The organism is Psychrobacter sp. AOP22-C1-C5, from assembly GCF_052378885.1.
In the GTDB taxonomy this organism is placed as follows: Bacteria; Pseudomonadota; Gammaproteobacteria; order Pseudomonadales; family Moraxellaceae; genus Psychrobacter.
This window is the reverse complement of the sequence record NZ_JBQSYC010000001.1, coordinates 173,015-288,357: the sequence shown is the minus strand read 5'-3', so window position 1 is coordinate 288,357 and position 115,343 is coordinate 173,015. Positions and strand designations below refer to the sequence as shown.

The following is a 115,343-nucleotide window of genomic DNA, read 5'->3' as shown; positions in this document are numbered from 1 at the left end:
CATAGCCTTCAATGGCTTTATAACCTTGTCTAAGCAATTCGTTCTTTAGTTTTTGATTAGCGTGTCTATTTTCTTCAACAGTAAGCTCTTTTCCTAACGGATTCCAAGCGGTAATAAATAATCCACCAGCTGGTGCAAATGGCTGCAAAAGAGAGGCAGCTTTAGATGATCTCTTATCAATGTTGAGTATAGTATCATCAAACTTATAATTGGTTTGATGGTACGCTTCTAAGAGGGGCAGGTCTAACATAGTAGGACTCAATTAGATATTTGTTGAGACATATTTTATCAGAAATGGTCTTTGAATAAACTTAGTTATCTAAAGCCGTCATTTAGCTTTTTAGTAAATAGTATATTGTTCAATTAATTTAAGAATAAAAGGCTATCTCTTATTTTTCAATAGCTCTAGCACTTTATCCTCTCCCAGCTGATCAATCAACGCTTGCAGCTGGGCATTAGGGTCAGCGGTATCTTTAGCATCCGCTCTAAACTCTGCCGTATCTCTACCTTCTCGCAAAGCATCTAAATAGTCAGCCCACTTCTGCATCATATCACTACGATCATCAATGTACTCAAATCGACCATATGCCGTGCCATTAGGATCTTTGGTTGTATGACCCAAAGCCATTTCAACAAGCACGAGAGGATACTTTAATTGCTCTTGTAAGATGGTCTTCGCTGTGGCTCTAAAACCATGAGCGCAGTGGATGTCTTTATATCCTAAATCTTTTAAACGCTTATTCGCTGTCGCATCAGAGATGATCTGATGCTTTTTTGCTGTCTCACTGTAGAATACAAATTTAGTATGACCGTTGATTTGCTGCTGCGCGTGTAAGACAGCTACTGCTTGACGAGGTAGAGGCACGACCATGTCCTTGACCATGTTTACCTTGCCTTGGCCTTTTAAAGGCTTTAACCGCCACCTACCAGCCTCTAGATCTAAGTCAGCCCAGCGCATACGGCGGAGATCACCATTACGCACAAAAAGTAATGCTAATAGCCTAAGGGAATTGATCGTGTTTAGATCACCTTCTATAGTCTCGATATCCCGCAGTAGCTTAGCAAGCTCTTTGGGTTTGGTAATCGCAGGACGATGACCATAGCTCGATTTAGCCAATTGGCTTTTGATCAAGGCAGCTGGATTGCTACTACAGAAGCCGCGAGCACCAGCATAGACAAATACTTCGCTAGCAATACCTGCACAGCGTTCAGCTTTGTCCGTAGGCTTATCATCTTTATTTAAAGACTTTGCTTGGATGTCTAAAAGCACTTCAAGCATTCTAGGTGAGTCAATATCACTAATAGGATCATTGCCTATATAGGAGCATATAAGCTCTAAGCGTCCTTTCTTACGGATTAACGTATTACCTTTTTGAGTCTGATCTAAGCTATCAAAATACTCCCAAGCAAAATGATTAAATGAGTTTTTAGTTTTACTAACAATACTATTCTTTAATGCTTCACGATGATCTTTGGGATCAATATTACGACTTAGTAGCTCTTCATAGTCACGCCAGATTTCACAGGCACGAGCGAACGAGACGTTTGGATACACGCCAAGCGATATACGCTTATTTTTTGAGTGAGTAGGAGACAGGTAGCGATAAACCCAAGACTTAGTGCCGTTAGGTCTGACCATGAGATACAGCATGGGGTAGTTTTTGACAGAGACTAGATATTCTTTGTCATTAGCTTTATGGCTACTGATGCTGCGGTCGGAGCTGATAGGTTTGCGAGCTTCCATAACTGACACCCCAATGTACATTTAAAAACCAGTGTACATGATAGTGTACATCAGATGCATGGATTGGGATAGATAAGGCAAGATAGTATAGGACGCTAGATACAACAAAGCCCCTGATATCAGGGGCTTTAGATGTTCTATAAGATAGTATAGGACTATGTAATGGTACCCGGAGCCGGACTTGAACCGGCACGCTATTGCTAGCGAGGGATTTTAAATCCCTTGTGTCTACCAATTTCACCACCCGGGCAAAAATTGTATTATCTATAAAGTAAGTATTCTACTTGCTAGATAAGTGCTCGCTATTATAATCGGTTGTACTAATAATGCAAGCTAAAATTAATAAATAATTGGAGGCTGGAGTCGGAATCGAACCGGCGTTAACGGAGTTGCAGTCCGCTGCATGACCACTCTGCCATCCAGCCAATCAAGGTGGACTATATTAGCAAAAATCTACTAAATTACAAGTCATTTTTTAGTTAAAGATGAGTTATTTGTCTACTTATCTATATTTAGCTGTTTTTTACACTTATTTAAACCACAAAAAAGCTTTACAAGCTCATTATCAAGCACCGGAAGCTCAGATTTGCTTTAAAAAATGAAAGGTAAAGAATAGCTTAAGAATTTGAATAACCCGAATAGTAGGTCACTCTATCATGACGTAAGAATCCAGCCAAGCCCAATCCGTAACGCTCAGCAACACGTAGTGCCGTACTGGTGGGTGCAGACATACCAACTAACCAAGGTATACGACCGCGAATGGATTTTTGTACCAGCTCAATCGACAAGCGTGAAGTCATTAACACACATTCAATCTCTATTTTTTGGCGCAGTTGCCAGCCGATCAGCTTATCAAGCGCGTTATGACGTCCTACATCCTCAAACAAACAGAGCTGTTGATTGTGCATTGTTGCCGCTGCATGCACGGCACCTGTTAGTTGATGTGTGTGCTGCATTAAATCCACTTTTTGGCGCATGTCTAATAAATAATCTAAGCTTGGTGGTGCTGATTTTTTCTTTGAGTCATCTTTGTACTTGGTTGCTATGCTGCTTTGGGAGTAAGTACTGAGATCGGGTAAGGCTTGTGTTAGCCCAGTGATACCGCACATACCGCACCCTGTGCGTCCGGCAAGCTGACGTCTCTGGGCTTGGATACGTTGATGGCTGCGCTGATTTAATACCAGTTCTACCACATAAATATCATAGTCTTGTAATTGCTGGGAGAGTTGTTCAAAGGTAGCTGAGCCAGTATTTTCATCGATTGAGTCTTGAGTAAATTGCCGATAGCTTGAGATATCAGTAAGCTGAGTCACTTCCCAGTCCAATAGCTCGTAGCTATGCTGAATCAGCCCTTCACTAAACAAAAACCCGACCGCTAAATATTCTAGCTGATTAGGACTTGCCATCAGTACAGCATAATGGATACCGTTAATAACAATGGATACTGCTGCTTCCACCGCCAAACTGGCAGATTGGTCATTAATACAGATTTGAGAAGCACCATTATGACCATATTTATCTGACGGGTAATGGTGCTTTTGTGATGAATGTACTCGTGCAAGGGGCGTCGCAGACAACTTGTCTGCTAAGATTTGCTCACTCGCTTTCTCATCTTCTTTAATGTTCTTGTCAATTATCATCAGAGCCCATTTAGTGTTTTTGCATCGATACGGTTTTATTGCCTATCTTGTAAACACTTTTATTCATCAATCGCTTTTTATAAATTAAGCAGGATCAACGATACCAGCATCTACATTTACTCGGTGCAAAACGACGGTTGTGGATTTATACGCTGGTATATGAGAGTCGGGCGCATGCGTATCTAAGTCAAATAGATCGTTACAATCAGGGTAGTAAGCTGCCACGGCGTTTGAGGCAATATCCATCTCAGTCAATACCAGTGGGCCTAATATACGCGTTTGAGCTGTACTATTTTTGCTGGCATGCCTAGTAACCATTACACTGTCGCCTTTTTGCCAACCTAAGCGGTTCATCTCATCAGGATGCATAAATAAGACATCACGGCGATTGGTGTGGCGATAGCGATCATGATAACCAAAAATCATCGTATTAAATTGATCATGACTGCGAACGCTGGTTAATTGCCATACCTTTTGTTCACTAGTCGGAACACCATTAATGGAGTTGGATGTTTCTGGTTCTGCTTTAAACGAAGAGGTTGCCTCTGCCATTTGCGTGGCAACATAAGTAATGGGATATTGGGGTACTTCAAACTGTGCTTTGCCAGTATTGGTATTCCATACGCGATGACGCGCAGGATGATATAAATGAAAGCCGCGCTCAGCAGTACGAATATGTTCGTTAAAGTCCTCAAATCCCTCAATTGCTTGGGCAATGTAATCGCGAACGACGTCGAAGTCTTCGCTCATCTTTTGCCAAGGAATCGACGACTCAGAGCCAAATACATGGGTAGCGATATCCGCTACAATCTGCGCTTCAGATTTCAAAGCCTCGCTCACTGGTTTAAGTTTGCCTTGAGTCGGCACAATCTGACACATAGAATCTTCGATAGTCGCGAACTGCTCACCTTTGGATGTAACGATACGTTCAGTACGGCCCAGGCAGGGCAAGATGATATTGTTTGTACCCGGAAATAGCATGGTTTCATTCAGCTTGGTACCCACAAAAATATTGAGCTGAGTTGTGGTTAATGCCTGTTGAATCGCTTTAGTATCAGGTGCAGCAACTGCATAATTACCACCCATACTCATAAAGACTTTTAGTTTACCCGCAATTAAAGCTTTTGCCCCTGTAACGACATCATAACCATGCTCTTGTGGCATAGGCTGCTCAAAAACACGCTCAAGACTGTCCAGTAACTTTTGAGCAGGGCGCTCATGGATGCCCATCGTACGATCACCCTGTACATTGGAGTGTCCACGAACAGGGGATGCGCCCGCGCCATCAATACCGATCATTCCCATCAGTAGTAGCAAGTTAGCAATCATCGCCACATTGTCATCGCCTTGCACATGTTGGGTGATACCCATACCCCATGTGCAAATCGTCGCTGGACTATTAGCAACCAGCTCAGCCAGATTGATGATTTCTGCGTGAGAAATACCGCAACCAAGCTCAATATCTGCCCATGATTGCTGGGTTAGCCACTCACGCAATGGTTCAAAACCTGAGGTATGCGTGGCTATGAAATCGGTATTGATTTTATTGTTCTCAATCAACCATTTAGCAATACCCGTCAATAGAGCTGCATCGCCGCCTATTTGAATCTGAATGACGTCATCGACCATATTATCGCTTTGGCCTGCCGCCATATGCGTGGGTTTTTGCGGGTTTCTAAATTTACTCAGACCCTGTTCTCGCATAGGATTGATTGAGATAATTCGGCACCCTTGCTCATGAGAATGAGCGAGCATCTCTAGCATACGCGGATGATTGGTCGCAGGGTTCTGACCGAACATCATTATTAATTTGGCCTGACCAAAATCTTCTAACTTCACTGTGGCTTTACCAACGCCCAATTGTTTACCCAGCATTACTGAGGTTGGCTCATGACACATGTTTGAGCAATCAGGCAAGTTATTGGTACCAAAACAGCGTACAAACAACTGGTACATAAAAGCAGGCTCATTGGTAACACGCCCTGAGGTATAAAATAGCGCTTCATCTGGTGAGTCAAGCTGTTTTAATTGCTTAGCAATACGCTGATAAGCTTCGTCCCAAGAAATCGCCACATAGCGATCTTGCGTCGCATCATAATAGACAGGCTCTGACAAGCGACCACTGTGTTCAAGCTCGTAACCTGACCACCCTTGCAGCTCACTAACAGTATGTCTTGCAAAAAATGCTGCATCTGCCTTATTGGTCATGGTTTCACTAGCAATGACCTTGATACCGTTTTCGCAGACGTCTATTGCCTTGTGTGATTTGTGATCAGGCCATGCGCAGCCTGGACAATCAAATCCGCCTTGAGGTTGATTGCTCTTGAGTACACTCGCGCTGCCACGCAAAAACGTCTGATAGTCCATCAGTTTACGAGCAGAGGAGATCAGGGCTGGCCAGCCAGCAGCAGGGTGGGTATAAACAGGAATTTTACGCATGACAGATCTCGTAGATGAATAGCAAGAGGTAATATTGATATGTGACAACTATATCCCGATGCACAAAAACTTTATAGGATCATTAACTATAGATAACAAAAAAACCTTCAAGAAAATCACGTTTTCTTGAAGGTTTATGAGCTGGTATTTTTATTTTAAATTAGCTTAGGATTAAACTGTCATCTTCAACCTTTTCACCGCGCGTTTGCTCGAACATATCGAGCAAGTCATGCACCGTCATACCTTGACGAATGTCGCCTGAGACATCTAGTACCACTTGGCCCTGATGCAGCATCACTGTTCTAGTGCCATGTGCCAATGCTTGCTGCATTGAATGCGTGACCATCATAGTGGTAAGCTTATTGTCCGTCACAATCTTATCGGTTAATTCCAAAACAAAGGCCGCTGTCTTAGGATCAAGCGCAGCTGTATGCTCATCAAGCAAGAGAATCTTAGAAGGTTGTAATGAGGCCATCAACAAACTCACAGCCTGACGTTGGCCACCTGATAGCAACCCCATACGGTCGGTCAAACGGTTTTCTAGACCTAGCTTTAGGACGGATAATTTTTCTCGGAACAAATCGCGATTGCTTTGATTGAGCGCAAAACTTAAACCACGTTTGCCGCCCCGCTTGTAAGCTAGGGCCATATTTTCTTCAATGGTTAACGCTTCACAAGTCCCAGCCATTGGGTCTTGAAACACACGAGCCACCCAGTGGGCGCGTTGATGCGCAGTCTTTTTAGTAACATCAATACCATTTAATAAGATTGAGCCACTATCGACACGCGTGGTGCCACTGACTGCGTTCAAAAAGGTCGATTTACCAGCACCATTGGTACCAATCACAGTGACAAACTCACCATCTGCAATGTTTAGATCGATACCGCGTAGTGCTGGGTTTTCAATGGGCGTACCTAGGTTAAAGGTCAACCGTAAATCTGTGGCTTGCATCATAATAGTTATTCCTTATGTTTGCCTCAAGCTTAGCGAGTACAGTCGCTGTTTACGCCGCTTTTATTCGTTAACGTTGAGATCGTAATTTGCGGCTTAAAAGCTCGTTTTTGGCTTTGGGTAATACCAAGGCCAATACAACGAGCAGCGCTGTTATCAAGTTCAAATCCTGCGGACCAAAACCAATACTGCGTAGCGTTTGGCTTGACAATGCGACCTGAATAAATAACTTGTACAATACAGCACCGACCACCACCGCAAAGGTAATCAGCCAAATGCGTTTGGCAGGAATGATGGTCTCACCAATGATGACTGCGGCCAAACCAATAACAATCGTACCAATACCGATCGAGATATCTGCGCCACCTTGTGTCTGAACAAACAGCGCACCTGCCAAAGCAATCAAACCATTAGATATTGCCATACCGACAATGGTCATCCAAGAGGTATTAATGCCTTGTGCTTGTGCCATTCTTAAGTTTGAACCGGTTGCCCGCATAGACAAGCCTGTCTCAGTACTATAAAACCAGTTTAAAAATAACATAGCGACTAGCACGACAGTACCGATGATCAGACAGCGCATCCAGTAACCGTTGCCGTCAGACACCAGCGTACTAAATACCGTAGTTTCGCCCAATAGCGGCAAGTTTGGCGCACCCATGATGCGTAAGTTGACAGAATATAAGGCAACCATCACCAAAATACTGGCAAGCAGCTGCAAGATACCGAGCTTGACATGCAACCACGCAGTGACAATACCAGCGACTGAACCTGCCAGCATACCAAAGGCACAAGCTAGCCATGGATTGATACCAGCGATAATAGAGATACCAGCGACTGCTCCGCCTAACGGAAAACTACCATCAGCGGTCAAGTCAGGAAAGTCGAGCGTACGGAATGAAATCAGCACACCAAGTGCGACTAGGCCATAAATAAGACCACTTTCAAGCGCACCAAAAAAAGCAATTAAGGACATAAGAGATCAGTAAGTTATAACCAAGCGTTTAGCCAATAACGTTTTAGGTGGTCATAGAATAAGTCAGCGACAGACATCAGCACTGTTTTATCTACGAATCTATCAGTCAACATCATCTAAACGACTAAGCGGTGAATTTAACAGATTAAGCAATCTGCGGTTAGGGTAAACCAAGATATATTACAATAAAAACTATCATAATCTAGCTTGGTTCAAAGCTCTGATTTAAGATGTGGCAAATTCATAAACTATGCAAATACGTTATAGCGAATAATGGCTTTATAAGCAATGGGCTAAATCAACATATTAAAATCACAGTCATTCAAACAACAACCGCTTAAATAAGAAGCCCAGCCTCCTGATTCAGAGCTGGGTTTCTTGTGTTACACACTTGCTATCATAGATGAAAGTAAATCAAAAATAGTAAAACACTTAAAACTGTTATTTATCTTTCATTGCTATGACGAGCCAGTATAAAAGTGCGTTATTCTACCACTTCTTTTGCTTTATCGATAACCGCTTGTGTCAACGTGATGCCTTGTTCTTTGCCATGTTTTGGACTGACATACAGATCCAGCATTTGCGGAGTATAGACAGGAATAGCACCTGCCTTTTCACCATTTAAGATACGTACTACGATTTTGCCTGTTTCGCGGCCAAGATTGTAATAATCAACTCCCAAGGCAGCAATGGCACCGCGCTCAACTGAGCTGGTATCTGAGGCAATAAGTGGAATTTTACTTTCTTTAGCGACTTGATACAGAGATTCGTAAGCTGATACTACGTTATTATCGGTCGAAGTATAAATCATATCGACTTTACCTTCGAGGCTACGTGCTGCCATTGCAATATCCGTACTACGCTGGGCAGGCGCTTCGACTACATTGATACCTAGTGGGGTCAGTTTTTCTTTTAGGTTTTTTAAGATAGTGGTTGAGTTGACTTCACCTGGACTGTAGACGTAACCGACGTTCTTTAAACTTGGAATGATTTGACGCATTAATTCTATTTGTGGCTCATAAGGAAGGGCATCAGAGCCACCAGTGACATTAGTGCCAGAACCATCTAGTTTTGTCACCAGTTTGGCGGCGACCGGATCCGTCACTGCGGAAAACACTAAAGGAATACTGCTTGTTGCAGCAGCTACTGACTGCGCTGATGGTGTACCAATCGCGACGATAACGTCTGAATCGTCTGCAACGAATTGCTTAGCAATCTGACCAGCAGTGGCGGTGTTTCCCTGCGCACTTTGAAAATTGACAGTTAGGTTCTCGCCATCTTTGAAGCCCGCCTCATTTAGCTCGTCGATGACCCCTTTACGTACATCATCAAGCGCTGGATGCTCAACGATAGCAGTAATAGCAACCGTTTTCATTTCTGTAGCGGCATCACCAGTAGTAGCAGCAGCGTCAGTGGCACCAGTGTCTTGTGCCGACTGGTTGCAACCTGTCAAGATAGCGGTACAAATGCCGCCTAATAATAGTGCTTTACTAAAATTGAAATGGCCAAAACGATTTTGATACAACATAGGTCTCACTCCTGAAAATAATAATGTGTCCGTACATTATTTAATAAATAGATAAAGGGTAACCCGCACCAGCTATATAAATGGCTCAGTGTTATTTGTCCGCACTCTGTGCTTGTTTGTCGACATTGATGGCATTTTTTAATAAATCATCTGTCAAGCTAACGCCTTGTTCAGCTCCGTGTTTTGGACTTGCATACAAGGTTAATGTATTCATGACGGCAGGCTTAATCGTATTGACCGCTTCGCCATTTAACACTCGATATACCATTTTGCCCGTGGTACGACCAAAATCATAATCATTGACGCCCAGTGCAGCTGTGGCACCGCGTCTGACACTAAATTCGTCTGAGGCAATGATTGGAATCTTAAGCTCATTGGCAGCGCCTGCCATGGCTTCAAATGCTGATACAACATTGTTGTCTAACGAGGTATAAATGACATCGGCACGGCCAGCAAGGCTGCGAGTCGCCATAGCAACGTCTGTTGGGCGATTGGCAGTGACGTCCAATATTGTGAGTCCGCGTGCTGGTGCTGCTTTTTTGAGTTGGTTAAGCACCACAACAGAGTTGACTTCACCTGGGCTATAAACGTAGCCAATGGTTTTTGCATTAGGCGCAATTTTTTGAATATTGTCCAACTGCGGCTCGATAGGTAACTCGCTAGATAAGCCTGTCACATTAGATTGGATAGGCACATCGTTTTCATCGATAAGCTTCGCTGCCACAGGGTCTGAGATGGCGGTATAAATAACCGGCACTGTCTTGGTTGAAGCTACGATAGACTGAGCAGATGGCGTCGAGATTGCCACGATGGCATCTGGATTGTCTCCTGCAAACTGCTTGGCAATCTGACCCGCTGTCGCCGTATTGCCTTGAGCGCTTTGGAAGTTGACGGTGAGATTTTGGCCTTCGACGTAGCCATTATCTGCCAACTCATCAATGATACCGCGGCGCATCTCATCTAATGATGGATGTTCGACAATTTGAGTGATGGCTAACGTTTTGGCGGGCTTATCAATATTAGTAGCTGCGCTCTCGTCAGTCGTTGTGGCAGTGTCCGTCGTATTTGAACAGCCAATCAATCCAAGAGTGGCGCTGATAGCAGCGCCGTATAGGCTTAAGCGTAAGGTAGAAGCAATGGTCATTATTAGGTTAACTCGTCGGTTATATCAATTTTAATCATCAAGCTAACATAATTATAGGTGCTAAGCATACTGACTGTATGGCCCACACAGCTATTTATTAACTTGAGTTTTGGAAATGATATTGGAAAGTGCAGGTTAGCCGAGTCAATGCTATGTTGATGCCAAGATAGCAGGCTAACAATAAGGTAATCGTTCCCTCGATCATTATGTTTATATTATGACAGTAATGTAAGTTATCGCAATAAAAAATTAAAGCGTATTCGTCACGAACGTTATTAAGGCGTGTATTGACTGTTTGATTCGTTGATTGTTTCTTTATTTTGCCCATAAAAAAGTACCATTTGGGGCACCTTTTTATTTAGTGGAATTATGATTAAAAAACGTACAAGCCAGTAACGTACCTATTACGAACTCACTTTATAATTAACGTAAGCTAGTTTTTATACGAAAATTGTAAGGATGACATTATGAACACTGCTAATCTTAAGTTATTAACCATTGCTGGCATTACTGCCGCCTCATTGATTGGCTTACCTGCTATGGCAAAAGACAATAACGGTAATGGTCACGGAAATGTTAAGAACAAATCTGTTTATGTCAGTAATAACCATAGTAGCAACGCCCAACCTAATATCAACGCTTATCGAAATGCTAGCCCTAACGCCTCATTCAAGCGTGATCTCGATAAATACGGTTATAAAGTAGTCGGCAATATTGATAGAAGTATTTATGATCGTTCGGTAGTTTTAGACCGTTATGATGACCGGTACGTTCGTATTCGCACGCCAGAAAATAAAATTGTGACGGTGATTAATGACACGTTGCAGATCATTGATATTTTGAATAGATAGCTGTATAGATGATGGCAAGGTTTGATTTTTATCTATTTTATAAATCAGCCACAAAAAAACGGTCAGTTTAGACCGTTTTTTTTATGGCTATAGTGTTATGCGTAATAAGGGTCTACATTATTATAGTATTGACCTCAATCTTATATCTTTAGGCCAACGTTGATCCTATTTCAACGTCATCAGCCAAGATAATGACTGTCAGTTGGGTTTTTGGATCACCAGCAGACAAAACCATGCCTTCTGAGATGCCAAATTTCATCTTGCGTGGGGCAAGATTGGTCACGCAAATGACCTTTTTATCAAGCAACTGCTCAGGCTCATAAAATTTGCGGATACCACTAAACACATTGCGCGGCTTGTCTTCGCCAACGTCTAGAGTGAATTGCAATAGCTTATCTGCGCCTTCGACATGGTTACAAGCTACGACGTGCGCCACTTTCATCTCAACCTTCGCAAAGTCTTCAATACCAATATAGTCCGTTTGTTCAGTATCTGCTGCTACGAGCTGAGTATTTGTATTGGCTGATGTACTGTCTGCGCTATCGGTAGGTGTATCCGTTTGAGCCAATGATGCCTTTGAATCTTCAACCATGGCGGCTATGTCTTTTTCTTCAATACGCTGCATCAATGGTTTGAACTTATTAATTTTATGTCCAAGTAACCACTCGTTGCGACTGGCAAAACTCAAATCATCGATATTTAAGAACTCTTTGGCATTGGCGGTCAGCTCAGGTAACACTGGCGCGAGATATACCATCAATTGACGGAAGATATTAATCGCAACCGAGCAGACGTCTTGTACTTCTTGCTCAGTGCCTTCTTGCTTAGCCAGTGACCATGGTTTTTTGCCATCAATATACTCGTTAGCCTTGTCCGCACATTGCATGATTAAGCGCATAGCACGCGAAAACTCTCGATTTTCGTAAGCGGCAGCAATTTCATCACCCGTTTTGGTAATGTCTTCTAACAATTCTGATTCTACGCACACCTCAGACAACATGCCGTCGTATTTCTTGATCAAGAACCCAGCGCTACGACTGGCGATATTGACCACTTTACCAACCAAGTCAGAGTTCACTTTTTGCATGAAATCTTCTAAATCAAGATTGATGTCTTCGACTTTATCAGACAGCTTACTGGCGAAGTAATAACGCAGGTATTCAGGGTGTAAGTGCTCCGCATAAGTTTCGGCCTTGATAAAAGTGCCGCGTGACTTACTCATTTTTTCGCCATTAACCATCAAAAAGCCGTGGGCAAAAACACCCGTTGGCGTCCGAAATTCGCTACCTGCAAGCATCGCTGGCCAAAAAAGCGCATGGAAGTAAACAATGTCTTTACCGATAAAGTGGTAAACCTCGGTTTTTTGCTCGTTTTCTTGCATCCAGTAACGGTCAAAATCTAGCGCGTTGTCTGTGCCTTCGCGCTTATCACACAAGTTTTTGAAGCTTGCCATATAACCCACAGGGGCATCGAGCCACACATAAAAATACTTATCTGGCTCATCGCTTGGGGTATCAGGGATTTGGAAGCCGAAGTAGGGCGCGTCGCGTGAAATATCCCAGCTGGCAAGACCTGCATCAAACCACTCTTGTAGTTTGTTGGCGACCGATACTTGCAAGCGATTGTCACTACGCGTCCAATCTTTTAAGAATTGCTCAAAACCAGGCAGATCAAAGAAGTAATGCTTAGAGGTTTTCAGTACAGGCGTCGCATTTGATAATGTCGAATGCGGATCTTTGAGGTCTGTTGCATCATAGGTAGTACCGCACACTTCACAGTTATCACCGTACTGATCTGGAGAATCACATTCTGGGCAAGTACCTTTGACAAAACGATCGGCTAGGAACAACTGTTTTTCAGGGTCAAATAACTGTTCGACATCCTTAGTGCTAATGTGCCCAGCATCATTCAGACGACGATAGATCAGCTCAGAGAAATGTTTGTTTTCTTCTGAATGCGTGGTGTGGTAATTATCAAAGTTGATGAGGAACTTAGAAAAATCCGCTTCGTGTGAGGCCTTAACTGTAGCAATCTGTTCTTCTGGGGTCACGCCATTGGCTTCTGCTTTGAGCATGATTGCCGTACCATGTGCATCATCCGCGCAGACATAAGTGACTTGATGGCCTTGCGCTTTCATCGCACGTACCCAAATGTCTGTCTGAATATATTCTACAAGATGCCCCAAATGGATATAGCCATTAGCGTAGGGCAGCGCACTGGTTACTAGAATCTCACGCACTTTCATCACCTATATTTTTATATAAACGGATTGGTTATCAAACGTCCTAAACGGTTTATGGCTATTGGACGTGATGTTATCAAGGCCAAATACGGCCAACTAAACTGGAAATTTAAAAAGTGTGCCTATGATACCGTAATTCGACCGAATTTGTGACATTCCTCAGTAACTAATACGGCAATTAGCTCTGTATGGCGTATGAATTGTCATTCACTTGTCTATCATAAACAATGAATTCGAGCGGTTTTTACCTCTCATAATAAAGCTGCCATAAAAAACCCACCAAGTGATTTGTAAGGTGGGTTTTTTATTTGAATCGTATATCTTAATCACAAGTTGCCATTAAAAACTTAAACAGTTTTTAAAACGAACCAAACATCGTCCCTAAAATGATAACAGCAATCACCGCCACTATTGGAATCAATATAGTGACCATGGCTAGGTTCAAATAAGACTGTTTATGCGTCAAACCACAGATAGCCAGCAAGGTAATGACAGCGCCACTATGAGGCAGCGTATCCAAACCACCAGCTGCCATAACGGCCACACGATGCATCAGTTCGGGGTCAATACCAGCATCTACCGCCATTCTTAGGTAATCCTCTCCTAAAGTAGATAAAGCAATACTCAAACCACCAGAAGATGAACCTGTAATCCCAGCAAGCGTAGTCATAGCGACAGCTTCTGAGATGAGTGGGTTGTTAGGACTTAGGTTTAAAATGCTGTCACGAATGATAAGAAAGCCTGCAAGTGAGGCAATAACTGCGCCATAACCCACTTCTGATGCCGTATTAAAAATTGGCAACATAGAATCATAAGTACCCCGATTGATGGTTTTTTGTAGGTCATTCCAATGACCGATGCGCAGCACAATTAACACCATACAGGCAACGACCAACGAGATAATGATAGACCACAGTCCAAGTGAACCTGCAATATTTAACTCTGGGAACTGGGTTTGCAAATTGCTAAAGTCCATCGAAGGGAAAACCGCATACGTCAATAAAGCGTTTAAAGCAATCACCAATACCAATGGAATCATTGCAACGATAAATGAGGTGTGATGGGTACTCAGCACTTTACCTTTCTCTGCTTCTGCGTCTTTTGCTCTAACGCCGATACCGCCTATATCTTCATCATCATGCTGACCATAGCCTTCGCCCGCCGCATTGGCCTTTTTTGCCCGTGACTGTAACCACAACCAACCGCCAATAAACATAATCGTACCGCCGATGAGACCCAAAACAGGTGCGGCAAATACGTTGGTATTATAATAAGGGATAGGAATGGCATTTTGAATGGCAGGCGTGCCCGGTAATGCCGTCATGGTAAAGGTAAACGAGCCTAAGGCAATGGCAGCTGGAATCAAGCGCTTAGGAATATCGGCCACTTTAAACAAATCTTTGGCAATAGGATATATGGCAAATGCTACAACGAATAAAGACACGCCACCGTAAGTCAAAATGGCACAAACTAGAATCACTGCCAAAATGGCCTTACTAGCACCGAGCTTCTCAACCACAGTATTGGCGATCGCTGTTGCTGCGCCAGAATCCGCCATCAAACGCCCAAACAACGCACCCAGTAAGAAAATAGGAAAGAATTTAAGTAAGAACCCGCTCAATGCGCCCATAAAAACATCGGTATAGGCCGGAATACTGCTTAAAAAATCACCCGACAGTAATACTGCTAATGTCGCCATAATCGGTGCCAAAATCAGCACTGAATAACCGCGATATGCGAAGAACATCAATAGTAATAACGTGATGACAATAGCAAATGTGCTAAACATGATTGCCCTCCTTGGCAAAATTAAAGCAATGAGTAGGCTGAGTACATGGCCATCAATAAAATGCATCATAAAGCATAGATTTAGGATGCTTTGTTAAATCTAAATTGATATGGTATTGATCAGCCATCTACTAAGCGGTTTTTTAGCTCGTATGCACTCAATGTTATCCTCTAGTCGCTACGGGGATTATATGTTAAGTTAGCATAAATACCTTATGTATGATATATCGATAGATAGTGTATTAATATGACATGTAATAATGATGAATAACCAATGTGAATAACAAAAAATAGGCTTGCAAGGAGATAAGCATGAGTCAATCAAAAGTATATAGCAGTGCAAAGGATGCATTAAAAGGTGTCGTGGATAATGGCCAAACGCTTGCCATTGGCGGCTTCGGTCTGTGCGGTATTCCTGAGGCATTAATCGAAGCATTGCGCGATAGTGAAGTCAAGGATTTGACCTGTATTAGTAATAACGCAGGTGTCGATGGATTTGGTTTAGGACTGCTATTACAAACGCGTCAAATCAAAAAAATGATCTCATCTTATGTGGGTGAAAACAAAGAATTTGAGCGTCAATACTTGGCAGGTGAGTTAGAGGTTGAGTTGACACCGCAAGGGACGTTGGCTGAAAAACTGCGTTCAGGTGGTGCTGGTATTCCCGCGTTTTATACAGCGACTGGCGTTGGTACACTGGTTGCTGAAGGCAAAGAAACGCGTGAGTTCGACGGACGCACTTATGTGCTTGAGCATTCATTGCGCGCTGATGTGGCGTTGATCAAAGCACAAAAAGCGGACAAAGCGGGCAACTTAATATTTAATAAGACTGCGCGTAACTTCAATCCAGATTGCGCGATGGCAGGCAAAATTACCATTGTCGAAGTAGAAGAAATTGTAGAAGTAGGCACACTTGATCCTGACGAGATTCATCTGCCTGGTATCTTTGTGCAGCGTATTGTATTGAACAGCAGTCCTGAAAAGCGTATCGAAAAAACAACCACAAAAGCCGTAGAGGGCGCTTAGATAAAAGGTGTTTAGACAAAAATGCTTAAACAAATAAAATAGTGAATCAGCATATTTTTGATTAAATTATAATAGAATCTTGTGAAAATAAGGAAGTTACCATGGCGTGGACAAGAGAGCAGATGGCACAGCGTGCCGCAAAAGAATTAAAAGATGGTTATTATGTGAACTTAGGGATTGGCCTGCCAACGTTAGTAGCCAACTATATCCCTAAAGAAGTGGATGTTTGGCTACAATCAGAAAATGGCCTATTGGGCATTGGTGAGTTCCCGACCGCAGAGAACGTCGATGCGGATTTGATCAATGCTGGCAAGCAAACCGTCACAGCAGAGCCGGGCGCCAGTTATTTTAGTAGCTCAGAATCCTTTGCGATGATTCGTGGCGGGCATGTCAACTTGGCGATATTGGGCGCGATGGAAGTCTCAGAGAAGGGTGACCTTGCCAACTGGATGATTCCCAAAAAAATGGTCAAAGGCATGGGCGGTGCTATGGATCTCGTGGCAGGTGTTCAGCGGGTTATCGTTTTAATGGAGCAAGTCAATAAACATGGTGAACCAAAAATCCTTGCTAACTGTGAGCTGCCATTAACGGGTAAAGGTGTAGTTGACCGCATTATTACTGAGCTTGCTGTACTAGATGTCACAGACAACGGCCTGAAGCTGGTTGAACTGGCGGATGGTGTCAGTTTCGAAGAACTGCAAGAAAAAACGCCTGTTAGTATTGCCCAGTGAGTTTTGAGTTTTTAATCGTTTTCATATAATAGTCGCTATACGTTAGTGGCTTCTTTGGCTGTTTACTGAACCTTTTTAAGAGTAATGATCCAATAGTTTAAACTTCCACTATTAAGATCTTAATTTTTAAGGACAGCACATGGCGACTCAATTACAACAAGATTTGACAGGTAAAGTGGCTTTGGTCACTGGCGCCGCAAGCGGTATCGGACGCGATATTGCTGAAACATATGCTCAAGCAGGGGCAGCCGTAGGCATTGCAGATATAAACGTTGAAGCTGCGCAGCAAACCGTCGATGCAATAAAGGCGGGTGGTGGCAAGGCACTCGCTATTGCCATGGATGTCACATCCGAGATGGCGGTTAACGATGGGGTACAAAAATTAGTTGATGCCTTCGGTGGTATTGATATTTTGGTTTCTAATGCAGGTATTCAAATCATTGATCCGATCCATAAAATGGCATTGGATGATTGGAAAAAAATGCTTTCTATTCATTTGGATGGAGCGTTTTTAACTACCAAAGCGGCCATACAGCATATGTATAAAGGTGACAAAGGGGGCACGGTTATTTATATGGGCTCAGTGCATTCTCATGAAGCGTCACTGTACAAAGCACCTTATGTGACGGCCAAACATGGCTTACTTGGATTATGCCGTGTGCTGGCAAAGGAGGGTGCTCCTCATAATGTGCGCGCCCATGTAATTTGTCCAGGCTTTGTCAAAACGCCTTTGGTTGAAAAGCAAATTCCGCAACAAGCAGCTGAAAAAGGTATTAGTGAGGAAGCCGTAGTTAATGACATTATGCTTGTGAATACCGTCGATCAAGAATTTACGACGGTCGATGATATTGCACAACTGGCATTATTTTTGGCCGCGTTTCCTAGCAATGTCTTTACTGGGCAATCTATCGTTGCTAGTCACGGTTGGTTTATGAATTGATGCTTTGTCGCTAAGCGAATATTGCTTGTGGAAAACCACAACGTCAGACCCACTGGTGTTGTGGTTTTTTTATACCTTTAATTGAGCTACACTGTCACGATAAAAGGTTTGGACAAAAAGCTGATCGGCTATATTAACGACTATATCCGCTACGGTATTGATCGAGTTGTCTTACCATACCAATCCACTTATATAGGTAGTAACGGTAGCTATGTTTAACTTTATGAAGAAAAAATCCAACTCAGAATCGGAAAACCCGCAGCAGCGAGCAGAACGTGATAGTGCCGTGGATAAAGTACTGCTCGGCTATGAAGTCGGGACAGTCAGTATCGCGACCATGGTCACAGGCCTTGAGCGTAATGGTGATCAGCTCACCCTAGATCTGCGCCTACCGCAAGACAGCAATCCTGAAACCATTCAACAAGACCTTGGACAAATGCTCCATCCCCATGGTATCAAAACCATTCACATGAATGTGCGTCTGCCTGCACCAGCGAAAGGCGCAGGTTCGAGCTTACCAAAACCCATGCCAAAAACAATTAACGCCATGGACAGTCAAACAAAAGCTTCACCAAATACTGATACCCATGCTGAGCCGCCAATCACTAAGCAAGCACCGACACAATCGTCGTTAGCCGCGCATCCACGTATTCGTCATATTATCGTTGTGGCGTCAGGCAAAGGCGGCGTTGGCAAATCAACCACGACCGTCAATATTGCCTTAGCATTACAAAAGCTTGGCAACCGTGTTGGGGTGTTGGATGCCGATATTTATGGGCCGAGTATGCCAACCATGCTAGGCGTAGATAATGTCAAGCCTGAACTAGAGAATGAGCAATTTGTCCCTGTTAACGCTCATGGCATGGCGATGTTGTCGATTGGCAGCTTGCTTGATGGTGACAGTACGCCTGTCGCGTGGCGCGGACCCAAAGCCACGGGTGCGTTGATGCAGCTGTATAATCAAACCAATTGGCCGCAGCTGGATTATTTGGTCATTGATATGCCACCAGGAACCGGTGATATTCAATTGACCTTGGCCCAGCGGATTCCAGTGACGGGTGCAGTGATTGTCACAACCCCGCAGCATGTTGCACTACTTGATGCGCAAAAAGGTATCGAGATGTTTAACAAGACCAACATTCCAGTATTGGGCGTGGTTGAGAATATGGCGCTGCACACATGTAGCAACTGCAATCACACTGAAGCTATTTTTGGTACGGGCGGCGGTGAGCTGATTGCTGAGCAATATCATGTACCGTTGTTAGGACAACTCCCACTCGCCAGTGGTATTCGTGCGCAAGTGGATAAAGGGGAGCCAAGTGTGTTGATTGATGACGAGTTTGCGTCTTATTATGTGAGTATTGCAAAAAACATCGAAACCAATATTAACAAGTTTGCCAAGCCAGTCGATGACAAACGCATTTTTTGATGGTTGAAAAGTTTGATTAAGGACGGCATTTTTATGCCTGAAATATGGTTACTTACTTAAAGAGAATACTGTGAGTTTATCTACTTATGAAAGGCATCTTCAAGAATTCCCAAAAAAATATAATGTATTACAGTTATTTCGGCCGCCGATATATGTGATTGAGCTGTCAAATAATCAATTGATAGCCGTTTGCTACTATAAAAATGGTGGTAGCAAGCGCCATCAGCTCAATGCTGACTTTAGCAATCGTCGTATGGTAATTGCCGATTTTTTTAAGGCGGTACAGGCTATGGCTGATTTACTCCTAACATTTCCCAAACATTCATTTGGATTGAACGCTTTTGCAGTAGCTAATGTGACTGAAGAGTTGGTAGATGGTTTGACTGTGATAGAGATCAAGGCTATTAGAGAGGCAGTTTGGGCTGCTTCAGAACAGGCAAAAAGAAAAATAATACATACTACCGTTAGCTATAAAGGACGGGTGGTTTCTTAAAGTGCTTTGGTAGAGTGCTGCAGCCATAATAATCATAGTTATCTTCATGGCATTAGTGATTTTAAACTTGCTGCTCCCCTATAAATTCAGCTGTCAATTCCGTATAATCGTCGCTACTAAATATTTGCTAAGGAATAACAATGTCTATCAAATCTGACCGCTGGATTCGTAAAATGGCCGAAGAGCATGGCATGATCGAGCCATATGAAGCAGGTCAAGTGCGTTTCAATGATGCGGGCGAGCGTTTGGTGAGCTACGGCACGTCAAGCTATGGTTATGATGTACGCTGTGCGCCTGAGTTTAAAGTATTTACCAATGTCCATTCAGTCGTGGTCGATCCCAAGAACTTTGATGAAAAAAGCTTTATAGACATCGTGGGCGACGAGTGTATCATTCCACCTAACTCGTTCGCGCTGGCACGTACGATGGAGTATTTCCGTATTCCGCGCGACGTATTGACTATTTGCCTTGGTAAATCCACTTATGCGCGTTGCGGTATTATCGTCAACGTCACGCCGCTTGAGCCAGAGTGGGAAGGACACGTTACTTTGGAGTTTAGTAATACCACCAATCTGCCAGCGCGTATTTATGCTGGGGAAGGGGTTGCACAGATGCTGTTTTTCCAAAGTGATGCTGATGATGTGTGTGAGACGAGCTATAAAGACCGCGGTGGTAAATACCAAGGTCAACGCGGTGTGACCTTGCCCAGAACTTAATAGACATTTTGAAAACATTATTCATTTAGAGTAACGAAAAAGCCAGTCATATTAAATATGGCTGGCTTTTTATTATTACTGGCTTGCTATTTTAGGACTTTCAAACCCGCTTTATTATCACGCTTGGGTTTAGGTGCCGCGGTGGTTCTCTTAGAACTGGTTATTTCATCATCTTCAGGCTGATAGTTTTCGTACTCATTCGGGTCAAAAAACATACCTTGAGAGTTTTCTTTGGCATAAATGCCCATCACCGCAGTAAGGGGTACCCAAATCTCCTGTGATACACCACCAAAGCGTGCACTAAAATGGATATAGTCGTTTTCCATACTCATGTTACCAGTCGCACGACTGGCGATATTTAGTACGATGCGGCCATCTTGTACATGTTCCGTTGGAATTTGCACATTTTCAGCAGTGGCATCAACCATCAGATATGGTGTAAGCGCATTGTCTTCTATCCACTGATATAGTGCACGCACCATGTAGGGACGTGTCGGAGTAATGGAGGTTATTTCGCTCATCTTTTGGCTTCCTATGCTGATCGTATTAAATAGTTTTTCGTAAAACATTTGCTTCAGGTTTTTATTACTCTATAAAAAATGCAGATTTTTATTGTTCCCTATTTTAAGGTAGCGATAGACTGTTGTCTAATCAACGCACGCTTTTTTGAAAACTATCACGCTCAAAAACGCGCTTTTGATAGTCCAATAATGGGCGACTAATAGCACGTGGCAATTCGATGTTCATCTCTTCAAGTCGCCATAGTAAGGGTGCTAATAAAATATCACACCAACCAAACTCGTCTGCCATAAAATAGGGTTTATGAGCAAACAATGGTGATAAGGTGATTAAAGAATCGCTCAACTGTTTTTTAGCGATGTTGGCTTGTGCTTTATTAAAGCTATCTGGATGCATCAATAAGCGCTTACCTAGCGATAGCCAGTCGCGCTGAATACGCCAAGCCAACTGTCGAAACTGTGCCCGCTCTTGCGGTGTGTCAGGCAACAACTTGTTTGTGTGATAGCGTTCTTCTAGATACTCAAAGATTACATTGATTTCATAAAGTGCGATTTCGCGCTGCTGCAAAACAGGCAAAGTGTGATAGGGATTTAGCTCAGTTAAATCTTCAGGACGCTCAGAATGTAGGCGAGATAAATAATAAGCGAGCTTTTTTTCTTCAAGTAATAGACGCACTACATGACTGTCGTAGCCATCATCAGCGTATAAAATTAGCTGACTACTTGGAATGTCATTCGCATCAATCATGAAAGCCTAATGTTAATAGTAAAGGTTGTCATCGTAAACAAAGTCGCCTTATTTATCAAGGTAACGTACGTAAACATTGCTTGTTAGCCCCTTAGCCGTCTATTTCTTTTTCAATGTAAAGGTCTAATTAAACATAAAAAAGGCACTACCAAGGTAGTGCCTAATGTCATATTTAAAACTTATATTCTAATACGTATTTATTTTACGTCTTTCCAGAATTCTTTGTTCAACAAGTAAACTGGAATCAATAAAACCAATAAGAATAAAATCACAAAGAAACCAATTACTTGACGATCATGACGAGCAGGTTCTGCCATCCATGCCATAAAGTTCACTAAGTCACCAACTTCGCTCTGAAACTCTTCTGCACTCAATTGTTCTTGCATATTATGCAATACGTGAGGCATCGCCGCATTTTGTAGCACTAAGTTATTAGCACCCCAAGGACGGCTTGGGTCTTCATAAAACGATAGTAGGTAAGTATAGACCCAGTCATCACCGCGTAGTCTGGTTTCTAGCGATAGATCTGGAGGTGCCGCGCCAAACCATGACGCTTGTACTTCAGGATCAATCTCAGCATCGATATGGTCACCGATTTGATCGGTTGTTACCATCAAGTACTTCTCGACCAACTCAGGCGGTATCTCTAAATCTTTAGCAATGCGAGAGTGACGAACGTACTTTGCCGAATGACAACCAGCACAGTAGTTCATGAAGGTTTTCGCACCGTTTTGTAGCGAACCCTTATTGGTAAAATCAATAGGGGCCGTACTACAAGCCAAATGCTCTTCAACACCTTCAGCATTAGTAAATGTGCCACACCCATGACCACCAGCTGCCAACGCAGTACCAGCAGTCAAGGTCAATGTCGCGCCTAAGCCTAGACCAGCTAGGGATTTAATTAGCGTGCTCATTAGTGACCTCCGGTAACGCGTTCTGGTGGCTGTTTACACTTCTCAATGGCAGTGTAAAACGGCATCAGTAAGAAGAACAAGAAATATAAAATCGTAAATACACGTGCCAAGATAGTCGCTGTTGGTGTTGCAGGCGTTGCACCTAAGTAACCCAATACCACAAAGCTAATGGCAAAGATGGTTAATGCAATCTTAGACAAGATGCCTTTGTAGCGCATAGAGCGTACAGGAGATCTATCAAGCCATGGTATTAAGAATAATACAGCAATTGCTGCACCCATCGCGATAACACCACCAAGCTTATCTGGAACCGCACGTAAGATGGCGTAGAAAGGTGTGTAATACCATACTGGCGCAATATGAGCTGGTGTCTTCAATGAGTTCGCCGTCTCAAAGTTTGGTGGCTCAAGGAAGAAACCGCCGCCTTCTGGGAAGAAAAATACTACGGCAAAGAAACAGATAAAGAAGACTACGATACCGACCATGTCATGCACAGTGTAGTATGGATGGAATTCGATACCGTCTAATGGCACACCATTCTTGTCTTTTAGTTTTTTGATGTCAATGCCATCAGGGTTGTTTGAACCCACATGATGCAGCGCTACAATGTGCATGAATACCAAGCCAACAAGGACTAAAGGAATCGCAACAACGTGTAGAGCAAAGAAGCGGTTTAGAGTGATACCTGAGATGATATAGTCACCACGTACCCACTCAGCAAGACCGTCGCCAATTACTGGTAGGGCAGCAGGAAGGTTCAAAATAACCTGTGCACCCCAAAACGACATGTTACCCCAAGGTAGTAGGTATCCAAAGAAACCTTCTGCCATTAGTGCTAGGTAAATACCCATACCGATGAGCCAGATAAGCTCACGCGGCTTTTGATATGAGCCATATAACAAGGCTCTAAACATGTGTAAATATACCACGACAAAGAACGCAGACGCGCCAGTCGAGTGCATATAGCGAATGAGCCAACCGCCTTTAACATCACGCATGATGTACTCAACAGACGCAAAAGCCCCTTCGGCACTTGGATTGTACATCATCGTAAGCCATATACCGGTCACTAACTGGTTGACCAATACAATCATTGACAATACGCCAAAGAAATACCAAAAGTTAAAGTTCTTTGGTGCATAGTACTTTGACATATGGTATTCATAGGTTTCGGTCGCTGGGAAACGCGCGTCCACCCAATGCATTAACTTTTTACCCATACTCATATTAAGCCTCCCCAACCGTCAAGATGGTACCATCCATACCATATTCTGGGACGGGTAAATTAAGCGGTGCAGGAACGCCACTATAGACGCGACCTGCTAAGTCATACTTTGACCCATGGCATGGACAGAAAAATCCACCGTACCAATCATTACCACCCAAATCCACCGCGCCCACATCAGGACGGTAGTTTGGTGCACAGCCCAAATGTGTGCAAACGCCTTCAACAACCAATACGGTCGGTTCTAAAGAGCGAGTAGGGTTCTTGCAGTATTCAGGTTGTAGAGATGCATCAGAATCAGGGTCAGACAACAAAGGTTTGACTGATTCTAAGCCTGCGACCATATCTTCGGTGCGTTTGACTACATATATAGGTTTGCCACGATATTTGACGACAATCATTTGTCCTGCTTCGATAGAACCAATATCTTGGGTCACTGCAGCCCCTGCAGCCTCAGCTTTAGCACTCGGATACCAAGAACGGACAAAAGGTGTTGCCACAGCAGCTACCCCAGCTGCACCAATTGCGGCAGTCGAGGCAATAAGAACTCTACGGCGTTGTACATTAACGCCTTCGGCTTGGCTCATTAATACTTCCTCCAGGTGAATGAAATGGGATTATCCCACACTGGGTTTGTGGCTTAGAAATATACAATATCAAGCCACTTTAGCTGTGCCTAATTTTGCTAATTGTTGCTATTCTAAGCTATTTCGGTGATAAAATAAATTATTGCGTTAAAAATAAAGCAACCTTCATAGGACATACTATAAGGTTGAACACGATAACCAGAGCAAAATAGCTGGATTATCAATGTATAACATCTGCTTTTCTAATAGGGATTGTAAGCGGGATGACCTTATAATTAATAAGGATATTTAGCAATAGCGAATGATACTTGAAATCACGGCAATGTTCACTAACTTTCAGTACCTAACTACTATGTAACTGAGTCATAAACCAATAATCACCACTTTATATAATAAAATGGTGATTATTTTATTCCCTCTAATTGTTTAGCAGAATACAAATGAGAAACGAGTAGGGAGAATGGTCAGATAAATAATAGCTTACTTATATATTGCTACTAGCCTTCAAGCGAGCTCCAACGCTCAAGCTTATTCATCATCTCATCTTCAATCATGAGTAAGCGCTCACTAGCAGCAGTGGCTGCATTCATATCTTGCGTAAACCAAGTGCCATCGGCAAGCTTTTCTTGTAGCTGAGCTTGCTCTGCTTCGAGCGCTGCAATCTCTTTTGGCAAGTTGTCAAGTTCGCGTTGCTCATTATAATTGAGCTTTTTGACCGTTTTTTCAGGTTTAGCGGCAACTGCCGATTTATTCGCAGCTTTATTGCTTGTGCCTGTATTGGTTGGCGATCTCGCAGCGCGGGCTACTTCTTCGCGATTTTTTTGTACCAAATACTCTTGATAGCCGCCAACATATTCTTTGACGATCCCTTTGCCATCTTCATCTTCAGCAAATACCCAAGTAGACGTAACCACGTTGTCCATAAATGAGCGGTCATGACTAATCAGCAAGATAGTACCGTTAAAGCTGCTGACAGACTCCTCTAATAGCTCAAGGGTGGCCATGTCTAAGTCGTTGGTTGGCTCATCGAGTACGAGAATGTTAGCAGGCTTTAATAATTGCTTGGCAAGTAGCACGCGATTACGCTCACCGCCTGATAAGGCTTTTACTGGCGTACGCGCACGCTCTGGTGCAAACAAGAAGTCTTGCAAGTAACTCATAATATGCGTTTTGCGACCGCCAACTTCGACAAAATCAGAGCCTTCCGAGACATTTTGAGCCACACTGGCTTCAAGGTCTAATTGGTCACGCAACTGATCAAAAAATGCAATTTGTAAATTGGTACCCAGCTCAACACTACCTGTTTTGGTCACTTCATCATCAGACATATCGAGTAGGGCTTTGATCAACGTTGTTTTACCAGCACCGTTGGGACCCACGATACCAATTTTATCACCGCGCATAATCGTGGTGCTAAAATTATCGACCAAGACATTGCCATCATATTCAAGGTGCAGGTTTTTAACTTTACAAACCAGCTTACCGCTTTTTTCGCCTTCACCCATAGTGATATTGACGTTACCAACTTGCTCACGGCGACCACTACGTTCTTCACGTAGTGCTTTTAATTCGCGTACGCGGCCTTCATTACGGGTGCGACGTGCTTTAATGCCTTGACGAATCCATACTTCTTCTTGTGCTAACTTTTTATCGAAGTTGGCGTTGTTTTTTTCTTCAGCAAGAAGTTGTAGCTCTTTTAACTCTTGATAGCGTGCATAACCTTTTGCGCCCTGAGTGACGTCATAGCTGGTCAATTGACCACGGTCAAGCTCCACGATACGGGTGGCCAGTTTATTAACAAACGCTCTATCATGGGTCACAAACAATAAGGTCAAGCCTTGCCAATCCAATAAAAAGCGCTCTAACCACTCAATGCTCTCAACGTCCAAATGGTTGGTTGGCTCATCCAGTAACAAGACATCAGGTTTAGTGACCAAAGATCTGGCGAGTAGGACGCGGCGTTTACGACCACCGGAGAGTGATGACAAGTCGTCTTCTGGATCTAATCCCATCGTTGTAATCAGACGTCTAGCATCACGCTCTAAGTCCCAGCCATGCACCGCATCGATATCATGTTGTAACGTTGCCATATGTTCACAAGCATCCATGTCGCCATTGGCACATAGATCAACTTGCTTATTATAGTTAATTAGCAAGTCAGCTGTACGACGGCTGCCGCCCATGACGATGTCCAAGATACGACCGCTTGTTTCAGGTACGTCTTGTTCTAGCATAGCAACACGCATGCTGCTATTAGTAATAATCTCGCCACTGTCAGGCTGCAATGAGCCATTGATCAGCTTAAACAAAGTAGATTTGCCTTCGCCATTGCGGCCAATTAAGCACACGCGCTCACCAGCATTGATCGCAAAATCAATACCATCAAGAACAGGCGCGACGCCAAAGGCTAAGTGGATGTCTTTTAAATGTATCAGTGCCATAGAATGTCTTAAGCTTATATAATAGAGGAGTAGGGGTTGTTGCAAAATTGCCAGCAGTATAACATGCCACCACACGACTGTAGTGGGCGTAAATGGTTTTATAAGCACTATTTATAACCTGTGCTCTCAATTAATTATACCATGCACTATTAGCGGTCATTTTATCATCATTATCATAGGTTTAGTGCTGGTATTTAGAGATCACTCATCTGTGCCATTGACAACTCCCACCAATCTTACCTTTACTATAATTCAGAGAAAAATATGAATCATACCAATGTTCAAAACGATGCTCCGATTCCCCTTACTGAATGGCAAGCGCAACAAGTTATCGACTTACAGATGAGCATGGCACATCTTGAGCTGACAGTAGAGCGACTTGATGAAGTGATTGCACGGCAAGACAAAGATATCCAAACACTACAGCGCCAATTGCAGCTCATCTATAAGCAAGTTGAGAGTCAGGACACAGAAGAAGGTATCGCTCCTTTTGATGTGATTGCAGATAGACCGCCGCATTATTAATTTATAAAAATAAGACATATAAAGAGAAGTTAATAAAACTCATGGGACTGGCTTTAGGCAAACGTACTGTCCAGTGACTATTTAGTCATAATAGAGAAATAACCTGTTTTTATAGTTGTTTTCATGTTCGAAAATCTTTAATATCTTCCTCCTCGGCTGCTGCTTACTTAATAAAAATGAGTTCAGTAGTAAAACAATGCGGATGTTTGGAGATATATAATGCAGGTAGCTTTTCATTTAAAAACGCTCACAGTAGCTGTCGCTACTCTCTCAATTGCTAGCGTTGCTAGTGCTGCTGGTCTTGATCGTTCAGGTCAAGACATTACTGCATTCCTACAAGATGGTCTATACGCTGAAGCGGTTTATACCTATATCGATGCTGATGTAAGCGGTACAGATACGTCAGGCAATAAGATTGATGATATTGCAGAATCTTATGATTTTTTCCGTTATGGCGTGAAGGCAGATATCGATGACACGTTCAGTGTGGGTATCTTATATGACGAGCCATTTGGCGCGGCAGCTGACTATAGTGGCAATAATAATTTTGTAGGTGCTCCAACTGCAGCGATTGATAACCTTATTGCGTCACGTCTAGGTGATAGAGGTATTAACAATATCCAAGAATTAAGAACTACGGTTGAGAATGTTCAAGGGCAGCTAAGTGCTTCTGAAACTCGTTTGGACGCAGCTAGAGAGCAAGTTAGACAAGCTCAAGCAGCTGTCAATCAAAATCCAGCACTTGAACCAGTATTACGTCCTCAGATTAATGCTGGTTTGGCAGGTATTGCAGCTGGAGAAACTCAGTTAGCAGCGGGTCAAGCGCAGTTAAATCAGCTTGAGCAGTTAGAAGGCTTTGCTGATGGTCAGCTTTCCAACACTGAAGGTACCAATGTCGAAGTTCGTAGTGAAAGCATCACTGGTATTGTTGGTGCGAAATTTGGTGCGAATAAAGAGTTTCAAGTTTATGGTGGACCTGTAGCCCAGCGTGTCAAAGCTGATGTAAAACTGCGTGGTAGTGCTTATGGTCCAGCGACCGGTTATACCGCACACATTAGCCCAGATATGGATTATGGCTATATTGCAGGTATCGCTTATAGCAAGCCTGAAATTGCTTTAAAAGCAGCCTTAACGTATCGCTCTGAGATTGATCACAGTTTGAATATCAGTGAGACGTATCCAGTAGTTGCTGCATTAGGTGGACAGGCAACTCAAGGTAACAAAATAGACATCACTACGCCTAAGTCAGTGAATTTTGATTTCCAAACAGGTATCAATCAAACGACATTAGCCACGGCAAAGGTTCGCTGGGTTCCTTGGGGTGATTTCGCAATCGTTCCACCGCTTTACAATGAAGTGAGCAAACAAGTAACTGAAGACGATAAAGGTCTACCCTTGGTTGACTATGACAAAGACCAATGGCAAGTGGAGCTAGGTCTTGCTAAGCGCTTAACACCAGCATTTGCTGTGACAGGTACAGTCGGTTGGGATAGCGGTGCTGGTAACCCAGTCACTTCTTTGGGTCCTATTGAAGGCTACTATAGTGCAGGACTTGGTGCAAAATATAACTTCACTGAAAACTGGGCAGTCTCGGCTGGTGGTAAATACCTATGGTTCGGTGATGCTGATGGCCAAATTCCAACCAAAGCTATAGTTAGTAACTTTGAAGACAACGATGGCTTCATCCTTGGTGCTAAGCTTTCTTATCAGTCAAATTAATACGTAGCACGATTTTGGTATTAAAAATCTAATTTAATAGTAAATCAAAGGCGATCCGTAAAGGGTCGCTTTTTTATTGTGTGATTTAAACCTAAAATAGAAATCAAGAATAAAGTCAAATTAGTTAACTGTATCTTACTTACATCTTATGTGTACTGTTCAGTCATATTCAGGAAATAAAGTACTTTAATTGTTGTCTTAGTGTCAAAAAGGCATTAGTATTCAACTTAGGACACTACTTTGATCATCGAAATATCGTGCATAGGAATGCTAAGGATTGATGATTAAAGTAATTAAACAACGAGGACGTTTGGAGATACACAATGCGCACTACCTTTCACTTGAAATCCCTTGCAGTAGCAATTGCCACTCTTTCTGTTGCTAGCGTAACCAATGCTGCTGGTCTTGATCGTTCAGGACAAGACATCACTGCCTTCTTACAAGATGGCACTTATGCAGAAACCGTTTATACATACATTAGTGCTGATGTTACTGGTAAAGACAGTGCCAATAACGACCCTAATAGTAACGCTTATGTTGAAGGCCGTGATACGGGCGATATTGCTGAAACTTATGACTTTTTCCGTTATGGTGTGAAAACAGATATCAATGACACTTTTAGTGTTGGTATTTTATACGATGAACCTTTTGGTGCAGCGGCTGAGTACGAAGGCGACAGCAACTTTGTCTCAAAGGGTGATATCAATGCGTCTATTACACAGTTAACCGGTGGGCAATTTAATGCAGTCACTCTTCGTCCTGAAATAGTTAGACAAACTAGAATCGCGCAGTCCCCAACAAGTACTCCTGCTGAAAGAGCAGCCGCAGCAGCCGAAGCTACAAGGCTTAGTACAGCAGGAGCAATAGCTCAAGCAGAAGCAGGAAATGCAGGCGAAAACACTAACGTAGAAGTTCGTAGTGAAAGCTTAACGGGAATTCTGGGGATGAAGTTTGGTGCCAATAAAGAGTTTCAAGTATATGGTGGCCCAGTAGCTCAGCGCATACGAGCTGATACAAAACTACGTGGATTGGCTTACGGTCCTGCTACTGGTTATACGTCAACGAGTAATCCTGATATGGATTATGGTTATATCGCAGGTATCTCTTATAGTAAACCAGAAATTGCCTTAAAAGCTGCTTTAACTTATCGTTCTGAGATTGATCATGATATTGATATAGCTGAGAACTATCCATTAGCAGGAATTAGAGCATTAGCAGCGGGAGCTACCCCAGAACAGGCGGCAGCAGCAGCAAATCGAAGCAGCAATTATGAAATTACAACTCCCAAATCGGTTAATTTAGATTTTCAGACAGGTATTAATCCCACGACACTAGCTACTGCGAAAGTACGTTGGGTACCATGGAGCGACTTTGTTATCACGCCTCCACTATATAATGAAATCAGTAAACTTAATCCTTTATATAGTGAAAATGGATTAAACTTAGTTGAATATGACGACGATCAGTGGATGGTGGAATTGGGTCTGTCTAAGCGCTTAGCACCTGCGTTAGCGGTTAGCGGTACGGTTGGTTGGGATAGTGGTGCGGGTGATCCAACAACCTCACTAGGTCCTGTCGATGGCTACTATAGCGTTGGCCTTGGTGCTAAATATAACTTCACTGAAAACTGGGCAGTCTCAGCAGGTGGTAAATACCTATGGTTCGGTGATGCCCAAGGTCGCTTACCAACGGGTAAGATTGTTGGAGACTTTGAGGACAATAACGGTTATATCCTAGGACTAAAACTGTCTTATCAAGATATGAAATAGTAACTGTATGAGTCAGTATTGATTACTAAGTAAAAAAGCGATCCATCATGGATCGCTTTTTTTTGTGTTTTTAAATGAACTGTACTAATTATGGCTTTACCTTTAACGTTTAAGGTAATTTATAAAGGGGAATTTATATCAATAGCAAGTAGCTATCAATATCTGTATTTTATTTCGAAAAGGTTAAGCGTTAAGTAAAAAGTTGCAGCTTGTTATATCAAAATTAAGTGGTTTAGAAGTGTGCAAAGAAGTCGACACAGGCTTTTTTACTACATAAATATATAGAATAAAAAATTATCCACAAAAAAACCTCGCTAATGATAGCGAGGTTTTTTGTCTTAAATACAATATCAATTTATTTATTTAAATTTAGTTCCATTTCTTTATACTTCGCAGCCACTGAAGGTCTTGGGCCACCAGTCATAATACTAACTGCAAAGATAGCAATGGTGCTTAAAATAAAGCCTGGAACGATGGCATATAACCAACTATTCAGTGCCATACCGTTTACTTGGAAAGGACCGTAGATCCATAAGATTACAGTCAAGGCACCAATCACCATGCCAGCGACAGCGCCGTTCCGGTTCATGCCGCGCCATGTCAGACTGAAAATAACCAGCGGTCCGAATGCTGCACCAAATCCTGCCCAAGCGTTAGAAACCAAGCTCAGTACTGAGCTTTCTGGATCAGAAGCCAGTAGGATAGCAACAACAGCAACGATTACCACTGAAATACGACCGACCAATACTTGACGAGCTTCTGGTGCATCTTGATCGAAAAATAACTTATAAACGTCTTTGGTCAGTGAACTGGATACGACCAATAGCTGCGATGAGATGGTACTCATGATTGCTGCCAAAATTGCTGCTAATAAGAAACCTGAAACCAATGGAGTGAATAAAAACTGAGTAAATACTAAAAAGATGGTCTCAGGGTCATCTAGCGTCATGGCCGTTTTTTGTACATAGGCACGGCCAGCAAAACCAGTCATTAACGCACCAATAAGGCTGATAATCATCCAGCTCATACCGATATTACGTGCAGTAGGAATATCTTTCACTGAACGAATAGCCATAAAGCGTACGATAATATGCGGCTGGCCAAAATACCCTAAACCCCATGCCATTAATGAGACAATGCCAATGATAGTCATGCCATTAGTGATATTTAGCATGCTTGGATCGATATTTCTCACGGCTTCAGTAGTGGCTGAGACACCACCAAGATCAGTAAAGGCAACGATAGGTACGATTACCATCGCAAATAGCATGATAATACCTTGAACAAAGTCAGTCATCGAGACCGCTAAGAAACCACCGAATAGCGTATAAGCGACAACCACACCAGCGGTAACCCAAAGGCCTGTGCTATAAGATAGATTGAGTGAGCTTTCAAAAAGCTTGCCGCCGCCCACCAAACTTGCCGCAGTATAGACTGTAAAGAATAAAATAATAACCAATGCAGAGATGACACGCAACATGTGCGATTTATCTTCAAAACGATTGGCGAAATAGTCAGGTAGAGTGATGGCGTTGTCAGCAACTTCGGTATAGACGCGAAGGCGAGGTGCCACGATCATATAGTTTAAAAATGCACCAAGTGTCAAACCAAGCGCAATCCATATACTAACCACACCATCAGCATACATATAACCGGGTAGGCCAAGTAATAGCCACCCTGACATATCAGATGCACCTGCCGAAAGTGCGGTGACAGCTGGACCTAAATTACGTCCCCCTAATAGGTAGCCTTCAGTATCATTGGCCTGCTTAAAATAAGCGTAAATACCAATTGCAATCATTAATAAAAAATAGGCGCCAAGTGATATCAGCACGCCGCTAGAAACTCCGTTCATATAAATTGTCCTTAACCAACGTCATTGGCTGTAATTATGTGTAACTATAGAAATTCGGTCTTATCGAGCGTTGCTTAAAACAATATTTAAAGACAAAAAAAGCCATTAAGTAGGACATAATGGCTTCTCTCAGTATTTGCTTTTAGTTTTATATGATTGGTGTTGTTTTATGGCTACTACCTAAAATCAAAGATAAGGAGCAACGAGAACTCTTCGTTCTCTTTACTTATTTTGGTTGTCCAAATCTGCTATTGATTTATAGAGAGTAATTGCCTATATAACCAATCATTTAAAACCATTAAACCTACTGTTAACCATCATATCTTACTAGAAGTGTTCAATATATGACTATCAGTGCGCTTCAGGTAAATTTTTGTTAGAAAACAACGTCGCCTGCATTATAACGTATGAAAGTCACAAATGCGAATACCATATTTTTTAATTAAACACGTCTAGTATCTTGAGCAATCATCACTCGATCGGAGCCAATAAATCCAATAAGGCGGTGACACTACTAGACTGTGTCAGTTTCGGGTTAATAACTACCCCTAAATAGCGTTGTAACTCAATGTTGTCAGCCATATCGATACGCTCCAAATCCTGACTGATCATGGTCTGTGGTAACACTGACCAACCAAGCCCGACAGACACCAACATGCGAATAGACTCAAGTGGATTGGTACTCATCGTGGCATAAGGTTTAAGATTGTGCTTGGCAAATTCTGCCAAAGTAATCTGACTGGTAAAAGTATTAGCAGACGGTAAAATAGCAGGGTATCTTGCCAACTGCTCTAGAGTGACATTGGATTTGGTTGCTAAAGGTGACAGAGTGCCTGTCATAAAGTAGAGAGGATCTGACCATAGGGTGTGATAGCTCAAACGCTTATCATAAACAGGAGGTAGGGTGACAAAAGCCAATGATAAATCACCATCTAGTACTGCTTTGTGTGCTTTTTCAGAATCGACAAAATGTACTTCTAACTGCACTGCAGGATAGGTTTGGATAAAGTGTTTGAGCACAGGTGCTAAATGATGCAAGCCAATATGATGACTGGTACCGATGACTAACTTACCCGAGACAATATGCTGGGAATGTTGCAAATTAATTTTAAAATTCTCGTAATCTTCTAGCCATCGCTTGGCATGAGGCAACATTTCACTCGCCGCTTGGGTTGGTACAATCCCGCGTCCTACAGTATCAAACAAAGTGATATTAAATTCATCTTCCAAGTTTTTAATACGTTTACTGACAGCAGGTTGAGTAATAAATAGCTTTTCTGCTGCGCCTGAGATACTGCCTGTATGCATAACAGTGACGAATGTTGTTAAGTTCGTGGTGTTCAAACGAATGTCCTTAGCTGTCTAACGAGCTATAAATAAAAGTTGACGGGCCTAATATCAATGTATTAGAAATAAAAGTTTGCATCTGGTTAAAAATCATCAATTATTATTATAGGATTAGCCTGCTATAATCACAAGACATCAAAGCATATTGTAGGCATATTTATTTTATTTACCCAAAATTTGCCACATAAAACTTGGTTTGATGATCAAATGTAGCCATAGCTATAAGATTAAAGATACATATAAAACTTGAACAAGATTCTTGCTGATGACGATATGCACAAGCAAGACATTGAGTGATTAGCAACCAACAAAGGATAAGAACATGGCTGGTCAAACGTTATACGACAAACTTTGGAGCGCTCACGAAATCACCCAACGTGACGATGGTTCAAGCCTGATTTATATTGACCGCCATTTGCTACACGAAGTGACAAGTCCGCAGGCGTTTGAAGGTTTGGAGCTGGCCAATAGAGTACCATGGCGTCTATCCGCCAATATCGCGAGCCCTGATCATAACGTACCAACGGTTACTAAAGAGCGTCTGGAAGGGGTATCTGGTATTAAAGACAAGGTGTCACGTCTACAGGTGGTGACATTGGATGATAACTGTGCCAAGTTTGATATTGCCGAATTCACCATCAATGATGCTCGTCAAGGCATCTTACACGTCGTCGGTCCTGAACAAGGCTTGGTATTACCAGGTATGACAGTGGTTTGTGGTGATTCGCATACAGCGACACATGGTGCGCTCGGTTGTTTGGCTCACGGCATCGGTACATCTGAGGTTGAGCACGTGCTAGCAACGCAGTGTCTGATCCAGAAAAAATCAAAAAATATGCAAATTCGTGTCACTGGTAAGCTCGGTACTGGTGTGACATCAAAAGATGTGGTGTTGGCAATTATTGCAAAAATTGGTACAGCAGGCGGTACAGGACACGCGATTGAATTTGCAGGACAGGTGTTTGAAGACATGAGCATGGAAGGTCGCATGACTGTCTGTAATATGGCGATTGAAGCAGGCGCTCGTGTGGGTATGGTTGCTGTCGATGACATCACCATCGACTATGTCAAAGGTCGTCCTTATGCGCCAAACGAATCACAATGGCAGCAAGCTGAAGCGTACTGGCGCACTTTGTATTCAGATGACGATGCAGTGTTTGATACTGTGGTCGAGATTGACGGTAGCCAAATAGCGCCGCAAGTGTCGTGGGGAACCTCACCTGAAATGGTCGTTGATATCACACAATCAGTACCAACGCCTGAGCAAGCCGCTGATGAGGCGCAAGAGGAGGGCTGGTTACGCGCTTATACTTATATGGGTCTAGAAGCAGGACAAAAAATCACTGATATCCAGCTTGACCGTATCTTTATTGGTTCATGTACCAACTCACGTATCGAAGATTTGCGTGATGCAGCAGCAGTGATTAAAGGCCGTAAAGTCGCGAATAATATAAAAGAAGCCATCGTGGTTGCTGGCTCTGGGCAAGTGAAACTACAAGCAGAAGCAGAAGGTCTCGATGCATTGTTTACTGAAGCAGGGTTTGAGTGGCGCGAGCCGGGCTGCTCTATGTGCTTAGCAATGAATGCCGATAAGCTTGAGCCGCAAGAGCACTGTGCCTCGACTTCTAACCGTAATTTTGAAGGTCGTCAAGGCAATGGTGGTCGTACGCATTTGGTCAGTCCAGCAATGGCAGCGGCAGCAGCATTGGCAGGTCGCTTTGTAGATGTAAGAACATTTTAAGACTAACGATTGATAGGACATTTTATGCAAGCTTACAACTCTCAAACCGGTATCGTCTGCCCACTCGATCGCGCAAACGTCGATACCGATCAAATTATTGCAAAGCAGTTTTTGAAATCTATCAAACGTACTGGTTTTGGCGTGAATTTATTTGATGATTGGCGCTATCTTGACGAGGGTTATCCGGGTCAAGACAACAGCACACGTATCATCAATCCAGACTTCGTTTTGAATAAACCGCGTTATCAAGGCGCTACTATTTTGCTGGCACGCAGAAATTTTGGTTGTGGCTCTAGCCGTGAACATGCGCCTTGGGCACTCTCAGAGTACGGTTTTCGTACGGTCATTGCACCAAGCTTTGCTGATATTTTTTATAACAACTGTTTCAAAAACGGCATGCTACCGATTGTATTGGATGAGGTTATTGTAGATACCTTGATGAAAGCTACGTTTGCCAACGAAGGTTATGAGTTGACCGCAGATCTCGAGCGTCAAGTAGTCACTACGCCAACGGGTGAGGAATATGCGTTTGAAGTCGATGCCTTTCGTAAGCATTGCTTGTTAAATGGTCTTGATGATATCGGTTTAACTTTGCAGCAAAGTGATGCTATCAAAGATTACGAGCATAAAATGATGCAAAAGACACCTTGGATCTTTAATGACGTACGAGCTTAAATGATAAATCTATAAATGAAGGTTCATAAAACTGCTGAACAGTCGTAATGTAACGTTGAGTTATGGCGGTGAACTGGCTAAAATGAAAGACAGTTTTTATAGTCTTTTATTATCTTTCTTATAAATAGTAGCCGCCATTATGAATAAAAACCGTTATGCGTTATGGACAAGTACGATTTTTGCTGCAAGCTTACTGTTGTCGGGCTGTCAGTCTCTAACTGGCTACCAGAAAATAGAAGAGGCAGAAAGCGCCAAAGTATGGGCAGGTAAGATTGAACCCATTGCTGGTGAAGTAAATATCGCATGTGTAGGCACTTATCACTGCGAAATTATGCAGATAGATAGAACGTTAGTGATTTCGCCTGACAGTCATGAGCCGATTAATCCTGCGATGCTGGTGGCTATGCCAAGTTCTGATGGTGTGAAGAAGACAGTAAAAGCACCGATGAATATGGACATGACTCCACTCGTTAGTAAAAATTCTATCAAAATTGTGCCATTGTCTGCCTCGGCCATGCCAGGTTTGACCAATTATTATGCTCGAGTGATGCCTGCAAAGCGTGAAGTGCATGTTAATTTTTATCCAGAAAACAATAGAAGTTATATAGAACGTTTTGCGATGATCCATGACTTTGTTGAGCCAGGTACTTATCGGCTACGTGCTTATCAAAAACGATCTGATACAAATTCTGGTAGCTTATTAGAAACAGCCTCGCCTGAACCTTTATGTATTGATTTATTGCAAGGCAGTCAAGTACAGCGTAGATTCTGCAAGCAACTGGGTGCGGAGCGTCAAGGCGAGTTTATTGAGACGGGCACGTTTGAGGTGTCACCTACGGCATCTAAATCCAAGGCAATCAAAGCATAAAGTCGCACATCGGTACTGAGAAGTTATTTGTATTCTTAAAACGATGATCTTAGTCATCTCAAAATAATCAAATCGACTATATTAATAAAAACTTACCCACTTAAAAGGACCAGTATGGCAACGATTTTAACATTAGCGGGCGATGGTATCGGCCCTGAGATTATGACTCAAGCCATTGACGTGCTCGAAGCTGTCAATAAGAAGTTTGCACTAGGTTTGACCCTTGAGTCTGGATTGATTGGCGGTGTGGCTATCGACGCGACTGGTGAGCCATTGCCAGATGAGACGTTGACGCGCGCGCGCGCCGCAGATGCCGTATTACTAGGTGCTGTTGGCGGCCCTAAGTGGGATAATATTGAACGCAGTAAACGTCCAGAGCGTGGCTTACTAAAAATCCGTGGTGAGCTTGGTTTGTTTGCCAACTTACGAGTGGCAAAGCTTTATCCGCAGCTTGTTAATGCTTCAAGCATCAAACCTGAAATTATCTCAGGTCTAGATTTACTGATCGTTCGTGAGTTGACTGGTGGTATCTATTTTGGCGAGCCTCGTGGTATTCGTACGTTAGAGAATGGTGAGCAGCAAGGCTATAACACCATGGTATATAGCACAAGTGAGATCAACCGCATCGGTAAGGTTGCGTTTGAGCTGGCAAGAACGCGCGCACAAGCAGTAGGTACGGCGCCAAAGGTGTGTTCAGTAGATAAAGCAAATGTTTTGGAAGTCACTGAGCTATGGAAGCAGACGATAACTGAGATGCAGCAAGCGGACTACAACGATGTGGCACTATCACATATGTATGCTGACAATGCTTGCATGCAGCTGATTAAAGACCCCAAGCAGTTCGATGTCATGGTGACTGGCAATATGTTTGGTGATATCTTATCTGACGAAGCTGCTATGCTAACGGGCTCTATTGGTATGTTACCATCAGCCAGTCTGGATGAAGCTGGTAAAGGTATGTATGAGCCATGCCATGGTTCAGCACCTGATATAGCAGGACAAGATAAAGCCAATCCACTAGCAACCATTTTATCTGTAGCAATGATGCTTCGTTACACCTTTAAACAAGAAGAGGCAGCGCAAGCCATCGAGCAAGCGGTAAGCGATGTGTTGGATGATGGTCTACGTACTGCTGACATCTTAGACCGCAGTGAATCTGGACTAAAGCAAGTAGGTTGTATAGAAATGGGTCAAGCAGTATTGGCCAAATTGATCTAAACAAAACTGCTCTGTTGTGTTCAAATTTTTATAGAATTATTAGATAGACGCTCCTTGTCTTTCAATTACCCATAAGTTGCTGAGCAATTTATGGGTTTTTTATGGCCTGTAGGTTGAGCATAGTCACTATGCAGTGGAGAACTGAAAAGCAATACAGATATGAGTATTAAAATGCGGATCTAAAAAATAAAATTTTCTGTTATGAACAGCATTAACAGAGATGCTGCATAACAAGCGCCCTTTTAACATAAAGCTGTTATATGCTCACAGAAGAATATGTCAACATGAGTTGTTTGTAAATGGAAAAACCACATCTGATTTTAGCAGGCTGTCATTCAATAAATGATAGTGCCATTCATTACTTTGATGAAGCCATGAGGCTGTGCAACCTTATCATTTAGTGCCATGGTGACTAAGTATCTTGATCAATAAGTAGTCAAATAAACAAGATCATTAATAAAGTGGCTTGCTAAATAATCAGATAGTCAAAAAAATAATTCTATAAGAGTAAATTGAGCACTTTTATAAAAAATTAGGAGCAGCACATGTACCAATTAAAAAAAATTAGCACGGCAATAGCAATGATTGGTCTCTCTACAACAATTTTTATGGGACAAAGCATTGCAGCACCCACTGATACCACGAGTACGACTGATAATATGAGTACGACTGGTAGTATGAGTACGACAAATAATAGTACTAGCGCAAATATGAATGATTTGAGCCCAGTGACCAATGGTGTCAGTCAGCAGCCCGCAGGCAATAGTAAGACGGCGAGTGCGCTAAAAAATCTACTTCCTACAATAAAGTATACGACAGACAATTTGCCTGCCGTGGCTAAAAGTGTGAACAAAGCCACTTGGAAGACAGGAGCGAAAATAGACCGCACTACAGGAGCGAAATTACAGGCATTACTCAACTGGCACCAAAATGGTGTTGGCCCTGTAGATGGGTACTGGGGTAAAAATACGCGTAAAGCCATGCAAGCATTTCAAAAGGCGAATAGCTTGACCGTCACCGACAGTTTGAATAACGAAACATGGCAAGCATTGAGTAAGAACGAGAAGCTACTAACGCAACCAGTATTGGTGAATTATCAGCTAAGTGAAGCAGATGTCAATGTCAAAACCACAAAAATACCTGAAGAAGCAACGGAAAAGGCCAAGCTTGACGGTATGTACTATGAGAGTCTTATCGAAGCATTGGCAGAAAAATTCCATATTAGCGAAGGATATTTAAAGGCATTAAATCCTAATGCCAAATTTGCTGCTGGCGAGACAATCACGGTTTACAATCCTGGTAATCCTAACACTAAGCCTGTGAGTCGAGTGGTGGCAGATAAGGCCACTGAGACGTTATATGCTTATGATGAAGACAATAATCTAGTCGCTAGCTATCCAACAACAGTAGGTAGTACCGCGACACCTTCACCTACAGGTACGCATACAGTAAAAGTGAAAGTACACGAGCCTAATTATACTTATACCGCCGATGATGGTAGCAAGTCTATTATTCCGCCAGGCCCCAACAATCCAGTCGGTTTGGTTTGGATCGGGCTGAGCAAACCTTCTTATGGTATTCATGGCTCACCAGATCCTGCTCGTATCAGTCGTCAGGCATCAGCAGGTTGCATCCGTTTGACTAACTGGGATGCATTGGCACTTTTAGGCGTGATTCAAAACGGAGCTACTGTTGAATTCACATAAAAAGTGCGTATCGCTTTAATACATTATAAAAGCCAGACAAAAAAATACCGCTGATATTAGCGGTATTTTCTATGGTAAAAACAAGACACTTGAATTAAAAACTAAAACATTGATAGGCAATAATGAGCAGGTTAGCATTTTCATTATTATTATCAGTTAAACCACTCAAGCATTTATATTAGCGTTAAAGAAGCTATTTAACAATCGGCTCCAGACATCTATATGCTTTTATAACCATTTTAGTCGATAACAATCAGAATTTAGTTTTTACCGCGGTAAGTGATACGACCTTTAGACAAGTCATAAGGTGTCATTTCAACTTTAACCTTATCGCCTGTCAAGATGCGAATATAATGCTTACGCATTTTACCAGAGATGTGTGCGATGATTTCGTGTCCGTTTTCTAAACGCACTTTAAACAAAGTATTTGGAAGGGTGTCGATGACTTCGCCTTCAAATTCAATAATATCGTCTTTTGCCATAATTTGTATCAATCAATTAAAAATAAGCCCATATTATACGTAAGTTAGCAGGTTAAAGCAATACAGAACCTGGTTTTGACTTGACAGCCTGTAACTGATATGTATATCAATTTGGTAAGTTCAGCCAAAGTGGGGTTAAAGGCGCATCTGGCAGTAGCTCTTGGAAGCGTTCAGGATAGTAAGCATTAATAAAGTATAATCCATCCCCAGAAGCAGTGGCTGGCGCTATGGTACGGTCTTTTTTATTTAAAATACTTAAAAAATCTGCGGGTGCAAGTTCATGTCTACCAATGGCATATAAGGTACCCATCAGATTACGAACCATATGGTGTAAGAAACCATCGGCTTGGATGTCAAAAACGATAAATTGACCATGGGCGAAAAGGTTTGCATGACTCACGGTACGCACTGGCTGATTGGATTGACAGGCGGCAGCGCGGTAGCTACTAAAATCATGAGTACCAACGATGTCAGCCGCAGCAAGTTGCATTGCAGCCAAATCAAGCGGTTCATAGATATGAGTTACTTGATGGTTGAGTATCGCAGGACGCTGCGCTTGGTTGAGCGTGATATAACGATAGCGACGAGCAATGGCACCAAAGCGTGCATGGAAGTCGGCTGGCATTGGTTGAATCCAGCGTAGGGCGATGTCATCAGGTAGTAAGCTGTTCACGCCGCGCAGCCAATTGTGAGTAGGGCGATACGCACGAGTGGTGAAATGAGCAATCATATTGCTGGCATGTACACTCGCATCAGTACGCCCAGCGGCAACTACTTCTATGGTTTCATTAGCGACCTTACCAATAGCCACCTCTAATGCTTCTTGTACACCCAGCACTTCTCGTTGGCGCTGCCAGCCATGGTAATGTGTGCCTAAAAACTCAATGGCAATGGCTAAGGTATAGGTTGGTTCAGGTTCGCTGGTTTTGGTTTCTGACATTGTGGTTTCGAAGCTTATAAAATGAGAAAAGGTGAATAATCATTTATCTTTTTTTGATGGTAGTGCCCATTTGAGTGACGTTATTCAACCAGCGTTGTCTACGTCTTGCTGGACTGTCGTAACGCAGTAGCAACCATAATAGCCGCGCATAAATAGCAGGAATGGTCAGCCGACCACCAGCAATGACATGATGATCGTATTGCCAACTGCCTGCTGCGTAGCTATCGCTGACGCCGCCGAATGGGCATTGACTGGCACCTATCACCATATGCCCTTTCTCATGAGCACTCTCTAACGTTTCTGCTAGTGCCGCTGAATAGGGGACGTTACCAGCCCCAAATCCCATTAATATAATGCCAGACGATGGCTGTGACAATAAGGCCTGTAATTGATTGTTGATGACCTCAGCGTCATTGGGTAAGCAGTACAGAGCATGAATGCGCACGCTCTCAGCGCGATTTTGAATACTACTCAGCATTTTTTGCTGGTCATCAAGCCAATGTTGACGGCGGGTATCTGGTAGATTCTTTACATAACTGTTTGCTGGATATGCCGCTCGAAAATGACCCGTGAATGCCATCAAGTCATGACTGTGAATCTTTTGTACCGTTTGCGCAGGCCACGACTCACCGCCAAAACTAATCTTGACACCTGCTTCACCTGCCGCTGCTAACTTTAATGAGCTATTAAGATTGTCCCAAGCATCGCTATGATCATCAATACAGTAAGAGTGCAATACTTCACTATCTAGCAACGGACGCATACTACCCGTTACAACAATACAAATATCACTACCGGCAAAAGCTTCTGCCAAAAAAGCACCCAGATAACTTAGAGTATCCGTCCCAGTAATTAAGACAAAACGCCGACCACCTTGCGCGTAAGCGCCTAGTAGAAGCTGATAAAAGTGAGCGAAATCATTGGGAGTGAGTTGACTGCTGTCTTTGATCAGCGTGTTGTCCAACCACGAAGATTTTGATAGATGAGCTGTGTCTTCTTGAGCTGCCAGCAGGTTTTGTAAAATAGGTAAAAACACTTCTGCTGATAATGAAGCCAAAGGTCTGCCGTAGCTACCAAAAGTACCACCAGCATAAATCAATTGAACAGGATCGGATATTGTTTTTGTCATAGTAGAGGATGGCGCAATAAAAGAAGAGAAGGTAGTAATAATAGATAATATGAAGGTTAAATGCAAAAAAAATCAGCAGGTATTCTATGTTATAAAACTATAGAGTACCTGCTGATGAAAAACCAAGTTATTTACTACGCTGTGCGCTCAAGTAGCATTTTTGCTTGCTGTTGCTGTTCATCGTTACCGTGAACCATGACTTCCTTCAGCAAACGTTTGGCACTATCGTATTCACCCAGTTGTATATACTGGCTTGCCAAGTCCAGTGTTACTTGATTACTGTCTAACGACTTTACAAAGTCGAAATCCGCTGAAAAACGCGATGAGAAGTCTTCTTCTGACTCAGTCTCAACTTCAGAAGTAACCGCACTCTCGTTTTCGACTGGGGCTAATGAAGTAGGCGTTATTGAAGAATCTGTCTCAGAATCAAAGTCGTTTTCTAATGAAGTGTTGTCATCAAATAGCAATGGAGCAGTTGCTGCGACACTAGGTGTTTCAGTAATGGTACTTTCTAGGCTACTGTCATCGAAACGTAGTTCTTCAAGATTGTTATCTTCAAAGCTATTATTTTCAAGAACATTGTCTGTTAGAGGACGGTTTTCAAAACTATTTTCTTCAAGAGCATCTTCCTTAAGATCATTCACTTCAAAAGAGTTTTCTTCAAAATTACGATCTTCAAGTACGAAATCATCAAAGTCATTACTTTCTTCGAGAGTAGGCTCTTTGTTTACTAATACCGTCTCTGTACTATTCGAGGCGTCAAAATCTTCTAAAGATAAAGTAAAGTCTTCTTCTTGACTTTGAGTGACATCATTTTGAGCAGCATCGACGGTCAAATCTTTAGCATTGGTTTCGTCAGTGTTGGTATCAGTCTCGACATCGGTCACTAATTCATCAAAATCTAAAATAAACGCTTCGCTGTCCAGCGTCATCTCATCGCTAGCGTCATCAGAGCGGCTTGGCGTGACAGAATTCTCTGGCAGCGTATTAATATCCGCCTCAGATGAGTCAAGATTAAAATCAAAATCACTGATGTCGCTATCTTCAGTCGCTGAATCATTGATAGTAGATGTATTTTGGCTTTCCTTATCTGTCGTGTTTAATGAAGTGACAGGAGTTGAACTGTTGGCAGTAGGTTCTTCGAAATCATCCTCAAAATCGCTCAGAGTAAGATCAAAGTTGTCCTCTACTGTGTCAGTTGTAGAGCTGGCTTCATGAAGCTCATTTGAGATGGCAGGGTTAGTGATAGACTCATCTACCAGAGTACGGTTGCTGTTTTGTACCACTGGCTGGTCAGATAATGATGGGTTATTATCAAATTGCTTGTCATCAAATTGACCAGTTGGTAAGTCAAAATCTATGCTTTCGAAGTTCGTGTCATCTTCTACTGGCATCTCTTGCGCCGCAATTGGATTTTGTTCTCCAAAAAATAAAGCTTTTAGCTCGTCAGCTTGAGCGATGCTTTGTGTATCGTTCTGCGTCTTAATAACGTCATAAACTTTGTTAAAGTTTTCTGGCTGATCGATGGTCGCATAAATGCTGAGTAGCTTAAGTAACAACTGGCTGTCGTTTGGCTTTTCATTGAGACCACGGTTGAGTGTTTCAATTGCTTTGTCATGACGCTGTTGATCGATAAAGCGCTCAGCAATCGTAATATGATCGAATTTTTTGTCAATATCTTCATGACTGCGAGTAGAAGTGTCACTGGTCGTTTTGGCTGTTGGTGTTAGCGTAGCAGCCTTTTTCCCTGACTGTATGTGCGGTTGTACTGAAGGCTCTTGTGCTTTCTTTTTGCGCAATACTACACCAGCTACTAATAAGATAAGCACCAATCCGGCGATGATATATAGCATATTGTCCATAATTATTCCCACGCCTATGATCAAAGCGTACTGCGTTGATCAGTCAGGCAATTATTGATTGCGTAGTTTTTTGAGACGAGCTTGTAGCTCAGCCAGTTTTTGGTTTTGGAGTTGAATCTTTTTACTATAGCTATCAAGCGCACTACTGGTTTTTGATAATTGCTGAGCTTGCGTCGCTGTGCTTTGTCTTGATGATTTGAGCGTTGCTAATATATCGGTACTAAGACCATTGCCCTTGGTAGCAGATGATTTTGATTGCGTGCCTTCTGCACTGCCATTATGATCGGGGGCAAGCACAGAAAACTGCGCTTTTGGTAGTGTGCGTGTTTTAGTCATCGCAGGTTCTTCACGCGGTTTGGCTGCTTGAGTCATCTCAGATGTTTTTTTGGACGGTGTCTTGGCAGTTTTTGTGGCGATAGGAGTGTTTGCTCTACGGCTATATTGTCTTTGGGCATTAATGGCAGCTTCTAGTTTTTTCTGCGATGGGACAACGTCGTAGCTGGGCAAACTTAACTTAGCATCGGCTTTTAACTGCCCTGCGTCTTTATTGATAAAAGCGTCTGGGTTCTGTGATTGAATCTGTTTCATCACGGTTTGGATGTCTAGATCGTTTTCCTCTGCGATTTGCTGCGCAATAATCCAAAGGCTATCGTTGCGTTGTACTTGGTACTGAGCCGTAGCATTACTGGTTACGTTTAGCGTATTACTAGAAACAGCATTACCAGACGCAGCAATATTGGCAGGTATGTTACTAGGGGCAGCAGTTACGGCAGTAGCACTGGTGGGGCTAGTCTTAGTATCAAGATCAGTCTTCAGCGCGTTGACTTCCGTGTTCTTTGGCATTGGCATCATAGGGGAGGCAACGACAGTACCCATATCTTTCTGACTACTAGGTTGCACCTGACGAGTGACTTGAATATTTAAAATGTCTAACTGTTTATCAGTAATAGCTGGCATCGGTGTCTTGTTGTCATTGGTACTAGCACCCAGCATACTATTGGTTGCATTCTCAACAGAATTGATGCTGACGCTATTTGTACCAGCGGTCATCGCTGTTTTATTCGTACCTAAACGACTATCTTCCAAACGTCCATTGTCCAAACGACTGGGCGCATAAACAAGGTTATTACCTTGTGATGTAGAGGTTACGGTAGGTGCTTGTATACTAGCCGCCTGAATGACAGCAGGTTGCATATTAGGCGCTGGCAACGTAGAGACGACTAAATCGCTTGCTAGTGGTTTAGGTGTAGATGCAGCAGATGCTGATATCAATGGCGGCGGCGCACCCTTTCTAACAGTCAGCGGTCTGGCAGTACTTGCAGACACACTTGGTAAGTTGGGTCTTTGTACGACTGTCGCAATGTTTTTGGAGGTATCAATAGGCAAGCTATCACTGAGCGGCATCAGTAATGTCTTAGGAACGACATTGCGCTGACCCTTATCATTTATCGCCAATACCACATCAGCAAAAGGTTTAGAAACAGGCTTTGATGTGGTAATGAATACTTGTCCACTAGTCGCTGAGGTAGGCGTGAAGCGTACAGTCATCGAATCTGTGGGCGTCAGTCCCATTTGCTGATAAATAATCGGATTTGCCAAACTGGCTGAAAAGTCAGCTGCTCGAATATCCGTGACCACGATGCTTGCCGTTAGTGGCTCATGCTGGGCAGAGGTCACCACAGTCTTACCAATCGTCGCTGCTTGCGCGCTTGACACTGAAGCGGCATAGCCTATAGAACAAAGTAATGCCATCGATATCGCACGATGTACAGTAGTCAAGCGATGAGATAAATGACAAGACATGAGCCGCCCTTCAGAATATAAGTTGTCTTTGCTTTTATAGCAAAATACCGCCTAGTTTACCAGTTTATTTCACAACTGTTGTGACCAATAAAAAAATGTTTGTGCAATGTTCAATTTGCTTTTTTATCAAGCAACATTGCATCGCCGTAACTAAAGAAGCGGTATTGCTTTTCTATGGCATGTTGATAAGCCTGTTCAATAGCGGCTTTACCAGAAAACGCCGATACCAGCATCAATAAGGTGGACTTGGGCAAGTGAAAGTTAGTCAACAGTCGATCTATAACGCCAAACTTAAAACCAGGGTAAATAAATATATCCGTATCGCCTGACCAACTAGAAAGTGCTTGTCCATTTACGGCTGTTTTTTGATACGCTGTTTCAAGGACACGAGTCACAGTTGTACCAATGGCAATAACTTGGTTACCGTTTGCATGCGTTTGATTAATAAGCTCAGCGGTTGCTTGTGGTAAATGCGCATATTCGCTGTGCATGGTGTGATTGAGTAAATTGTCTGTTTTCACCGGTGCAAAGGTACCAGCACCAACGTGCAAAGTGACAAAAGCCGTGTTGATGCCTTTTGCTTCCAACTTGCTCAATACTGACTCATCAAAATGCAAACTTGCCGTGGGTGCAGCTACACTTGCAAGCTTGGCTGGATCATGAAAAACTGTTTGATAACGCGTATTGTCGGTATCATCAGCATGGCGCTCAAAGTAGGGCGGAATAGGCAACTCACCATAAAGCTCTAAATGCGGCAAAATAGGCGCATCAAATGCCAAGATGAATAAATTGTCTTGACGACCAATCATCACCGCATGCATGTGACCATCAGCAAGTGCCACGCGTTGACCGAGTTTCAGCGCTTTACTGGTCTTAACATGGCACAGCGCGATATGCTCTTGATTGACAGGCTCACCGTCCATATCCTCTAAATATAGAGTTGCGGCATCTAAATCTGAAATGTTAACCAAGCGCTCAATGAGTGCTTCAAGCTTACCGCCCGTATCTTTTTGACCAAATAGGCGCGCTTTCATCACCTTGGTGTCGTTAAACACAATCAAATCGCCAGCCTTCAATAGATCAGGTAACTCAGCAAACAAACGATCCTCTACGCTGGCCGTATTTTTTTGATTATCAGTGGCTAGGTGTAGTAGTTTTGAGGCAGAGCGCTGTGCTAATGGATAGCGCGCAATCAGGCTGTCTGGCAGCTCATAATCATAATCATCAACGCTCAAATAGTCTAAAACGGCGTCATCTTTATGGGTATCAATCTGAATGTTATTATCAGAGTTTACAGAGTGGGAGTCGGTCATAATCAGTCTTTAAATGAATGTAAATTTTGGCGTAATTGTAGCAGAAACGAAGTTATGAAAGGACAGTTTAATAAGGATTGATAGGCATAAAATCTGTTTAATATATATAAATAGCCTAAGCGAAAAACTTAATAATAAATAATCAACAATGCGCTTTAGAATCATTTATATTAAATATTATTCAAATAAATTTAACTGAGGCAATAATTCTGTAGCGGGTGTGAGCGATGAAAAAGTAACACCGACAAGCCGAATTGGCAGCTGGCGTGGAATGTCCGAAAACAGTTTGTCCAACCAATAATGAGCAGATTTGGCACTATCAAAAGCAGTTGATAGTGTGTGTGAACGGGTGATTTGAGTAAAGTCTGCATATTTCACTTTTAGCGTAATGGTATAAGCTATAAGCTGTTTTTTTTGCATTTGATTAAATGCGTCCTCATTTTGCTCATAAATGTGTATTCGTAATTTGTCATCATCATTTAAATTATCTGCAAATGTGGTCTCCGAACCAACAGATTTATGGGTACGCTCTGATTTTACTGCACGCTCATCGCGACCATGCGCAATATCATGATAAAACTGTCCACGTTTGCCAAATTCTTGCACCAGTACAGCAGCTGGCGTGCGTCTAAGATCAGCACCATTATTCACTCCCATGGCGTGCAGACGCTGAGCCGTTGCTTTGCCAATACCGTGAAAACGCTCGATAGGTAAGGTGCTAATAAAAGCATCGGCATCTGCCGGTGTGATGATGGCGGTGCCGTTGGGCTTATTGATATCGGAGGCAATTTTGGCCAACATTTTATTAAATGAAACCCCAGCAGAGGCCGTTAAACCGGTATGTTCTAAGATTTGAGCTCTGAGCCAATTGGCCATGAGTGTGGCTGAGCCTTGATGAACTTGTAGACCTGTGACATCCAGATAAGCTTCATCCAATGATAATGGCTCAACATGAGGTGTTAGGCTATACATGATCTGACGAATGTCCTGACTGACCGCTCGATATACATCGAAGCGAGGTCTTACAAATATAACGTCTGGACAGCGTTTACGCGCTTCATAGCACGACATGGCAGAACGCACACCAAATTGACGCACCTCATAACTGGCTGCGGCCACAACGCCGCGACCGCTTGGATCGCCGCCGACCACCAATGGTTTGCCGCGCAGCTCAGGAAAGTCACGCTGCTCAACACTGGCGTAAAAAGCATCCATGTCTATGTGGATAATCTTACGAGGGCTTGGGGTTTTAGAAGTTGTCATGGTCTATATTTTACCTGACGCATAGCTTGGGTTCAGTATCAATTATTAGGTATCGCAACCAATATCATCCCATGTCTAAAAGCAGCATTTAAAAACAGTAATCACACACACATTTGATTAAGGTATGCTGCCATCACTTTTCAAGATAGGTGTAAGTTATTGTCAGTTTAATAGAAGATAAAGTTGGCGTGGCTGGGACAAGTTTTTTGACGCCTCTGTCGGCGTAGGCACAGCAAACAAAAAAATTGTCCCAGCCGCGTACTATAATGTGATGCTTTCATTTTATTTGGTATCGACGATATGCGGTATGGTCATTTGTCGCAGATAATAGACTACCAAATGTTATTACATGACGGATGTCCAAAGCGGAGTTTGCCTGTGAAAAAGTTCGAAGAAATCTGTCTATTGGTCATTGATGACATTAAGTCTGGTAGAAAAGAAGTGGGGGATAAAATACCGTCAATTCGAGCCATGTCAAAAAAATACAACGTGTCAAAAAACACGATAGTGAATGCTTACAATATTTTGTTGGAGCAGCAATGGATCAAGGCACTTCCTAAGTCAGGATTTTATGTGGGTAACGATTTATCCAATAAACAAACGCACAGTACGATGCTGGATTTAACCAATTTTTACAATGGTACTGATCTACTAGAACAACAGCTTGTTAATGAATACAACCACAAACCAGGTGAAGGCAGATATCCTAAAGAGTATATGGATAAATTAAAGCTCGACAGTTATTTGGGGCCATCAAACGAAGGAGACAAACCGTTATATCTTGATCATGGTTATGGTGACCCAGCTGGCAACAGCATGCTTCGAGAGCTAATTACCGACATACTCAAAAATCATGATCTTAGCATTGAATCTCAGAACTTATTAATGACGTATGGCACAAACCACAGTTTGGATTTGATCATCAGACACTTTTTAGATAAGGGGGATCATGTCATCGTAGAGTCGCCTGGCTATTACCCGCTATTTAGTAAGCTTGAATTAAATAACATCAACATGATGGCCATAAAAAGAACCAAATTCGGATTGGATGTTAATAACTTAGAGACGATCATTCAAAAAAATCATCCTAAAGTTTTATTTTTGCAGCCCTTTGCACATAATCCGACAGGGACAGATTTAACCATAGAAAACATGCAATCTATCAAGTCAATATGTCTGAAGCACAACGTCCTTATTGTTGAAGATGATCCTTTTTTGCTCATCAGAGACAAAGCTGCTAGTTATCTTTTCGCTGAAGACTCTCCTGTCATTTATTTAAGTAGTTTCTCGAAGACCGTGTCGGCGTCACTAAGGTGTGGGTTTATAGTCGCTTCTAAGCCTGTAATCAAATCACTCACACGGCTAAAAATGATCACAGTCATTAATACCTCGTCAATAACTGAGAATATTTTAAATCACTTAATCAGTAGTGATACTTTGCATCGTCATTTGCAAGCTCTCAAAACCCTGTCATACGAGAAGTCGGCTGACTCGATAAAAGCATTAAGTAAAGTCGATGGATTGGCGCTCTATCCTCATAACCCTAGTGGTCATTTCTTATGGTTTCGCATTCCAATGGATGACAAAAAAGTCGTTAGCGCCGCAAGAAAAAATAGTATTTTTATTGCACCAGGCAATCTGTTTTTTCCTTGCGAAAACACTTATTTTGCCTTAAGAATCAATAAATTCTATATCGATCAAACGACGGTTAACTTCATTGAAAAAGAGGTGTTCAATAGGTAATAGAAAAATTTTCATTATCAATAGTCTGAAGAGTAACGCTTTTTTACTATCGCCAGTTTTTAACAGCTTTTCATTTATATAACCCTTCTGCCTCATGCAACGTTCAACACAGTCTGCGAAACATTTATCCCAGCAGCTGCCATCGCAATCTCACTTTATCGCTTTTAACGTAAGTCGATTATACGTGTCTGTTTTGTCAAATCAATACACTCATTAGAGCAGTGAAGCTTAGCAAAAATGGGTACAGTTTTAGCTCAAAAAGCATTTCTGTACCCTTGGAAGAAACCTGTCCTCATGGTATTTCTATCATATAGTCAATTCAAAATAAAAGTGGTATATACGGTCATCGTGTTCTACTGGGATGAATTTTCCTCACTGGCTGTCCCGCGTGACAGACGTTTCGCAAAATTTATCCCAGTAGCACCGTACTTTTTTAAATGAATTAACGATAAATAGCTTCGCTAGCACTACTGCGGAAGTCTAAGGAATCACTTTACAGGACGTAATCTCATGGAAAAATCAACTTCTTCCTCAAGAATCTCTAGTTTTTACAAACTTGAACACCGTCAACGCCTAGACAAAATCGCTGAATTTTTGGGCGGCAGCGTATTCAGTCAACAGCACTTTTTAGACACAGGCAATACGGGTTTTCAGACCGTCGATAATATGATCGAGAACGCCATTGGCACCATGAATATACCCATTGGCGTGGCGACTAATATGATTATCGATGGTAAAGACAGGCTGATTCCTATGGCAACGGAGGAGTCTTCAGTGGTTGCCGCTGTTTGTAATGCTGCAAGACAATGTCGAGACACGGGCGGGTTTTTTACGCACACCTCTGAGCACATAATGATTGGTCAGATTCAATTGATTCATGTCATTAATCCTATGATTACCAAGCAAATCATCCTTGAAAATGAGCATGAGATTAAAAATATTTGTAACGAAGTCGATCCACTGTTGGTGAATTTAAAAGGCGGGTTCAAAGGGATGGAGGTCAGGGTCTTAGATGATGGTCATGAATATAACGTCATCGTCCATATTTTTGTGGATACCTGCGATGCTATGGGCGCAAATGCGGTCAATTCTATGGTCGAAGCATTGTCGCCCGTACTGGAGAGTTGGACGAAGGCCAAAGCCAACATGAGGATTCTATCAAACCTCGCAGACAAACGATTATCTATGGCAAGAGCCACGTGGCGAACTGAGGACATAGGCGGGGAAGTGGTCAGAGATGCGATGCTGTCCGCTTTTAGATTTGCAGATTCAGATCCTTATCGGGCAGCCACTCACAATAAAGGCATTATGAATGGCATATCAGCCGTTATTCTCGCGACAGGGAATGACACGCGTGCGATAGAAGCGGGCGCGCATGCGTATGCTTGTAAGACAGGTCGATACCGCAGCTTATCTAGTTGGGGCATCGATAAAGACGGTAATTTATGCGGCAGTTTGGAGCTGCCAATGGCCGTAGGATTGATTGGGGGGGCGACAAAGGTGCATCCAACGGCTCAGCAAAATTTAGCGATTCTCGATATCGATTCTGCAGACGAGCTGGCTCGGATTACTTGCGCAGTTGGATTGGCACAAAACTTTGCAGCGATGAAAGCTCTAGTCACCACAGGTATTCAAAAGGGTCATATGTCATTGCATGCAAAAAATATCGCAGTGATGGCAGGGGCGCAATCCAATGAAGTCGATCAGGTAACTGAAAGGCTTGTTCAGGGCGGCAAAATACGTATCGACGTGGCTGAGGAAATTTTGGCGAGCTTACGCAATAAAAATCGCATGTAAAAAGCGTTTATGGCTGGACATGCTAAATGGATCATGATGACAAGGATGAGCATCAATATGAACACGAATATGGAACGTTCAAACGACCACTTGGTCGAAGTATGGGGTGATACGGTTGATTTTAGGTCAATGCTACTCGCTATTGTGATTGGTAGCGTTGTGAGTACAGGAACCTTTTTGTTAGCCAAGTTCTTTCTGTCTTCTTTGTCAGGAGACACGACTCTACTCAATGGTTATGCAATGCTGATTGGTCTGGGCGGCTGCTTGCTCTCGGGCTTTATTTGCGTTGTTATGTTTAAACCAGCAAGGACTGTCATATCAAGTCAGGAGGACAATAGCGAAAACGTCAAAGCCTTTATTGTGGATTTGATAAAAGACGATCCGAATTACACCAGCGTCGATGATCTGCCGTCTGAGGTGAAAAAGGAGCTTGATTTATTACAACTGATGACAGTATTTCAAGAAGCGGAAGTCATAGCCAAGAAAAACCCCTAACTGTTTTTTCAGCATTTACATAAGAGCCATCAGCTAATGCACAAAGCCATTAGCTAAAAATACAGACTTCAAGGAAGAAGGCGATGTTACATGAAATTTTGATTCAGTTTTGGCCAGCGCTAATGTATGGCGTCGCAGGGGCCATTATTTTTTCGTTAATCGGCATGGTATCGGGGACCGATGAGACCGCAACCATGGTGCCGCTCACCTTGATGGTAATCATCATTGGTGCGCCGCCTGCCGCAGTTTTTACTTTTTGGATGGCGGGCGCAGTGTCGAAACATATGACGCATTCCATACCAACGGCGCTTTTGGGCATACCTGGTGATACGATGGCGACGCCTATGTTAGAGGAGGCTGACCTCTTAAGGAAATTGGGCATACCGCATATTGCGCTCAAAAAGATGATTTCAAGCTCGATCATATCAGCCTTTATTGCGGTGGTTGCTGCTGTCGGATTTGCCTTAGTACTAGCACCATTTGGCGATATCATTACTAAATTTGCCCCATGGATATTTTTGGTGGCAGCCATATTGATTGCTTATTTTTCTAAAGGTAAATGGGCATCCGTACTACTGCTTATTCCCTTTGTAACCTTTATATTGGCACTAAAGGCCTTTAATGGACAATATGATACCAGTCTTGGCGTTACTTTCTTTTTAGCCATTGCTATCGGCCCTTTGATCGCAGATTTATTTACCGTGATGAGTCCGTCGGGCAGAAAGGCGCAAGCTCGAGACAAGTATAATGAGGTGCAAGTCGCGCCAGATTTAAAGCTGTGGCAGGGTTATTTTCCTAATCCTTTTAAGATTTTAAACAAGACGCAGATTAAGTTTACGGCAATAACATCGCTCATCTCTAGCGCGACCTTTGTGTTCAGTCCAGTAGCCATGACTGTCATATTGGGCGAGTTCGTCGGTTCGCGTATCAAAAATACGTATCACAGATTGACGACGGTTTTGTCTTCCAAAAACGGCGTGACGGAATCGACTTATATTGCTGAAGCCTTGATTCCATTGATCGCTTTTGGTTTGCCGCTCAGTCCAGTTGCTGCTGGTCCTGCTGCGCCTTTATTCAACGCACCGCCTGTTTTTAATGTTGAAACTGCTGAGGTCGCTGGTAACAATTTGCACCATCTACTCAGTCCGATGGATTTTCTTTTCTACGGTCTATTATCGGTGATACTCGCCGCTATTATTGCCTATCCTTTTTCAATGAACTACGCCCGAAACGCTGCGTTATTTGTCGTCAGAAAAATCAGTCACGAAGCCATTATTGCTACCTTTATCGGCTTGATTTTGGTCATTAGTATCTGGGAAGGTGGATTGGTCGGGGTGTTTACCGTTTTAGGATTGGGGTTATTGGGTGGTCTATTGTCCAAGCACTTTTCGTTTAACACTGGCTGTCAATTCATGGGTTACTACGTTGCTGTATTGTCGATACCTGCGATTATTTGATGTTTAAGTGTTGATGAGTAATACACAAACAAACACTAACCTGACTCAGAAAATCTTATTTTTTGCTTTTAACCCTATGTGTTTTAATAAAAATTGGTAAGAGTAACAGTTATTTTCTGGTATAAAATCTATGTGAGTAAGTCGTTAAAGAGAGTGCCTTCATTTAGAGGTACTCTTTTTTGTTGAAAATATATATTTGGCTAAACAGGGAGTAAGACATGAAAGGGATTACACGTTTTTCGAACAGCTTGATGGAGAAGTATTTACCCGATCCGTTTTTGTTCGTCATTATCTTAACCGTTGTGATTTTTTTACTGGGTTTAGGGTTGACGGATTCTTCACCAGTGCAAATGGTTGCGTTCTGGGGTGAAGGGTTTTGGGCATTACTTGCATTCTCAATGCAGATGGTACTGGTACTCGTCACAGGCTTTGTACTGGCAAGCAGTCCCATATTTAAACAAGGCTTAGGTAAGCTTGCAAGTTTTGCAAATTCACCCAGTAGTGCGATCATTTCAGTAACCTTGGTGTCATTAGCAGCGAGTTGGATAAACTGGGGATTTGGCTTGGTGATTGGTGCGCTATTCGCCAAAGAGCTGGCAAAGCGCGTTGAAGGCGTTGATTACCGTTTGCTTATCGCTAGTGCATATTCTGGCTTTATCATTTGGCATGCTGGATTTTCTGGTTCAATTCCTTTATCGATTGCGACAGAAGGACATCCATTCGCTGACAAAATCGGTATCATTCCCACGAGTGCCACCATTTTTGCCAGTTACAACGTAATCATCGTTATCGCATTAGTAATTATCGTACCTCTACTTAATCGATTAATGATGCCAAAACCAGAGGACACGGTGACTGTCGATCCCAAGCTTTTGGTTGATCCAGTTGTGGAGGCAGTGCCAGAAAAAGCGGACATGACACCAGCTGAGCGTTTAGAAAACAGCTGGCTTTTATCAATGGTCATAGGTGCAATGGGCATTGCCTTTATTGTTTACTATTTTGTGCAAAACGGATTTGCGTTGACGCTCGACTTGGTCAACTTTATGTTTTTATTCCTCGGTATCTTATTTCACGGAACGCCGCGTAAGTATTTGATTGCCGTTCAAGAAGCGGTTAAAGGCGCAGGCGCTATCATCGTTCAGTTTCCATTTTATGCAGGTATTATGGGCATGATGACAGCGTCTGGTTTGGCAGCCATCATGTCAGAGGCGTTCGTTAACATTTCGACGGCGGAAACACTTCCCCTTTTTGCATTCTTGAGTGCTGGACTTGTCAACTTCTTTGTACCTTCAGGGGGCGGACAATGGGCGGTACAAGCACCAATTATGTTAGAAGCAGCAGAAATGTTAGGCAGTGATCCAGCTAAAGTGGCTATGGCGGTTGCATGGGGTGATGCATGGACCAATATGATTCAACCGTTTTGGGCGCTACCAGCACTGGCAATCGCAGGACTCAAAGCCAAAGACATCATGGGTTTTTGTGTCATTGTTTTGTTTGTCAGCGGTATCGTGATTGGTTTGGGATTGTTGTTCTTATAAATAGAGTTTAAAGATCAAAGCCTCGCCTTTATGGGTGAGGCTTTTCTACGCCTAAAAATCTGGAAAAGATTACTGTGTGATTACTTTTTTAAAATAGTATTAAATCGTAGGCAATAAAAAAGGCTTACATAATGCTGTAAGCCTTAGTTAATATAAATGGTACCAGTGGTCGGACTCGAACCGACACGCTTTAAAGGCAACGGATTTTGAATCCGTCATGTCTACCAATTCCATCACACTGGCATGTAAGGTGATAATCTCTATTAAATAGATATTATCGAATTGGGCTACAGGGTTAACTCTGTATAGGCTGCGTATTATAGCAGCCTATTTTTAGCCGTCAAGAATTATTTACTATAATTCTTGATTAAATTTCTCTATCCGACAAAAGCACGCTCAACGGCATAATCTGCTTGTACACCCATACGCGGTGAAACCGTCAAGCCGAAATCATCCAAAATCGCTGAGACTTCTGCGTTAAAAGGCATGCTGCCACATATCATGACACGATCATCGTCTTTGTTAATAGGCGGTAAGCCAATGTCTTCAAACAATTTGCCTGATTTCATCAAATCAGTTACACGGCCTTGATTTCTAAATTCTTCACGAGTAACGGTCGGGTAGTAAATGAATTTTTCACGATACCATTCTCCAAAGATTTCGTCATTGGGTAGCTCGTTTTCAAACATATCACGATAAGCCAAGTCTTCTGCATGGCGTACACCGTGTACCAAAATAATTTTTTCAAAACGCTCATAAACTTCAGGATCACGCGCCAACGCTAAAAACGGCGCCATGCCAGTGCCTGTCGAAAGCATATAGAGGTGTTTGCCCGGTAGCAGATCGTCTAGTACGAGTGTCCCTGTTGGTTTTTTGCTGACCAACAACTCATCGCCGACTTTAATATGCTGCAAGCGTGAAGTTAAGGGACCATCTGGCACTTTGATAGAGAAGAATTCTAAATGGTCTTCATAGTTAGGGCTAGCAATCGAGTAAGCACGCAATAGAGGCCTGCCATCGACAACGATTCCAATCATCGCAAACTCGCCATTACGAAAACGTAAGCCGTCATCACGAGTGGTTTTGATGCTAAATAGAGAGTCATTCCAATGATGAACCTCTGTGACCGTTTCGGTGCGAAGTTTTGACATAAAGTCCTCGTTATTAAGTTGCTATCTGTGTCGTTAAGTTTAAATAAGTATTAAATCAACATTTTCAATGGTAAATTAAAAACGTATTAGAGCATTGATGCTTATCTAAATTGTTGTTGTTAAAACATCAATTTTGCAAGCGCTAGATAATGACATGTATTCATTAACTAAAAACTGAGCGCTATTCTAACATTTTATTCGGTAGTTATAAGTACGTAGAGATGCCTTAAAAGTCTATAAAAAAGTGCGATAGCGTATGCATTTAAAAGGCTGTCATCGAATTGCTCGCTCATCATATCAAACTTTAAAATAAAAATCCGTCCAGCAGCGACTATGTGGCATGATAAAATGGAATATCGTTAGCGAGTAATTTTGTAAGATTAGACAGATCTGTTTTTTAAGAGCAGCTTGTCATTATTGGAGTTGGTCTATGTCTGGTGAAAATGCGCCTCAAGATAATCATCATCCTGTGCCAATTATTGGCTACCATCGTGCGCCGCTAACGCAAAAATTTGGTGCGCCAAGACAGCCCAATCTGGTGGCATTGACCAGTGTCATCGAAATGCTAGTGCCTTATGATACGCCAGCGGCCTTTGTCGGTTTAGAAGCATTCAGTCACATTTGGGTCAGTTGGCAGTTTCATCAAAACTATATCAATAAGGAAAATTCCGTCAATAAAGCAGATAGCAGTTTTCGCCCGCAAGTACGACCACCAAGACTGGGTGGCAATCAAAAGATAGGCGTATTTGCCAGTCGTAGTATGTATCGACCTTCATCGTTGGGATTGTCTGTCGTTAAGCTTGAACGTATTGAAGTCGTACAAGGGCGCGTGTTATTAGTTATTAGCGGCGCAGACATGATCGATGCTACGCCAATTGTCGATATCAAACCTTATGTTGCCTACAGTGATGCTATCGCCCACGCAGAGAGTGGCTTTGCTCCAGCTGCTCCTATATTGTTAGAAGTGACGATTACTGAAGTGGCTTATGGTCAATTTATAAGTTTGATTGATGTAGAAAAGTCTAACGAAAATAGTGATAAAAGCGGCAATAAGAATATCGGCACAGAACCTGCTACGGTAGCTGCATTTATACACAACATACAAAACGAATTGCTCGTCTCGGATATCGATGTTATTAAATCGTTAATCGGGCAAGACCCGCGTCCAGCCTATCGTCGTAATGACAAAAAAACGTCGTTTGTGATGCGCTACAAATCGGTAGATATCACCTTCCAGTTGATAGAGTCAGGACAATTACAGATAATCGCCATTGTGGACATGAGTTAACTGCGTAGGTTTTAGTTTGGTACGAATTTCCAAATGAATGTATAGTCGATACTACATAAAATTGATACACAATATTATGATGCGAGACTGAGATAAATTTTTCTTGCTTGCTGTGCCTTCGCAGACAGAGGCTACAAAAAATTTATCCCAGTCTTGTTGACTCTCTTTTTTGGCGACCTGATTATACCAACGAAACTGTATTTTAAGAGACAATATTTCAATTTTCACCAATTATAAAAGAAGAAAAATATGTCTGCCCAGAAGTATTCGATAGTGATTGATTTGCGTTGGTGCCTAGATGAATTACTGGCAGATAAAGTAATCGATCAACGTGGCTACAATCTAGTGATTACGAGCCGTCGTGACAAAGCGCAGCATCCATTAATTACTATTAGTGAGTTTGGCTTACCGAATGGCCATGCCCTTGATCAAAACCCTGAGACTAAATTAACGCTAGCGTGGCTGAATCAATGGCTGGCTAGCAAGGCAAATATGTCGCTCGTCCGTATTGATCCATTGAAAGTCGATGTCCCAGCAGTCACACAGCTGATGTCCTTTGAATATGCACGCTTGCAGCATATTTTGCCAGTTGAAGTGAAGGTTGATGAAGTGGTCATTGGTACAGACCAGCCGTTTTATACTGACTGGCAGGCAAGTATCGAAAAGCTGATAAAATCTAAAAGCTATCGTACGGTTTATATCAGCCCTGACCAGATCAGCCGCTACCGACGAGAGTTTTATCAGGTCACGCAAGCGATAGCTGGCGCAAATAGTGTCCATAAACGCGCAGCAGCGGACGTCACTAATGTCGAAGCATTACTGCAACTGGGTGACAATACCAATCCTGATGCCAATGACCAGCATATCGTCAGAGTCGTCGACTGGTTATTGCAATATGCCTTTGAGCAGCGTGCCAGCGATATTCATCTAGAGCCACGCCGTGAGACAGGTAAGGTGCGCTTTCGGATCGATGGCGTGCTGCATACCGTTTATGAGATGCCTTTGGCAATCATAGTGGCGGTAACCGCGCGTATCAAAATCTTGGGACGACTTAATGTTGCAGAAAAACGAAAACCGCAAGATGGTCGCCTAAAAACTCGCACCCCAAAAGGGCTAGAGACTGAGCTGCGACTGTCCACGATGCCGACCGCTTTTGGAGAAAAGTTGGTCATGCGTGTGTTTGACCCTGAAGTGCTAGTGCGCTCCTTTGCTCAACTCGGTTTGTCTGGCAAGCAGCTTGAAACGTGGCACGAATTGACTGCTAATCCTAATGGGATCATTCTCGTTACAGGGCCAACTGGCTCAGGTAAAACCACCACGCTATATAGTACGCTCAAACAGCTGGCCACCGAGCAAGTCAATGTTTGTACCATTGAAGATCCTATCGAGATGATTGAGCCAGCTTTCAATCAAATGCAGGTCAATCCTGGCGTAGACTTACATTTCGCTGATGGTATACGCTCACTGATGCGCCAAGATCCGGACATCATTATGGTCGGGGAGATTCGCGATGCCGAAACGGCAAATATGGCCGTGCAAGCCTCGCTGACAGGGCACTTGGTACTATCAACATTACATACTAATGATGCGCCAAGCTCTTTAACTCGTCTGCATGATTTGGGTATTCAGCCGTTTTTGACGTCAGCGACCATACTGGGCGTGATGGCACAGCGCTTATTACGAACACTCTGTCCGCATTGTAAAAAAGCAATTGATGTGATGCCAGATAGCGAGATTGCCGTTCAATGGCAGGAGTTGGTACAACCGTGGCGTGCGTCAGTGCCAGCACAAATTTATACAGCACAGGGCTGCGAGCATTGTCGCCACACAGGTTATCAAGGCCGCGTTGGCCTATATGAGATCATGCCGTTATCAAATGAGTTAAAAAAACTGGTCGCCGCTGATGCGAGTTTAGACGTACTAAAACAACAGGCGTACCGAGAAGGAGTGCAACCACTTCGCTTGTCTGGAGCGAAGCGTATTAGTGAAGGGGTGACGACTATAGAAGAGGTAATGCGAGTCGTGCCACTGCATTAGGTTTAGGTATTTATTGGCTATATTATATAGTAGTAGCATATTTCAAGAATAAGAGCTTCTAAGCCACTTGAAAACAGCCTTCTTTAGAGCAATAAACATTAATACGAATTTAAATTCTTGACTCAATTTTTTAACGAGATCGCTTATGTTTACTGATAGTCACTGTCATCTTAACCGTTTGGATTTAACGAAGTACGATGGTCAATTGTCCGGCGCGATTGCCGCTATGAAAGAAGCCAACGTCAGCCGTGCAATGGCCATCATGTGTGATTTTGATGAGTATGATGAGATTGCCAAAATTGTTAGTACTTATGGTGATGAGACGCTCAACTTGGGAATGAGTGTGGGCATACATCCTTGTGAGGACATCAGTGTCTTACGATCAGCCACCGTCGAGCGGCTGATAGACACAGCCAGTGCCGATCATGTATGGGCAATAGGGGAGACAGGGCTAGATTATTACTGGTCAACTGAGAATAAAAAAGAGCAGCAAGACAGCCTTGCTCGTCATATTCACGCCAGCCAAAGCCTAAAAAAACCGCTCGTGATACATATGCGTGATGCCAAAGAAGATACGATTGATATCTTAAAAAGCGAAGGCGCTGAGCATGGCATTATCCATTGCTTTACCGAAGACTGGGATACCGCAAAACGCGCGTTAGATCTAGGGTTTTATATCTCATTTTCAGGTATTGTCAGCTTTAAGAGTGCACAAAATATCAAAGATGCCGCGCAAAAAATGCCCAAAGACAGAATACTTATCGAAACTGACAGTCCTTATTTAGCGCCTGTACCGAAACGCGGTAGACCCAATGAGCCTGCATATGTACCCTTTGTGGCAAGTTGTATCGCAGATATGTATGGCTGTAGTGCAGATGAAGTGGGCGCGCTGACTGCAAAAAACTTTGAAAATTTACTGGCACAGTATCACTAAAATGGTTATGCTATGACCACTCAGTCATTTATTAGCTAGCGGTATGGTTTTAGGTGTTAAGCCATTCAAATGCTTAGTATAACTATATGATATTAATAATTATTTAGCAAACGTAAGCATACTTTCTATTGTGGTTTTGAACCGTCTTCGCATAGTCTCATACTTTTGTTGCCGACGCTCTGACATAAACAATAGTCGTATGCTGAATCTTGTCAGTTTTTAGGAGAGATTATGAGTCGTCAGCATCAGTTCAAATCACGAGAAGAGAATATCTTAGCGATGGCAGAGCAACTGTTACTCGAGTCAGGCGATGGTGATATCACCTTAGACAGTTTGGCTGACCAGCTAGATTTGGCTAAGGGGACACTATATAAGCATTTCTCCAGTAAAGATGAGCTTTATTTGCGTATTATTATTCGCTATGAAGAGCAGTTGTTTGAGATCAATCGCATTGATGACTGCCCGTCAGCTGGTGTTGCTCGAATGATTTTTCAGCAGCTGTTCAATCCACAAAAAGCGATGCTACTTAATCAAATTGAAGAACGCTTGGCCGCCTCGGTGACAGGTCTTAATCGCTTATTTGGTGAGCTGTATGATATTCGCCGTCAACGTATGAAACGTTTGATTGATATTATCAGTGCTTATCTAAAGGATGAGCACAGTAGTCTGAGCACTCGCGATTATCTGTCTTCTATATGGGCCATGGGTCAAGGCGGTGCAGGTCTATTAAATTCAAGCTTTTATCAGCGCTATTTGGGTCGCCGTGATACCTTGCGCTATGCATTTGTGCAGCAAATGCTTGAGTTGCCGAGTCATTATCCTGCCGATGAAGAGGTGGTAATGGATGAAGACATGCAGGAGCTTGTAGAGCAGATAGATACTGAGTCAGAAGAGCATCGCAATGCAAATTATTAACGTGTCTCTCAGGCGGTTGATGTCTTAAATAGATGTTTAAAAATTGTGTTGTCATACGCTATATGGCGACACATCCAAGCTTGTTTTTCTACGGCATCCATTCCATTTTACATACGACAACCTACTTATTTATAGGCTTACAGGTGCAATATGCCGGTCACTGTCAAGGCTCAGTCCAGCTCATCGGCCATTTGTTACGTAGGCTCAGCCCATAAAGATTTACTGTCCAATAGGACAAGTATTCAGTCATTATGTCGTTCTTGCGGCAGTGATAACCTTTCGTTAAAACCCCCTTGTTTATGCCCTCCTAATTTTTCAAAATTTTCTCAAACGCAAACGGGTTTTACCCTCGTTGAAATCGTAGTCGTGGTGGTCATCCTGTCCATATTTGCTGGCATGATGAGCTTGTCGGTTGGTAGCAGTGAGTCCCGCAAAAACCGTGCCTTTTATGAGCATCTTACTGATTCATTGGGTTACGTTCGACTGCTATCTGCTGAGCGTATGCAACCAATGGGTTTGAGCTTACAGGCGGATAAACAAGGCCAAGTAGTACCTGTAATCGTCACCTTATCTAATCCCTATGTTGCCTATCAAACTGTAGATAAGACGCCACATAGTATGGACAGCCAGCCTAAAAATGCCATGGAGTTGTCTGCGGATCTGACTCGTATGTCAAATACGATTGACGATCAGAAGCCCACACCGAGCTGGGAGGTCGAGCCAGAAGTCAGCTTGCCCGAACTGCCTGCTGGTGTTAGCTTAAGGGTACAAAGCTTGGCATCTGGTAGCTCATCTACTGCTGAACAAAGACAGCTACAACCATGGTTTGCCGATCAAACGGTGCCACAGGTCTTGTGGTTTGGTACTGGGCAAGCCGCTCCCGTGACCATTGAGGTGATTCATAACTCACGATTGGTGGGTGAGGTGATTACGATTATGCCCGATGGCAGTATGACGATAGACCAGGGGTCATAACAGATGACTGTTTTTTCCAAATCACTTACTACTGGGGCCAAACCTGCGTCTTCTATGTCTAAGCGCGAAAAAGGCTTTACCTTAATTGAGGTAATGGTTGCTTTAGCTATTTTGGCAGTGGTCGCTGTCGCTGCCAGCCGTGCGAGTAGTGCTTATCTAAGCTCTGTCGACGTATTACGTACTCGTACGCTAGCACACTTTGTTGCTCAGAATGCAGCCGCTGACTTGCGTATCCAAGATACATGGCTGACGGCAAATCGCACTCAAACTATCAATGCTCAAGGCCGTGACTGGCAAGTAGTAATGACAGTCAGTGATGCCATCACACCTGCACTAAAAAAAGTGAACATTGCCATCGCTCCTATTATAGAGGGTCAGACGCGTCCTGTAGTGACGGATATTGATGTACTGTTAAGCAATAGCAAGCAAGAGATTGGCAGTTTGGATTTAGGTAGTGTGGAGGGAGGTAATCCGTGAGGCAACAGCGTGGATTTACACTACTTGAGCTGATGGTTGCCATGGCCATATTTGCAATGCTAGCGGTGGCGGGCTGGCAGGTGTTTGATGGCGTCAATCGCGCTCGTGAACGAGCACAATTCCATGCTGATCATTTAGCAGTATTGCAATATGCCTATTTGCAATTGCAGCAGGATATGGGTCAAATCATTCCTTACCAAGCAGCTGGTATTGAAGGAGAAGGTATTGCAAATGATCCTATTAATGACGGCAACCAAACAAATCAGATAGCGCCTAAGCCTTTTATGAGCTTAGACGGTGAGCATATCAGTTTTATGCGTTTTGCCGATCCTGATCCGCGTTATCAAAGCAGTGCTAGCATACAGCACATCGAATACGTGTTTGTGGATGAGCGCTTAATTCGACGTCAATACACCAGTATCAATGGCGAGCGTGATGGCGTGAGCTTAGATAGCGTTTTGCTCGAAGGCATCACGGCTGGGCGCTGGCAAGCCTATTTACCAGAATTGAGCGCCAAATTTCCTAAAGAAGATAGTAGTAATAATACGAATAGAACCTCTGGACAAACGGCTGGTATCGCAGGCGCACAGATTGGCTCCGACACGCCGTTATTACCCAAAGGAGTTGCGTTGAGTTTTACTCATGAAGACATGCCTATCACTTGGCAATGGGCACTGACTCCGCAACCGATACCGCGTCTTAGTAGTCAAAATGTTCCTAATGGCAATGGCGACAACAGTAACAGCGATAATGCTAGTAATAACGGGTCGAACGACAGCAGTAATGACAATGGCAATAGTAGTGATACCGCTAATAATGATGTGGCAAACGATGATTGAGAAAGCAGTAGCAATTAAAAAGGCAGCCTTTATAAAAAAGGCAGTACCAAAAAAGTGTCACACGGTCGATAATTCAGGCTATTTATGTCAATGACAGCGCAGTCTCAGCGCGGCGTTGCGCTGCTCACGATCTTATTATTGGTGGTCAGTATTACTGTGGTTGCAGGGGCGATGCTGGCAAGCCAAAAAATTGCCATTAGGCGTAGTGGTTTATTGTTTGATCAAGACCAGTTATTGCAAGATATCAACGCAGGTCAGCAGTTGGCCATCACGATGATTCGTGCTGATGATAAGTTAAACGATACGGACAGTGAGCATGATATTTGGGCGCAGCCCATACCGCCTTATAGCCTAGGTACGCATAGTATTGCCATCGAATTACGTGATGAAGCTAGCCGTTTTAACATCAATAACCTATATCAAAATGGTGCAGTTGATACTGCCGCGTTGGCCGTATTTCAAAGGCTTTTGACTCAATTGAATGTAGAACCTGAAATTGCCATCGCGGTACTTGATTATCAAGATACGGACGGTGAAGTGCATGAAGATGGCGGCAACGAAAGTACAGTTTATGCTGAGCAGTTGAATGCTACTGGAAGTAAAGCCTTGCCAAATCAGCCGTTTTTAAGTATCGAGCAGTTGCAAGACGTTCAAGGCGTCACGGCTGAGGTATTAACCACACTACGCCCTTACATTACGGTAGCCCCTTATTATCTGCCTATTAACGTCAATACTGCCAGCCCTGTTATATTAGCTGCACTCGTAGACAGCGCTACTAGCGAGCAAATGCAAGGACTTGTTGAGATGAGATCTAAGCAGGCGCTTGCGTCTGTTGATGATGTGTGGCAGTTGCCAGTCTTAAGCAGTGTTGAGGAAACGAAGCGCAAAGAGCTTACGCCATTATTGGCAGTGGACAGTCAAGCATTTCTAGCGCTGATTACTGCAACTGACAATGCGAGTGTTGAGGTAAATGCCAGTCAAGCAAGGCAGCGTTTTGCCACAGTATTGATTCGCAAAACACCTATTGATAATAATGAGACGGTAAATAACAGTAATGCTAATAACGGTAGCCCCAACAACAGCCCTAACAGTAATAATTCTAATCCCAGTAATGCTGCGGGAAATGATAAAAAGCCCAAAGACGTGAAAGTAGTGACGCAGCGCCTTTGGGCTTTTCGACCCAACTTTTAAATAGTGTTTAAGAATTGATTTTTAATCTTTTAAGCGCGTCTCTTCGCTCGACTTCCAGTTGTAGGCGCCATAAAACAGCATTTGCGCTTGGCGGGTACAGTTGTGAAGCATAAGCTGCTTGTTTTCTTCAATCACATTTAAATCAATCTCATCGTCATGATCTTCAGTGTAAGTCAATTCTAGCCAATCGATGATCCAAGAAAAGAACATATTGACGCCAGCCTCAGCCAATAAGCGACGGTCATAAGTATTGATGTGCGTAAATGCGGGCTGTAAGGCAAGATCTTCAGCTAAGCTGTGCGCGTGCTTTTTGACCAACTCATTAATGGCTTTACGCACGGCTTCTGAACCGCCATAACGCTCACTGACCAAAAACTGCCAGTAATAAGGCTGATCGCTGACCATGTACAAAAACAGCTGAATGCTCTTAGCAATTTGGCGATCGAAGCTGCGTTTGCGGCCGATTTGCAAGCTATCACTTAATATGGCAAGTGTACCGCCCAGCTCTTCTACCACCAAGGCGCGACCAAGTGACTCCATGTCATCGAAATGTCGATAAAACGCAGTCGGCACAACGCCCACTTCACGGGTTACCTGTCTGAGGCTAATAGAGCTAAAAGACTGCCCTGTCATACATAAATCAAGCACTGCATTAAAAAAGGCGTGCCGAGTCTGTAGTTTCTTTTGTTCGCGACTGCTCATAATGTTTCAAAATTATCCAGTAGGGGTTTATCATACTCATTTCAGCACACAAATACGACTGAAATCCACAACTTGTTTTAATCTACTAAACCATCGTTTATTACATAAGCATCTATTAAACCACAGTTCCCCAATGACCTTGTAACTCCTGCGCCAAGCGATACGCTTCATGATCATTCATACCCGTAATAAAATCTAAAATATTCAAAACATTATGATAGTGGTTGTCTGACAACTCGCGGCGATGCTCATCAAGGTGGGGCTGTAGCAATCTAAGTAGACGCTGCTGCTCAAAAGACATAGAAGATGACGTGGCATCTGTTTGCCCGCCTATCCAAGCGAGCGGCATAAAAGCGTCTAGTAGACGGTGCAAACATTGATTGGCCATCAGCTCCATTCTGACTTTACTTGGATGATTAAATATCTGGTCACGTGCCAACTGCTTGGCTCGATTGATGCCATTTTGCACGTCGGCTTCACAATGGGCAAACAAGCTTCCATTAAGTGTTCCAGCCAGCATGGCATCATTATTGGCGACAAAAGCGTCCGTCACTGTATTAACCAGACGCATCATAGCGCGCGCCCGCAATGATGCTAGGCTTTGCCTGACTGACATATGTGCTGGAAGATGAATACTGCTGGGACGCTCGCCAATCAATTCATAAAAAATGCTGGCTACATCAGCGTAGGTTAGCATATTGAGGTTAATGCCATCCTCTAAATCTATCAGTGCATAGCAGATATCGTCTGCCGCTTCTAAAAGGTAAGCCAAAGGATGACGGGCAAAGCCCTCATGTTGCTCTGAGCGAGGTAAGTGCAGGCTAGCTGCCAACGCTTCTAATTGCGATGCCTCACTATAAAAACAACCAAATTTTTGTACATCATTGCCGATATTTTGGGCACTTACATCATTACTGTGAGTCGCAAGCCAAGGGTATTTCATAAAAGCACCCAAGGTTGCGCAGGTTAGGCGCATACCGTCCTTATCCGGATGATGTTCGTTGCGGACTAACAGTCGAAACCCTTGGGCATTGCCTTCGTATGCCAAGAGATCTAACTGCTCATCGATGCTCAGGTTTTGCAAAAAGGCTTGAGGCTCAGGACGTCTAAACCAATCCCGAATCGCGTATTCTCCCGCATGGCCAAATGGTGGGTTACCGATATCGTGAGCGAGACATGCTGCTTGAACAATGACGCCAACGTCAGCAGGCGAGACGCCAGCTGGTAGACCGCTGTTTAATTTATCATGAAGTTTTTCTGCAGCCATCATGCCCAAAGAGCGTCCAATACAAGAGACTTCAAGGGAATGTGTTAAGCGCGTGTGAATGCCGAGCTGATTGGTCAATGGATGGACTTGGGTTTTTTGATTAAGCTGGCGAAAGGAGTGGGAGAAAACCAGTCTGTCGTAATCTTTATGGAAGTGCGAACGCGCTGTTTCACCTATTTTTGGTGTTTTGGTTGAGCCGAGTCGTTGTGCGCTGAGCAGATGCGACCATTGTGTGGTCGCGTTTGAAGATGATTGGTGGTTAGACATTATTATAATTATCCCAATGATGAGCTGACGGTTTTTATTATGTTGCTTCTTAGCATAGCAAAATAGTCGCGTCGGTTCATCTGTTGTCGTTGCCTGTTTTATGATCAGACAACGACAATGTGTATGGAGTAAATACTGATGAATAATAAATGATGTTTAGCAAGGAAATAGTGGAAACTCAATAAAATAGATATACGACATAATAATGCATGACTGGTAAGAATTTTTCTTGCTCACTGTGTCGTTGCTGACAAAGGCTGCAAAAAATTTATCCCAGTCACGCTGACTATTTTTTATATCGACTTGACTATGAGATGAAATAAACAGTTTATGAAAAAGTTTTAGACGTCTTAACCATCTGTTTTTTGGCAATCAAACAATACTGTTTCATCACTTTCAGCGACGCTACTACCCAGTGTTTTATTGCTTAATACGGCTTTGGTTGCGTCCGTATTTAATTTCCATCTCATGCCCGACTCGTCAGTGATACCAATATCAGTCTCATACGTCGTACCAGCATTAGTAGTAGACGCTGTCATTGCAGTTAGGTCATATTCAACCCCATCGATCAATAAGTGTGCGCTAGTGGCAGATTGAGGATCATTTGCAGGATCGTAATGGGCCTTGATGACTTGTTCGGGCTGGCAGTTATAAGTGGTCATGTCCGCGTCATTATGGCTGTGTCCTTCATGACTGTGATCATGACCTTGCTCGTGACTGCTCTCTTCGTGACTGTGTCCCTCATGGCCGTGTTCGTGATCATCATGATTTGCATGCCCTTGTTCGTCGTGTGCCGTATCCGTAGTTGCTTCTGTGGTAGCAACGTCAGTATCCTGTTGTGTGGTATCGGCTTTTTGTTCGCAGCCTGCACCAGCCAATAGAAAAGCAAAGCAAAGTAGAGCAGTTTTAGAATGAGTACGAGTAAGCGCTATCATGGAAAATGCCTATATAAATATAAAAGTGAGAGAATGTGAGAGCATAATTAGTTACGTTATAATATAACATATAAGGTATAAAAAAAACCAACATAGATTGCTCTACATTGGTTTTTACATTGAAGTCAGAATAGAATCAACCCATTTTAAAGAAAGTATGTTTCTACTGGGGTAAATTTTGCAAAGCATCTGTTACGCTTGCGAACAGCCAGCAAGGAAAATTGATACCAGTAGAACACAACGATTGTATGTACCATCTTTATTTTGGATTGACGGTATATTACACGTTGAATCTAAAATGCATCACATCGCCATCTTGTACGATATAGGTTTTACCTTCTAAACGTGATTTACCAGCAGCCGCTGCGCCTTTTTCACCGTTATACTCGATAAAATCGTCATAAGCAATGACTTCAGCACGAATAAAGCCGCGCTCAAAATCCGTGTGAATCACACCGGCCGCTTGTGGCGCTGTGGCACCAATAGCGACTGTCCATGCACGTACTTCTTTTACGCCAGCGGTAAAGTAAGTCTGCATATCAAGCAAATCATAACCACCACGAATCACTTGATCAAGACCTGCTTCTTCCATGTTCATCTCAGCCAAGAAGTCTTTTTTATCGTCTTCATCAAGCTGGGCGATTTCAGATTCAATTTGGTTGCACAAAGCAATGACGATAGAGTCTTCGCCAGTGGCGTAGTTACGGACTGCGTCTAGGTAAGGATTGTTTTCAAAGCCGTCTTCGCTCACGTTAGCGATATACATAGTTGGCTTTAATGTAATCAAACCATAGCTTCTGATGAGTTTTTTCTCGTCATCATCAAGATTGGCTGCGCGCGCCGCTTTACCTTCTGCCAATAACGGTTCGATTTTTTTGAACACATCCAGCATGGCCTGAGCGTCTTTATCGCCACCTTTGGCTTTTTTGGTTAAGTTCATTATGGCGCGCTCAACCGCTTCTAAATCTGCCAATGCCAATTCAGTATTGATGGTTTCGATATCGTCAATAGGGCTTACGCGGCCATCAACGTGTACGACGTTGTCATCATCAAAGCAGCGTACCACGTGTGCGATCGCATCTGTCTCACGGATATTGGCTAGGAACTGGTTACCCATGCCTTCACCTTTTGATGCGCCAGCGACCAGACCTGCGATATCCACAAACTCCATCGTCGTTGGCAATATGCGCTCAGGATTGACGATATCAGCCAATTTCTTTAGACGTGGATCTGGCACAGGTACGATACCTGTGTTGGGATCTTTGGTACAAAATGGAAAGTTTTCAGCGGCGATTCCCGCTTTGGTCAAGGCGTTAAACAGGGTGGATTTACCCACGTTTGGTAGACCGACGATGCCGCAATTAAAACCCATAACGTTCTCTCAATATAGTAATAAAATCAGTTGATAGACAACTTGGTCAAATAGTAAATCAAAATTGGGCATATTGTAGCAAATTTAACCCAATATGGGTGAGGTTGTTATAATGGATAAGCGGATTTTCGTGAGTCGGTTTCTGTGAGGTTTGAGGCTGACACGATTATGATAAGCTATCACTTATTGCTTACGCTAAACGATTATTTAGTAGCATTGATCTCAGTATTGAGCGAGCTACAAACCCCATCAAAGGCAATACCCTATAATGAAACCCACGATTTTTGACACACACCATTATACTTATCCGCAAAACTTTGTTGAGATGAAACCCAAGCTTGTACGCCTTGAGCGAGCAATTGAAAAACTTGAAGTCAATTTGATAAGTGCCGAGACTGATATATTAAATCAAAGGCTTGCCAGTCATTTAGGTTTAAAAGTGGATTACGCTAGTGAGTTGAATGCCAACCAGCTATTGGCTGCCACCACGATCGAAGGGAAGGTATTGGTCATCGCTGGAGCAGGCTCTGGTAAGACTAAAACCTTGACGTATAGAACCAGCTACTTAATAGAAAATGGGGTATCGCCCAAAGAGATTTTATTACTGACCTTTACCCGTAAAGCCGCCAATGAAATCAAAGGTCGCGCCAAGACGTTGCTGGCAAGCAGTCGTATCGATGATGATGTGCAAGAGGGCAAGGGATTAAACGAAATTACTAGCGGCACCTTTCATTCATTTTGTAATATGGTACTCCGTCAATACTCAGGACTGCTTGGTATCAATCCACGGTTTACTATTTTGGATACGGGTGACAGTGAAGACGCCATCGATTTGATCAGTAAAGAAAAAAAATATCCGCTCAAAATAACCAATCAGGCTTTTCCGCGCAAAAAGACCTTGCAAAAAATCTTTTCAACCTCTAGAAATCGACGCATCTTAATTCGAGATTTGATTGAAAGTAGCTATCCTGATATTGCCGTACATATTCCTACCATTGAACAGTTAGCCATCGATTTCCACGAATACAAGCGCGCCAATCATTTATACGATTTTGACGACATTATCGGTCAAGTCGTGCGCCATTTACGAAACAACGATAAGTTTCGTGGTCTTTTGCAAAGCCAATATCGTTACCTCATGGTTGATGAGTATCAAGATACCAATATTCCGCAAAAAGAGCTGATCGACCTCATTTGTCAATCTGAGTCGGTGTCATTGATGGTGGTCGGTGATGACAATCAAAGTATTTATGCTTTTCGCGGTGCCAATTACGAAAACATTCTGTTGTTTGGTGAGACCTATCCTGATGCCAAACTGATTAAGCTTGAGCAAAACTATCGCAGTACGCCCGCGGTTTTAAATTACGTCAATGCGTTGTCAGAGCACATTACTTTAGGCTATCAAAAGCAGCTGTACTCAGAGGCACCCATAGAAGGGGTAAAGCCGACTTTTTGCCGTTTAAGTAATGAGACCAAAGAAGCAAAGTATATCGCTGATAATGTCCTAGCGCTAAAGTCAGAGTACGATTACAAGGATTTTGCGGTCTTATGTCGGACGTCTTTTCAGTCCAACTACATACAGCTGGAGTTTATGGAGCGCCGCATACCCTTCATTGTCGTAGGCGGTATCAAGTTCATTGAGAGACGTCATATTAAGGACGTATTGGCATTCGTCAAGATACTCTATAACCCCAACGATACGATTTCCTGGCATCGTATTTTGACGCTATTTAAAGGGGTAGGGGCTGTCACAGCGACACGCTTAACCCAAGCCATTACTGCCCATAACAATTCTTTTGAGCCGTTATTAACCGCAAAATTTGCCAAAAAAAGCACACAGCTTGCACCACTTCATGCGGTCTTAAATAAGGCCAGCCAAGCAGATTCCGTTGAGACTATTATTGAGCTAATTCTTGAATTTTATATACCCATTTTAAAAATCAATGAAGACAACTGGCGCGAGCGTAGTGAAGATTTTCGTGTCCTCACAAACTTAGCGATAGAGCATGACAGTCTCGACAGTTTCTTAGAAAACCTAGCGCTTGATCCACCTAATGATTCAGTTGCTACCAAAGGCATGCCTGATCATGGAGAAGAGGATAATGACAAATTGACCATCTCTACGATTCACAGTGCAAAAGGGCTTGAATGGTCAGTGGTATTCGTCAATTCTTTGGTCGATGGTATGATGCCGCATTATCGCTCACTGAGTGACTTTGAAGAGCTAGAAGAGGAGCGCAAGCTGTTTTATGTGGCTTGTAGCCGCGCTAAGCATCGTCTGTTTTTGACCGCGCCAGATTACTTCTCTAGCTACTCAGGATACTTTGATAAAGCCTCGCGTTTTATCGCTGAGCTACCCAAAGACAAGGTTAAGGTAGAAACGATTAAAAAGCCCATTACAGAAAATCATGATCCAGTTTGGTGGTGACTGGGCGGCTGTTAATGGTCATCTGATAGCTAATTGCTGGAATGAATTTTTCAAAGCCTCTATCTGCAACACAACCGCAAACTAGGAAAATTTATCCCATCATGCCCCTTTTTATCCTTATTATTCCTTTTAAAGGTATTCTCTTGTCAAACACATAACTAAAAATATACTGTAGCAAAAATATTTTTTAGATAAGGGTTTAATATTCAGCGCAATACGTTATATTACCACCTTATATTTTAGACCCCTATGTTTTGACACACTGTATTAATATCCTATGAGAAGGACAGGTTATGCGCTATGAAGTGATCGTTATCGGTGCAGGTATGGTTGGTACCTCAATTGCGTGGCATTTACAAAAAAATAATTCAAACGTGTTGCTGTTAGACAAGAAACTACCAGGGTCAGAGACGTCGTATGGTAATGCTGGCTTGATTCAGCGTGAAGCGATTCACACCCATCCTTTTCCTCGTCAGCTGACGGAGATGATCCGAGTATTACCCAATCAAGGGACGGATATTCGCTATCGTATTCCAGCGATTTTGCGTTATCACCAAGCGCTGCTTCAGTACTGGAAATACTCTACGCCTGCGTCAGTCAAAAAGATCGAATCTGAGTGGCAGACCCTGATTGAGCATTGCACCAGTGAGCATCAAACGATGATTAGTGCATCTGGCGCTGATGAGCTGATTACCCGCAAAGGTTGGTTGCAATTGCATCGCTCTGAAGAAACGTTGAAAGAAGCCATTGCTTTAGCGATAGAAGCCCGCGAGCAAGGGGTTGAGCACAATGTATTAAGCGTTGAAGAATTAAAAGCGATGGAACCAAGCGCCAATTTTGATGATTTTGTTGGTGCGATTCATTGGCTTAACTCATGGCAAGTATCTAACCCAAGCTCATTGGTAAAAGCGTATGCCAAGAATTTCCAAGACATGCAGGGTACGATTAAAGAGAGCGATGTAAAAGACATCGTACAAGATGCTGATGGCTGGAAAATCGTTACTGATAGCGAGACGTATTATAGCGACAAGCTAGTGATTGCAGCAGGGCCTTGGTCGAATGATTTGATCAGACCGCTTGGCTATGACTTGCCATTATTCCCAATGCGCGGTTATCATCAGCACTTTAAAGTCACTGATAAAAATACGATCACTCATAGTATGTTTGATATGGACAAAGGGTTCGTCATGGGACCTATGCAGCAAGGCATTCGTATCACGACTGGAGCTGAGATGACCACAATGAATGCACCAAAAAACTTTGGTCAGCTCAAAACAGTACTGAAGTTCGCCAAAAAAATCTTACCATTAGAAGATGCGGTAGAGAGCGAAGCGTGGGCAGGTTCACGTCCTTGTATGCCTGATATGAAGCCTGTGATTGGCCCTGCAAATAAACATGACAAATTGTGGTTTGCTTTTGGTCACAGCCATCAAGGTTTTACACTAGGGCCTATGACTGGTCGTCTTGTTGAAGAGATGATTCATGAAAAGCCATTACTGGTCGATCTTGCACCGTTTAGTGCCGAGCGCTTTTCTAATTAATGTCGTACTTGACTGAGTCTGTACGGTTATAAATTTATAAATTGAGGAGTAAACACCATGAAAAAATTACACAGCAACCAACGCATGAGTAAGATCGTGGTTCATAACCAGACTGTCTATCTATGCGGTCAAGTAGGCAACGCTGAAGACGATATTCAAGCTCAGACATTGACTTGTTTAGAAAAAATACAGACATTGTTAGAGGAAGTCGGTAGCGATAAATCAAAACTGCTATCAGTCACTGTTTGGATAAAAGATATGTCAGACTTTGCGGCTATGAATGAAGTATGGGATAAATGGTTTGAAGGGATACAACCACCTGCGCGTGCTTGCGGTGAGTCGGCATTGGCACGTCCTGAGCTATTGGTTGAGATGATTGCTATCGCTGCTGAGTAATTAGGTTGCTATCACATTTGGATCAATATAAGCATAAAAACAAAAAAAGGACATGATATTAATATCATGTCCTTTTTCATGCGGTAAAAAAATCAGCTATCTTAGGTTTTGACCCAGTCGCATGGCAGCGGCGATGTTGACAGCGGTGGTTTCAATGTTGTGATAAGCCGCGCTTAGTACATTATCAATGGAGTCTATTCTTTGAATACTAGGCATGACAACATCGAATTGAGTGGTCTGCGCAGGCTTTAACCCATCAACGCTACCACAAATAGCAATGACTGGTGTCTGGCTTGCTTTGGCAAGTTGACTGATGCCGCCTGCCACTTTACCCATGGCTGTTTGCGTATCAAGTTTACCTTCGCCAGTAATGACAAGATCAGCATCAGCGATATGTTGCGATAAGCTGGCAACTTCGGCGACAGTGTCAAAACCCGACTTCAACTGAGCGCGGCAAAAGCTCATGAGTGCATAGCCGAGACCGCCTGCTGCACCTGCACCTGCTACCTCTTGACATCTTTCATAGCCATGTTGATCACATACAGTAGCAAAATGACTTAACGCTTTGTCCAAGTCAGTAACCTGTTGCGGACAAGCGCCTTTTTGTGGCCCAAAGATAGCACTTGCTCCTAATTCACCACATAATGGATTGGTCACATCGCAAGCCACTTCAAAGACCGTATCGAGTACACTTGCATGAAAGCCGGTGTTGTCTAACCGATGCAAGCTGGTAAGCGCGCCACCACCATGACCCAGAACATTTTCATCTATGTCATGAAACTTCATGCCAAGCGCTGTCAGCATACCAAGACCTGCGTCATTGGTTGCACTACCGCCCAGACCGATAATGATACGTTTGGCGCCTTCACCTAAAGCGTCAGCGATAAGCTCACCGACGCCATAAGTACTAGCAATCAAAGGATTACGCTCTGCGACGGTCAATAGATGCAATCCGCAAGCTTGGGCAACTTCAATGACAGCTGTCGCATTGGGTAACAATAAGTATTTTGCGGTGATTGGTCTCATTAGAGGATCATGGACGTGCACTTCTTTCCAGCGTCCACCTAACACGTACGACAATACTGCAGAAGTACCTTCACCGCCATCAGCCATAGGTAGCAACGTATAATCAGCGTTTGGAAACACCTGACTAAATCCAGACTGAATGGCATGGCAGACATCCAATGCCTCTAAGCTTTCTTTGAACGAGTCGGGGGCAATTAAAATTTTCATGAAAATCCTTTGAGCATTTCAGTGAAGGCGCATGTCAGTAATAGTGATTATTCAAAAGCAGCTAAGTACAAACCGTTAAGCAATTTACTTGTTAGCGCACTTGCCACTACGGGCATTCACTCTACTATTTTAAATAAATACCAATGTCAATAACCAGATGAACACGATGCTGGTCACGCCTTGAATACCAGTAGCCACTGAATGAGCTTTGTAAGCTTGTGAGACACTCATTCGACTAAATTGGCTGACAATCCAAAAGAAGCTGTCATTCGCATGGGAGATAGTCATTGCACCTGCACCAATGGCCATTACGGTGAATACACGGCCAAGCTCACTATCAAGACCAATTTGACTCAATAAAGGAGCAACCATCGCAGACGTAGTAACCAAAGCAACTGTGGTTGAGCCTTGCGCTGTTTTTAGGGCAGCAGACACGATAAATGGCATAAAGATACCGAGTCCTAATGCCGATAAAGTCGTACCCAAATAATCGCCAATCGGAGTCACTTTTAGCATGGCACCAAATGCGCCGCCCGCACCCGTGATTAATAGAATGGGCGCAGCCACCACTAATCCTTGTGAGATACTGTCACTAATCTGCTGAGTTTTTTGGTCAGTGTTAATGAGCAAAAAGGATAAAAATAGACCAATGAGTAGCGCGGTAAGCGGATTACCAATAAACACTAAGATATCTGTCAGCATGCCGCTACCAAAGGGCGCGCTCGGAAGATTGGCAACAGACGATAAGCAGATCAATACGATAGGGACGATAATAGGTAAAAATGCCATCGCTGCTGAGGGCAGACTCTGATAGTCGTCGCGTGTTTTCATACCATCGGGCATGACCGCTGCAGGTGAGTCTGCGGCATCTATATTGTCAGGCGTTGCATTAAGAAAACGATTTGACCACCACCAGCCTGCTAATACGGCAACGGCTGTTACAACCACACCGACCATGATGACCAAGCCTAAGTTCGACTCTAGCCCTAAGTTTCCGGCTGCCGCAATCGGACCTGGTGTCGGTGGCACGAAGGTATGGGTCGCATATAAGCCTGTTGCCAAAGCGATACTCATCGCCACGCTAGATACATTTAAGCGCTCGGCCAACGACTCCTTTAAGGAGTTCAAAATGATGTAGCCTGAGTCACAAAATACGGGGACTGACACCACTGCACCAACGATAGACATGGTCAAAGTCGGGAAGCGTGGCCCCAAAACTTTGATAACGGATTCTGCCATGACAATAGCAGCACCTGTCTTTTCAAGAATTAAACCGATAATAGTACCAAACACAATTACCAAGCCGATATAACCTAAGATACCACCAAAGCCATCAGAGATAGTCTTAGCGACAGTGTTAAGCGGTACTTGGTAAAACAGTGCTACCAAAAAAGCTGATAATATTAAAACTAAAAAAGGATGCCATTTTAATTTCGCAGTGGCGAAAATAATAAAAATGATGGTCAGCACAAGCCAAAATACGATCATTACTGCCTCTATATGGTTGATATCTTCGTTAATTATCCATGCAGCTTTTGCTTAGCTCGGCATCAATAGGGATATGTATTTTTAAAGGGGCATATTCTATCGCAAATACGCGCTACTAGGAAATCTATTCGGCCCAGATATGACTTTGTTAATGGCAAGAACGTTATACTTTGCTAGTATATGGTTTTATTTGATGTGTACCAATATTAGGATGTCTCCCTTGACCGTATTCACTGTACCTACGATAGCCAACATAGAAAATAATGCACTACGTCAGCAACTACAGCAAATAATTGACCTAAAAACCAAGCCGCTTGGTGCGCTTGGACGATTAGAGGTGCTGGCATTGCAGTTGGGTATGATTCAAGGAACAACCGCACCGCAGATTGCGTATCCACAGATCCGAGTATTTGCTGCTGATCATGGCTTAACCAAGCATGGCACATCTGCTTATCCTAGTGCCGTTACTGCGCAAATGGTATATAACTTTTTGCAAGGAGGTGCGGCGATCAATGTATTGGCGCGCCAGCATAACATAGAGCTAAAAGTAGTCGATGCTGGGGTAGATACAGATTTTGCACCGCATTCGCAACTGCTGGACTATAAAGTTCGTCATGGTAGCCGCGACGCGCTAACAGGGCCTGCCATGACAGAGGGTGAATGCTTGGCGGCGCTACAGAACGGCATGAGGGTGGTAGAAAATTTACCGGGCAATCTATTGATTGTGGGAGAGATGGGCATTGGTAATACCTCTGCCGCCAGTTTATTATTAGCAAGATTGGGTGATATACCTATTGCTGATTGCATTGGTCGTGGTACGGGTCTCGATGATGTAGGATTACAGCACAAGAAAAATATTTTAACGCAAGTATTAGAGCGTCATAGCGAGGCAAAAGCACCATTAGCAGCGCTCGCGGCATTAGGTGGACTAGAGATTGCGATGATGGCAGGTGCGCTGATTCAGGCAGCCAGTGAACGCCGTATTCTTTTAATGGATGGTTTTATTGCCAGTGTGGCCTTGTTAGTCGCTGAGCGTTTAGCACCAGGTGTCGCACAGTATGCTGTATTTGCCCATCACTCGGTCGAGCCAGGCCATACGCACTTATTAAAGCAATTAAATGCTCAACCGTTACTAGACATGGGCATGCGTCTAGGAGAAGGCAGCGGGGCGGCGCTCGCTTATCCGCTACTCCAATCAGCATGTGCCATTGTTAAAGAAATGGCAAGTTTTAATGATGCTGGTATCAGTGAGCAAAATCACTAATGTCACCGTCTTTCAAACAACCAAAAATGTCAAAAAAATCTTTGTCTCGACCAACGATCGTACATCTTATAAAGCATGAATACCGGTTACTACTGGTCGCCATACAGTTTTTAACGCGACTGCCAGTACCATCATTTACCAGTTATGATCCGCAATGGTTGCATCAGAGTAGCCGTCATTTCCCTGCGGTAGGTTTGCTGGTTGGATTGCTTTGTGCTGGCGTATTTTGGCTTAGTAGTGCTTTATTCACTCCACTGGTTGCGGCGGTGATCAGTACGGCATTTGGTATTAAGCTCACGGGTGCTTTCCATGAAGACGGCCTGGCTGATAGCTGCGATGGGTTGGGTGGTGGCCTGACTCGCGAGCGTACGTTAACTATTATGAAAGATTCACGTTTGGGCACCTATGGCGTTTTGGGCCTAGTTTCAGCACTATTACTAAAAATTACCTTATTGGCTTCCATGCCGTTATCGGTTGCTATTGTCGCCCTCATTATCGGTCATACTGCTTCGCGTTTGCTATGTATCAGTCTGCTTGCTTTGTTGCCTTATGGCGGTGAGATAGAACATGCCAAAGCCAAACCGATGGCACAGCAGTTGACGCCGTTACAGGGACTATTAAGTAGCGGATGGCTACTGTTGGCAGGGATGTTAGTGGGGCTCATACTTCCCAATGCCATGCAGCAAATCGAGCTTGGTCAATGGCTTTTAGCTTTATTACTTGCCCTAATAGCCACGGACTATATGCGGCGGTTATTACGCAGGCGACTTGATGGTTATACTGGTGATGGACTAGGAGCAACGCAGCAGCTCAGTGAAGTTGCGATATATATGGGACTTGTGGCATCGGTACCATTTATTTAAGATTTTAAAGACAGTAAAAGTGGATATTAATGATTCTCTATATTTGGCGTCACCCAAAGCCAATTGCTGCAAAAGGTATTTGCATTGGGCAGACGGACATCGCGGTAGATAAACGTAAACTCAAACGTCTTGCTAATAAAGTCGAGCGCTTTGTACGTCTGCATCGATTGCCTAAAATTGTCTGGGTAAGTCACTTACAACGTTCATTAGGCGTTGGACAAATACTGGCGCAACGTGGTTTCCAATATAAAGTCGCGCCTGAGCTTGCCGAAATTAACTTTGGCAAATGGGACGGTCGCCCTTGGGAACAGATTTCTCAGCAAGAAATTGATGACTGGTGTCATAACTTCGCTTATTTTGCTCCTGACAATGGTGAAAATTTGCATCAATTATTTGAGCGCGCTGAAAGCTGGATTCGTGCTAGAACGGTTGAAAGCAATGCTGAGAGAGATAATAAACCCATATTAGCTGTCGGTCATGCAGGGTGGATCAACGCTGCCAAGATGATTGCGTACGAACAGGATGTACCGAGAGTAGCTACCCAGTGGCCACGTTCTGTAAACTATTTAGAAAGCAGTCGCTTAGATTTTTAGCCAAAAAAAATGGTCATATATTATGACCAAAATTTTAAAAATAGTTGTACCTAACAGATACTTGAATATCTAAGCAATCTTGTCAAACCAAGCCTTACTGTTCTTAGCTGTCACAGAGTCAAAGCTCACATAGATACCTTTATCATCTAATGTTGCATACCAATGGTCTGCATTATCACCAGTCAATAGCTGGAAATATTTGTTATTCACAATTCTTCCAACTGTATAAACCTCACCTTCTGAGTAAAAATCATTACCTCTTACACATAATAATTTGTCATCAGTGTTTATGTCATTGGTATTTATCATGTTTAATGCCTTATCGGTGATTAAGATGAAAATAGGATACCAACTCAATTGATAATAATAAAGATGACTTTATAAACAGTATCTTATTGTTAAGTATAAACTTTTTAGTTTATTCATTGCAGATAGTTACCAGAATATGTCATTGTGAATATAAGAAGCAGAGGGCAGATTTTAGTTGAATTTCCTTGTATACATGATGCTAGTTTTAAAAAATAAAGTTAGATTAAAATAATTTCTCAAAACATTTGGATGATGAAAGCCTCACATTACCAAAATGAAGACGTAAAAAAACCAGCAACTTGACATTACTGGTTTTTATGTAGACTGAACTTAGATATGCAAAAGATTACTCTTCAGAATAGTCTTCGTTTTCGTCTGCAACTTCTTCTTCTTCTAGATCTTCGTCATTACCATCTTCAGATAGGATAGTAACTAAGATGCTAGCAGTAACGTCATGGTGTAGCTGAATATCAACATTGTATTCGCCAACTTGACGTAAAGTGCCTTCAGGAAGCTTGATTTCTGCACGGTCAACTTCTAGACCTGAGTTAGTCAACGCTTCAGCGATATCGCGAGTACCGATAGAGCCAAATAGCTTGCCTTCGTCACCTGATTTAGCACGCATGATTACATTAACGTCAGTTAACGCATCAGCACGTTCTTGAGCAACAGCGATTTCTTTTGCTTCTTCAGCTTCAAGTTCAGCACGACGTGCTTCGAACTTTTCAACGTTAGCTTTAGTAGCAGGTAGTGCTTTGCCCTGAGGGATAAGAAAGTTACGTCCGTAACCTGGTTTCACATCGACAGTCTCACCGAGTTTACCAAGGTTGACGATACGCTGTAACAAAATAATTTGCATGAGTCATTCCTAGTTAACGGTTAACCTTGATGGTTATCAGTGTATGGAAGTAGCGAAAGATAGCGAGCTTGCTTAATAGCAGTGGCCAACTGACGCTGATATTTAGTAGAGGTACCGGTAATACGGCTTGGTACGATTTTACCATTATCACTGATGTACTGTTTTAGCAATTCAACATCTTTATAATCGATGTGAGTGATGCCTTCAGCAGTGAAACGGCAGAATTTGCGACGGCGATAGAAACGTGCCATGAGTATTCTCCTTTAATTAGTCTTCACTGTTGTCGTTGTCGTCATGATCGTTTTCACGATGGTCGGGACGACGAGTAGTTGCTTTGCGTGCGCGTTTTTCATCGGCATTCTTGGCTAACTGCGACTCTTCAGTGACAGCTTCGTCACGGCGCATAACTAAACTACGAATGATCGCGTCGTTATAACGGAATAATTCTTCAAGTTCAGCCAAAGTCTCGCCGTCAGTTTCAATGTTGAAAAGAACGTAATGAGCTTTGTGAATCTTGTTGATTGGGTAAGCTAGTTGACGACGGCCCCAATCTTCTAAACGATGGATAACACCGTTATTGTCTTGAACTAACTTGATGTAGCGCTCAACCATGCCAACCACTTGGTCGCTTTGGTCTGGGTGTACAAGTAACACCAGTTCGTAATGTCGCATTATGACTCCTTACGGATTAGTAGCTATTAACCCTATGTTAATAGCAAGGAGATTTATAAGGTAAGCCTAATTCTTGGCAAATATAGCAAAGGATAAGCTTAGTTTATAAAGCGCCGTATTATAACAGTACTTAACCATTAACACAAAGGTTAATCACTAAAGCACTGCGAACAAAATAGAAAGGCAATGAAGTGGAGGATAGTAGTAACCGTTATGCCAATAAAAAAATAACCATGCCAATAAAAAAAGCAGCGATGGCACGCTGCTTTCTCATTAACAGTACAAGTTCTTATTGATATCTAAGCCAATAATAGCCCAACTAAGGAGTATGTTATTTAATCTTAGGTTCTTTTACCAACTGACTGCTATCCGCTTTTACCACCAAAGTTTTCGCAATTTTGTCGTGCCAACCGATATTTTCAGGACTTTTAGAAGCCATGTAATAATGGATAGCAACAACAACAAAACCTAAGAAACTTGTGAATGAAAATAATAAATTATAAATGATAAAGAGAAGCAGTGTACGCATACCAATTAATTTGATAAACGAGGGCAGACGGTGAGTGGTTTGATCCACAACGCGAATACCAGTAAGCAGTTTGCCTAATGACTGACCGCGTAAAGTAATAAATACCAATTGCAGCGCAAATAATCCAAAGACCATGACTTGCGACATCATCAGTGTGCTACTAGGAAGGCTTTCCATCAGCGTCATTGAGTATTGATAAGCGGCGTCCATATCTTGGATATTTTGGAACTTGCTATAATCCACATCCATTTTGGTCAATGCCATCACTAGTGGGACGATAGCCAATAAATACAGAAGACCGTTGATGGCAGTTGCCAGTATTCGCGACATGATGGGCGCAAGGACAAGATCACCAACGACCTTGTCATTACCAGTGGCAGACTTCTTTAGGGTAGTCTTGCCTAAAGACACGTTATTAGGCGACGCTTGATGACGGTTGGCTGTCATGTCTACTTTCGCGTTTTTATTCGTGTCTTTTGGACGTTCAGGCTTACCATATAATCTATCTAACGATACTGACTTATTGTCTTGGTCATTGCTGACTTTATCTTCTGGGAAGATCGTGACGTTATTGATGATAGAGTCATTGACGTCTGTAGTACCAATATTAGTAGGTCGATAGACAGTCTGATTGTTGGTTAAATTGCCGACACGTTGCCATTGATCTAAGCCTTCATGCCACATCAAATCATCCAGCAGTACTTCACCAGATGCCAACATGATATTAAGCTGCTCCAAATCGTATGGACCAGCTTGTACGTTATTTCGAGCAAGGAAAATCTGCATAATTGCCTGCATAGTTAGTCATATCTTAAGTCATTATATTAGGGTCTATTCGAAAAAATCAAATAGACCCTAAAAGATGTGTCTTTAACGACTGTGTGAATTACCGCTGTGACTTAACGTGACGGCTTATTTTGCTTCTTCACCCGCTAAGAAGAACCAAGTGTCAAGCACTGAGTCTGGGTTCAATGACACTGAATTAATGCCTTGTTCCATAAGCCAGTAAGCAAGATCTGGATGATCTGAAGGACCTTGACCACAGATGCCAACGTATTTGTTTTGCTTACGACATGCATCGATTGCCATAGACAATAGCTTCTTAACGGCAGGGTCACGCTCATCAAATAGATGTGAGACGATACCTGAGTCACGGTCAAGACCAAGGGTTAGCTGAGTTAGATCGTTAGAGCCGATTGAGAAACCATCGAAGTGTTCTAGGAACTCTTCTGCTAACAGTGCGTTGGTTGGTAGCTCACACATCATGATGACGCGTAGGCCGTTCTCACCACGTTTTAGACCATTCTTTCCAAGTAATTCGATGACTTCTTTGGCTTCACCAACCGTACGTACGAATGGAATCATAATCTCGACGTTGGTTAGGCCCATCTCATCACGGACACGTTTGAGCGCTTTACATTCAAGCTCAAAACAGTCGCGGAAGTTATCAGAGACGTAGCGGCTAGCACCACGGAAACCAAGCATTGGATTCTCTTCTGATGGCTCATACAACTTACCGCCAAGCAAGTTAGCATATTCGTTTGATTTAAAATCTGACATACGGACGATAACTGGTTGATCCATGAAAGCGACCGCTAAGGTTGAGATACCTTCGACCAATTTGTCAACGTAGAAGTCAACTGGTGATGCATAACCAGCGATACGCTCATGAATGGCTTGTGAGATTTCACGTGGTAAGCTGTTCATGTTTAGCAAGGCTTTTGGATGCACACCAATCATACGATTGATGATAAATTCAAGACGCGCAAGACCAATACCTTCGTTTGGCATTTGTGTGAACGAGAAGGCGCGGTCTGGGTTACCGACGTTCATCATTACTTTGAACGCAAGCTCAGGCATAGACTCTACAGAGTTGGTCTGTACTTCAAAATCAATCTGACTTTCATAAATGAAACCAGTATCGCCTTCGGCACAAGAAGCAGTTACGTCTTGACCGTCAACCAATAGTTCCGTGGCATTACCACAACCAACAATGGCTGGCACACCAAGCTCACGAGCAATAATAGCAGCGTGACAAGTACGGCCACCGCGATTGGTAATGATGGCAGAAGCACGCTTCATGACTGGTTCCCAATCAGGATCCGTCATGTCTGATACCAAGACATCGCCTTCTTCTACTTTGTCCATCTCATTTAGGTTAGTAACGATGCGAACTTTACCTGAACCAATACGTTGACCGATTGAGCGGCCTTCACATAAAATCTTGGCGTCAGTTGTGTTAATGATATAACGTTCCATGACATTGCTGTCTTGGCGGCTCTTCACAGTCTCAGGGCGTGCTTGAACGATAAAGATTTCACCGCTGTCGCCGTCTTTTGCCCATTCGATGTCCATCGCTTGACCATAATGCTTTTCGATCGTCATGGCTTGTTTGGCAAGAGAGGTTAGCTCTTCGGTAGACAAAGAAAACTGCATGCGATCTTGTTTTTCAACATCGACTGTTTTGACTGATTTGGTGGTACTGCCTTCATCACCATAGATCATTTTCTTGTGCTTGCTGCCTAGATTACGACGAATCACTGAAGGCTTACCATTTTCTAGTAAACGCTTTGAGATGTAGAACTCATCTGGGTTTACCGCACCCTGTACAACCATTTCACCAAGACCATAGCTTGAGGTGATGAACACTACTTGATCAAAACCACTTTCAGTATCTAGGGTAAACATAACGCCCGCAGCGCCAGTTTCTGAACGCACCATGCGCTGTACAGCGGCAGATAGCGCCACACCTTCGTGTTCAAAACCTTTATGGACACGATAAGAGATAGCACGGTCGTTATAAAGTGAAGCGAATACTTCTTTAATAGCAATAAGGATGTTATCAATGCCGCGAATGTTTAAGAAGGTCTCTTGCTGACCTGCAAATGAGGCATCTGGCAAGTCTTCAGCAGTTGCAGACGAACGTACCGCTACTGCGATGTCTTCGCCGCCACTCATGGTTTCAAATGACTGGCGCACTTCTTGCTCAAGATCTTTTGGCAGCTCTTGCTCGATAATCCAAGTACGGATTTTTTTACCAGTAGCAGCAAGCTTGTTGACATCGTTTACGTCTAATGTTTTTAGCTCATTATTGATTTTGTCAAGCAAGCCCGTTTCTGTCAAAAAGCGATTGAACGCGTTTGAAGTTGTGGCAAAGCCGCCTGGAACACTGACGCCCAAATCAGAAAGATGGCTGATCATTTCGCCAAGCGAGGCATTTTTGCCACCGACCATCTCAATATCGTCTTTTCCTAGCTGATCAAGATTGATTACAAGTGCTGTAGATTGCGCTGCCATGATAACTCCAGAAAATAAGGTTATTTAGTAAAGATTATAACGGTAAATTATACCGCTATATTCTGACAATTTCGAGGGGGTAAACCAAAAAACTTGTTAAAAAGATACAAATTGTCGGGTTTGATACATAATTCTTAGCGCCAGTCTTAATTCTTTATTGAGAGAACACTTTCAAAACACCAGTAAGTCGAGATAAGAAGAACAAAAACAGTGTTGGTTTCTAAGGGTACGCCTGTAACATTGATTTCTATTAGACCGCTAATATGCGTATAATGTAGAACATAAATAGTAGAGACTTATCATTATATAAGTGTTCAACTTTAGCGTTTATATTCAGTACCAGGTTAGGTGTCAAATCCGCTACAAACAGATGAAAGCGAAACGAAGGTTACTATTGTGTTATCAATCGAGGTGCCAAAATTATGTACTCAAGCAATTCTGCTGAACAAGTGAAGCCCACTATTCAAAACCGCCATGCGCTGAACTTGGACAGCTCACAAGCCATTAGAACGGCGTTTTTTATCTCGGATGGGACGGCAATTACTGCTGAAACACTCGGCCGTGCCATTTTGAGTCAGTTCGCTTCGGTACCTTTTGAGACTCGAGTATTGCCTTACGTAGATAGCCTAGAACGTGCTGATGATGCGGTCGAGCAAATCAATATGGCCTATCAACGCGATGGTTTGTTGCCTTTGGTGTTTGATACGATTGTAAACCCCGATATTCGTGAAAAGATTAACTCGGCAGAAAGCTGCAACTTGGATATGTATGAAGGGTTGATTGGACGCGTCGCAGAAGAGACAGGGGTAGAGCCAGATGGTCATTCAGGTCATGCACATGATGATGTGGACTCTGAAACTTATAAAGAACGCATCGATGCGGTTCATTTTGCTTTAGACAATGACGATGGCGCACGTACGCGTCATTATGATGCGGCAGATATTATCCTAATTGGGGTATCTCGTTCGGGTAAAACACCCACTTCATTGTACCTAGCATTACAATTCGGTATTCGCGCCGCCAACTATCCTTTGACTGAGGATGATTTGTACGACAATCAATTGCCTAAAGCATTACGTGAGCACAAAGACAAACTGTTTGGCCTACTGATCGACACTGATCGCTTGGTAAAAATTCGCCAAGAACGCCGCGCGGGTAGTCGTTATTCTAGCTATCAGCAGTGTCAACAAGAGCAACGTGCGATACAAGGGATTTATATCACACATGGTATTCCAAGCTTAGACGTGTCTGAGATGTCCGTTGAAGAAATCGCTACTCGTATTTTACAAATGACAGGCCTCAAGCGCCGCATTGGCTGATGTAGGCTTGTTTAAAGTAAAAGCTTGAGAAACAACTATTAATGTACGTCATTCATTATCATATAGAGAATATTATGAGCTCATTTTATAAGTTGAGTAAGACGCCTTTGTTATGGGCAAGTTTACTAAGTATGGCGACCTTATTGAGTGCTTGCCAGACATCGCCTTTTTCGCGTGAGCCTGTGCCTGAGCCACGCTATATCCCAAACATCGTACTGGGTGAAGCGCAAACACTCACAATCATGCCAAACCGAGTTGCTTGTGCTTCAGCATTGCCAATGCAGTGCTTGCTTGCCAAATCAAATAAAGATGGCAGTATATTCCAAATTCCTTATGATTGGATTGATGACTTTAAGCCGGTCCTTGGCACAGAGTACGTAATTAGCGTGCGCCCACAGATTGATGAGGCAAAGCAAGGTCTTACAGGATACTGGACATTACAAAACATAGTGTCACAACGTATGGTGACGATGCCTTAGTGCTATGACACTGATGCAGTATGATGACCCTGACTCAACCACATATTTATTGATTCATAGTCTAACGATTAAATAAATAAGTAAATATAAAGAGGACACGATGGTAAGTAAAAAACCAAGCGATACTGTTAACAGCGATGCTACTAATGATGTTGGTAAAGACACTCATACTGAGGTATCAAATAAAGAAAGTGGCCGCGCGCCCAACCCTGAGCATACAGAAGGGAAAAATAAAAAAGAGAAAATTGAGCAAACCCATGAGCAAGTCACTGATGACATTATGCATCATCCCGATCTTATCAATCCGCTTGACGATACACGAATCGATATCAAATCAGGTTTTGCTAAAGATTTAAATCCCATAAAAAGCGACGATCATGAGTATGAATATGATGTTGTTGTTTTAGGAGCTGGCCCTGCTGGTGAAGCAGCTGCCATGAAGCTAACAAAAGCTGGCAAAAAAGTGGTGGTCGTCGATCCGCGTGATCAAGTTGGTGGTAACTCTACGCATGTGGGTACTATTCCGAGTAAGGCATTACGTCAATCAGTGTTTAACCTGATTAACTTCCGCCGTGACCCTATGTTTACTAAAGCGATGGAATATAAGCAAGTACCTCTAAATAGTGTACTGGCGAATGCTCGTCAAGTGATACGTCGTCAAGTCAATACGCACACACGTTTTTATGAGCGCAACCGAATTGAAGTGATTCAAGGTTGGGGAAGTTTTGTTGATACGCATACTTTACGTATCGAGATTGATGACAATATTTTTGAGACCATTACCTTCAATAAAGCCATCGTAACTGTAGGTAGCCGTCCATATCGTCCTGACATTCTAGATTTCAATCATCCACGCGTTTTTGATTCTGATAAAATCCTCCAGATGGATTATATTGTCAAAAAAATCATCATCTATGGCGCTGGCGTCATTGGTTGTGAGTATGCGTCTATCTTTACAGGTCTTGGCTACAAAGTTGATTTGATTAATAACCAAGATCAGCTACTCAGTTATCTAGACAGTGAAATCAGTGATGCCATCGCGCACGATTTTAGGCAGTTTGGTGTCCTTATCCGTAGTAATGAAGAAATTGATCATTTAGAAACTCATGATGATTGTGTGATTTTGCATCTTAAGAGCGGTAAAAAGATCAAATCTGATGCCATTCTTTGGTCAAATGGACGCTCTGGTAATACCGAAGGTCTAAATTTAGAAGCGATTGGCCTTAAAGCCAACAGCCGTGGTCAACTAAAAGTCGACGATAGCTACCGTACTGAGGTTGAGAATATTTATGCCGCTGGTGATGTCATCGGTTGGCCATCGCTTGCTTCGGCTGCTTACGACCAAGGACGCTGTGCTGCCGCCTTTATGGTGGGAGACCGTGATGCTGAGCCAGTATCTAGTGTACCAACAGGTATTTATACAATTCCTGAAGTATCTTGTATTGGTAAAACTGAGCAAGAGCTGACCGATGAAAAAGTGCCATATGAAGTGGGACAAGCGTTCTTTAAGCACCTTGCACGCGCACAAATTATTGGTGAGCGTAGTGGGGTACTGAAGATATTATTCCACCGTGAAACTTTAGAGATACTAGGTATCCATTGCTATGGTAATCATGCTTCAGAAATTATCCATATTGGACAGGCAGTAATGAAGTGCAATAACACGCTTGAATACTTTGTAAATACGACATTTAACTATCCAACGATGGCAGAAGCTTATCGCGTTGCAGCATTGAATGGTTTGAATAGAATCTTTTAATTGGTAAGGTATTGATTGTAAAGTACTGAACCAATATAAGAAAAGCGTCTGCCCAAAAGCAGGCGTTTTTTTTGGTAAAGGCTTTGCTCAAATGATGAAAACTCATACTCAATAATAGCCGATAAATCTTATAGCACTGCTTTTCGTTGTTTTGTAGAGTCACGCCAGCGTATGCCCATAAGTAGGACAAAGTAAAACGCCCACAATCCTGCTAATGCATAAAACCCTACAGCGACTTGCGAGACACTAGCCCCCATTTGATTGAGCTGGACGGAGGTATTGATAGCAGGGGTCGTCGGTATGAGCCAGCGTATGACTTGTAAAACCTCTGGGAGTTGATAAGCAGGCCAAGGGTAGCCACTCACAAAAAACATGGGCAATGAGCTAAAAATCAAAATTTGCATACTGCGCTCACGCTGACGAAACCACAGTCCGAGCACACAACCGAGTGTCGCTACTGTAGGACAAAATAGCAGTAAAAATAACAAGCTGCCGAGCATGTTTTGTCCGCGCGAGTAGTGATGCAGCTCAAATGCCCAGCCATAATAAAAACAGCCAACCATAAAACCAAACATACTAAGCGCCGAAATACGGCCAAGCCAGCCACTAATACTGGTGGCATGACGCCGCTGCTCATACCATGTGCCAATCAGCATCGCTGTGGACATTAACAGCGTCTGTTGCAAAATGAGAATTGAGACCGCTGGCACGACATAAGCGCCATAACCTTCAGTTTGATTGTATAACGGGACAATTTTTAACGGCACAGCTTGAGTACTTGCCGCAGCAGTTGCAGAATAAGCACCTTGTGCCACATTTTTTTTGATTTCAATACCTGCTGACACCGTACTGACCGCTTGCAAAAAACCCATCTGTACATTTTTATTTAATAAAAAATAGCCGCCATTACCAAGGACGCTGACACTGGCGGGTTTTCCGGAAAGTACTTGTTGCTCCAGTCCACTTGGGATGATCATATACCCAGCGATGTCATCTGACCACATGGCCTCTTTAGCCGCTTGCTCATCGATAAAGCGCCGCGTGTCTAACTGCGGACTGGCGCTCGCATAACGGAAGAGGGTGTTTGATAGATTGCTGTTGTCTTTATCAACGATCCCCACTGGCACATGATTGACCACTTCGCTTGAATACGGCCAAGGATAAAAGAAACCATAAATAATAGGTGCAATCATTAATAATAAAAGCACGCCTTTATCAGAAAAGATATCTTTGATGGTTTGTAAAAAACTGCCAAAAAAGTTTTGTGACGAGGCGTGTTGGGAATCTACCGTTCCAGTAGATAGTTTGTCGTTTGGTAAGGATGACATTAGCGTGCTCCCCAGCGTTCAGGATGCGCCAGCGCGCGTTTGGTCAATAAAGCAGTTAAACTCATTGCAACTATTACTGCAATGGTAAGACCATAAACAATTGGCAACGACACAGTAGCAGGTGCTTGCATCTGTAACTGAGCCACATGCAACTTTAAATAATGGGTGAGTGGTAGCGCATCTGACCAATGCTGAGCACTGCTACTAATAGCGATGTAAGGAAAAGTAACCCCTGCAAACGCATACGAGGGAGCGGAAATAAAAGCCGTAGAAGACAAGCCCATTCGTAATGAGAATGAGGCCAAAGTAAAAATAGCACCGAGCCAAAACGATAGCATCATTAGTAGTATTAGACCGAGATAAGTAGCAACAAGGGAGCTAATGGCAATGGACTCTTGAGGCGTAGCAAGCCATAGAGCTAATACCGCCCAAATACTAAAAGCCAATGTTGGCCAAAAGTATTTGCCCAATAAACCAAACAATAGAATTGAGACGCTAACGTGTCCGGTCACTTGACTAGGTACGTTATTCTTATTTCTAAAGTCTTGATGGTTTTCTGTTTTATCTGCTTCTAACACAGGCATCGTTTCTTTCGTTATTTTATTGGTCATCATTAAGTTAGGATGACCTTTATTAATAAAACGATACCAGTGACCAAGTTTTTTATCACGCAGCTCACGACCAATGGTCGTCGCACCGATGACCATGGCCAAAATATGTAACAAAGCAGGGATGACAGTGGAAGCTAAAAACTGCTGATAGTTGGTTGCTTCGTTAAATAAGCTGATCCGCTGTATTTTAATGGGTGAATAAGCAATCGCTGCTTGTGCTGGTGCCATGCCTTTTTTAACCAAACGCTCTATCTTAACGCCTGCTGACAATGTTGCTGCGACAGCTTGGACGCTGGTTTGAATGATGCCCGAATGCGTGCCGTACTGAGCATTGACTTGCAAAACTAATGGGGCAGACCTACCAGACAGGATATTGCGAGAAAAGTTCTCAGGAATAACGACGATAGCATACACATCGCGTTGCAAGATGGCAGCCTTTGCCTCAGTGTCTGAGTAATAAAGCTGCCTGACCGTCAGAGTAGGGCTGGCTTCTAAATAGCGTACGGCGGTATTGGCAATAGGACCACTGTCTTGATCCATGACACCAATAGGCAAATCGGTAATCTGAGTCTGCGAAAATATCCACCAAATTATTAATACCGTCATCAATGGTATCCAGACTACCATGCTAAAGTCCCATGGGTTTTTGGCTAAAAACCGTCGCTCATAGGCAGCACTACGTACAAAAGCCGCACCTAGCTTAGTTAGGCACATGACTTACTCTTGGGTCTGATTGTTTGGATCAATGCGTACGACCACACTCATGCCTGAACGAATACGGGCGTCAGGTGTTGTCGGTCGCGCTTTGACTTCAAACGTGCGTACATCGAAGCCGTCGTCGTTATTGGTTGGACGCCAAGTTGCAAAGTCCGAGAGCGTGGAGGTGGCGTAGACCGTAAACTGTTTTGTGTAAGGCTTATCGGCAGATGACAGCGCTGGAATCGTACCTGTGAACTGCTGGCCTATCGCAAACTTATTTAAGTACGATTCAGTGACGTTCAATACCACCCATTGGTCGTTGGTATTGACCAGCGTTAAGATAGGGACACCTTGACCAATGACTTCACCTGCATTAACAATCACATTATCGACGATACCAGCAATTGGGCTTTTTAAATTGGCTTCTTCTTTTGCTACCAATGCCTCTTCTAATTGAGCATCAACCTGAGCAACTTGTGCGGTGGCGGCGGACTTGTCTTCACTGCGCGTGCCTTCCATTGCCAACTCATATTGTAAACGCGCGGCTTCCGTTTGATCTTGAGTGGCCAAATACTGAGCATACGCTTCATCGCGTTTTTGCCGTGCCATGAGTCCTTCTTCGTAAAGACGATTGACACGCTGGTACGTGTTTTCTGCCAAATCAGAAGCCGCTTTGTTGGCTTGCCATGCCGCTTTTGCTTGGGCAATCTCTTGCGGGCGAGCACCGTTCTCTGCTTTATCTAACTGACTTTGTGCCATTTGTTTGCCAGCGCGTGCTTGATTAATTTTCGCGTTGATTTCAGGTGAGTCCATTTCTATAAGCTGCTGACCGACCGTCACCGTATCTCCCTCTGTCACCAGGATTTGAGCAATACGTCCAGACACTTTTGCCGCGATGGACGTTTGCTCCATTTGCATCTGCCCTTGCAAGGTTATGACTTCAGGCGCACTTTGTTGATTGCTCTTGTATAGACCATAAGCGATTACGCCCACTACTATCAAAAACAGTAAGGCAAGAAGCGCTTTTTTGAGCGTGCCAGACTTGTCAGCTTTTGCTGTTGCGCGCTTATAGCTGGGCGTAGGTTGCTCTGTCTCAACATTAGGCACCTCCTCCATTTTATTGACCGAAGCTTGCCCATTTAGAGGGGTCACTGACTCAGTTGAATCATCTGGTTTGCGCGAGTTGTCTGATTCACGTGGTAATTCAGTCATGACGGTGAGATTCCTAAGGCAACAAGGTTGAGAATAAAGGGTTGATTACTAGTACACACGAATAGCGTAAGGTTTGGCATTTTCTATAATTTCAGAATTAAAAATAGCACCGAGGGCGATGATAAATGCTGAATAATACAGCCAGAGCATAATGACCACGGCTGCTGAGAGCGCGCCAAATTCAGCACTATAGTTATTGAAATTTTGCACATAAATCGAAAACAGCACAGACAATACAATCCAAAGAACAGTCGCCAAAGCTGCGCCTGGCATCAGTTGTTTTAACGCTATGGCATCACGGTTTGGGGCTAGACGATAGAGACCTACAAAGCTTAAGAATATGATACCGGCCAATATTGGCCATCTGCTCCAAAGCGCAATCGTCTTGGCCACTTGAGGAAAAGGAAAATAGGCCGCCGCTAAAGGAATGATGGCGATAGAGGAGATTGCTATAATTAAAACCACTACCGCTGCAAAGGTCAGACCAACTGCTCGAATTGTGCCTTGTATTAATCCACGTTCTTGGCTGATATGAAAGGCAAGATTGATAAGAATAATTAGCGATTTTATGCCTTTGGAGCCTGCGTAAAGGGCGAGTAAGCTCGATACAATAAGACTGAAAGTTAAGGCGGACGCAGTATTAGAAACCAACTCGCTTAAGCGTGAATCAAGGACTTCGTATACAGTGTCAGGTATAAATGCGCGTAAAAGTGCTATCTGTTCTTGCATCTCAGCGGGTGAAAACGCAAGACCATAGAGCAGTACAAACACAGCCATCACTGGGAAAATTGACAAAAAACCAAAAAAACCAACGCTCGCACAATGCGCCCAAATATTAGAGCTATTTGCGATACGCCATGCTTCTAGTAAAGGCTTAAGCCAACTTTTGAATTTGGAAGTCATTTTTTTCATAAAACAGTTATTCGCAATAGGATTGGTAATAGTAGGGTGATTAGTAGTTATATACTAATTAGTGAGTAATTGTATGATAACCAGTATAAGCGCTTATCAACCCACCCTACGATTTTTAATATAAAATCATCATTCAGTATACAAAGTCGGCAGTCGAATGTCGGCGCCATTAAGATAAGCGTTAAAGGCGAGGGGCGTGCCGCAACTTTGCATAAGGGCGGCCAATGACTGTACATAACTGTTTGCAGCTTGCGCTTGTTCAGTCCTTGCTTTGAGAGACTGCGTTTGGGCTTGTACCACGTCAATAGGTGTATTCACGCCTTCTTGTAGTCCCAGCTGACGCAAGCGCAATACCTCGGCTGCCAAATCGACGTTACTTTGCAATGCCTGATAACGTGACTGGGCATTATTGACATCGTGCCAGTTTTTTTCGACCAGCAATAACAAATTGTCGCTGACTTCAATCTCCGACAAATCGGCTTGGCGTATTTTGGCATTGCTTGATGCCAGTGAAGCGGTTTTATCGAGTCCGCCCCATAGCTTCCAGCTCGCAGAAACGCCCGCTACCCAGCTTGGGTCTTTTTCAACTTGTCCATAGCCATATAGCATGACTGTGGGTTTATAGCCAGTATCTGATAGCGCATGTAGCTGCTCAGCCTGGGCGCGTTTGGCAGCGACTTTTTGTAGACCCGGATGATTGGTGAGCGCCAAATCCTGAAAATAATTCACATCTGGTAAAGGGCGACTAGAGACAAACAATGGCGTCGAGGGTTTTATACGATATTCAGTACGCAACAGGCGCTGCAAAGCCATCATTGCAAGACGGGCATCGTTATTTGCGTTGACCGACTCACTTTTTGCATCGGCCAGTGCTGACTGTGCTTCTAAGCGATCAACACGTGAGATAAAACCTTCTTCAAAAAGGCGCTGCGCCATGTGATCAGTCTGCTGTAGCGTGTCATAAGCGTCTTCGCGCAGATAGGCGGCAATAATGGCCAATTGTGCTTTGAAGTACCGTTCGATCAAAGTGTTATAAAGCTCATTCTTATCAAGTATGCTATCTGCTACCGCTTCTTGGGTTCGCGCATTAGAGACACCGGTTAGTGCTGTGCTGCGTCCCGCGGTATAGATTGGCCATACTACTCCAAGACCTGCGCCTGTCGTTGAGCCTGAGCGCCTTAAATTGTATGAATCAGGAATACGCTCACCGACCAATTCACCAAAATTGGGTAAATCGGGCAGCGGTGGAATAGGAGGAATGCCGTTGTCAACGCCATTGTTTACATCATTAATGATGCCGTTTTTGAGCGTTGATAAGTCAAGATCTGTATCCAAGTTGTAGGCGTTGGCTGATACACGAGCAAACACTAAAGGATTGTCTATGGTTTTGAGCGCCTCTGTTTGATACTCACTAGCAGCGATCGCTGCTTGATTGGCCGCGATTTTTGGTGATACTTGCAAGAGAATGTTTTGCGCCTGCTCAAGACTTAGTAGGCTGGAGACTTCTAATGGGTAGCTGTTATCAACGCTTTTGTGGGTAATGGGATCGATAAGCGTTGTCAAACCAATCGCTTGTTCCTCGTTATTTTGCTTAGTAGTATTTGCAATGACTGCTCTCTTCTCTTCAGCATCGCTTTGATTGTCAGCATCAATAATTTGCGTCACGGCAACTGACATCGTATCATCTCGTCGCTCAATGTTATTTTCTTGAGCGCTCACAGAGGTGGCTAGGCTTATGAGTGTAACCATCATCATAGCAGCAGACAGCGTCGATAAAGAAAATTTCATAAGTCATGTAAGCCATTAATTGAAAAGCAGATATTTTAGAGTTACGTAGCGCATGAATACCATCGAACGTATTAATCGTAATTGCTAGCGACAGACGGAGCGCAGACGGTATCATAAACCATTAATTGAAACTGGAATTTTGTCACTCATAATAAGGCGTACACTGTAGTGCCACAATGGTGACGGGTCAATGCTCAGTATTCGCCCGTTTTGCGTTGAACGAGTGGTGCTTTTATGTTAGATGATTGAGTTTAGAAGCGGTGATAGCTTTATTGGTCAATTAATAATAAGCGTTTTATCAAATAATTAGCGGCCTTATCACGGCTATTTTTTATATTTAATGGTATTCCTGCAAGACGGTTTATCAACCAAAGAGCATACTAGTGTATGCTATATTTCTTCATTTTATATTATTAAAAAGTATGACGGTGAAAAGTATGGTTCTTAATTGAGGATATTTTACCGATTGATGTGAAAGGATGTAAAAATGTGCCTGCTGTAAATAAAAGGCGAAAAATACCAATAACAAAAAGACTGAGATAAGACGGGATGTGAGTGATGGCAGGATATATTTTGGCTTTAGACCAAGGAACAACGTCGAGTCGAGCGATATTGTACGATGATCATGCACGTCCGATCAAAATGGTACAGCAGCCGACGACTCTTAAAACCCCGCAAGCAGGTTTTGTCGAGCAGGACGCACAGCAAATTTGGCAGACACAGATTAGCTGCGCCCATGATGTGATCAATCGAGCAGGGCTACTTGCCACTGATGTCACCAGCATTGCCATTACCAATCAGCGTGAGTCCATTGTCATTTGGGACAAAAAAACAGGCAAGCCATTAGCGCCTGCCATCATTTGGCAAGACCGTCGCACAGCAAGTTATTGCGAAAAACTGACGACTGAGCCGACCAACAACATCACTTATAGTAACCAGAACGACATAGCAAGTGATGTGCAACGTATTACAGGATTACGCTTGGATCCGTATTTTAGCGCCAGCAAAATCGCTTGGTTGCTAGAACACAATCCCGAATGGCGTGCACGTGCCAATAAAGGCGAAATCGCTGTTGGCACTATAGACAGCTGGCTCATATATAAGCTCACTGGCGGTGAGCATGTCATCGATGTGACCAATGCTTCTCGTACTTTATTATATGACATCCATAAAATGGCATGGTCAGAGGCATTATGCACGCGCTTTGCAATACCAATGAACGTATTGCCCAAAGTACTGCCGTCTGATGGTGACTTTGGTAAAACCAAAAAAGGACTGTTTGCCAAACAAATTCCCATTCATGCAGTGTTGGGCGATCAACACGCAGCACTTTTTGGCCAAGGCTGTCTTGATGCTGGCATGGCAAAGAATACATATGGTACAGGTTGCTTTGTGCTGATGAATATTGGTACAGAACCGAGGCTTAGCGAACATAAATTACTGACTACCGTCGCTTGGCAAAGAAAATCTACACCATTTCGTCCAGAGAGCTTGTCGCTTGATCAAATCGTACAATCCGGTCGACGTATGTTACAACCACCCAAAAAACAAGTGACGTATGCACTAGAGGGTAGTGTGTTTATGGCAGGTGCGATCGTTCAATGGCTACGTGATAACTTAGGTATGATTCAACAAAGTGATGAAGTGGAGTATTTAGCACGGCAAGTTGATAGTAGTGGAGACGTGGTATTGCTACCAGCATTTACTGGGCTTGGCGCGCCTTATTGGCGCTCAGACGTTAATGCAAGTATCACTGGTATGAGTCGCGGTACGACTAAAGCCCATATTGCCCGTGCAGCATTGGAGGCAGTTGCTTACCAAACTTATGATGTGCTCATTGCAATGCAAAAAGACAGTCCTCATCCGCTCACTGAACTGAGAGTAGATGGTGGGGCTGCCAATAATGATTTGCTCATGCAATTTCAAGCAGATTTATTAAATGTGCCTGTACTGCGTCCAAAGGACACAGAAATCACTGCCAAAGGCGTTGCACTATTGGCTGGTTTAAAAACAGGTCTATACGATGAATCTACGATAAAAGACTCATGGCAAGTCGATCAAAGGTTTGAGCCTAATATGTCGAGCGATGCTCGTGAGCAACATCTTTACAAATGGCAGCAAGCGATTGATAGGGCATTGCGCGCATTATAAATTGAGCGATATATGAAAGGGCAAATAACCTTCTAGATAATTCTGATTTGCCTAAGATGAATTACGTAAAAAGCGTGTCTCTCCCACAAAATAGTTAGAAAGATACAAGCTGTAACGCAAGACAATCGCAAGTCGGACACAGTTTACACAATCAGCCTATCTGTCTTGTCCTATAAATTCCTATACTTTAGAAGAATTAAGCAAGACCGCTAATTTCTTATTTATTGAGAATTAGCACCAAATAACTCTAAAATATATAACAATGAATTTAAGGATAATATTATGAATAACGATGGCCGCATTACAGATCCAGCAAACCGTGTAATCGCTGATGACTATCAAGAAGTAGGCGATAGAGAGCGTATTATCGATGACAATCATCGCCGTGATACTGATCCTATGTTAGATGCAAACGGCAACAGAGTCGTACGACACGAAAATGACAACATCATTCATGATCATGACGCCATTGATCGTAGTGCCGTGAAAGGTATGTCTAAAGAAACTAAGAAAGATTTGAACGCTGATGTCATTACCGGTGAGCCAGGCTCGCATCCTGTTGGTACAGGTATTGGTGGTGTGGGCGGTGCAGTAGCAGGTGCAGCCATTGGTACGATGGCAGGTCCACTAGGTACTCTAATTGGTGGCGCTATTGGTGCTATCGTTGGTGGCGGTGCAGGACATGCAGCAGCTGAAGCCATCGATCCAACACATGAAGAAGCTTACTGGCGCGCTGAGCATGCGAATGCCGATTATTATAGAGAAGGTTATGATTTTGACCGTGACTTGCACCCAGCTTACGCGGTAGGTTATGCAAATCGTGCTCGTTATCCTGCTGATGCTCGTTTTGAAGACCATGAAGCAGATCTAGAGCGCTCATGGAACGAAGTTAAGGGTGATTCTCGTATGGAATGGAATGAAGCTCGTAGAGCATCGCATGATGCATGGACTCGCGTTTCTTAATAGTAGATGAGCCTAAACATTAAGTAAAACTAATAGCTCATTTGATTTACGTAAGTGAACACTACAGTATCTTACTGTCTCATAACTAGAGTTAGTAGGATTGTAGAACTGGTTTTTTTACTAGATAAAATCGATGATATTTGTGCTACTTTAAAGCTTCCAAAGAATTCTTTGGGAGCTTTTTTACTATCTATTTTTATTTATGAATATTATCATTTCAAAACACATTCGATTGTTAAAGATAATATTTAAAGGGAATGACAGGTAATTTATAATGAGTAATGATAATCACAGCAGTCAGAAACAGTTCTATATCGCGACGGCTAATTTACTCAATTTTGCGAATCCTAACCGTATCTACTATGAAAATGCGCCGGCCTATAGTACAAATGAATATGAGCATAAGCTGCGTGGTATTACTGATTTATTATCAAAAGCACATGCAGATATCATTGCTGTACAAGAAGTTTGGGACAGTGATGCGCTTGAAGCATTGGCAATGTCATTAGGGTTTGAGCATAACCATGTTGTGGCTCCATTAGCGAGTAACCATAGTACAAGTCTATATACGCAAGGCAAAGGAGCGCAAGGCACTCCGGCTGTTGGTATAATCAGTCGTTTCGAGCAGCTAGAATGCAGTTTGCTTGAAGAAATAGCTCCAAAGGCTGTGATTGACATCCCTGATGTTGGTCTTTATAAGCGTTTCAACCGTCCACCATTACTCTTACGTGTCAATGCGTATGGTCAACCAATAACGATTGTCACAGCGCATCTAAAAAGTAAACGTGCTTCTTTTTTACGCGACAAAAGCGGTAATCTATTAGAAGATATAGATGATCCAAACATTAGAGTTCGTGCCAAGCTGCGTAGTCTGTGTATGCGAGCGGCAGAAGCCGCGTCTATCCGTATGTCTATCATCGAGCGCTTACACCATACTCGTGAGCCACTGATTTTGTTAGGTGATATGAATGACGTCACTGGTAGCGTCACTACGCAATTAATGGCAGAGACTGGCGAAGTGAGCTATGATAAAAGTATGCGTGATGTTGCGTTATTTGATGCTGCTCGTATCCAATCGCGTTATGACTGGATGAGAGAGGTGGCATATACTCATATCTATCAGGGCATGCCAGAAGTAATTGATCAGCTGTTCGTGTCAGAAGAATTCTTGCCTGATAGTAAGTTTTCGCTTGGTCAGGTTGAACGGGTAGACTACTTTAATGATCATTTGAAGTGGGATTACGCAGATAGAGTCATTGATCATGGTATTATAAGAGCGAAAATCAAACTTAATAGTTAGTTTCAATGTAATGAGTGCTTTTATTGTATGGCATAATCAGAGTTATGAAATTATTGAACTGTACATTATTTTTTAACCCATTCATCTCCCTTGCTTGATAGTGTACAAGCGTTTATGATGCTTCTCCGATTGGTCTTATAGTGCTAGTATTAGCGTTATATCATTGACTAATAGGAAGTAACCCTTCACTTCAGAAGGAGTACTGTCCAATGAAGATCATTTTTATAAAATAGGGCGTAATTTTAAGAGACTTATGATGAGCGAAAATAAAGACGAAAAAATTGAAGATGTGTTGGTAGACTCGGAACTGGCAAAAAAACTTGTACCGAACAAGTTTAAATTTACCAGTCAACAAGGCCGTGCCCGCCGTCAAAAACTTTTGGCTGGTGCCAAGAAGTTGAGTGAAACACAAGCTATTAATGATATTACCTTAGCTGCTGTATGTGAAGAAGCGGGTATTCCAAGAGCTTCAGCTTATCACTTTTTCCCTAATATCGAAGCCATATTTTTAGCTTTACGTTTTTTGAATGCTATCGAGATATTGGAGATGGTAGAGACGGTTGATGTTGGTAATTATGACAGATGGCAAGGGTATTTGACCGCGCTTATCGACCAATGCGTAACGATATTCCATAACGATAAAACCAAAGCAAAGCTCATTTATGACACCAATACGCCTGACTTTGAAGGTGATGGTTTTGGTGAAGACATGGATCATCAAATCGTAGATTTGGTTTATAAGCGTTTGTCAGAGCGTTATGAAATGCCAAATTTTGAAGACGTCCAAGACACATTGCTGATTGCATATAGTATTGTTAACGCTATATTTACCTTGTCTTATCGTCGTCATCAAAGTATTACCAACGAATATATCCAAGAAGCAAACACGGCATTCATTGCTTACTTACGTTGCTATTTACCAGAAAAGCTACCGCGTAAAAATCGCTAATATAGATTGTTCAATAAAAAATAACTATAAAAAAAGCCGACATACTATGTCGGCTTTTTTGTAATTGTTTTACTGAGCGGGCGTTAATACTTGTCCGCGGCACACATCGTCACTCGCGTCTAAAGGTGCATATTGCTTGTAATACCTGACTATAAGCGTCTCTAGAGCGACGTTGGTTTTTGAATTATGAGCATTAACATATGCCTCGCGTGCTTGCTCGAGCCAACGATCCGCCATACGAAAATGACTACCAGACTCTCGCCCACCACGCTCACAATGGTTAGTGGCGGCCCAAATAAGGGCAACTTCGCTGAAAGCGATTTCGCGTGGGGCTGAGGTTATGCCATCACTCTCCTTGAGCGCACTAATGGTCGCCCATAGATCAGGTCGCATCAAAGCAGAGTTCGAAGGTATGTCTTGAATAAGAGGTAGATTTTGTTCAGTACGATTGTTTAACGCAACCAAGATGGTTTCTGCATTTTGTGCGGCTTGTAGACCAGCAGATGAGCGACTATTTATACTGTTTTGATGAATGGCATAGTTAAGCCAAGCTTGAGCTTTGTAGGCAAAGTATTGCTGACGTGCGCTCATACTGTGTTGTTGATACGCGTGCAATTGTGTCAACATACAGTTCATAGCGCGTTGACGTGTACTTTTATCTTTTGAATAGTGAGACAGCGTCTGAAATTCAGTGCAGCGATCAGAGTCTTTCTTTATAGTTATAATTGGTAGGATATGATGGCTTGAAGCAAACGCAGATGTCGTCATCGTTGTTGTCAATAATAAGACGGCTGATAACAGTGAATATGTAGATCGTCTATAAACGCCTGCTGTGATGACAGAATGAGACATGAGACAAAAACCTTATAATGAGCAGATGGGTGTTGGTGACTGTTGAGCTTGATCTCATGGCTTATAGGAATAGATCTGTCATACACTTGAGTAGAACTGATCGCTGCGATAAGTCTCCTATTACCATAAAATTATACTACAACAGTAGGAGACCACGCGTCTAAATTATAATTCTGGAGTGGCTGTCAAACGCTTGTTCTTACGTGGATCTTCACGCTTGAATAAGTCTTCGTCAAACTTGAAGCGCAGTCTAAAATAAGCACCTTGTTGTGTGGTGTCATCGTACGCGATGTCTTCGTCTTCAAAACCCATGAAGTTATAACCTAACGACAACCAAAGGTTGGTCATTGGACTATAGCCTACTTCAGCGCCCAACATATAAGCCATATCATCCGCTTGCTTGTTCCAATAGGTGCCTGCTTGCAAGCCTACATCCCAGCGTTCACTGATGTCATAAAGACCTCGAGTATAAAGCGCATGAGCAGTATTGTCGCTGCTGATATTATCGGCATCAAACTGAGTATATTTACCCGCATAATGGCCAGACAAAGTGAGCGGACGTGTTGGGTGATAGTTACCACTCAACGACCAGATAACAGAGTCCTTTTGATAAGTGTCTGTGCCAGTACTGTTATCATCTAAACGATATTCAAGTTTGGTTAACATATCCAGTTGGTTGCTATCATAATCACGATAAGCTGCACCAAGTTGAAAACGATTGATGGTACGATCGCCATCGTCATAGGCAATTTGTGAATAAATATCTTTGGCCAATAAAGTGACTTCATCGGTATATCGATACGCAATACCTGCACTACCCAACAATGTATCACTGGTTTCGCCCCAACGTTTTTCAAGACGAGCCGAGGCTTTATAATCTTCTTTTGCAAGGTACTCAACACCGATACCAGCTGCCGTTGCTGTATTTTCGGTATCGCCTTCTAATGACTCAACACGCTCAAACAAGGTATTCAGCGTTAAACCTTGCTGAATGTACCATTTGTTTTTTAGACCAATGGCCGCCTCAGCTTCGCGTGCGCTGATAGCGTCACGCATACGATATTCACTATAAACCTTGCCGTCTTTCATGTAGTTGGCGTCAAAACCAAATACGGTGCGTTGACGCTCTTCAGTATCATCCAAACCATAGCTACCAGATAAGCTGTTAATCAAATCATGGCGGGCATACAGACGTCCTAAGCTACCTAGTGGTGTCTCACCACCAATAGAAGTTGCATTGCGCTTACTGTTATCAATGTCCTGCTCGTATTCTGCAAACACTAAAGAGTTATTTAGCTTTGGTAAGCGTGCGGTAATACGAGCGCGCGCAGTGGTACCTTCGATATCTTTTTCAGCATTGTTCACACTATTAAGCGCTGACTGGTTAATGATATTGTCGTTAAAAATAGTGTCGTCAGTAATGTCTACAACATCTGTGGCGGCTTGAGTATTACGCGAGGCAGCAGTAGCGTCTTGTTTATAATAGCGTACCCCAATCTCACCAACGATATTGGTACTCAAACGTTGCTCAATACTGGCTAGAATACCCTCACGACTGGCTTCGGTAGTATGATCCTTGGTACGTACGCCTTCTAGTTTTAGCGCGGTCTTTTTATCGTTGATCAAATGAGTGAGCTCAGCACCTGATTCTTCGCGACCAGCCGTTTGCGGAGATGCGCCAGTGACGAAACCTTCATCCGTGTCTTTATAATAAGCTTTGGCACGAGTGTTTTTCTTGTCATCAAAGTCAAGCTCGACACGTAAGGCGTTGCCTTTAACGTCATTGCCTTCTAATGTGGCTGCGTTAATTTGGTTGCTTGGCTGAAAGTTTGGGTTTTCAGCTTTGTTCATTGCATATTCTGCGACCAGCTTTAGTTGGTTATTGAAATTGATGACACTGTTTACACTAGCTAACTCTTCTTTGTTTAGTGGGTCGTCACTGTTGATATAGCTACCACCGATAGCGACTTTTTCAGTCAGCTGTTGCTTGGCTGCAATACCACCGACTAAGTACGATTCGCCGCCTTCGTCTACTTCTACAGTGACGCGTAGGTAATTGGGGTTGCCATCAATGTCTTGGCTAGCAATAGGTGATTTTAGAAATAAACTGCGACTGATAGGATCAATCTCATAATCAGCAAAACGGGCAAGGGTTTTACGATTGATGATTAAGCCGGGATTGTTTGCATCACGCGTGATCACTTCAACAATTTCCGAGTTTTCTAACACCGCGTCGAAGTTTTCAGCCAATGGGTAGGGGCCTGAAATACCCAAACCGCGAGTCTCGTTGACACGCTGGCTGGTACTGGTTTCTGCTACAAAAGCTGTGACGCGAGTGGTATCGTCCTCGAATTGGGCTTTTACACCAGTCAGAGTACGGTTGTATTGGCCAAGCTTGATACCTTCATCATTATCAATTTGAGTTTTTAGGTCGCCATACATGGCAAATGAGCGACCTTTATCTAAACGCACATAAAGCTTACTGGTCGACTGTGCATCAAAGCCTTTCGCTGATGAATCACCATATACAGGATAATACTCGCCAGGCTCGATATCACGGAATAGACGCTCGCCTTTTTTATCACTGTCATAAGCCAACGTTAGTAAGTAGTCGCCACGAACTTTACCTTTTAGGAACATAGCTGCACGACCAGAGGCATCATTGCCAGCAAAATCATTCAATTCTTGCTCAAATGCACCCTGAGCATTAGTAATGCTACTACCATCAAAGTTTTTGAGGGAGATGGCACCTTCTACGATACCGACAGCTATCAAAGGACGTAATTGAGCGGTGAACTGTAATGGAATGATTTGCTTGCTGCTACCAGTATCAATAACCATCTCACCTTTGCCAGGTACGCTTGGGGCCGTGACTGGTATCAATAGTTCTCCGCCAGAGACGATGACTTGAGTACCAGATTGATTTTTATTTGTGTCGTTAAGGTTGATACGACCAATATTGGTATCGATAGTGAGGGGCGTTGAAGCAATATAAGGGCGACCATCACGGTCTTTTAAGCTAATAACGACTTGATATTCGCTTATGCCATCTGCGGCTACTAGATTTGCTTGAGTGCGGTAGTCAATGGCCTGTAGTTTTTCAGGCGTCAATACCTTGATGGTTTGTTCAGAGATGACTTTGCCGTTCACGTCAGTCGCCACGCCGCGTAAAGTATTGCTACCGCGCTGTAAGTTGACAGCATAGTAATCAAACGCAGTGACATTTTGCTTTGCTTGCTCGGCGGTTTTACCGATTTGTTGTTCTGATACGGCTTTGCCATTGGCATATAGCGTGAATAGTGAACCAAGTGGCGCTTGCACCTGTACTATTTGCTTATAGGTACTAAGCTGCTGGCTGTCTTTTAGATTGATAAAAGCGACGTCATTGTTTGCCACTTCTTTTAAGTATTCTTCTAGTTCTTTCTCTACTGGAGGGGCAACTGTGGTAACTGCCATATCTACACGATTGGCTACTGGATTGACCATTTCATTGACAATAGCGGAGTCACAATTATTACCTAGGTCTAGCTCGCCATTGATATGGCAGCCACTGGCTTCAACGTTGTCATCATGGTTTTGATTGTAATCAGGTTCTAAGGTCAGCTCCGTCTTAACGGCTTGCTCAAGCGTGTCGTTCTTTGCACTCACCGACTTACTACGAGCAACCAACTCTGCGTTCAAACGCTCAGTACTGTCACCCATGCCACCTATGATGCCGAAGTCAGCACGATGCAATTCACCATATTTTAGATCAACAAAGCGGCTACCAGCATCACCTGCATTACGATTACTTTGAGTGACCATTTCAGTTGCGTTAGGAAGCGTGGTGCGGTCAACTTTTAAGACATGAGTCTTGGCACTCACGCCGTAGAAGTTGTATTTACCTTCAGGATCAGTAACGACAAAATTACCGTTTTCCATGTAGATGCGTACGCCCGCGACACCAAGCTCGCCATCTTCTTTTTGTTGAATCCCGTCACGGTTGATGTCGTGGTAAACCTTACCGATGATGATACCATCGGTATTCATAACGCCGCGCTCTACGTCAATCTTCCACTGTGCTTCTCTTGATGAGAAGCGTTGACCTTGTTCATTACTAGCAACTGCGGTTGCGCGATTGATACCGTCACCGCCCAATGATGAGGCACCGACCAATACACGGTAAGTGATTTTTTTGGTTTCGCCATTTGGCATGTTACCTAGGCTTAACACCTGATATTTACCATCGGTCTTAAATTCAGTGGTTTGTACTTTATTGATGTCGATATCAGCAGTTTGGTTAACGCGCACGCTACCATCAACATAATCAAAACCACGGGGTAAGGCATCTTTTAGCTGTACATTATAAGCTGTAGAGTTACCACTGTTGGTCACATTGATGGTGTAATTGACATAATCACCAAGCTCGGCACTTTTAACCTCACTTTCTTTGGTAACGACTAGGCTTGGATTATCATTGATGATATTGATTTGTGTATTTAAACCATCGATACGTACCGTAAAGTCGCCATCGCTCGGTAACTGGTCGGCACCAGTGCCGACAGAAGGAGCAATACAAGCGTCCAAGCTGGCAGTTAACGTATCGTTTGCCAATGTTTGAATGAGCTTATCATTGATCGCATTGGCATTGTTTTGAGTCGGTGCAGACAACTGATATTTGCCAGTACTATTACCCGTCTCAATCGCTTTCAATGAGTATTTGTCACCCGTCAACAAAGAAGTGATCGTGACCCATACTTGATCTGGTTTGTCTAATTGAACATTACACTGCGCGTAGCTGGCGTCGATATAGACGTTTTCATCGATTTGCGAGGTATTTTTATGTTCATCAAATTTAGGGGTAGTAAACGTTATCTCAGGCTCAACGATTATCAACTTATCCGTAACATGAGCTTTTGTTATAGAGGGGTCTTCTAAGACGACAGCGCCAATTTTGATATCAGCAGTATCACCACTTTTGCCGTCAGCATCTGACAAAGCTTGCACAATAAGCTGGATGCTTTCATTATGCCCAAGCTTGATTTGAGCACTTAAGTTGTCAAAGATAACTTCAGTATCAGCGCTGTCAATGATGCCGTTTTTATTGATATCTTGATAAATTCTTAGGTTAGAAAGAGTTGGCGATACATCTAATGTGAGCTCAACAGTCTGATCGCTATAGCTGGTATTATTTAGAACATTGACCCAGTTTACCAAGGTATTAGGCATGACAGTGAGTAACGGCTGCTGAGTTAAGTTAATACCGTATTCAGGTAGAGCAGAAGATGTGACTTGAACTTGGTTTGAAACACTATTCTGTTTGATAGAATCAACGTCATAAACCGCATTAGCAATGTTGTTGATAGTTTGTACGAGAGTGCTAGGCGCAGCAAGCGCCATATTTGATTGCATAAGCAACATTGCTACTGACAGCGCGGAAACCTTTGCTGTACGCAATGTAGCACGATTAGACGCTGAGTATTTAGTCATATGTCGCTTATCCAATAAAACGTGAATCGGTAATAGGGTAAAGCTGCTCTAACTTGATTTTTCAAAAATACTTAGGTCAAGCTAGAGCGTTAGTCTATAAGCGTCTTGTGAAGCTTATAGACTTTGAAATATTAAATATAAATTAACGAGCGTTTTTGATTTTGATCTTAAAAGTCAAGGTGCCAACGCCCTGAGGAACTATAGTAAAGTTATTACCAAGAACCGCAGTACTAGTAGTACTAGGTGTGCCTGCAGTAGATGAATCAGTCGCAGAAGTAGCAGGTGAACCAGCTACTAAATCCGCACCAGCTGAAAAGTTAGACAACAAATCCGAGATGGTTACAGCGGTAAGATTAAAACCTAATGCTGTTGAAGAAGTGTTAGTCGCCTGAATACGATAGATAACACATTGATCAGGTTTCGCACTGAGCGCAGTTTGAACAAAGGTACTTGCAGCAACGGTAGCGTCACAAGCGGTATCTAGTGATTGAGACTTCGCTAAAGTTAAGCCTCTGACATTAGTCGTATCAGTAACTGTAGTAGCAGCAGGCGCACCAACACCAGCAGGCGTTAGCGTTACAATAGAAGTTTCAGTGCTACCAACAGTTGCAGCATCAGCCACAGTTGCAGGAGTAGTTACATTGCCTGAAGACACCTTATAGTTGATCGCTAATGTGCCATTAGGGGCAATACCATTTGGAAATTGAGCTGTTGGTAATGTAGTGCTATTAAAAGTGTACGTATTACCATCAGCAACAGTAGGTTGCAGCGTTACAGTAACCGGGGCTCCACCATTAGGCGGTGTATAGGTAACACTAACAGGACCAGTAACAGGTCTTACAGCCGCATTCTTACCACCATCAGTAATAGTGAAAGTCAATGGATTAGTGTTAGTACCTTCAGCATCTTGACCGCTGTTAATAATAGTAGTCGTCTGTGTGACTTGACCAGTAGTACCTGAAGCAGGGGCAATTTCTCTAGTCGTTGGATTGCTCACTACAACCGCTCTTCTGGTAAAGTTAGTCACACCAGCACTATCTACACCAGCTCCGTTAGCTTGACCCGCATCAGCAGGTATTCTAGTAACATCTATAGCGTTATTTGTACTATCCAAAATATCATAGTCAGTACCAAGTACAGGATTAGCAGGTAACGTGCCAACCGGACCGATGAACTTATCGTAGACTTCTGCATTGTTAGTTACTGAACTATTAGCAGCTGTATACTGATTTCTATCGACATTAACCGTGAAAGTAATCGTGCGACTTGCGCCAACAGCTAAGTTCGCTACGGCAACATTAATAGCTTGTCGACCACCGATAGTGGAAATCGTAGCCGTACCCGCACCAGTTACGGTCACGTCTGAGGCTGTGCCGCTAGGCAAGCTCAAACCTGCAGGAAGGACATCTCTGATGACAATGTCAGTCGCAGCAGTACTATAGTCAGTAGTTGCGTTAGTCACTACGATACTATAAGTAATCTGTGGGTTAGCTACTGTCAAATCGACAGTACTCGTCGCTGTTTTTGCAATTGCAAAAGTAGGCAATCTAACAATAGTTTGGTTTTCGTTCACTAATGTCGCACCAGATGCATTATTAGTAGTGAAGAAAGTACTGGTCGCTGTTAATGTCCCCACACCTGTGTCATTACCGTTACGAGCAGCTGGCGTAGCTGCTTCGTAGCTTAAGTTAGCTCTAGTATTTGGCTGTAGTCTAATGGTCTGACCATTAGCTATGGTACCTGTCTGTGCTTGACCATTTAAAGCGGTGACTTGAGCAGGAGTTAAAGCAGTACCATCTGCTTGTACAATAGTAAACGTAACAGGCGCAGTACCTAAAGCATAGTCTTGATTAGCCGTTACTAGTGCTGAGTCATTACCTGTGGTATTAACGGTATAAGTATCCGTCACGTTACCCGTATTGGTTAAAGCATGAGTAAAGGTAGTCGTACCACCTGGCGTAGCAGGTCTATTAACAGCAGTATCGTCACCAATGCTACCATCATCAACAGTCGATACGAGTGCAAAATTAGCCGTTTCGCTAACGCTTACAGTCACCGTGTTAGAAACAGCGGTTGGCTGAGCAATACCAGCAACGCTATAGCTTGCGGTTGCGACGTTAGTGATCGGTGCCGCTCCTGCACTAACACCACCAGTAGTATTAGGAGTAGCTGCATTGGCAGTAGTAACACCCATGGCAGCGACGACACCAACGGTCAATAATGAGTACTTGAATAAATTAGGTTTCATTCGGTAAATCTCCAGAAGGTTTAAGATAAAGGCATCAAATAAGTGTTAGTTGACTATCGTATTGAGTGCTACGGTGGCAGATTTCATAGCTGGCAACAGCTTGATATTCCAGCGTAGAGAGCGGTATTCAGATAAAGGGACCTTCACCAATTTGCCATTTACCTTTCGCATTAAAGGCATATCGGCATAATTCTGACCATCGGTACTGGCTTGTGCACTTGCAGGAATGACGTCACCAGTAAATGTCATGTTTGCAGGGATAGGTAACGTCACCATTAGGTCATTAATGTCTTTGTTGACAGTGTTGGTATAAGTGGCTTTGTACTGAATAACTGTGCCTGCTGGTGCAGTACGTACTGGTGAATAAACAGTTTTGCCTTCTGCATTTTTGATGACTTGATTGGCAGTCAGCTCCATTTTTAAAGCATCATCAGCATGGGCAGTGCTCAACAAGCAAGTAGAGACTAAGGTTGCTAATAAAACACTATGTAAACGCTTGAAACGGTTCATATTAAATCCTTTTTTGGATCATTACTGTCAGTATGGTATTGATGCAAAATTGCGGTATGATCTGTTGCAATCTATAGAGCCAGTACCAATGAAAAATGTGCATATTTTATTTATTGCATTTTCACGTAAACGATACAAACATTCATCAAAAAAAAGACAAATGGTATTTTGAGGTTGCTAAACGGTAAAAGCCCTATCTAAGTAGATAGGGCTTTTTTAGAGAGAACAGAGGATTAATAAAGTGTGAGGAAAGCAATAACCGATAACTATTGAGTATCCATAGTAGTGCCATATTTGGTATTGAAGTAAAAGTCGCGCTTGGTTCTAGAAACTAGCGAAAGGACTTTAGTTTTGATCTCTCCATTTGTACCAATAGCTGGATTTTCAGTAGCAGTATAATCAGTTGTTGAGAGCGCTGGGAGGGTAAGCACTGAGGTTACTGGAGCTCCATTGACGCCTTTTCTTTGAAGCGTATCTCGCATGACAAAGTTGTCAATAGCGACATTTGCTCGATTGGTCGCAGTGATCCTATAAGCGATACATTGGCCAGGGGTAATATCACTGACATTTGCAGTACTGAAACCTACTCTAGGATTATTGTTACCGACAGTATTAATGGCAGGGTCAGTATAATTGAGCGTGGTCGGACAATTATTAATATACTGAGCCTTTTTTAGAACCAAGGCAGCATTTGCAGCGATGACTCGACCAAAGTTGTTGTTTGGGTAAAGGTATGTGGTGGTGGCAAATCCAACATTCCTATTATCGCTACTGGTTCGAATGGGGTAGGTAGTTCCACTGCGATCTTCTATTAAACAAATATTGGTATTATTGTTAAAAGTAGAAATAGGAACGCTAAATTGATACTGGCCGATCGGAGCGCCTGTATTGACGGCTTGAGTGGCATAAGTAGTAGCTGTGTTCGTACAGCTTACTAATCTAACGGTACTACCACTAATACCCAACTCTTGAGGCGCATTAAATACACCATTAAAATAGTTGGGTCTGTTGGTATAAGCACTACTGCTACTGGTAATATCATCGTTGGTCGCATCTGCCTGAGTAGCAGTGATGCCACCATTGTCATCAAATACAGTGCCTGTAAAAATATACTGAGGTATGTAGCAATAGTTGTCTATGCGTAGATCGACTTCTTGGTTGGTTGATGTGGGAAGGCGACCTGTATTTGTATAACGAATTCTTACTGAGGTTACAGGTTGAGAGAATTGTATAGAACCTTGACACTGTGTATTTAGATCTTTGGCTGGACAGTTAAAAGTACTGTTCGTATATAGACCTTGAGCATACAAAATGTTTGAACCAGTTATCGGCTGGAAAGTACCTTCGATAGAAGCACCTGTTTGAGTAACACCAGTAATCTGAATATAGTCGTCAAAAGTATTACCATTACTATTGGCGTAATCAACATCAAATGCACTTAATGCAACATTGGTCAAATAAATAGGCTGCGCTGTTATCGTATTGCGAAATTCAAGCAGAATGTCAGTAAAAGCCGCTGGGTTTGGGAAAGTTCTTTGAATATTAATAGCACTTGTCCCGGATGTAGTAATTACACCAAAGTTTGATCTTGTAGTATTAGTACTAGATTCTACTGTATTAATTTTTACTTGTAGGGGGATGCTGCCACTTGCATTGCCTGCAATATTCACATAGTTATTAGTATTGACGGCGGCTACCAAACTAGAGTAGTCAGCGTTAGTGAAGCTACCTTGAGAAAAATTGGCACTGCAAACGGCACCTGGATTTGGCGCGAGGGCAAATGCTGCATTGCTAACGAACAGTAAGACTATGAAGCTAATAAAAATCGAGAATGAAGACCTATATCGTTGAAGAAAATACGCATTTCTATAGCCTAAAATGTATTTAGTCTTATCCATAGTATTATTACCTTCAATTTATCTCGATAATTGGATTGGCTTAAAATCTAACTACTAACTGTTTAATGGGTAGATGTACAAATCATGTAATTTATATATTATATAATTGTTAAAAAAAATTACATCAAGAAGCGACAAATGGCACATATTTTACGACCAGTTGCTATTTCATATTGTGTTTCGCACTGTGATGTTGGTAGATTCTCTACATTATAAAAAATTACTTATTATTTTGAGTCTACTAAAGACAGTATGCCTACTACACGTTATGCACCTTTAACTGTTTCAAACAACCATAACTCTAACAAATATTTACTTAATCACTAATCAATATTTATTTCAGAAATACTTGTCGTGTCATCATTTCTTTATCGCTATAAACAATCAATCCATAAGCGCCTATAATGAAGGGTTGTTATCATTTGATAATTGATTATAGGAGTCAAGTTTATACCTTATTTTACTATTAATTATTCAATTCATACATGATGTATAGATGGATAGTATTTTCATTTCGACCGTGTTCGACTTTTACCGATTGTAAGGTAGTCAAACACAGTTGCATCATCGCACCATACTGAATGTAACTTCTTATATTAACAAGGAAGTCATTGAGCGAATCATTCATTTAAGACAGTATTGAAAAATACTTCGATTTAACAATATCCTGTTTTTAAGCAGGGCTGACTGACAGAAAAGGACAGTAACGATGAATTATTATAAGGATGCTGATAGCACCGAAACCCAAGAGTGGCTTGAAGCCTTTGAGTCTGTTCTCAAACATGCAGACAAGGATCGCGCTCAGTTTTTGCTAAAAGCCTTATACAATATGGCGGTCCAAGAAGGCTTACCGTTTAACCGATTGGATACGGCCTATATCAATAGTATCGCTGTCGAAGATGAGCCAATGTATCCAGGCGATCTAGGAATGGAGCGCAAAATTCGTGCTTTGATTCGCTATAATGCTTTGGCAATGGTTATGCGCGCCAATAAAAACGATGATGACTTGGGTGGTCACTTGGCGTCATTCGCGTCTAGCGCCACGCTTTATGAGACAGGTTTTAACCATTTTTTTCGCGCAGCAAGTGACCATTTCGGTGGTGACATGATTTATTATCAAGGTCACTCAGCTCCTGGCATCTATGCGCGTTCTTATTTAGAAGGTCGTTTGACAGAAGATCAGCTCGATAATTTCCGCCGTGAAGTAGGCGGCAAAGGTCTATCAAGCTACCCACATCCGTACCTAATGCCTGATTACTGGCAGTTCCCAACCGTTTCTATGGGTTTGGGTCCAATCATGTCGATTTATCATGCCCATGTACATCGTTATATGGAAAACCGTAAATTGCTAGAAAAAGAAGGCCGTAAGATTTGGGCATTCTTAGGTGATGGCGAGACCGATGAGCCAGAAAGCTTGGGCGCAATTTCTCTTGCTGGTCGTGAAAAGCTAGACAATCTAATCTGGGTCGTTAACTGTAACTTACAACGTCTGGATGGTCCGGTACGTGGTAACGGTAAAATCATTCAAGAGCTAGAATCTGTATTCCGCGGTGCAGGCTGGCGTGTAATCAAAGTCATTTGGGGTGGTAACTGGGACAGCTTGCTTGCCAACGATCATACAGGTGTGTTGAAACATCGTATGGAAGAAGTGGTAGATGGCGAATATCAGCTATACGAAGCCCGTACACCTGAATTTACTCGCAAAGAATTCTTTGGTAAATATCCTGAGTTAGAAGAGATGGCTGATGCGTTGTCTGATGAAGACATCTCACGCCTAAACCGCGGTGGCCATGATCCGCAAAAGGTATATGCAGCCTTTAGTGAAGCCATGAAAACCAAAGGTCAGCCAACCGTTATTTTGGTCAAAACCGTAAAAGGTTATGGCTTGTCTACCCAAACTCAAGCGGTCAATAAATCGCATCAGATTAAGAAGCTCGATAAAGATGCCTTGGTTTACTTCCGTGATCGTTTTGACTTGCCATTTACCGATGAGCAGTTAGAGACGCTACCATTCTACCGTCCTGAAGAAGGGTCGGCTGAGATGAAGTACCTAAAAGGTCGCCGTGAAGCATTGGGTGGTCACCTGCCAAACCGTCGCAGCGGTCATATTCCGCTAAACATTCCTGAATTGTCTATGTTTGATCGGGTGTTAAAAGGCAGCAATGGTAAAGAGCAATCGACGACAATGGTATTTGTGCGCTTATTGTCAGCCATGCTAAAAAATAAAGACATCCAAGATCGCGTTGTGCCAATCGTACCTGACGAAGCACGTACGTTTGGTTTGGAAGGTATGTTCCGTCAGCTAGGTATCTACTCTGCCGTTGGACAAAAATATACACCAGAAGATAGCGAAGCCTTGATGGGCTATAAAGAAGCCATCGATGGTCACATGCTAGAAGAAGGTATCAACGAAGCGGGTGCAATGAGTACATGGATTGCTTTGGCAACCAGTTATTCTGTGAACGCGCTACCGATGATCCCGATGTACATATATTATTCAATGTTTGGTTTCCAGCGTATAGGTGATTTGGCTTGGGCAGCAGGCGATTGTCAGGCTCAGGGCTTCTTATTAGGCGCAACCGCTGGTCGTACCACATTGAACGGTGAAGGCCTACAGCATCAAGATGGTCACTCACAAATCTTGTTCAACGTTGTACCAAACTGTGTTACTTATGATCCTTGCTTCGGTTATGAGTTAGCTGTTGTCGTGCATGATGGTTTACGCCGCATGTATGGAGAGGGCGAGCGCGTTTATTA

General features: G+C 42.9%; 90 protein-coding genes and 3 tRNA genes (2 of these 93 running past the window's edge). 42 read left to right on the top strand and 51 right to left on the bottom strand.

Translation table 11 applies throughout. From position 1 onward, the window contains the following. From ACT3TH_RS01130 to ACT3TH_RS01085, 10 genes are all read right to left on the bottom strand, one after another. Positions 1-250, bottom strand: partial view of a DUF3293 domain-containing protein gene (locus ACT3TH_RS01130; protein ID WP_444754017.1) — the 5' portion only. It extends 185 nt beyond the left edge of the window; 250 of the gene's 435 nt are visible here — the first part of the coding sequence; the start codon lies at positions 248-250; its stop codon lies beyond the left edge, outside the window. A 132-nt stretch (positions 251-382) separates the two neighbouring features. Further along, positions 383-1,744, bottom strand: coding sequence for a tyrosine-type recombinase/integrase (locus tag ACT3TH_RS01125; RefSeq protein WP_444754016.1), 1,362 nt, complete (start codon positions 1,742-1,744; stop codon positions 383-385). A 163-nt stretch (positions 1,745-1,907) separates the two neighbouring features. Then, positions 1,908-1,994: transfer RNA gene (locus ACT3TH_RS01120), tRNA-Leu, on the bottom strand. Positions 1,995-2,095: 101 nt separating this feature from the next. Continuing rightward, positions 2,096-2,169: transfer RNA gene (locus ACT3TH_RS01115), tRNA-Cys, on the bottom strand. Between the two features lie 192 nt (positions 2,170-2,361). Next, positions 2,362-3,384: a formate dehydrogenase accessory sulfurtransferase FdhD gene (fdhD, locus tag ACT3TH_RS01110; RefSeq protein ID WP_444754015.1), complete on the bottom strand. Its 1,023-nt coding sequence runs from the start codon at positions 3,382-3,384 to the stop codon at positions 2,362-2,364. 84 nt (positions 3,385-3,468) lie between these two features. Then, positions 3,469-5,823 (bottom strand): FdhF/YdeP family oxidoreductase, encoded by a 2,355-nt coding sequence (locus ACT3TH_RS01105; protein WP_444754014.1) that lies wholly within the window; start codon positions 5,821-5,823, stop codon positions 3,469-3,471. Positions 5,824-5,983: 160 nt separating this feature from the next. Next, the gene (locus ACT3TH_RS01100; protein ID WP_444754013.1) at positions 5,984-6,778 is read right to left on the bottom strand and encodes an ABC transporter ATP-binding protein; all 795 of its coding nucleotides are present in this window, start codon (positions 6,776-6,778) and stop codon (positions 5,984-5,986) included. 67 nt (positions 6,779-6,845) lie between these two features. Then, positions 6,846-7,751, bottom strand: coding sequence for an ABC transporter permease (locus ACT3TH_RS01095; RefSeq protein WP_444754012.1), 906 nt, complete (start codon positions 7,749-7,751; stop codon positions 6,846-6,848). A gap of 484 nt (positions 7,752-8,235) precedes the next feature. Further along, positions 8,236-9,279: an ABC transporter substrate-binding protein gene (locus ACT3TH_RS01090; RefSeq protein ID WP_444754011.1), complete on the bottom strand. Its 1,044-nt coding sequence runs from the start codon at positions 9,277-9,279 to the stop codon at positions 8,236-8,238. A 91-nt stretch (positions 9,280-9,370) separates the two neighbouring features. Continuing rightward, entirely contained in the window at positions 9,371-10,423 is a 1,053-nt protein-coding gene (locus ACT3TH_RS01085) for an ABC transporter substrate-binding protein (protein ID WP_444754010.1), read from the bottom strand. A 467-nt stretch (positions 10,424-10,890) separates the two neighbouring features. On the opposite strand from ACT3TH_RS01085, the gene ACT3TH_RS01080 reads away from it, so the two are divergent. Then, positions 10,891-11,274 carry a hypothetical protein gene (locus ACT3TH_RS01080; protein WP_444754009.1) on the top strand — a complete coding sequence of 128 codons (384 nt, stop codon included), beginning with the start codon at positions 10,891-10,893 and terminating at the stop codon, positions 11,272-11,274. Between the two features lie 148 nt (positions 11,275-11,422). On the opposite strand, the gene metG is transcribed toward ACT3TH_RS01080, so the two are convergent. Next, the gene (gene metG, locus ACT3TH_RS01075; RefSeq protein ID WP_444754008.1) at positions 11,423-13,519 is read right to left on the bottom strand and encodes a methionine--tRNA ligase; all 2,097 of its coding nucleotides are present in this window, start codon (positions 13,517-13,519) and stop codon (positions 11,423-11,425) included. Positions 13,520-13,874: 355 nt separating this feature from the next. After that, the gene (locus ACT3TH_RS01070) at positions 13,875-15,305 is read right to left on the bottom strand and encodes a GntP family permease (RefSeq protein WP_444754007.1); all 1,431 of its coding nucleotides are present in this window, start codon (positions 15,303-15,305) and stop codon (positions 13,875-13,877) included. Between the two features lie 311 nt (positions 15,306-15,616). On the opposite strand from ACT3TH_RS01070, the gene ACT3TH_RS01065 reads away from it, so the two are divergent. The 6 genes from ACT3TH_RS01065 (at position 15,617) to dcd (ending at position 20,639) form a co-directional block, all read left to right on the top strand. Then, a complete protein-coding gene (locus ACT3TH_RS01065; RefSeq protein WP_444754006.1) occupies positions 15,617-16,330 on the top strand; it encodes a CoA transferase subunit A in 714 nt (237 codons plus the stop codon). A gap of 101 nt (positions 16,331-16,431) precedes the next feature. Then, positions 16,432-17,061, top strand: coding sequence for a CoA transferase subunit B (locus ACT3TH_RS01060; protein WP_444754005.1), 630 nt, complete (start codon positions 16,432-16,434; stop codon positions 17,059-17,061). A 139-nt stretch (positions 17,062-17,200) separates the two neighbouring features. Beyond that, positions 17,201-18,001 carry a 3-hydroxybutyrate dehydrogenase gene (locus ACT3TH_RS01055; RefSeq protein ID WP_444754004.1) on the top strand — a complete coding sequence of 267 codons (801 nt, stop codon included), beginning with the start codon at positions 17,201-17,203 and terminating at the stop codon, positions 17,999-18,001. Between the two features lie 211 nt (positions 18,002-18,212). Then, on the top strand, positions 18,213-19,430 hold the full coding sequence (gene apbC, locus ACT3TH_RS01050) for an iron-sulfur cluster carrier protein ApbC (RefSeq protein WP_444754003.1): 1,218 nt from the start codon (positions 18,213-18,215) through the stop codon (positions 19,428-19,430). 70 nt (positions 19,431-19,500) lie between these two features. Further along, entirely contained in the window at positions 19,501-19,923 is a 423-nt protein-coding gene (locus tag ACT3TH_RS01045) for a hypothetical protein (protein WP_444754002.1), read from the top strand. A 140-nt stretch (positions 19,924-20,063) separates the two neighbouring features. Beyond that, entirely contained in the window at positions 20,064-20,639 is a 576-nt protein-coding gene (gene dcd / locus ACT3TH_RS01040) for a dCTP deaminase (protein ID WP_058369435.1), read from the top strand. A gap of 86 nt (positions 20,640-20,725) precedes the next feature. On the opposite strand, the gene ACT3TH_RS01035 is transcribed toward dcd, so the two are convergent. The 6 genes from ACT3TH_RS01035 to ACT3TH_RS01010 all read right to left on the bottom strand — a co-directional run bounded on the left by ACT3TH_RS01035 (position 20,726) and on the right by ACT3TH_RS01010 (position 27,072). Beyond that, complete coding sequence (locus tag ACT3TH_RS01035; protein ID WP_444754001.1) at positions 20,726-21,160, bottom strand: ClpXP protease specificity-enhancing factor; 435 nt, start codon at positions 21,158-21,160, stop codon at positions 20,726-20,728. Between the two features lie 130 nt (positions 21,161-21,290). After that, on the bottom strand, positions 21,291-21,905 hold the full coding sequence (locus tag ACT3TH_RS01030; protein ID WP_444754000.1) for a glutathione S-transferase N-terminal domain-containing protein: 615 nt from the start codon (positions 21,903-21,905) through the stop codon (positions 21,291-21,293). Positions 21,906-22,102: 197 nt separating this feature from the next. Further along, entirely contained in the window at positions 22,103-22,819 is a 717-nt protein-coding gene (locus ACT3TH_RS01025; RefSeq protein WP_444753999.1) for a cytochrome c1, read from the bottom strand. Beyond that, positions 22,819-24,024: a cytochrome b gene (locus ACT3TH_RS01020; protein ID WP_444754265.1), complete on the bottom strand. Its 1,206-nt coding sequence runs from the start codon at positions 24,022-24,024 to the stop codon at positions 22,819-22,821. Before ACT3TH_RS01020 ends, ACT3TH_RS01025 begins: the two co-directional genes overlap by 1 nt. A 22-nt stretch (positions 24,025-24,046) precedes the next feature. Then, positions 24,047-24,631 (bottom strand): ubiquinol-cytochrome c reductase iron-sulfur subunit, encoded by a 585-nt coding sequence (gene petA, locus ACT3TH_RS01015; protein WP_444753998.1) that lies wholly within the window; start codon positions 24,629-24,631, stop codon positions 24,047-24,049. Between the two features lie 497 nt (positions 24,632-25,128). Next, positions 25,129-27,072, bottom strand: a complete 1,944-nt coding sequence (locus ACT3TH_RS01010; protein WP_444753997.1) for an ATP-binding cassette domain-containing protein — start codon at positions 27,070-27,072, stop codon at positions 25,129-25,131. A 264-nt stretch (positions 27,073-27,336) separates the two neighbouring features. Between ACT3TH_RS01010 and ACT3TH_RS01005 the strand changes: the two genes are divergently transcribed. The 3 genes from ACT3TH_RS01005 to ACT3TH_RS00995 all read left to right on the top strand — a co-directional run bounded on the left by ACT3TH_RS01005 (position 27,337) and on the right by ACT3TH_RS00995 (position 31,085). Continuing rightward, positions 27,337-27,597 carry a SlyX family protein gene (locus ACT3TH_RS01005; protein WP_444753996.1) on the top strand — a complete coding sequence of 87 codons (261 nt, stop codon included), beginning with the start codon at positions 27,337-27,339 and terminating at the stop codon, positions 27,595-27,597. Between the two features lie 219 nt (positions 27,598-27,816). Continuing rightward, complete coding sequence (locus tag ACT3TH_RS01000; RefSeq protein WP_444753995.1) at positions 27,817-29,316, top strand: hypothetical protein; 1,500 nt, start codon at positions 27,817-27,819, stop codon at positions 29,314-29,316. 323 nt (positions 29,317-29,639) lie between these two features. After that, positions 29,640-31,085, top strand: coding sequence for an outer membrane protein transport protein (locus tag ACT3TH_RS00995; RefSeq protein WP_444753994.1), 1,446 nt, complete (start codon positions 29,640-29,642; stop codon positions 31,083-31,085). 355 nt (positions 31,086-31,440) lie between these two features. Here ACT3TH_RS00995 and putP read toward each other — a convergent pair whose 3' ends face one another. Both putP and ACT3TH_RS00985 read right to left on the bottom strand, forming a co-directional pair. After that, positions 31,441-32,940, bottom strand: coding sequence for a sodium/proline symporter PutP (gene putP, locus ACT3TH_RS00990; RefSeq protein WP_444753993.1), 1,500 nt, complete (start codon positions 32,938-32,940; stop codon positions 31,441-31,443). Between the two features lie 471 nt (positions 32,941-33,411). After that, entirely contained in the window at positions 33,412-34,284 is an 873-nt protein-coding gene (locus ACT3TH_RS00985) for a LysR family transcriptional regulator (RefSeq protein ID WP_444753992.1), read from the bottom strand. Between the two features lie 325 nt (positions 34,285-34,609). On the opposite strand from ACT3TH_RS00985, the gene leuC reads away from it, so the two are divergent. The 5 genes from leuC to ACT3TH_RS00960 all read left to right on the top strand — a co-directional run bounded on the left by leuC (position 34,610) and on the right by ACT3TH_RS00960 (position 40,495). Continuing rightward, positions 34,610-36,028 carry a 3-isopropylmalate dehydratase large subunit gene (gene leuC / locus ACT3TH_RS00980; protein WP_444753991.1) on the top strand — a complete coding sequence of 473 codons (1,419 nt, stop codon included), beginning with the start codon at positions 34,610-34,612 and terminating at the stop codon, positions 36,026-36,028. A 24-nt stretch (positions 36,029-36,052) separates the two neighbouring features. Continuing rightward, entirely contained in the window at positions 36,053-36,703 is a 651-nt protein-coding gene (gene leuD, locus ACT3TH_RS00975) for a 3-isopropylmalate dehydratase small subunit (RefSeq protein ID WP_444753990.1), read from the top strand. A 139-nt stretch (positions 36,704-36,842) separates the two neighbouring features. Beyond that, the gene (locus ACT3TH_RS00970) at positions 36,843-37,571 is read left to right on the top strand and encodes a hypothetical protein (protein WP_444753989.1); all 729 of its coding nucleotides are present in this window, start codon (positions 36,843-36,845) and stop codon (positions 37,569-37,571) included. 114 nt (positions 37,572-37,685) lie between these two features. Further along, on the top strand, positions 37,686-38,789 hold the full coding sequence (gene leuB / locus ACT3TH_RS00965; RefSeq protein WP_444753988.1) for a 3-isopropylmalate dehydrogenase: 1,104 nt from the start codon (positions 37,686-37,688) through the stop codon (positions 38,787-38,789). A 545-nt stretch (positions 38,790-39,334) separates the two neighbouring features. Beyond that, entirely contained in the window at positions 39,335-40,495 is a 1,161-nt protein-coding gene (locus ACT3TH_RS00960; protein WP_444753987.1) for a L,D-transpeptidase family protein, read from the top strand. A 260-nt stretch (positions 40,496-40,755) separates the two neighbouring features. Here the strand turns inward: ACT3TH_RS00960 and infA are convergent, their stop codons facing one another. From infA to dinB, 7 genes are all read right to left on the bottom strand, one after another. Further along, positions 40,756-40,977, bottom strand: coding sequence for a translation initiation factor IF-1 (gene infA / locus ACT3TH_RS00955; protein ID WP_021814850.1), 222 nt, complete (start codon positions 40,975-40,977; stop codon positions 40,756-40,758). Between the two features lie 106 nt (positions 40,978-41,083). Continuing rightward, complete coding sequence (gene truA, locus ACT3TH_RS00950; protein WP_444753986.1) at positions 41,084-41,917, bottom strand: tRNA pseudouridine(38-40) synthase TruA; 834 nt, start codon at positions 41,915-41,917, stop codon at positions 41,084-41,086. A 43-nt stretch (positions 41,918-41,960) separates the two neighbouring features. After that, a complete protein-coding gene (locus ACT3TH_RS00945) occupies positions 41,961-43,046 on the bottom strand; it encodes an asparaginase (RefSeq protein WP_444753985.1) in 1,086 nt (361 codons plus the stop codon). A 134-nt stretch (positions 43,047-43,180) separates the two neighbouring features. Beyond that, the gene (locus ACT3TH_RS00940; protein ID WP_444753984.1) at positions 43,181-44,908 is read right to left on the bottom strand and encodes a FimV/HubP family polar landmark protein; all 1,728 of its coding nucleotides are present in this window, start codon (positions 44,906-44,908) and stop codon (positions 43,181-43,183) included. Positions 44,909-44,959: 51 nt separating this feature from the next. Next, on the bottom strand, positions 44,960-46,711 hold the full coding sequence (locus ACT3TH_RS00935; RefSeq protein ID WP_444753983.1) for a type IV pilus assembly protein FimV: 1,752 nt from the start codon (positions 46,709-46,711) through the stop codon (positions 44,960-44,962). Positions 46,712-46,821: 110 nt separating this feature from the next. Then, complete coding sequence (queA, locus tag ACT3TH_RS00930; RefSeq protein ID WP_444753982.1) at positions 46,822-48,024, bottom strand: tRNA preQ1(34) S-adenosylmethionine ribosyltransferase-isomerase QueA; 1,203 nt, start codon at positions 48,022-48,024, stop codon at positions 46,822-46,824. A gap of 177 nt (positions 48,025-48,201) precedes the next feature. Beyond that, entirely contained in the window at positions 48,202-49,287 is a 1,086-nt protein-coding gene (dinB, locus tag ACT3TH_RS00925) for a DNA polymerase IV (RefSeq protein WP_444753981.1), read from the bottom strand. 378 nt (positions 49,288-49,665) lie between these two features. On the opposite strand from dinB, the gene ACT3TH_RS00920 reads away from it, so the two are divergent. The 5 genes from ACT3TH_RS00920 (at position 49,666) to ACT3TH_RS00900 (ending at position 56,317) form a co-directional block, all read left to right on the top strand. Continuing rightward, the gene (locus ACT3TH_RS00920) at positions 49,666-51,030 is read left to right on the top strand and encodes an aminotransferase-like domain-containing protein (RefSeq protein WP_444753980.1); all 1,365 of its coding nucleotides are present in this window, start codon (positions 49,666-49,668) and stop codon (positions 51,028-51,030) included. A 510-nt stretch (positions 51,031-51,540) separates the two neighbouring features. Next, the gene (locus tag ACT3TH_RS00915) at positions 51,541-52,827 is read left to right on the top strand and encodes a hydroxymethylglutaryl-CoA reductase, degradative (protein WP_444753979.1); all 1,287 of its coding nucleotides are present in this window, start codon (positions 51,541-51,543) and stop codon (positions 52,825-52,827) included. Between the two features lie 57 nt (positions 52,828-52,884). Beyond that, on the top strand, positions 52,885-53,322 hold the full coding sequence (locus ACT3TH_RS00910) for a hypothetical protein (RefSeq protein WP_444753978.1): 438 nt from the start codon (positions 52,885-52,887) through the stop codon (positions 53,320-53,322). 83 nt (positions 53,323-53,405) lie between these two features. Continuing rightward, the gene (locus tag ACT3TH_RS00905; protein ID WP_444753977.1) at positions 53,406-54,779 is read left to right on the top strand and encodes a tripartite tricarboxylate transporter permease; all 1,374 of its coding nucleotides are present in this window, start codon (positions 53,406-53,408) and stop codon (positions 54,777-54,779) included. A 218-nt stretch (positions 54,780-54,997) separates the two neighbouring features. Further along, the gene (locus ACT3TH_RS00900; protein ID WP_444753976.1) at positions 54,998-56,317 is read left to right on the top strand and encodes a short-chain fatty acid transporter; all 1,320 of its coding nucleotides are present in this window, start codon (positions 54,998-55,000) and stop codon (positions 56,315-56,317) included. Positions 56,318-56,474: 157 nt separating this feature from the next. Here ACT3TH_RS00900 and ACT3TH_RS00895 read toward each other — a convergent pair. Both ACT3TH_RS00895 and ACT3TH_RS00890 read right to left on the bottom strand, forming a co-directional pair. After that, positions 56,475-56,560 (bottom strand) — tRNA-Leu (locus tag ACT3TH_RS00895). Positions 56,561-56,694: 134 nt separating this feature from the next. Next, the gene (locus tag ACT3TH_RS00890) at positions 56,695-57,468 is read right to left on the bottom strand and encodes a ferredoxin--NADP reductase (RefSeq protein ID WP_201594848.1); all 774 of its coding nucleotides are present in this window, start codon (positions 57,466-57,468) and stop codon (positions 56,695-56,697) included. Between the two features lie 430 nt (positions 57,469-57,898). Here ACT3TH_RS00890 and tsaA point away from each other — a divergent pair, with 430 nt between their 5' ends. From tsaA to gspK, 8 genes are all read left to right on the top strand, one after another. Beyond that, positions 57,899-58,756, top strand: a complete 858-nt coding sequence (tsaA, locus tag ACT3TH_RS00885; RefSeq protein WP_444753975.1) for a tRNA (N6-threonylcarbamoyladenosine(37)-N6)-methyltransferase TrmO — start codon at positions 57,899-57,901, stop codon at positions 58,754-58,756. Between the two features lie 249 nt (positions 58,757-59,005). Beyond that, positions 59,006-60,793 carry a GspE/PulE family protein gene (locus tag ACT3TH_RS00880; RefSeq protein WP_444753974.1) on the top strand — a complete coding sequence of 596 codons (1,788 nt, stop codon included), beginning with the start codon at positions 59,006-59,008 and terminating at the stop codon, positions 60,791-60,793. A gap of 145 nt (positions 60,794-60,938) precedes the next feature. Then, the gene (locus tag ACT3TH_RS00875) at positions 60,939-61,727 is read left to right on the top strand and encodes a TatD family hydrolase (protein WP_444753973.1); all 789 of its coding nucleotides are present in this window, start codon (positions 60,939-60,941) and stop codon (positions 61,725-61,727) included. 231 nt (positions 61,728-61,958) lie between these two features. Further along, entirely contained in the window at positions 61,959-62,642 is a 684-nt protein-coding gene (locus ACT3TH_RS00870) for a TetR/AcrR family transcriptional regulator (RefSeq protein ID WP_444753972.1), read from the top strand. Positions 62,643-62,792: 150 nt separating this feature from the next. Further along, the gene (locus ACT3TH_RS00865; protein WP_444753971.1) at positions 62,793-63,617 is read left to right on the top strand and encodes a prepilin-type N-terminal cleavage/methylation domain-containing protein; all 825 of its coding nucleotides are present in this window, start codon (positions 62,793-62,795) and stop codon (positions 63,615-63,617) included. A 3-nt stretch (positions 63,618-63,620) separates the two neighbouring features. Continuing rightward, complete coding sequence (gene gspI, locus ACT3TH_RS00860; protein ID WP_444753970.1) at positions 63,621-64,094, top strand: type II secretion system minor pseudopilin GspI; 474 nt, start codon at positions 63,621-63,623, stop codon at positions 64,092-64,094. After that, complete coding sequence (gene gspJ / locus ACT3TH_RS00855) at positions 64,091-64,933, top strand: type II secretion system minor pseudopilin GspJ (RefSeq protein WP_444753969.1); 843 nt, start codon at positions 64,091-64,093, stop codon at positions 64,931-64,933. The genes gspI and gspJ overlap by 4 nt, the downstream gene beginning before the upstream one ends. Before the next feature lie 84 nt (positions 64,934-65,017). Continuing rightward, positions 65,018-66,124 carry a type II secretion system minor pseudopilin GspK gene (gene gspK / locus ACT3TH_RS00850; protein ID WP_444753968.1) on the top strand — a complete coding sequence of 369 codons (1,107 nt, stop codon included), beginning with the start codon at positions 65,018-65,020 and terminating at the stop codon, positions 66,122-66,124. A 21-nt stretch (positions 66,125-66,145) separates the two neighbouring features. Here gspK and ACT3TH_RS00845 read toward each other — a convergent pair whose 3' ends face one another. The 4 genes from ACT3TH_RS00845 to ychF all read right to left on the bottom strand — a co-directional run bounded on the left by ACT3TH_RS00845 (position 66,146) and on the right by ychF (position 70,667). Beyond that, positions 66,146-66,826, bottom strand: a complete 681-nt coding sequence (locus tag ACT3TH_RS00845; protein WP_346717542.1) for a TetR family transcriptional regulator — start codon at positions 66,824-66,826, stop codon at positions 66,146-66,148. Positions 66,827-66,941: 115 nt separating this feature from the next. Beyond that, complete coding sequence (locus tag ACT3TH_RS00840; protein WP_444753967.1) at positions 66,942-68,360, bottom strand: deoxyguanosinetriphosphate triphosphohydrolase; 1,419 nt, start codon at positions 68,358-68,360, stop codon at positions 66,942-66,944. Between the two features lie 350 nt (positions 68,361-68,710). Then, a complete protein-coding gene (locus ACT3TH_RS00835; RefSeq protein ID WP_444753966.1) occupies positions 68,711-69,295 on the bottom strand; it encodes a hypothetical protein in 585 nt (194 codons plus the stop codon). A 280-nt stretch (positions 69,296-69,575) separates the two neighbouring features. Beyond that, positions 69,576-70,667: a redox-regulated ATPase YchF gene (gene ychF / locus ACT3TH_RS00830; protein ID WP_444753965.1), complete on the bottom strand. Its 1,092-nt coding sequence runs from the start codon at positions 70,665-70,667 to the stop codon at positions 69,576-69,578. Between the two features lie 268 nt (positions 70,668-70,935). Between ychF and ACT3TH_RS00825 the strand changes: the two genes are divergently transcribed. From ACT3TH_RS00825 to ACT3TH_RS00815, 3 genes are all read left to right on the top strand, one after another. Then, the gene (locus ACT3TH_RS00825; protein WP_444753964.1) at positions 70,936-73,095 is read left to right on the top strand and encodes an ATP-dependent helicase; all 2,160 of its coding nucleotides are present in this window, start codon (positions 70,936-70,938) and stop codon (positions 73,093-73,095) included. 293 nt (positions 73,096-73,388) lie between these two features. Continuing rightward, positions 73,389-74,636: an NAD(P)/FAD-dependent oxidoreductase gene (locus ACT3TH_RS00820; protein ID WP_444753963.1), complete on the top strand. Its 1,248-nt coding sequence runs from the start codon at positions 73,389-73,391 to the stop codon at positions 74,634-74,636. Positions 74,637-74,693: 57 nt separating this feature from the next. Then, positions 74,694-75,032 carry a RidA family protein gene (locus ACT3TH_RS00815; protein WP_444753962.1) on the top strand — a complete coding sequence of 113 codons (339 nt, stop codon included), beginning with the start codon at positions 74,694-74,696 and terminating at the stop codon, positions 75,030-75,032. Between the two features lie 96 nt (positions 75,033-75,128). Here ACT3TH_RS00815 and ACT3TH_RS00810 read toward each other — a convergent pair whose 3' ends face one another. Together ACT3TH_RS00810 and ACT3TH_RS00805 are read right to left on the bottom strand one after the other, a co-directional pair. Next, entirely contained in the window at positions 75,129-76,265 is a 1,137-nt protein-coding gene (locus ACT3TH_RS00810; RefSeq protein ID WP_444753961.1) for a glycerate kinase, read from the bottom strand. Positions 76,266-76,394: 129 nt separating this feature from the next. Next, positions 76,395-77,753, bottom strand: coding sequence for a GntP family permease (locus tag ACT3TH_RS00805; protein WP_444753960.1), 1,359 nt, complete (start codon positions 77,751-77,753; stop codon positions 76,395-76,397). Positions 77,754-77,964: 211 nt separating this feature from the next. Between ACT3TH_RS00805 and cobT the strand changes: the two genes are divergently transcribed. From cobT to ACT3TH_RS00790, 3 genes are read left to right on the top strand one after another with little or no spacing between them, the layout of a single operon-like run. After that, a complete protein-coding gene (gene cobT / locus ACT3TH_RS00800; protein ID WP_444754264.1) occupies positions 77,965-79,017 on the top strand; it encodes a nicotinate-nucleotide--dimethylbenzimidazole phosphoribosyltransferase in 1,053 nt (350 codons plus the stop codon). 26 nt (positions 79,018-79,043) lie between these two features. Continuing rightward, on the top strand, positions 79,044-79,880 hold the full coding sequence (cobS, locus tag ACT3TH_RS00795) for an adenosylcobinamide-GDP ribazoletransferase (RefSeq protein WP_444753959.1): 837 nt from the start codon (positions 79,044-79,046) through the stop codon (positions 79,878-79,880). A 29-nt stretch (positions 79,881-79,909) separates the two neighbouring features. Next, a complete protein-coding gene (locus ACT3TH_RS00790; protein WP_444753958.1) occupies positions 79,910-80,473 on the top strand; it encodes a histidine phosphatase family protein in 564 nt (187 codons plus the stop codon). A 69-nt stretch (positions 80,474-80,542) separates the two neighbouring features. Here ACT3TH_RS00790 and ACT3TH_RS00785 read toward each other — a convergent pair whose 3' ends face one another. The 6 genes from ACT3TH_RS00785 to ppsA all read right to left on the bottom strand — a co-directional run bounded on the left by ACT3TH_RS00785 (position 80,543) and on the right by ppsA (position 86,139). Beyond that, the gene (locus tag ACT3TH_RS00785) at positions 80,543-80,782 is read right to left on the bottom strand and encodes a hypothetical protein (RefSeq protein ID WP_444753957.1); all 240 of its coding nucleotides are present in this window, start codon (positions 80,780-80,782) and stop codon (positions 80,543-80,545) included. Positions 80,783-81,128: 346 nt separating this feature from the next. Beyond that, on the bottom strand, positions 81,129-81,641 hold the full coding sequence (rplI, locus tag ACT3TH_RS00780) for a 50S ribosomal protein L9 (RefSeq protein ID WP_444753956.1): 513 nt from the start codon (positions 81,639-81,641) through the stop codon (positions 81,129-81,131). A 20-nt stretch (positions 81,642-81,661) separates the two neighbouring features. Further along, complete coding sequence (gene rpsR, locus ACT3TH_RS00775) at positions 81,662-81,892, bottom strand: 30S ribosomal protein S18 (RefSeq protein WP_010198808.1); 231 nt, start codon at positions 81,890-81,892, stop codon at positions 81,662-81,664. A gap of 16 nt (positions 81,893-81,908) precedes the next feature. Continuing rightward, the gene (gene rpsF / locus ACT3TH_RS00770) at positions 81,909-82,313 is read right to left on the bottom strand and encodes a 30S ribosomal protein S6 (protein ID WP_444753955.1); all 405 of its coding nucleotides are present in this window, start codon (positions 82,311-82,313) and stop codon (positions 81,909-81,911) included. Between the two features lie 331 nt (positions 82,314-82,644). Then, entirely contained in the window at positions 82,645-83,640 is a 996-nt protein-coding gene (locus ACT3TH_RS00765; protein WP_444753954.1) for an RDD family protein, read from the bottom strand. A gap of 114 nt (positions 83,641-83,754) precedes the next feature. Continuing rightward, complete coding sequence (gene ppsA / locus ACT3TH_RS00760) at positions 83,755-86,139, bottom strand: phosphoenolpyruvate synthase (RefSeq protein ID WP_444753953.1); 2,385 nt, start codon at positions 86,137-86,139, stop codon at positions 83,755-83,757. A 422-nt stretch (positions 86,140-86,561) separates the two neighbouring features. Between ppsA and ppsR the strand changes: the two genes are divergently transcribed. The 3 genes from ppsR to sthA all read left to right on the top strand — a co-directional run bounded on the left by ppsR (position 86,562) and on the right by sthA (position 89,696). Further along, on the top strand, positions 86,562-87,458 hold the full coding sequence (ppsR, locus tag ACT3TH_RS00755) for a posphoenolpyruvate synthetase regulatory kinase/phosphorylase PpsR (RefSeq protein ID WP_444753952.1): 897 nt from the start codon (positions 86,562-86,564) through the stop codon (positions 87,456-87,458). Positions 87,459-87,532: 74 nt separating this feature from the next. Beyond that, entirely contained in the window at positions 87,533-87,937 is a 405-nt protein-coding gene (locus tag ACT3TH_RS00750; protein ID WP_444753951.1) for a DUF4377 domain-containing protein, read from the top strand. Between the two features lie 280 nt (positions 87,938-88,217). Continuing rightward, positions 88,218-89,696 carry a Si-specific NAD(P)(+) transhydrogenase gene (gene sthA, locus ACT3TH_RS00745; protein ID WP_444754263.1) on the top strand — a complete coding sequence of 493 codons (1,479 nt, stop codon included), beginning with the start codon at positions 88,218-88,220 and terminating at the stop codon, positions 89,694-89,696. 128 nt (positions 89,697-89,824) lie between these two features. Here the strand turns inward: sthA and ACT3TH_RS00740 are convergent, their stop codons facing one another. From ACT3TH_RS00740 to ACT3TH_RS00720, 5 genes are all read right to left on the bottom strand, one after another. Then, the gene (locus ACT3TH_RS00740; RefSeq protein ID WP_444753950.1) at positions 89,825-91,024 is read right to left on the bottom strand and encodes an ABC transporter permease; all 1,200 of its coding nucleotides are present in this window, start codon (positions 91,022-91,024) and stop codon (positions 89,825-89,827) included. Next, positions 91,024-92,349 (bottom strand): ABC transporter permease, encoded by a 1,326-nt coding sequence (locus ACT3TH_RS00735; protein WP_444753949.1) that lies wholly within the window; start codon positions 92,347-92,349, stop codon positions 91,024-91,026. Before ACT3TH_RS00735 ends, ACT3TH_RS00740 begins: the two co-directional genes overlap by 1 nt. Before the next feature lie 3 nt (positions 92,350-92,352). Beyond that, positions 92,353-93,546 (bottom strand): HlyD family secretion protein, encoded by a 1,194-nt coding sequence (locus ACT3TH_RS00730; protein ID WP_444753948.1) that lies wholly within the window; start codon positions 93,544-93,546, stop codon positions 92,353-92,355. 48 nt (positions 93,547-93,594) lie between these two features. Further along, positions 93,595-94,449 carry a YihY/virulence factor BrkB family protein gene (locus ACT3TH_RS00725; protein ID WP_444753947.1) on the bottom strand — a complete coding sequence of 285 codons (855 nt, stop codon included), beginning with the start codon at positions 94,447-94,449 and terminating at the stop codon, positions 93,595-93,597. Between the two features lie 138 nt (positions 94,450-94,587). Further along, positions 94,588-96,246 carry a TolC family protein gene (locus ACT3TH_RS00720; protein WP_444753946.1) on the bottom strand — a complete coding sequence of 553 codons (1,659 nt, stop codon included), beginning with the start codon at positions 96,244-96,246 and terminating at the stop codon, positions 94,588-94,590. Between the two features lie 558 nt (positions 96,247-96,804). On the opposite strand from ACT3TH_RS00720, the gene glpK reads away from it, so the two are divergent. From glpK to ACT3TH_RS00700, 4 genes are all read left to right on the top strand, one after another. After that, positions 96,805-98,397, top strand: coding sequence for a glycerol kinase GlpK (gene glpK, locus ACT3TH_RS00715; protein WP_444753945.1), 1,593 nt, complete (start codon positions 96,805-96,807; stop codon positions 98,395-98,397). Between the two features lie 492 nt (positions 98,398-98,889). Beyond that, positions 98,890-99,360, top strand: a complete 471-nt coding sequence (locus tag ACT3TH_RS00710; protein WP_444754262.1) for a hypothetical protein — start codon at positions 98,890-98,892, stop codon at positions 99,358-99,360. 274 nt (positions 99,361-99,634) lie between these two features. Continuing rightward, positions 99,635-100,660, top strand: a complete 1,026-nt coding sequence (locus tag ACT3TH_RS00705; RefSeq protein WP_444753944.1) for an endonuclease/exonuclease/phosphatase family protein — start codon at positions 99,635-99,637, stop codon at positions 100,658-100,660. A 256-nt stretch (positions 100,661-100,916) separates the two neighbouring features. Then, positions 100,917-101,609: a TetR/AcrR family transcriptional regulator gene (locus ACT3TH_RS00700; RefSeq protein ID WP_444753943.1), complete on the top strand. Its 693-nt coding sequence runs from the start codon at positions 100,917-100,919 to the stop codon at positions 101,607-101,609. 69 nt (positions 101,610-101,678) lie between these two features. Here the strand turns inward: ACT3TH_RS00700 and ACT3TH_RS00695 are convergent, their stop codons facing one another. The 5 genes from ACT3TH_RS00695 to ACT3TH_RS00675 all read right to left on the bottom strand — a co-directional run bounded on the left by ACT3TH_RS00695 (position 101,679) and on the right by ACT3TH_RS00675 (position 112,586). Continuing rightward, entirely contained in the window at positions 101,679-102,461 is a 783-nt protein-coding gene (locus tag ACT3TH_RS00695; protein WP_444753942.1) for a hypothetical protein, read from the bottom strand. Positions 102,462-102,626: 165 nt separating this feature from the next. Next, on the bottom strand, positions 102,627-107,930 hold the full coding sequence (locus tag ACT3TH_RS00690) for an SdrD B-like domain-containing protein (RefSeq protein WP_444753941.1): 5,304 nt from the start codon (positions 107,928-107,930) through the stop codon (positions 102,627-102,629). Positions 107,931-108,072: 142 nt separating this feature from the next. Then, positions 108,073-110,178, bottom strand: a complete 2,106-nt coding sequence (locus tag ACT3TH_RS00685; RefSeq protein WP_444753940.1) for a beta strand repeat-containing protein — start codon at positions 110,176-110,178, stop codon at positions 108,073-108,075. Positions 110,179-110,223: 45 nt separating this feature from the next. Beyond that, a complete protein-coding gene (locus tag ACT3TH_RS00680; protein WP_444753939.1) occupies positions 110,224-110,688 on the bottom strand; it encodes a hypothetical protein in 465 nt (154 codons plus the stop codon). A 266-nt stretch (positions 110,689-110,954) separates the two neighbouring features. After that, a complete protein-coding gene (locus ACT3TH_RS00675) occupies positions 110,955-112,586 on the bottom strand; it encodes a hypothetical protein (RefSeq protein ID WP_444753938.1) in 1,632 nt (543 codons plus the stop codon). 709 nt (positions 112,587-113,295) lie between these two features. Between ACT3TH_RS00675 and aceE the strand changes: the two genes are divergently transcribed. Continuing rightward, positions 113,296-115,343, top strand: partial view of a pyruvate dehydrogenase (acetyl-transferring), homodimeric type gene (aceE, locus tag ACT3TH_RS00670; RefSeq protein WP_444753937.1) — the 5' portion only. The gene runs 766 nt beyond the window's last position; the window shows 2,048 of its 2,814 coding nt (coding positions 1-2,048); the start codon lies at positions 113,296-113,298; its stop codon lies off the right edge, out of view.

Excerpts from the sequence above, each read along its gene's own strand:
- ACT3TH_RS01125 (WP_444754016.1), bottom strand. The coding sequence starts at position 1,744 with ATGGAAGCTCGCAAACCTATCAGCTCCGACCGCAGCATCAGTAGCCAT.
- fdhD (WP_444754015.1), bottom strand. The coding sequence starts at position 3,384 with ATGATAATTGACAAGAACATTAAAGAAGATGAGAAAGCGAGTGAGCAA.
- ACT3TH_RS01105 (WP_444754014.1), bottom strand. The coding sequence starts at position 5,823 with ATGCGTAAAATTCCTGTTTATACCCACCCTGCTGCTGGCTGGCCAGCC.
- ACT3TH_RS01100 (WP_444754013.1), bottom strand. The coding sequence starts at position 6,778 with ATGATGCAAGCCACAGATTTACGGTTGACCTTTAACCTAGGTACGCCC.
- ACT3TH_RS01095 (WP_444754012.1), bottom strand. The coding sequence starts at position 7,751 with ATGTCCTTAATTGCTTTTTTTGGTGCGCTTGAAAGTGGTCTTATTTAT.
- ACT3TH_RS01090 (WP_444754011.1), bottom strand. The coding sequence starts at position 9,279 with ATGTTGTATCAAAATCGTTTTGGCCATTTCAATTTTAGTAAAGCACTA.
- ACT3TH_RS01085 (WP_444754010.1), bottom strand. The coding sequence starts at position 10,423 with ATGACCATTGCTTCTACCTTACGCTTAAGCCTATACGGCGCTGCTATC.
- ACT3TH_RS01080 (WP_444754009.1), top strand. The coding sequence starts at position 10,891 with ATGAACACTGCTAATCTTAAGTTATTAACCATTGCTGGCATTACTGCC.
- metG (WP_444754008.1), bottom strand. The coding sequence starts at position 13,519 with ATGAAAGTGCGTGAGATTCTAGTAACCAGTGCGCTGCCCTACGCTAAT.
- ACT3TH_RS01070 (WP_444754007.1), bottom strand. The coding sequence starts at position 15,305 with ATGTTTAGCACATTTGCTATTGTCATCACGTTATTACTATTGATGTTC.
- ACT3TH_RS01065 (WP_444754006.1), top strand. The coding sequence starts at position 15,617 with ATGAGTCAATCAAAAGTATATAGCAGTGCAAAGGATGCATTAAAAGGT.
- ACT3TH_RS01060 (WP_444754005.1), top strand. The coding sequence starts at position 16,432 with ATGGCGTGGACAAGAGAGCAGATGGCACAGCGTGCCGCAAAAGAATTA.
- ACT3TH_RS01055 (WP_444754004.1), top strand. The coding sequence starts at position 17,201 with ATGGCGACTCAATTACAACAAGATTTGACAGGTAAAGTGGCTTTGGTC.
- apbC (WP_444754003.1), top strand. The coding sequence starts at position 18,213 with ATGTTTAACTTTATGAAGAAAAAATCCAACTCAGAATCGGAAAACCCG.
- dcd (WP_058369435.1), top strand. The coding sequence starts at position 20,064 with ATGTCTATCAAATCTGACCGCTGGATTCGTAAAATGGCCGAAGAGCAT.
- ACT3TH_RS01035 (WP_444754001.1), bottom strand. The coding sequence starts at position 21,160 with ATGAGCGAAATAACCTCCATTACTCCGACACGTCCCTACATGGTGCGT.
- ACT3TH_RS01030 (WP_444754000.1), bottom strand. The coding sequence starts at position 21,905 with ATGATTGATGCGAATGACATTCCAAGTAGTCAGCTAATTTTATACGCT.
- ACT3TH_RS01025 (WP_444753999.1), bottom strand. The coding sequence starts at position 22,819 with ATGAGCACGCTAATTAAATCCCTAGCTGGTCTAGGCTTAGGCGCGACA.
- ACT3TH_RS01020 (WP_444754265.1), bottom strand. The coding sequence starts at position 24,024 with ATGCATTGGGTGGACGCGCGTTTCCCAGCGACCGAAACCTATGAATAC.
- petA (WP_444753998.1), bottom strand. The coding sequence starts at position 24,631 with ATGAGCCAAGCCGAAGGCGTTAATGTACAACGCCGTAGAGTTCTTATT.
- ACT3TH_RS01010 (WP_444753997.1), bottom strand. The coding sequence starts at position 27,072 with ATGGCACTGATACATTTAAAAGACATCCACTTAGCCTTTGGCGTCGCG.
- ACT3TH_RS01005 (WP_444753996.1), top strand. The coding sequence starts at position 27,337 with ATGAATCATACCAATGTTCAAAACGATGCTCCGATTCCCCTTACTGAA.
- ACT3TH_RS01000 (WP_444753995.1), top strand. The coding sequence starts at position 27,817 with ATGCAGGTAGCTTTTCATTTAAAAACGCTCACAGTAGCTGTCGCTACT.
- ACT3TH_RS00995 (WP_444753994.1), top strand. The coding sequence starts at position 29,640 with ATGCGCACTACCTTTCACTTGAAATCCCTTGCAGTAGCAATTGCCACT.
- putP (WP_444753993.1), bottom strand. The coding sequence starts at position 32,940 with ATGAACGGAGTTTCTAGCGGCGTGCTGATATCACTTGGCGCCTATTTT.
- leuC (WP_444753991.1), top strand. The coding sequence starts at position 34,610 with ATGGCTGGTCAAACGTTATACGACAAACTTTGGAGCGCTCACGAAATC.
- leuD (WP_444753990.1), top strand. The coding sequence starts at position 36,053 with ATGCAAGCTTACAACTCTCAAACCGGTATCGTCTGCCCACTCGATCGC.
- ACT3TH_RS00970 (WP_444753989.1), top strand. The coding sequence starts at position 36,843 with ATGAATAAAAACCGTTATGCGTTATGGACAAGTACGATTTTTGCTGCA.
- leuB (WP_444753988.1), top strand. The coding sequence starts at position 37,686 with ATGGCAACGATTTTAACATTAGCGGGCGATGGTATCGGCCCTGAGATT.
- ACT3TH_RS00960 (WP_444753987.1), top strand. The coding sequence starts at position 39,335 with ATGTACCAATTAAAAAAAATTAGCACGGCAATAGCAATGATTGGTCTC.
- infA (WP_021814850.1), bottom strand. The coding sequence starts at position 40,977 with ATGGCAAAAGACGATATTATTGAATTTGAAGGCGAAGTCATCGACACC.
- truA (WP_444753986.1), bottom strand. The coding sequence starts at position 41,917 with ATGTCAGAAACCAAAACCAGCGAACCTGAACCAACCTATACCTTAGCC.
- ACT3TH_RS00945 (WP_444753985.1), bottom strand. The coding sequence starts at position 43,046 with ATGACAAAAACAATATCCGATCCTGTTCAATTGATTTATGCTGGTGGT.
- ACT3TH_RS00940 (WP_444753984.1), bottom strand. The coding sequence starts at position 44,908 with ATGGACAATATGCTATATATCATCGCCGGATTGGTGCTTATCTTATTA.
- ACT3TH_RS00935 (WP_444753983.1), bottom strand. The coding sequence starts at position 46,711 with ATGTCTTGTCATTTATCTCATCGCTTGACTACTGTACATCGTGCGATA.
- queA (WP_444753982.1), bottom strand. The coding sequence starts at position 48,024 with ATGACCGACTCCCACTCTGTAAACTCTGATAATAACATTCAGATTGAT.
- dinB (WP_444753981.1), bottom strand. The coding sequence starts at position 49,287 with ATGACAACTTCTAAAACCCCAAGCCCTCGTAAGATTATCCACATAGAC.
- ACT3TH_RS00915 (WP_444753979.1), top strand. The coding sequence starts at position 51,541 with ATGGAAAAATCAACTTCTTCCTCAAGAATCTCTAGTTTTTACAAACTT.
- ACT3TH_RS00910 (WP_444753978.1), top strand. The coding sequence starts at position 52,885 with ATGAACACGAATATGGAACGTTCAAACGACCACTTGGTCGAAGTATGG.
- ACT3TH_RS00905 (WP_444753977.1), top strand. The coding sequence starts at position 53,406 with ATGTTACATGAAATTTTGATTCAGTTTTGGCCAGCGCTAATGTATGGC.
- ACT3TH_RS00900 (WP_444753976.1), top strand. The coding sequence starts at position 54,998 with ATGAAAGGGATTACACGTTTTTCGAACAGCTTGATGGAGAAGTATTTA.
- ACT3TH_RS00890 (WP_201594848.1), bottom strand. The coding sequence starts at position 57,468 with ATGTCAAAACTTCGCACCGAAACGGTCACAGAGGTTCATCATTGGAAT.
- tsaA (WP_444753975.1), top strand. The coding sequence starts at position 57,899 with ATGTCTGGTGAAAATGCGCCTCAAGATAATCATCATCCTGTGCCAATT.
- ACT3TH_RS00880 (WP_444753974.1), top strand. The coding sequence starts at position 59,006 with ATGTCTGCCCAGAAGTATTCGATAGTGATTGATTTGCGTTGGTGCCTA.
- ACT3TH_RS00875 (WP_444753973.1), top strand. The coding sequence starts at position 60,939 with ATGTTTACTGATAGTCACTGTCATCTTAACCGTTTGGATTTAACGAAG.
- ACT3TH_RS00870 (WP_444753972.1), top strand. The coding sequence starts at position 61,959 with ATGAGTCGTCAGCATCAGTTCAAATCACGAGAAGAGAATATCTTAGCG.
- ACT3TH_RS00865 (WP_444753971.1), top strand. The coding sequence starts at position 62,793 with ATGCCGGTCACTGTCAAGGCTCAGTCCAGCTCATCGGCCATTTGTTAC.
- gspI (WP_444753970.1), top strand. The coding sequence starts at position 63,621 with ATGACTGTTTTTTCCAAATCACTTACTACTGGGGCCAAACCTGCGTCT.
- gspK (WP_444753968.1), top strand. The coding sequence starts at position 65,018 with ATGTCAATGACAGCGCAGTCTCAGCGCGGCGTTGCGCTGCTCACGATC.
- ACT3TH_RS00845 (WP_346717542.1), bottom strand. The coding sequence starts at position 66,826 with ATGAGCAGTCGCGAACAAAAGAAACTACAGACTCGGCACGCCTTTTTT.
- ACT3TH_RS00840 (WP_444753967.1), bottom strand. The coding sequence starts at position 68,360 with ATGTCTAACCACCAATCATCTTCAAACGCGACCACACAATGGTCGCAT.
- ACT3TH_RS00835 (WP_444753966.1), bottom strand. The coding sequence starts at position 69,295 with ATGATAGCGCTTACTCGTACTCATTCTAAAACTGCTCTACTTTGCTTT.
- ychF (WP_444753965.1), bottom strand. The coding sequence starts at position 70,667 with ATGGGTTTTAATTGCGGCATCGTCGGTCTACCAAACGTGGGTAAATCC.
- ACT3TH_RS00825 (WP_444753964.1), top strand. The coding sequence starts at position 70,936 with ATGAAACCCACGATTTTTGACACACACCATTATACTTATCCGCAAAAC.
- ACT3TH_RS00820 (WP_444753963.1), top strand. The coding sequence starts at position 73,389 with ATGCGCTATGAAGTGATCGTTATCGGTGCAGGTATGGTTGGTACCTCA.
- ACT3TH_RS00815 (WP_444753962.1), top strand. The coding sequence starts at position 74,694 with ATGAAAAAATTACACAGCAACCAACGCATGAGTAAGATCGTGGTTCAT.
- ACT3TH_RS00810 (WP_444753961.1), bottom strand. The coding sequence starts at position 76,265 with ATGAAAATTTTAATTGCCCCCGACTCGTTCAAAGAAAGCTTAGAGGCA.
- ACT3TH_RS00805 (WP_444753960.1), bottom strand. The coding sequence starts at position 77,753 with ATGATCGTATTTTGGCTTGTGCTGACCATCATTTTTATTATTTTCGCC.
- cobT (WP_444754264.1), top strand. The coding sequence starts at position 77,965 with ATGTCTCCCTTGACCGTATTCACTGTACCTACGATAGCCAACATAGAA.
- cobS (WP_444753959.1), top strand. The coding sequence starts at position 79,044 with ATGTCAAAAAAATCTTTGTCTCGACCAACGATCGTACATCTTATAAAG.
- ACT3TH_RS00790 (WP_444753958.1), top strand. The coding sequence starts at position 79,910 with ATGATTCTCTATATTTGGCGTCACCCAAAGCCAATTGCTGCAAAAGGT.
- ACT3TH_RS00785 (WP_444753957.1), bottom strand. The coding sequence starts at position 80,782 with ATGATAAATACCAATGACATAAACACTGATGACAAATTATTATGTGTA.
- rplI (WP_444753956.1), bottom strand. The coding sequence starts at position 81,641 with ATGCAAATTATTTTGTTACAGCGTATCGTCAACCTTGGTAAACTCGGT.
- rpsR (WP_010198808.1), bottom strand. The coding sequence starts at position 81,892 with ATGGCACGTTTCTATCGCCGTCGCAAATTCTGCCGTTTCACTGCTGAA.
- rpsF (WP_444753955.1), bottom strand. The coding sequence starts at position 82,313 with ATGCGACATTACGAACTGGTGTTACTTGTACACCCAGACCAAAGCGAC.
- ACT3TH_RS00765 (WP_444753954.1), bottom strand. The coding sequence starts at position 83,640 with ATGCAGGCAATTATGCAGATTTTCCTTGCTCGAAATAACGTACAAGCT.
- ppsA (WP_444753953.1), bottom strand. The coding sequence starts at position 86,139 with ATGGCAGCGCAATCTACAGCACTTGTAATCAATCTTGATCAGCTAGGA.
- ppsR (WP_444753952.1), top strand. The coding sequence starts at position 86,562 with ATGTACTCAAGCAATTCTGCTGAACAAGTGAAGCCCACTATTCAAAAC.
- ACT3TH_RS00750 (WP_444753951.1), top strand. The coding sequence starts at position 87,533 with ATGAGCTCATTTTATAAGTTGAGTAAGACGCCTTTGTTATGGGCAAGT.
- sthA (WP_444754263.1), top strand. The coding sequence starts at position 88,218 with ATGCATCATCCCGATCTTATCAATCCGCTTGACGATACACGAATCGAT.
- ACT3TH_RS00740 (WP_444753950.1), bottom strand. The coding sequence starts at position 91,024 with ATGTCATCCTTACCAAACGACAAACTATCTACTGGAACGGTAGATTCC.
- ACT3TH_RS00735 (WP_444753949.1), bottom strand. The coding sequence starts at position 92,349 with ATGTGCCTAACTAAGCTAGGTGCGGCTTTTGTACGTAGTGCTGCCTAT.
- ACT3TH_RS00730 (WP_444753948.1), bottom strand. The coding sequence starts at position 93,546 with ATGACTGAATTACCACGTGAATCAGACAACTCGCGCAAACCAGATGAT.
- ACT3TH_RS00725 (WP_444753947.1), bottom strand. The coding sequence starts at position 94,449 with ATGACTTCCAAATTCAAAAGTTGGCTTAAGCCTTTACTAGAAGCATGG.
- ACT3TH_RS00720 (WP_444753946.1), bottom strand. The coding sequence starts at position 96,246 with ATGAAATTTTCTTTATCGACGCTGTCTGCTGCTATGATGATGGTTACA.
- glpK (WP_444753945.1), top strand. The coding sequence starts at position 96,805 with ATGGCAGGATATATTTTGGCTTTAGACCAAGGAACAACGTCGAGTCGA.
- ACT3TH_RS00710 (WP_444754262.1), top strand. The coding sequence starts at position 98,890 with ATGTCTAAAGAAACTAAGAAAGATTTGAACGCTGATGTCATTACCGGT.
- ACT3TH_RS00705 (WP_444753944.1), top strand. The coding sequence starts at position 99,635 with ATGAGTAATGATAATCACAGCAGTCAGAAACAGTTCTATATCGCGACG.
- ACT3TH_RS00700 (WP_444753943.1), top strand. The coding sequence starts at position 100,917 with ATGAGCGAAAATAAAGACGAAAAAATTGAAGATGTGTTGGTAGACTCG.
- ACT3TH_RS00695 (WP_444753942.1), bottom strand. The coding sequence starts at position 102,461 with ATGTCTCATTCTGTCATCACAGCAGGCGTTTATAGACGATCTACATAT.
- ACT3TH_RS00690 (WP_444753941.1), bottom strand. The coding sequence starts at position 107,930 with ATGACTAAATACTCAGCGTCTAATCGTGCTACATTGCGTACAGCAAAG.
- ACT3TH_RS00685 (WP_444753940.1), bottom strand. The coding sequence starts at position 110,178 with ATGAAACCTAATTTATTCAAGTACTCATTATTGACCGTTGGTGTCGTC.
- ACT3TH_RS00680 (WP_444753939.1), bottom strand. The coding sequence starts at position 110,688 with ATGAACCGTTTCAAGCGTTTACATAGTGTTTTATTAGCAACCTTAGTC.
- ACT3TH_RS00675 (WP_444753938.1), bottom strand. The coding sequence starts at position 112,586 with ATGGATAAGACTAAATACATTTTAGGCTATAGAAATGCGTATTTTCTT.